Origin of the sequence: Nonomuraea coxensis DSM 45129 (assembly GCF_019397265.1) — a bacterium.
GTDB lineage: Bacteria > Actinomycetota > Actinomycetes > Streptosporangiales > Streptosporangiaceae > Nonomuraea > Nonomuraea coxensis.
Genome location: NZ_CP068985.1, coordinates 2,296,699 through 2,412,041, shown reverse-complemented (window position 1 = coordinate 2,412,041; position 115,343 = coordinate 2,296,699). Strand labels below are relative to the sequence as shown.

Here is a 115,343-nt window from a genome sequence, read left to right as displayed (position 1 = left end):
GCCGTCGAGCTCGCGGTCGAGCAGGTCAACGCGCGGGGCGGGCTGCTCGGGCGCAAGGTCGAGCTGGTCACCCGCGACGACAAGACCGCCCCCGACCAGGGCATCGTCGCCTACAACCAGATCAAGGGCGACATCGACGCGCTGATCGGGCCGGTCTTCTCCAACGCGGCGCTCGCGGTCGAGCCGCTCGCGCAGCGCGACAGGATGCCGTACCTGTCGCTCGCGCCCGCGCAGGAGCAGGTCGAGCCGATCAAGTCGTACATCTTCGTCACCCCCGCGCTGTCCAGCATGTACGCCGAGCGCTACCTGCAGTACATCCAGGCCGAGGGCATCAAGACGATCGCCGTCGCCTGGGACTCCAAGAGCGCGTACTCGGTCTCCGGGCACGAGGCGATGACCGCCCTCGCCGGGAAGTACGGCGTCACGATCGCCGTGGACGAGCCGTACGAGACCACGAACTCCGACTTCAGCGCCCTGTTCCAGCACGTGCGCGACTCCCCGGCGGAGGCGCTGGTGTTCTGGGGCTCCGGCGCGCCCGGCGTGACCGCGGCCAAGCAGTACGTCGCCTCCGGGCTCAAGACGCCGCTGTTCCTGACCGCGTCCCAGGCCAGCAAGCTGTGGCTGGAGCCGATGGGCGCCGCGGCCGAGGGCATGACCGTGCAGAGCGCGATCGGCGTCGTCGGCGAGCACCTTCCGGCCGGGCGGCAGAAGCAGGTCATCGAGCAGATGGCGGAGCCGTACCGGCAGAAGCACGGCTATCCGCCGCCGCAGTTCGCCCAGGACGGCTACAGCGCGAGCCTGCTGCTGTTCGAGGCGATCAGGAAGGCGAACACCACCGACAAGGAGAAGGTGCGCCAGGCGCTGGAGTCGATGGACCTGGTCACGCCGAACGGCCGCTTCCGCTACTCCGCCACCGACCACTCCGGGCTCTCCCCCGAGTACATCTCCGTCAACACGGTCAAGAACGGCGCCTTCGTCCCGACCCCGTGGGCGGCGGAGCAACTGGCCAAGACCGTCAGCGCGCTGGGGTAGCGGGTGCTGGCCGTCCAGGGAATCTCCCGTTCCTTCGGGGGCGTCTACGCCGTCCGCGACGTCACCCTCGGCGTCGCGGACGGCGAGGTCTGCGGCGTCATCGGCCCGAACGGCGCCGGCAAGTCCACGCTGTTCAACCTCATCACCGGCCACCTGGCCGCCGAACGGGGCGAGATCTCGTTCCTCGGCCGCCGGGTGGACCGGCTCGCCCCGCACCGGCGGGCACGGCTCGGCATGTCGATCGTCTTCCAGGCGGCCCGCGTCTTCCGCGGCATGACCGTACGCGAGAACGTCATGGTCGGCCTGCACGGCCGCACCTCGGCCGGGTTCGTCGCGGCGGCGCTCCGGCTGCCCCGCCACCGGCGCGACGAACGCGAGATCGCCGCGCGGGCCGACGCCGCGCTGGACCGGGTCGGCCTGGCCGACTGGGCGGACCGGCCCGCCGACCGGCTGCCGATCGGGCAGCAGCGGGCGCTGCAGCTCGCCCGCGCGCTGTGCGCCCGGCCCCGGCTGCTGCTGCTCGACGAGCCCGCCTCCGGGCTGCGCGGCCGGGAGCGCGAGCACCTGGCGGAGCTGGTGGAGGAGCTGCGCGCGGACGGCCTGACGATCCTCCTCGTCGAGCACGACGTGGCGTTCGTGACCCGGCTCGCCGACCGGATCGTGGTGCTCGACCTCGGCCGGGTCATCGCCGACGGCCCGCCCGCCGAGGTCAGGAACGACCCGCTCGTCCTCGCCGCCTACCTGGGGCAGAGCGCATGATGATCGAGGTGAAGGACCTCGTGGTCGCGTACGGCACCGCGACCGCGCTCGACCGCGTCACCCTCAGGGTCGCCGAGGGCGAGATGGTCGCCCTGCTCGGCCCGAACGGGGCCGGCAAGTCCACCCTCGCGAACGCCCTCGCCGGGCTGCTGCGCCCCGCCTCCGGCACGGTCGCGGTCGGCGGCCGGCTCGCGCTGATCCCCGAGGGGCGTCAGCTCTTCCCCGACCTCACGGTCGCCGACAACCTGGCGCTCGGCGGCTGGCGCTCCGGCGACCGCGACCCGTCCGCCGTCTACGACGTGCTCCCCCGGCTGGCCGAGCTGGCGGACCGGCGGGCGGGCGTGCTGTCGGGCGGCGAGCAGCAGATGGTGGCGTTCGGGCGGGCGCTCATGTCCCGGCCCGACGTGCTCGTCGTGGACGAGCTGTCGCTCGGCCTGGCCCCGAACGTGACCGCCGGCCTCGCCAGGCACCTGGCCGAGCTCAACCGCACGCGCGGCCTCGCGGTGCTGCTCATCGAGCAGAACGCCCGGCTGGCGTTCGAGCTGTGCCGGCGGGCGTACGTGCTGGAGTCCGGCCGGGTGGTCACCGAGGGCGACTCGGCCGCGCTCGCCGGCGACCCGCGGGTGGCGGGCGCCTACCTGGGCGGGGCGATCACGTGAGCGCGTTCCTCACCTACCTGCTGAACGGGCTCGCGGTCGGGTGCGCGATCGCGCTCATCGCGAGCGGCCTGGTCGTCATCCACCGGGTGACCGGGGTGGTGAACTTCGCGCAGGGGACGTTCGCGGTGGTGGCGGGGCTGTGCGCGTCCTCGCTGCTCGGGCTCGGCCTCCCGCACGGCGCGAGCGAGCTCGCCGCCGTGCTCGCGGCGGCCGTCGCCGGGCTGCTGACCGGCGTCGCCGCGATCGGGCGGCCGGGGACCACGCCGCTGTCGTCGCTCATCGTCACGCTCGGCGTGGGCGTGCTGGCGTACGCGGTGGAGATCGTGCTCTGGGGCGACCAGCCGCGCTCCGCGCCCGGCCTCGCCGGGTCCGTCACCGTCGCGGGGGCGCGGATCCAGACCCAGCACCTGCTGGTGATCGCGGTGGCGGCGCTGGCCTTCGCCGCGCTCGCGCTGTTCTTCGGCCGGACCTACCTCGGCAAGGCGCTCACCGCCTGCGCCTCCAACCCGTACGCCGCCCGCGTCGTCGGCATCGACGTGCGCCGGATGGGGCTGCTCGCGTTCGCGCTGGGCGGGCTGCTCGGCGGCCTCGCCGGGGTGCTGGTCACGCCGATGCGGCCGATCTCGTTCGACAGCGACGTCACGCTCATCGTCAACGGCTTCGCCGCGGCCGTGTTCGGCGCGCTGACCCGGCCGGTGATCACGCTGGTGGGCGCGCTGCTGCTGGGCGTGGCCGAGACCATGGCCGCCGGCTACGGCTACGGCTCCCATCAGCTGGAGATCGCCCTCGGGCTGATGCTCGTCGTCATGATCGTGCAGGCCGGCCGCCGCCCGGCGATCTCCCAGGAGCCGACATGAGCCTTCGACGGGCCTTCGGGCCGCTGGCCGCCGCCGTCACGCTCGCGCTGCCCGCCGTGCTCGACGACAGCGCCCTCGCCGTGTACGTCCTGCTCGGCCTCGCCGCCATGGTCACGGTCGGGGTGTCGCTGCTCATGGGGTACGCGGGGCAGGTCTCGCTCGGGCAGGGCGCCTTCTACGGGCTGGGCGCGTACACGGCCGCGCTGCTCGCGCTGAACGGCCTGCCGCCACTGCTCGGCCTGCTCGCCGCGCCCGTGGCGGCCGCCGCGTTCGCCCTCGTCGTCGGCCTGCCGCTGCTGCGCCTGCGCGGCCACCACCTGGCCTTCGCCACGCTCGCCATGCAGCTCATCCTCCTCTCGCTCGCCGGGCAGCTCGACTTCACCGGCGGGGACATCGGCCTGCAGGCCATCCCGCCGTTCTCCGCCTGGTCGTTCGAGGCGAGCGGGGTCACCGCGTACGCGTACCTGACGTGGGCCGGGCTGGCGCTGGTCATGCTGGTCACGCGGAACGTCATCGCCTCCCGCCCCGGCCGCGCCCTGCGCGCCCTGGCCACCAGCGAGACCGCCGCCGCCTCGTCCGGCATCCCGGTCGGCCGCTACAAGCTCGCCGTCCTCGCCCTGTCCGCCGCCTTCGCCGGGCTCGCCGGCGGCATCTACTGCTTCTACACCGGGTACGTGGCGCCGGGGTCGTTCCCCGTGCTGATCTCCATCCAGTACATCGTCATGGCGGTCGTCGGCGGGCTCGGCACGATCTGGGGGGCGGTCGTGGGGGCGGCCGCCGTCACGCTCCTCGTCCAGGGGCTGGACCGGCTCGCCAACCTGCCGGGCATGCCGTCGTACGCGCCGGGCGCGCTGTCGTACGCGGTCTACGCCCTCGTCCTGATCGGCGTGGTGCTCTTCCTGCCGAACGGCCTCGTACCGGCGGTCAGAAGACTTTTGTCCAGGGAACGCTCCGTGGAGACCCGCTGACCTGGGACTCCACGTTTCTCGTCATACCGGACGTCTACTAGGTAGTCTTTCGGTATGACTTACGATATGACAACGATCAAAGTTCCCAAGGCGGTGCGCGACCGGCTCAACGCCATCGCCGACGAACGGGGCCGGGGCACCACGCTGGCCGCCGTGCTGACCGACCTGCTCGACCAGCACGAGACCGAGAAGACCCGCGCCCGGCTGGCCTACCAGGAGGTGCTCGCCCAGGCTGAGGAGGACACCGAGGGCATGGCCCGGGCCGAGCGGCAGACCGAGCGGGCGATCCAGATCCTGCGCGCTCGCGAGGCCGGCCGGTGATCCCGTTCGGCTACGTGCTGGACGACACCGTCCTGATCGAGCTGGGCCGCCGCGACCTCGGCCTGCACCAGCTCGTCGTCTCCTTCGACCGCGCCCACGTACGCACCAGCGTGCCGGTCATCGCGTTCGCCGCCGCCGAGGCGGCGCTGTCGCCCGACCAGCGGCTGGTCCTCCGCGGCTTGACCGACATCCTGGAGCACCTGTCCCTGGAGCCGGTCGCGGCGCACACGGAGGCCGTTCGACTGGCCGAGGTGACGGCTCGCATGGAACCACCGGCCGACATGGCAGCCGCCCACGTGATCGCGGTCTCCCAGCACTTGGACTGGCCCGTCCTCACCGCCGACGCGGGCCGCTGGGACACCGTCAAGGCGCACCTGCCGTGGCGGGTCGAACTGGTCGAGGTCGCCGATCTGAACTGATCCGCGCGTCCGAATCCGGGCACCCTCCACTCGGCACCGCCAGACGGCGTCACCAGCCGATGACGAACGGGAAGGACGAGGCGCCTAGCAGGTCACGCCGGAGAAGATGCGCACCGGCTCTTGCGTACTGGGTCCTCGGCGGCTTTCACCCGGGTAGAGCCACACGTCCGGGTATTCGACGTCCCGTGTCTGGACATCGGCGGCGATGAGATCCTGATGGCCGTCGCCGTCCCAGTCCGCGACCCCGCAGAGCCAGCGACCGTACCGCCAGTTCCACCCGTCGCTGAGCTTGGCGGGTTTCTGCCCGCTGAGCCCGCGCACGCTCTCACCGGGGTAGAGCCACAGGATCTCGGTGCCGTCCTGCCAGAGCAGCAGATCCTGGTGACCGTCGTGGTCCCAGTCCGCGACATCTTGCAGGTTGTGGTCCTGGAGACCGGTGCCGATCAGCACCCACCCCGGCGCACTGTGAGCGCGCTTCCCGTTGCCGGGGATCATGTACACGTCCCACGACTTCACGTTCTGGACGATGAGGTCCTGAAAGCCGTCGCGATCCCAATCGGCAAGAGCTCTGAGTGAGTAGCCGACGCCACCGTCGTTGATCTTCACAGGAGGCGTCATCGCCGTCTTGCCGTCGCCGGGATACAGGTAGAACTCATCCCCGTACCGGACGACCAGATCCTGGTGGCCGTCTCCGTCCCAGTCGCCGACCGCGCTCACGATCACGTTCCAGGGCCACCCCCACGCTACGGTGGCGGGCAGCTTGTAACTCCAGCCGCGCGTGCCGATCCCTGGATACACCTGCACTTCCGGCTCGATGGCCCTGCTCGCGATCAGATCCTGATGACCGTCTCCGTCCCAGTCCTCGACGCCTTCCACCCACGAGACGGCTTCGGCGTGTGCGGGATACGGATGGACCAGGACCGTGACCGCGAGAAGGGCGGCCGCCATGACGCGACAGCTCTTCACCAGCCGTAATCGACGCTCGTGCCGCGTACCGCGCTGCCTCATGCGATCAGCCTTTCCGGTTGTCGGCCTCCCCTGCTCGCGATGATGCCACCGGCTGTTCCCGACGGTAAGACGGATCCTCTTGAGGACACGTGAACGCCAGCCCTTTATGGGGCGTCATACACACGACCTACACATCCACCCCTGAAGGACCACAAGTGCGCCTTGTCGCCCCTGTCGCCGCCCTGGTGGCCGCCGCCGTCGCTCTCACGCCGGCGGCTCCCGCCCAGGCCGCCGCCCCCACGGTGAAGATCTCCCGGATCTGGTACGACTCGCCCGGCTCACCGGACTCCGGCGCGAACAGCAGCCTCAACGGCGAGTACGTACAGATCAGGAACACCGGCCGGAGCGCGGTCAACCTCAGCGGCTGGACCGTCCGCGACGAGACGGCCCGAGCGGACCACGTCTACACGTTCGGCACGTTCACCCTCAGGGCCGGCAAGACGGTCACCCTGCGCACCGGCAAGGGCCGCGACACCTCCACCACGCTGTACTGGGGCAGGAGCGGCGGCGGCACCTTCGCCTACATCTGGAACCAGACCAAGGACACCGGGTATCTCCGCAACGCGCGCGGTCAGCTCGTCCACAAGTGCTCGTACAACAGCAGCCGCCACGCCTACAAGAACTGCTGATCGAGGACGACTTGTTCGGCGGCGCTGCGGCGTACTACGCGAAATACCGCCCGGCGTACGGCAGTGCGGCGGTACGTTCACGCGGCGGCTGGTGTGGGACGTAGAGGGGCTGGTCGGGCTGCAGCTTTCCTACTCCTACAGCTCGCCCGGCGTACTCGGCGACCGGCTGCACGTCTTCGTCGAGGCACTGAGGAAGGCGCTGCTCACCGACAATCCGGCAGGCCGGTGGGAGCAGGAGTTGACGACCGAGGTACTGGTTGCCAGGCGGCCGGGATGAAACTGAACGCGGTTCCCGCCAGGAGTCCCGATGCTACCGGCCAGTTGCCCCGTTCACGACGGTCAGACAGAGATCCGGTCGATCCGGACCGCGCGGTCACCCGGGATCACGATCGGGTCGGCCACCTCCACCACCCGGCCGTCCGAGAACATCTGCCGGGTGATGGCGAACACCGGCACACCCGCCCCGATGCCGAGCAGCCCTGCCTCCTCCGGTGTCGGCATCCGCACCGCCGTCTCTTCGACGATGCCGCCGTTCACCTCGATGCCGAGCGAGCGAAGCTGGCCGATGTTGCCGCCAGGCCACGGCTCGTTAGCCGGGTCGGCCACCGGCATTCCCTCGACGTCGGAGGCGAGCAGGCACGAACGGCTCAACTGGCTCGGCGCCCCCAAGGCGTAGAACACGAAGCGCCGCTCCAGCACGCGCGTGCCGGCAGGGACACCGAACAGGCCGGCCAGGCGTTCATCCGCCTCGATCCAGGCGAACGCCTTGTCCAGCCTGTACTGCGACCACGCGATGCCCTGGTCCTTGGTGAACGACGTTCGCGGCTCCGCCTGGGGGCCCTTGTCCGCCAGGTAGCGGTCCATCGAGATCCGGCGTACGGGCGACGACGGTCGGACGAACGTTCCTGACCCGCGCCTGGATTCGATCAGCCCTTCCGTCCGTAGCAGATCCATCGCGCGACGAATGATGATCTCCGAGACCCCGTACTCCTCGGCCATGACGCGGTGAGGCGACAGGCGGCTCCCCGCAGCGAGATCACCTGCCCGGATCTTCTGCCGGAGATGGTCGGCGATGCGTTCGTAGGCGGGTATCCGTTCCGTCACCGCCACCTCCTCGAATCGCCGCTCTTGGTTGAGAAGAGCGTACACGCGCATACAAGTTCGTATACGATTTGCTCAATCACGTATACAGACAGTGATGGAAGCGCCTGGCTCGCTCCACCGCATGCGGTGAAACAACAGGTGATGCAGGGATGGCCGACAGATTCCTTGCCGAGCTGGCGCTCCCGGGCGAACTCGGCTCGGTACGGGTGGCCCGCCACTGCGTCAAGATCGTCCTTACGGCCGCGGGACACCAGGACGTCGCCGATGTGCAGCTCGTGGTCACCGAGCTGGTCGCCAACGCCGTACAGCACTCAATCTCCGGCCTGGCGGGCGGCCTGATCACCCTCGACGTACGAAGCATCGGCGACCAGTTGGCCAGGATCGACGTCATGGACGACGGCGGCCTGACCGTCCCCCATGTCCGCCGTTCCGACATCCTGGACTGCTCAGGACGCGGTCTGCACCTCGTCGCGGAGACGGCGCTGCGCTGGGGCGTGGGCGACAACGCCCTCGGTGGCCGGGTGATCTGGGCCGAGGTTCTCACCGCGGAAAGCGCGCGGGCAGCCGTATCGGACCTTGAGGAGATGTGATGACTGCGGACGAGCAGAGCAGGAGTCCGGCGCGCTGGATCAGCCGGAGCGACCGGCCGCCCAATGGAACGCCCTTCTGATGGGGCACCCGCGCTGGCGTTCCCCGCATCGGGGAAATCACCGGCCTCCTGACCGGGGGCCCTTTCAGAGATGACATGTCCGGGTAACACTGGTGGGCGTGTCACCGGGCCAGGATCATCCGCGCCCGCCCATGCCCCTGCTGCGCGGGCGCGGCGACGAGGAGAGCGTACTGCTGCGGCTGCTGGACGACGCCCGCGACGGGCGGGGCGGAGCCCTGCTGCTGACGGGCGGGGCGGGCATCGGCAAGACGGCGCTGCTCGATCTGGCCGTGGCCCGCGCGACGCCCGATTTCCTGGTGCTGCGGGTGTCCGGCGTGGCGGCGGAGTCGCGGCTGCCGTACGCGGGGCTGCACGGCCTGCTCGGCCCGATCGCCGGAGCGGCGGACGTGCTTCCCGAGGCGCAGGTCCGTGCTCTGCGGGAGGCGCTGGAGTCCGGTACGACGGCTCCCGGCCTCGCACTGCCCGCCGCCGTGCTCGGTCTGCTGACGGCGGTCGCCACAGGCGGTAGCCCTGTGCTCGCTTGCGTGGACGACGTGGACCACCTCGATCCGGTCAGCAGGGACGCGCTCGCGTTCGCGGCCCGTCGCCTCGGCCGGGCGCGCGTCGCCCTCCTGTTCGCCGCCCGATCGCCGTCCGGGCTCGACGGCGTGCCGGTCCGGGCCGTCGAAGGGCTCGGGCAGGAGGCCGTACGGGAGCTGGCCGCCGACCTCACGCCGGAGCGGCGGCTGCCGGAGGATCTGGTCGCGGCGCTCGACGCCGTCGCCCGCGGCAACCCGCTCGCGCTCACCGAGCTCATCGGCTCGCTCACCCCCGACCAGCTCTCCGGGGCCGCCGCCCCTCCCACGACGCTCCCCCGAAGCGGGCGGCTGTGGCGTGAGCACGCCGCGCTGCTCGCCGCCCTCCCCCGCGAGACCCGGCGGCTGCTGCTCCTGATCGCCGCCGATCCCGTCCTCGACGTGGCCACCCTCCTCCGGGCCGCCCGCCCCGCCTGCGCCCTGACCGCGCTCGAACCGGCCGAGCGGGCCGGCGTCCTGCTCGCCACCGGCGACCGGTACGCCTTCCGCGACCCGGCCGTACGCGCCGTGGCCTACGGCGACGCCTCCCTGTCCGAGCGCCGGCACGCCCACCACCTCCTCGCCGCCCTGCTCACCACGCCCCCCGCCCGCCACCATGACCGCCACCATGACCGCCACCATGACCGGCACGGCGACCGCCACGGCGACCGGCACAGCGACCGGCACAGCGACCGGCACAGCGACGACCGGCACGGCGACGACCGGCACGGCGACGACCGGCGCACCGGCCGCCGTCGTGACCGCCGCGCCCGGCTCGACCCGGCCGCGCGCCCCGACGCTCCCGGCGACGCCGCCGGCGCGCGGCTGCGGCGGGCCTGGCACCGGTCGTGGGCGCTGGACGCCCCCGCCGCGCGCCTCGCCGACGACCTGGCCGCCGCCGTGTCCGCCCTGACCGCCGTGGCCGCGCGTCCCCTGGACGACCATCCGGAGCCGTACCTGGCGCTGGAACGCGCCGCCGACCTCACCGCCCACCCCACGCTCAAGGCCGAGCGCCTGGCCGCCGCCGCCCGGCTCGCCTGGACCTCCGGCCGCCCCCAGGCCGCCCGTTCCCTCCTCGCCCGGCTGCGCGCCCTGACCGCCCCCGACCCGGCCGCGCCCGGCGCCGCCCCGCCCGACGAGCTGCGTGGCCGCGTACAGCTCCTGCGCGGCAGCCTGGAGCTGCTCGGCGGTGAGACCGGCAGCGCCCGCGCGGAGCTGCTGGCCGCCGCCGGCCGGCTGCTGGACGGCGACCAGCGCGTCCTCGGCGTCCGCGCCCTGGTCAGGGCCGCCGACGCCAGCTACCGGGCGGGCGACAACAGGGCGTTCATCGCGATCGCCCGCCACGCCGCCGCGCTGCGCCGGACGGACGAGAGCGCCCCGACGGAGCTGATGTTCGAGTATCTGGCGGGCATGGCGGCCACGTTCAGCGGCTCGCACGAGGAGGCCGCGGGCCCGCTCCGGCGCGTGGTCGAGCTGGCCGAGTCCGTACAGGACCCGTCCGTCCTCGTCTGGGCGTGCGTGGCCAGCATGCTGCTCGGCGAGGACGCCATCGCCCACCGCCTGTCGGCCCGCGCCGTCGAGTCCGCCCGCGTCCGCGGCGTCGCCTCCGCGATCCCCCAGCTCCTCGAGTACATGATCTACCCGGACTACTGGACCGGCCGCTACGCCTCGCTCGCCGAGACCGCCGCCCGCGGGCTGCGCCTGGCGCAGGAGACCGGGCAGCTCAACACGGCGGCCCAGCACCTCGCCTGGCTGGCGATCACCGCGGCGGTGGAGGGCGACCAGGAGACCTGCCGGGTACGCGCCGACGCCGCCATCGACCTCGCCGCCGCCCACGACCTCGGCCTCGCGGGCGCGATCGGCAACTGGGCGCTCGCCTACCTCGACCTGGCCGCGGGCCGCCCGGCCGACGCCGCCCAGCGGCTGCGCGCGGAACGCCGCAACAGCCACGTCGTCATCCGCGTCATGGCGACGCCGCACCTGATCGAGGCGTGTGCGCGTACCGGTGACCGCGAGCGGGCGGCGGCGGCGCTGCGCGTGCTCGAACGCTGGGTCGGCAGCACCCGCAGCCCCGACCTGCGCGCCCTCGTGGCCCGCTGCCGCGCGCTGCTCGCCCCGGCGGGCGAGGGCGACGAGCTGTTCCTGGAGGCGCTGGAGCTGCACGGGCAGGGACTGTGCGAGTTCGAGACGGCCCGCACCCGTCTGCTGTACGGGAGCGCCCTGCGCCGCGAGCGCCGCCCCGGCGCCGCCCGCAACCATCTGCACGCCGCCCTGGAGACGTTCGAACGCTACGGCGCCCGCCTGTGGACCGACCAGGCGCGGACCGAGCTGCGCGCCTCCGGCGACACGACCCGCCCCACCGCCGCCGCCCCGGGCACGGCGGCTCCCCTCACCGCCCAGCAGCTCCAGATCGCCCGGATGGTCGCCGGGGGCGCGACCAACAAGGAGATCGCCGAGCAGCTCTTCCTGAGCCGCCGTACCGTCGAGCACCACCTGCGCAACATCTTCAGCCGGCTCGGCGTGCGCTCGCGGGTCGAGCTGACCCGCCTGTTCATTTCCTGAACGTGAACCGGTGATTTCACCGATGCGCGCCTGACTGCCCGTCCCAACAATGGCGAGGTACGGCAGTAACCCCCCACGAGCAGGGAGTATGACGACGTGCAGCACTCCACCCCCCACCGCCGCGCGCGAACGTTGACCAAGCTCACCTCCGCGCTCACCCTCGCACTCACCCTCGTCGCCGGCGGCATCGCGACCGCCGCGCCGGCCCAGGCCGCGAGCCCGTACGAGCGCGGCCCCAACCCCACGGACTCCCTGCTGGAGGCGAGCCGCGGCCCGTTCGCCACCTCCCAGCAGAGCGTCTCCTCGCTCAGCGTCAGCGGCTTCGGCGGCGGCGTGATCTACTACCCGACGGACACCAGCCAGGGGACGTTCGGCGCGATCGCCATCTCCCCCGGCTACACCGCCACCTGGTCCAGTCTGGCCTGGCTCGGCCCGCGGATCGCCTCGCACGGCTTCGTGGTCATCGGCATCGAGACCAACACGATCTACGACCAGCCCGCCAGCCGTGGCCGCCAGCTCCTCGCCGCGCTCGACTACCTGACGCAGCGCAGCTCGACCACGATCCGCAGCCGCATCGACAGCTCGCGGCTGGCGGTGGCCGGGCACTCGATGGGCGGCGGCGGCACCCTCGAAGCCGCGAACGACCGCCCCTCGCTGCAGGCCGCCGTACCGATCGCGCCCTGGAACCTCACCAAGACGTGGAGCGGCATCCGCGTCCCCACCATGATCATCGGCGGCCAGACCGACTCCATCGCCCCGGTCGCCACCCACTCTCAGCCCTTCTACACCAGCATCCCGGCCTCGTCCGAGAAGGCGTACCTGGAGCTGGCCGGCGCCAGCCACTTCTTCCCGCAGACCACGAACACCACCATGGCCAAGTCGATGGTGGCCTGGCTGAAGCGCTGGGTGGACGACGACACCCGCTACGACCCGTTCCTCTGCCCGGCCCCGCGCAGCATCGCCATCTCCGAGTACCGCGACACCTGCCCGAACGGCTGACCCCCTGAGGACGGCGACGGCCGCTCCCGATCAACGGGAGCGGCCGTCGCCGTCAGCCGTCCTTGACGCACCTGGCGACGAGGAAGACCGGGTGCCGGGCGGCGTCCTGGCGTCCGGCGGTCCAGTCCTCGGGCGGCTCGGGCTCGGCGAGGACGTCCAGTCGCAGTCCGTGGCGGCGGAACGTGTTGAGGTAGGTGGACAGCGTCCGGTGGTTGGCGCCGACCTGGCGACGGAGTGAGGAGAGCTCGGCGTCCGCCCGCCACCAGCCCTCGTCGTGGTAGCGGCCCCCTTCGGGCCAGGAACCCGAGACGTGGTGGCCGCCGGGGAAGCAGGGGTGCAGGATCGAGCAGACGAACGTTCCCCCGGGGCGCAGGGCGCGGGCGGCCGCCGTGACGGCGGCGTCGAGGTCGTCGATGTCGGAGAGGCCGAAGTTGCAGGTCACGACGTCGTACGGGGACATGGACAGCCAAGGTTGCTCCGGCGCCGTGACGTCGGCGTGGACGTAGGTGACGCCCAGAGCGGATTCGCGTTCCGCCAGGCGGGCCCTGGCGAGCAGGGCCCCGGAGATGTCCACGCCGGTGACGATGGCGCGGCGGCGGGCCAGTTCGCGGGTGATGCGGCCGTGGCCGCAGGCGAGGTCGAGGATCCGGCGGCCGGCGATCGGCTCCGCGAGGGAGAGCAGGCGGAGAGAGGCCGGGTCGTCGATGCTGTCCGGCCAGCCGGACACGTAGAAGTCGGCGACGGCGTCGTAGCGGGCCGGGCTGGGTGACATGCGTACGACGGTATGTCCGGCTCCGAGGGGCGGGCCAGGGTTGTTCACGCTGGGCAAAGAGTGGTTCATGGCGGGGCACGGATCGGGTCGCGGCGGGGGGGGGGGGGGGGGCGGCGGGAGGAGGATCGCCAGCGGGTCGGGCACGTACGCCACGTTCGCGCGGGGGGACGGGACGGAATGGGCATGCCGGGGATCGCGGCGGTCGTCGCGTTCGCAGTGCTGGGGGCCGGGGGCGGCGACTGGGGTGACCGGACGGGCCGGCCGGGAGCGACGGGCCTGAGCGGCGGCGGTCCGGCCGTAGCCGCTCCCGCGACGACCTCGGCCGCTCCGGTGACGGGCACGGTCGCTCCGGTGACGGGCTCGGCCGCTTCGGTGACGGGCTCGGCCGCTTCGGTGACGGGCTCGGCCGGTCCCTTGGTGGGCTCGACCGCTCCGGCGGCGGGCTCCGCCGTGGGCCGGGACCGGCGTGCTCCCGGTTCCCCTGGCGGTGCGGGCGAGGGAGCGCGGGTGGATCGGCCGGGGCGGGGCGAGTGGCGGTCAGGGGCGCTGGCTGAGTGGCTCGGGCCGAGGTCCGCGGGAGAGCCTGACGAGAGGGACGATCCGTCCCGCGAGCCGGGGCCGGGCGGGCGACAGCCCAGCGGACCACAGCCGGGCGGTCAGCAGCCGGGCGGTCAGCAGACGGGGGAAGCGCGGGGAGCGCAGCCCGGCGGGCCGCAGCCGGGCGGGACAGGGGCTGACGGGACAGGGGCTGAGCGTGAGGTCCGGTTGCGGGTCCGGCAGGAGGCGGTCCCTGGGACGCTGCCGGTCGGTGAGCGGGCCACGCTGCGGGTGACCGTCACCAACGCCGGCCTCGCCGACGCCCAGGACGTCACCGTCACCGACACGCTGGACCCCGCCCTCACCCTGGACGTGGCCGGGCTTCCCGACGGGTGCGCACGCGCGGCCGGCCGGGCCGTCACCTGCGGCGGACCAGGTACGACACTCCTCCCCGGCCAGGACGTGACCTACGACCTGCCGGTCACCGTGGACCCGTCGCTCCAGGACGGCGCCGAGGTCTCCGCCCGCGCCGAGGCCACGGCCTCCCCGGCGGAGGCGGACGGCACGGAGACGGCGGAGGCGGCGGACGCCGCGCTGCTCACCGCCCCGGTACGGGCGTTCGCCGACGTGGAGCTCGTCATGGCCGCCCCGCCCGTGGTGAACGCCGGCGACGTCATCGGCTACCTGCTCACCGTCACGAACCACGGCCCGGCCCGGGCGGCGGGCGTCACGGTACGGAGCCGCGACCGGGGCGCTGGGGCCACGGTCACCGACCGCCCGGCCGCCGAGTGTCCCGGCAGCGGCCGTACCGTGGCCTGTGACCTGGGCGATCTGGCCCCCGGCGAGGTGCGTACGCTCACACTCGCCATCGCCCCCGCCTCCTCCGTCCCGTTCGAGAACTGCGCGACGGTCCGGACGGCGGGCCGCGACCGTGACCTCGCCGACAACCGCTCCTGCGCGTCCACCACCCAGGTGGAGCCCTCGCCCGCTCCCGCGGAGTTCCCGCCCCCGCCCGGCGGCCAGGACCGGCCGCCTGCGGACCGCGGGGAGCCGCCCGCGGAGGCCCCGTACGACGAGCCGGCGCAGCCCGCGAACGAGTCCTTCGCGCCCGCCGCCGAGGACGCCGACGCGAAGGACTCCGGCGGGGAGGGCGACGGCGTGGCGGAGGAGCCGCGGACGGCCGGCGAGGTGGCCGCGTACGGCCTCCCGGTGACGGGCGTGTCGTTGTGGATGCTGGCGCTCGGCGTCCCGCTCCTGCTCGCGGTCGGCCTGCTGGTACGTTTCCTCAGCAGGCGCGAGCGCGCGGGAAGGGCCCGCTGAGGTCGTCAGCGGGTGCGAGGCGGCGCCAGGGCGTCGCGCGTCCACGATCCCAGCACCAGCAGCGTCTTGGTGCCCGTCACGTCCCCGGCCCGGCGCAGCCGGTCGATGACCTGCTGCAGGTGGCCGAGGTCGCGTACGCGGACGTGGATCAGCGCGTCCGGGTCGCCGGCGATCGTGAAGACGGCCACCACCTCCGGCACCTCGGTCGCGGTCCTGACGATCTCGCTGACCGGCGTCGTGCCCGGGTAGCGCAGCTCGGTGAACGCCTCGATGCCCCAGCCGAGTTTGGCGTAGTCGATCTGCACGGTGAAGCCGGTGATGACGCCCAGGTCGCGCAGCCGGTCGACGCGCCGTTTGACGGCGGCGACGGACAGGCCGACCAGCTCGGCCATCTCGGAGAACGTCCTGCGCCCGTCCTCCCTGAGCAGCCGCAGCACATGGTGGTCGATCTCGTCCACCTCAGGCATGCCCGATCCCCTCCCTACGGCGCAAAGATGACCCGCTTCGCGGGCCGGAATCCTCATATTGTTTGCGTCTTGGGCGCACCTTCTCATCTAATACTTGCGCATACCAGCCCGGCTTGCTGTGCTGGGCGTCACAGCGGAACGGTTCAAGCAGGAGGTAGCGCGTGGGCGCGAGCGTGACTCCCACCCCGGTGTCGCTCGACGACAGGTACACGGCGCGGGACGGCCGCGTGCTGATCTCGGGCATCCAGGCCCTGGTCCGACTGACTCTGGAGCAGCGGTGGCTGGACCGGGAGCGCGGGCTGGACACGCGGGCGTTCGTCTCCGGCTACCAGGGCTCGCCGCTGGGGGGCGTGGACCTGGAGATGGGACGGGCCGCGCGTTTCCTGGACGAGGCCGGCGTGGTCTTCCGCCCGGGGCTGAACGAGGAGCTGGCCGCCACGTCCGTGGCCGGCACCCAGCTGCTCGGCCAGGTGCCCGGCCGCCGCCACGAGGGCGTCACCGGCTTCTGGTACGGCAAGAACCCCGGCCTCGACCGCGCCGCCGACGCCCTCCGGCACGCCAACGTGGCGGGCACCGCCCCGCTCGGCGGCGCCGTGGCCTGGATCGGCGACGACCCCGGCTGCAAGTCCTCGACGCTGCCCAGCTCGTGCGAGCCGATGTGCCAGAGCCTGTCGCTGCCGCTGCTCGCGCCCGGCTCGGTCGCGGAGATCGTCGAGTTCGGGCTGCACGCGGTGGCCATGTCCCGCGCGACCGGCCTGTGGACGGGGCTGAAGATCGTCGCGGACATCGCCGACGCCTCGGCCACCGTGGACCTCGGCCCGCTGCGCGCGGGCGTACCGGCGCCGGAGCGCGTACCGGCCAGGCCCTCCCCCCTCCTGCTCGGCCCGGCCGCGCTGGACGCCGAGCACGACATGCTCACCCGCCGCCTCGACCTGGCCCGCGCCTACGCCCGCGAGCACGGGCTCAACCGGGTCATGTCGGGCGCGAACCAGACCCGGCTCGGCATCGTGGCCTCCGGCACCACGTACGCGGTGGTGCTGCGCGCCCTCGCCGACCTCGGCCTGGACGAGCGGGCCAGGGACGACCTGGGGCTGCGGCTGATCCGGCTGGCGATGCCGTTCCCGCTGGCCCACGACGACCTGGCGGCCATGACCGCCGGGCTGGAGCGGGTGCTGGTGGTCGAGGACAAGGTCCCGTTCCTGGAGGGGCAGGTCAAGCAGGCCCTGTACGGCGCCGAGCGCCCTCCGGCGGTCTCCGGCCGCGACCTGCTGACCGCGCGCGGCACGCTGGGCGCCGAGGACGTCGCCGGGGCGATCGCCCAGTGCGTCGGCCCCGACCGCCTGCCCCGGCAGGCCGTCACCGTCCGCAAGGCGGGCCTCGCCGGGACGCGGCTGCCGCTGGTGGCGGCGCGCACGCCGTACTTCTGCTCGGGCTGCCCCCACAACACCTCCACCCGCGCCGCCGACGACACGCTGGTCGGCGTCGGCATCGGCTGCCACGCCATGATCGCTCTGGACGGGCACGGGCGCGGCACCCAGGTCGGCCTCACCCAGATGGGCGGCGAGGGGGCGCAGTGGATCGGGCTGGCGCCGTTCACCGAGGACCGGCACTTCGTGCAGAACCTCGGCGACGGCACCTTCCACCACTCCGGCTCCCTCGCGATCAGGGCCGCCGTGGCGGCCGGGGTGACGATGACGTACAAACTGCTCTACAACGACGCCGTCGCGATGACCGGCGGCCAGCGCGCCGAGGGGCGGCTGGACGTGCCGGCGCTCACGCACGAGCTGGCGCTGGAGGGCGTACGCCGGATCGTGGTCACGACGCCGGAGCCGGAGACGTACAAGGGGGTGCGGCTGGCGGGCATCGCCTCCGTCCGGCACCGCGACGAGCTGGCCGCGGCGGAGCGGGAGCTCGCGGCGCTCGACGGGGTGACGGTGCTCATCCACGACGACCGGTGCGCCGCCGAGGAGCGGCGGCTGCGCAAGCGCGGCAAACTGCCCACACCCACGCGCAAGGTCGTGGTGAACGAGCGGGTCTGCGAGGGCTGCGGCGACTGCGGCGAGGCGTCCACGTGCCTGTCCGTACAGCCCGTCGACACCGAGTACGGCCGCAAGACCCGCATCCACCAGCCGTCCTGCAACTCCGACCTGAGCTGCCTGAAGGGCGACTGCCCGTCGTTCCTGCTGGTGGAGCCGGGGACCCGCCCCGCCGCGGGGAAGACGCCCGCGCCGCCGGTGGAGCCGCCAGAGCCGGACCGGCCCCGCGGCGACGTGCTGATCAGGATGCCGGGCATCGGCGGCACCGGCGTCGTCACCGTCTCGCAGATCCTGCAGATGGCCGCCCACCTCGACGGGCTGCACGCGGCCGGGCTGGAGCAGACGGGCCTGGCGCAGAAGGGCGGGCCGGTGGTGAGCGACGTACGCATCTCCGCGCGCCCGCCCGAGGGCTCGGTGCGCGCCTCGCGCGGCCTCGTGGACGTGCTCATCGGCTTCGACGTGCTGGGCGCGGCCTCCGACGCGAACCTGGCCATGGCCGCCCCCGACCGTACCGCCGCCGTGCTCAACACCGCCGTCGTGCCCACCGCCGCCATGGTGACCGGCCGCATGCCGGTGCCGGGCCACGCCACCGCCGTCGCCCGGGTCCGGCAGGCCGCCCGCGAGGTCTTCTGCCTGGACGCGCACGAGCTGGCCGAGGCGCTGTTCGGCGACCACATGCCGGCGAACCTGCTGCTGCTCGGCGCCGCGTACCAGCGGGGCCTGCTGCCGGTGTCCGCAGAGGCGATCGAACGGGCCGTCACGCTCAACCGGGCCGCGGTCGAGCAGAACCTCGCCGCCTTCCGCTGGGGCCGGGCCGCGGTCGCCGACCCCGAGACCGTCCGCCGGGCGGCGCTGCCGGCCGCCGAGGAGCCCGTGGAGAAGCTGGACGAGGTGGTGGCCGTCCGCGTCGCCGACCTGACCGGCTACCAGAACGCGGCTTACGCCCGCTCGTACGCCGACGAGGTGCGCGGGATCGGCGAGCGGGCCGTCGAGCGCGCCGGCGAGGAGGCGGGCACGGCGATCGCCCTCGCCTACGCCCGCGGGCTGCACAAGCTGATGGCGTACAAGGACGAGTACGAGGTCGCCCGCCTCCACCTCGACCCCGCCGAGCGGGCCAGGCGCGAGCGCGAGTACGGCCCCGACGCGAAGGTGTCAGTGCTGCTGCACCCGCCGGTGCTGCGCGCGATGGGCATGAAGCGCAAGATCGAGCTGAGCCGTTCCGCCCCGGCGCTGTTCCGCGGGCTGCGGGCGGCGCGGGTGCTGCGCGGGACGGCGTTCGACGTGTTCGGGCGGGCCAAGGTCAGGCGCGTCGAGCGCGAACTGGTCGGCGAGTACCGCGAGCTGGTGCGCGCCGCCCTCGACCGGCTCACCCCCGCCACCGCCGCCGCCGTCGCGGAGCTCGCCGCGCTGCCCGAGCTGATCCGCGGGTACGAGGACATCAAGCTGGCCCGCGTCGCCGAGTTCCGCGAGCGCGCCGCCGCCGCACTGGCCCGCCTGGAAGAACCCGCCCCGAGACAGGAGGAAGCGTGACAGTCGAGCGCCTGCTGCCCAACCAGGACGCCGCGGACCTCATCGACCTGACCCGCGAGATCGCCGACAAGGAACTCGCCCGCCGCGTCGACGAGCACGAACGCGCCGAGACCTACCCGGCGGGGCTGTTCGCCACGCTGGGCGAGGCGGGGCTGCTCGGGCTGCCGTACCCGGAGGAGCAGGGCGGCGGCGGCCAGCCGTACGAGGTGTACCTCCAGGTCATCGAGGAGCTGGCGATGCGCTGGGCGGCCGTCGCGGTCGCGACCAGCGTGCACACGCTGGCCTGCTTCCCGGTCGCCACGTACGGCAGCGCCGAGCAGCGGGCGCGATGGCTGCCCGACATGCTGGCCGGGCGGATCATCGGCGGCTACAGCCTGTCGGAGCCACAGGCCGGCTCGGACGCCGGCGCGCTCGCCTGCAAGGCTGAACGCGTCCCGGACGGCTACCGGGTGACGGGCAACAAGGCGTGGATCACGCACGGCGGGATCGCCGACTTCTACGCGCTGTTCGCCCGCACCGGGACGGGCTCGCGTGGCATCTCCTGCTTCCTCGCGCCCGGCCGCGCCGACGGCCTGACGTTCGGGCGGCCCGAGGAGAAGATGGGCCTGCACGCCGTACCGACCACCGCCGCCCACTACGACGGCGTGCTCCTGGAGCCCGACCGGCTGATCGGCGAGGAGGGTCAGGGGCTGCAGATCGCCTTCAGCGCCCTCGACTCCGGCCGGCTCGGCATCGCCGCCTGCGCGACCGGCCTGGCCCAGGCCGCCCTCGACGAGGCCGTCGCCTACGCCAAGGAGCGGCGCACGTTCGGCAAGAAGATCATCGACCATCAGGGCCTGGGCTTCCTGCTCGCCGACATGGCGGCCGGCGTGGACAGCGCGCGGGCCACATACCTGGACGCCGCCCGCCGCCGCGACGCCGGCCTCCCGTACAGCCGCCAGGCGAGCGTCGCCAAACTGGTCGCCACGGACACGGCGATGAAGGTGACGACGGACGCGGTCCAGGTGTTCGGCGGGTACGGGTACACGCGGGAGTTCCGGGTCGAGCGGTACATGCGCGAGGCCAAGATCATGCAGATCTTCGAGGGCACCAACCAGATCCAGCGCCTGGTGATCAGCCGGCACTTGGCCAAGTAGCCCCTGCCATACGAGAACCCTCCTTGCGGAGCTCGACGTCGTGGGCCAGGAAGGGCGCGAACTCCGTCCAACGGTCTCCCACAGGCGCACGATCGCCGGATACGTGGTCACAGCGCGATGCGGACGGTCTTGACCTGGGTGTAGGTGTCGAGTCCTTCGAGGCCGCCTTCGCGGCCCAGGCCGGACTGCTTGTAACCGCCGAAGGGGAGGTTGCCGGTGCTCATCTCGGCCCAGGTGTTGATCCAGACGGTGCCGGCCTCGATGGCTGCGGCCATGCGGTGTGCGGTGGTGAGGTTGGTGGTCCAGACGGAGGCGGCCAGTCCGTAGTCGGTGTCGTTGGCCTGGGCGATGGCGTCGTCGATGCCGGTGAAGGTGGTGATCACGCCGACGGGGCCGAAGATCTCCTCGCGGACGACGCGCATGCCGGGGCGGACGTCGTCGAGGAGGGTGGGGGCGAAGAAGTATCCGTGGTCACCGAAGCGCCCGCCGCCGGTCACCACGTTCGCGCCCTCCTCGCGGGCGATGTCGAGGTAGGAGCTGACGCGGTCGAACTGCGCCTTGGTGGAGAGCGGTCCCACCAGCGTGCCCTGGGTCAGCGGGTCGCCCGGGGTGAACGCCTCCATCGTCTTCAGCAGCTTCTCGACGAACTCCTCGCGGATGCTCTCCTCGACGAACACCCGTGATCCGGCGACGCAGGCCTGTCCCGCGTTACCCAGGAAGCCGGCCGCCACGCCGCGGACCGCGACGTCAAGGTCGGCGTCGGCGAAGACGACCGACGGCGACTTGCCACCCAGTTCGAGCGTTGTGCGCTTGAGCGTGTCGGTGGCCTGGCGCTGGACCAGCTTGCCGGTCGCGGTCGATCCGGTGAAGGCGATCTTCGCGACACCGGGGTGCGCGACCAGCGCCTGGCCCGCCTCGGCGCCCAGGCCGGTGACGACGTTCACGACGCCGGCCGGCAGGTCGGTGCCGGCCAGCAGTTCGGCCAGGCGCAGCGTGCTGAGCGAGGCGGTCTCGGCCGGTTTGAGCACGACGGTGTTACCGGCGGCCAGGGCCGGGGCGAGCTTGCCGGGCAGTTGGCCCATCGGTCCGTTCCAGCCCCAGATGATGCCGACGACGCCGAGGGGCTCCTTGCGGGTGTAGGCCATGCGGTCCTTGCCCGCGGGAACACTCACGCCGGACAGCTTGGTAGGCCAGCCCGCGTAGTAGCGGAAGACCTCACTCGCCTCGGCCAGCATGTGTGCGGTCAGCATGCGGGGTGCGCCCATGTTGACCGAGTCGATGGTGGCCAGTTCGTCGGCGTGCTCCTCGATGACGTCGGCGATCTGGTGGAGGATCCGGCCGCGCCGGTCGGGGCTCATGTCCGCCCAGCCGGGATCGGTGAACGCCGCGCGCGCCGCCTTCACCGCGGCGTCGACGTCGGCTGCCTCGCCGCGCGGCACGCTGGCCAGCGTCTCCTCGGTGGCCGGGTCGGTGTTCGGCAGCGTTCGTCCGGAGACTGCGGCGACCTGCCGGCCTCCGATCCACATCATCCGCTCCCCGGCCCGTACGAACGCGGGGATGTCGCGGCGGGCAATGTCGGCGACGGGCGGGACGCTCACCGTTGCGGTCATGGTCGTTCCTCTCCTGGTGTCCTGATCAGCAGATTCGTCCTAATCGGATTGCCTGTCCGGTTAACGTAACGGACAGACTATCCGTTTGCAAGAGGAAGTGAGAAGGGTATCCGGTACGCTGAGGTTCTGGACGCCGAAGGAAGGAGCATCCGCCGTGAGCGATGAGCCCGCCCCTGCCCGACGTGCCGACGCCGAGCGCAACCGGTCGAAGATCATCGCGGTCGCCCGCGAAGCCTTCGCCGAACCCGGTGCCGCACCGTCGATGGCCGAGATCGCCCGACGTGCCGGCGTCGGCATGGCCACGCTCTATCGCAACTTCCCCGGCAGACTCGAACTGGTTGAGGAACTCTTCCGTCACACCGTCGACGACATGTGCCGAGCCGCAGAATCCGTCAGTGGCGACACGCCCGGCGAGGCCTTCTTCGCCTGGCTCATGCGCTTCCACGCCATCGGCGCCCGCAAAGGACCTCTCGCCTCCGTCCTCCTCTCCGAATCCGCCAACGGCACCCCCATGCTCCGCGCCAGCCGCTCCCGCACCATCGCGGCCGGCGAACCCCTTTTCCGCGCCGCGCAACACAGCGGGGAAGTACGCGACGACGTCTCTCTCGGACAGATCCTCGACGGCCTCGTCGCGCTCGCCGGCATCGACAACGGCCCGGACTTCCCCGGCGCCCTGATCCGCATCCTGCTCGACGGTCTGCGTCCGAATCCGCACACCACGGGCGGATCGCCGACTGCCGGTGAAGGCGTGGACATCCCCACGACCACAAGAAGGAGCGGGTGATTGGCGTCCGTCTCCCCGTAAGACCGAGCGCTGCCGCCGGAAGCTCGGGCGCGCCCGCGAGCCCTCATCGGTGCAGGTCAGAGCAGCTCTCCGGTCGCTCGATCAAGTCCCGGGAGAGGCTGCCTCGTGAAAGCCCGAGGCTGGAGTACGGCTGACCGAGGCTCAGCGGGTTACGGCGAGGCTGCCCGCCGCAGGAGCCGCCACCTGGCCAGGTAGCCTCTGACGTGTTCGGCCCCCTTGCTCATCAGGTGTGTTCTCCGGCCTGGCCCTTCTTGAGGTCGTCGAGGCCTCGCCGGCAGACGGCCAGCTGGATGTTCTCGCTGAGGGCGTTGGCGAGAACCACGCTGGCGACGATCGGATCATGGCAGGGCGGGGTTCCGTGCTGGCTGCAGCCGCCTTTCGCGGCCGTACTGGCTGGGTTCTTGTACCAGCTCGAAGGCTGGGGGGCGAGGATCTCCACGATGGTCGATCTCATGGCTCTCAACGTAGAAAGCCGCGTCGTCCGTAGCAAGCCCGGGGAGTGGGGTTGGGTCGGGGCTGTTTTGGGTGGTTCGGTCGTTCTGGGGGCGGTTGGGTGGCATCGTGGGCGTATGACGCGGGATCTGGTTCGGGGTGGCTGGGTCGGGCTGGTGGTCGGGGCCGGGGTCGGGTATCCGGTGTCGAGGCTGTACGAGGAGGACATCGAGACGTACACCGTCCTGCCTCTGGTGGTCGTGGCCGTGGCGGTGGTGGGGTCCGTCGGGGTGTGGCTGGCCGTGCGGATGAGGATCTCGCGGCCGGTTCGTGGGGCGATGCTCGCGGCCGTGTTGCTGGTGGTGGCGAAGAACGCGGTGGAGCTGGCCGTGCCGAGCCCGGGTCCTTGGCCGGCGTTCGGCGGGTTCGTCGTGCTGGCGGTCGTGAGTTGTGCGGGCGGCGCCGCGCTGGCGGGTACGGCGGCGCTCCTGCCGCGGGTCGTCGCGGCCGTGGCGGTGTGCGGGTGCGTGGTCACGACGGCGACCGTCGAGCACCGGCGTGTGGAGGCATCGGGGCAGCGGCTGCGCGCGGACCTCGTCGCGGCCTACGAGAAGTCGCTCCCGCTGGTGGTGCCGGCGGTGGTGCCGGGGCGCGTGCTGGTGGACGTGGGGGCCATCGACGACGAGGTCCTGACGCTCGGCTACGCGAGGGACGAAGGGGACGAGCCCGACGTGTTCGTCCAGGTCAGCGGCGGCGGGGATCCGCGGGAGGCGTGCGCGGCGTGGGAGCCGCGCTTCGGGCCCTGCGAGCGGGCGGCGGCGGATCGATGGCTGACGAAGAAGAAGACGGGTGGCAGGCAGGTGATGGTCGCCGGGGTGGACGGGCGGCTGGTGCAGGTCGACTCGGACGCGCTCAGCCGTGAGGAGGCTCTGGCCGTCGCCGGCGGCGGGCTGCGCGCGGTCAGTGCGGAGTATCTCGTCGAGCTCGAACTCCGGGACGGTCGGTGAGGTGCGCGCGGTCAGCCCGGGGTGGGCGACGGGTCGTACGGGGGGAGGTTGAAGCGGGTGCGGATGGCCTGCTGGACGGTCACCTTGTCGGCGCGGGCGTCCACCGTCATGACGTACTCCTTGCGCCGGAACAGCTCCAGCACCGGGTCCGTCTTCTCGTGGTAGTCGCGTAGCCGGCGCGCCAGCGCGTCCGGCGTGTCGTCCGCCCGGGTGACGAGTTCGCCGCCGCATACGTCGCACCGCCCCTCGACCTCGGGCCGGTGGGCGATGAGGTTGTAGTCCATGCCGCAGCGGGAGCAGAGCCGGCGGGCGAGCACGCGGCGGCGTACCTCGTCGTCGGGCAGGTCGAGGTGGATGACGCCGTCGATGTCGTAGCTCTCCAGGAAGAACTCCGCCTGGCGGCGGTTGCGCGGGAAGCCGTCGATGACGAAGCCGAAGTTCCAGTCGTGGAGCTGGAGCCGGTCGCGTACGACGGACTCCACCAGGTCGTCCCCCACCAGCTCGCCGGCCGCGACCAGGCGGCGGACCTGGGCGCCGAGCTTGGTGTGGTTCTTGACGTGCCAGCGGAAGACGTCGCCGACGCTGATGTGCGTCAGGTCGAGGTCGTTCGCCAGCAACGCGGCCTGGGTGCCCTTGCCGCTGCCCTGCACACCCATGATCACGTACTTGCGCATGGCTCATGACCCTACGCGGCGGTGCGCGGCGATACGTAGATTTCCGGATGACCGGCGGGCGGCGCGTGCCTAGTGTCGGGCCGACCGTACGCCTCCCGAGAAGGTGGGTACATGCGCGCGCTGACCGTGGTCCTGTCGTCCCTCCTCGTGGTGACGACCTTCGCCCCGCCCGCGACCGCGAAACCGGCCGCGGCCGGCCAGACCGACGTCGTCTTCCAGCGGGCCGACTTCACCGCCGGCACGGCCGAGGGCACCGCCGCGGGCGACGGGCTGTCGTTCGCCTCGCCCGCCGGCACCACCGCCTACACCGACGCCCTCGGCACCAAGACCTGGGAGTACGCCCGCTGGACCGGCCCCGAGCGGGCCATCGGCTTCCCCGCCACGGAGCTGATCGCGTCCTGGACCGCCGACCTGCCGCCGGGGAGCTGGCTCCAGGTCGAGGCCCGCGCCAGGAACGCCGAGGGGCTGACCAAGTGGTACTCCCTCGGCCGCTGGGCCTACGCCGAGGGTGACATCCGCCGCACGTCCGTGTCGGGCCAGGGCGACGACGACGCCACCGTGGCCGTGGACACGCTGGTCGCGGCGGCGGGCAAGCAGATGAGCGGCTACCAGCTCCGGCTGACGCTCTACCGGACGCCCGGCTCGTCGCTCACGCCGCGGGTGCGCACGTCCGGGGCGATGGCGTCCAACGTGCCCCAGCGCAAGACGGTGCCGGTCAGCCCCGGCGGCGGCGCGTGGGGCGTCGAGCTCGACGTGCCGCGCCGCTCCCAGAACGTCCACGTCGGCCACTACCCCGAATGGGACGGCGGCGGCGAGGCGTGGTGCAGCCCGACCTCCACCACGATGGTGCTCGGCTACTGGGGCAAGTGGCCGAGCGCGCAGGACACCGCGTGGGTGGACCCGTCCGACCCCGACCCCGAGGTCGACTACGCGGCCCGCTACACCTACGACCACGCCTACCAAGGCGCGGGCAACTGGCCGTTCAACACCGCCTACGCCGGCCGCTACGGCCTGGACGGCTTCGTCACCCGGCTGCGTACGCTGACCGAGCTGGAGCGGCTCGTCAAGGCGGGGGTGCCGGTCATCACCTCGCAGTCGTTCAAGAAGAGCGAGCTGCCCGGCGCCGGTTACGGCACCAACGGCCACCTCATGGTGATCGTCGGCTTCACCGCGACCGGCGACGTCATCGCCAACGACCCGGCCTCCTCCAGCAACGCGGCGGTGCGGCACGTCTACCCGCGCGCCGACTTCGAGAACGTGTGGCTGCGCAGCTCCAGCAGCGGCGGCATCGCGTACGTCATCCACCCGGCGGGCCACGCCCTGCCCGCCACGACGCCGGGTCTGCCCGCCAACTGGTGAGCCGACCCGGGAGAGGTCGAGGGGCCCGTCCGCCGGGCCCATCCTCCGGGCCCATCCTCCGGGCCCCTCGAACGGCCCCTCGACGCGGACCGGAGACTTCCGTACCCTTACAGCCCTCAGTGGCCACCCCGACCACCGCCGTGGAGCTCCGGATGAAAGAGGACGATTCCGCGAATCTGGACAGGACTCGCGTGGTGCGGTCCCGGTGGAACGGTCCACCACTGCTGCTCGCCGGCGACGGGGCGAGGGCCGTGGTGGCGGGCACCGGGGCGCACCGGCCGGCCTCGCGGCTGCCGGTGGCCCCCGCCGTTCCCGCCACGGTCGGCGACCTCGGGCGGTGCCTGGTCGAGCGGGCCGGGCTCGCGCCCGCCCACCTCACCGTGCTGGTCGACCCCGTCGCCCCCGCCGCTCTCGGCGAGGCGCTGGAGCGGGCCGCTCGGGAGGCGACCTCGGTCCTGCTGTTCCACTACTCGGGGCACGGCGTCTTCGCCCCGGACGGCGAGCTGCACCTGGCCACGCGCGCCACCGTGGACCTCGGGCAGGGCGTGCCCGGCCATCAGGCGCTGCCCTTCGGCGTGGTACGCCAGGTGCTGGCGGGCTCGGCGGCCGAGCTGGCCGTCGTGGTGCTCGACTGCTGCTTCACCGGGGAGGGGCGTCCGGTGCCCGCCAGGGCGATGGACCGGGTGTTCGAGGGGATGGGGCGGGCGGCGTACGTGCTGGCCTCGGCGAGCAGGGACGCGAACGGGTGGGCGCTGCCCGGCGTACGGCACACCGCGCTCGGCGGGGCGCTGCTGCGGCTGCTGACCGAGGGCGACCCGGACGGGCCGGCCGCGTTCACCCTCGACCACGTCCACCACAGGCTGGCCCGCGTGCTGCCCGCCGCGGGCTTTCCCCGGCCGCGCCGGGCCGTGGCGGGGAACGCGGGGAACGCGGGCGCTTCTGCTCCCCTCGCTCCCAACCCGGCCCATCGGCCCGCGCCGGCGATGCCCGTGCCCGCTGCCGCCGCCGGTGAGGCGACCGGCCCGTATCGGGGGCTGGCGGCGTACGGAGTGGAGCACGCGGAGCTGTTCTTCGGGCGCGAGGCGCTGGTGCGGTCGCTGACGGAGCGGGTGCGCGCGGCGGATGGCGAGCCGGTCGTGGTGACCGGGCCGTCCGGGTGCGGGAAGTCGTCGGTGGTGCGGGCCGGGCTCGTCCCGGCGTTCCTGGCGTCGCGGCCCCCGGGCGGGGAGGCGGCGGGCGTCGTCGTGCTCGCGCCCGGCGGCGACCCGCTCGGCGCGCTGGCCCGCGAGCTGGCCGCGCTCGGCGGCGGCGATCCGGTACGGCTGCGCGCGGTCATCGAGTCCGATCCCGGCGCGGCGGCGCGCGCCCTGCCGCCCGGGCCGGTGCTGGTGGTCGTGGACCCGTTCGAGGAGGTGTTCACCGAGTGCGCCGATCCGGCCGCGCGGCGGCGGTTCGTGACGGCGCTGGGCGAGCTGGCGCGGGCGGCGGCCGTGGTGGTCTCGGTGCGGGGCGAGCACTTCGGGGCGTGCGCGGCGTACCCGGAGCTGGTGGCGGCGCTGCGGCGGCCGGAGGTCGTGCCGCCGCCCGGCGAGGCCGAGCTGCGCGCCATGATCGAGGAGCCGGCGGCGCGCTGCGGGCTCCGGCTGGAGGCCGGGCTGGCGGACCTGGTGCTGGAGGAGCTGCGGGCGCGCGAGCCTGAGCTCGAACGGTCGGGCGGCGTTCTGCCGCTGCTGTCCCACGCCCTGTTCGCGACCTGGGAACGGCGCTCAGGGGACGTGCTCGCCATGGCCGACTACCGGGCCGCCGGCGGGGTCGCGGGAGCGGTGGCGGCCGGCGCGGAGGAGGCGCTGCGGGCGCTCGGGCCGGAGTTCGAGGCGATGGCGCGTGAGCTGCTGCTGCGGATGGTGCGTACGGACGGGGCCGCCGGCGCCGCCGGTCGCCGCGTGCCCCTCGCCGCGCTGACGGAGAGCGGGTCCTGGTCCGGCTCCGGGGAGGCGGCGTCCGTACGGGCGCAGGTGCTCGCCGGGCTGGCCCGTTCGCGCCTGGTCACGGTGCACGACGGGGAGGCGGGGCTGGTGCACGACACGCTCATCCGCGCCTGGCCCCGGCTCGGCGGGTGGGTGGACGCCGAGCGCGCCGCCGCGCTCGTCCGGCGGCGGCTCGCCGAGGACGCGCGGCGCTGGGACCGTGAGGGGCGCGACCCTGCCCACCTGTACGCCGACACCCGCCTCGCCGCCGCCGTCGCCCTCACCGAGGCCCCGCCCCGGCCCGCCCAGCTCTCACCGCGAAGCACCGCGCAGGTGCAGGGGGACGGCGGCGGGGGGCTTCCCGCCGTGGGGTCGATGACGGTGCACGGCAAGCTGGTCGCCGCGGGCCGCCCCCCGGCCGCGCCCCCCGGCCAGGGCGGCCCGAATGCGGCGGGCGCCGGACCTGCCGGCGCCGGACTGGCGGGTGACGGACTGGCGGGCGTTGAGCGGGCGTTTCTGGTGGCGTCCGGGCGGCGGCAGCGGCGGCGGGCGGCGGCCGGCCGGGCCGTGATCGCCGGGCTCTGCGTGCTCGTGCTGGCCGCGGCCACGGGCGCGGTGCTGCAGTGGCGGGCGGCGGGGCAGGCGGCGCGGGAGGCGCGGCAGGTCGCCGCGCAGCGGGACGCGGCGTTGTCCCGTCAGGTCGCCGCCTCCGCCACCGCCCTGCCGGACGGGGCGCTGGCGGCGCAGCTCGCGCTCGCCGCCTACCGCGTCTCGGCCACGCCGGAGGCGAGGGGCGCGCTGCTCGGCGCGCTGTCGCGGCCGATCCCGTCGCGGCTGCTCGGCCACACGGGGCCGGTGGAGCGGGTGGCGTACCGGCCGGACGGCCGGGTGCTGGTCACGGTGTCCGGCGACCGGACGGCCCGCCTGTGGGACGTCGCCGACCCGCTGCGTCCGAAGGGCGCGGGCGTCGTCACGGGCCACGCGGCGGGCCTGACGGCGGCGGCGTTCAGCCAGGACGGGAAGGTGCTCGCGACGTCCTCCTCCGACGGCACGGCCCGCCTGTGGGACGCGGCCACCCCGGCGAAGCCGAAGCCGCTGGCGACCATCAGGGGTCACCAGGGGCCGGTGCTGGCGGTCGCGGCGGCCCCCAAGGGCGGTCTGCTCGCCACCGCGGGCGCGGACCGCACCGTACGCCTGTGGGACGTGGCCGCTCCCCAGGCCCCCAAGGCGGTGGCCGCGCTGAAGCAGGCGAGCGAGCCCGCCGACGTGGCCTTCAGCCCGGACGGCCGGATGATCGCCGTCACCTCCGCCACCGGTGTCACGCTGCTGGACCTGCTCACGCCCGCCACCCCGGCGAACCTGGCCGCGTTCTCGTCCCCGGACGGCGGCGCGGTGCGCAGCGTCGCCTTCAGCCCCGACGGCCGGAGCCTCGCCACCGCCTCCGCGACGGGCGCGCTGCACCTGTGGAACATCACGGCGGCCAAGCTGACCGGCACCGCCGCCGGCTCCGGCGTCCCCGTGGAGGACGTGGCGTTCAGCCCGGACGGGGACGTGCTCGCCGCGGCCTCCGCCGACGGGGCCACCCGCCTGTGGGACGTGGCGACGCCGGGCGACCCGCAGCCGGCCGCCCTCCTCACCGCGCCGGCGGGCACAGCGAGGGGCACGGGGGGCGTCGCGTTCAGCCCGGACGGCCGGACGCTGGCGGCGGCGTCGGGGACGGACGGCGTGACCCGGCTGTGGAACGTCGCCGATCCGGCCCGGGTCGCCGCCCGCGCCCGGCTGGGCCGCCACACCGCGCGGGTGAACGCCCTGGCGTTCGCCAAGGGGGGCGGCACGCTCGCCACCGTCTCCGACGACAGAACGGTGAAGCTGTGGGACGCCGGCGACCCGGCCGCCGCGACGCCCGTCTCCACGTTGCGCGGGCACACCGGCGCCGTCGTCGGGGTGGCGTTCAGCCCGGACGACCGGTACGTGGTCTCGGCCGCGCTCGACGGCACGGCCCGGCTGTGGGAGGTGGCGCGGCCGGCGAACCCGAAGTTCGTCGCGACGATGCAGGGGCCCGCGTCGGGGCTGCGGTCGGTGGCGTACTCCCCCGGCGGGAAGGTGGTGGCGGCGATCGGCGGGGACGGCAGGACGCAGCTCTGGGACGTGTCCACGCCGGCGGCTCCCCGGCGGGTGGCGACGCCCGGCGCGGTGGACGGCCGGCTGGACGCGCTCGCGTTCCGCCCGGACGGGAAGGTGCTGGCGACCGGGTCGGGCACGGCGTCCGTACGCCTGTGGGAGGTGTCGAAGCCGGCCGCGCCGCGCCTGCTCGCCGACGTGGCCGCGCAGCCGGGTGGCGTGCTGGGCCTGCGGTTCAGCCCCGACGGCCGGACGCTCGCGACGACCGGCGCGGACGGCGCCGCCGCCCTGTGGGACGTCGCCGCCCCGGAGCGGCCGAGGCGGCTGGCGCTGCTGCGCGGGCCCACCGGCCCGGTGACCGCGGCGGTGTTCGGCGCGGACGGCCGGACGCTGGTGACGGCCTCCCGCGACCGCACGCTGCGGGTGTGGAACGTGGCCGACCGGGCCCGCCCGTCCCTGTGGGCGGTGCTGGCGGGGCCCGAGCCGGTGGACGACGTGGCGGCGGCCCCGGACGGCCTGACGCTGGCCGCCACGTCGGGCGTGGCGGCCCAGCTCTGGGGCCTCGACGCCGAGCAGGCCACCGCGACGGTGTGCGAGCGCGCGGGCGCGGCGGTCACCCGCGAGGAGTGGGCGCAGTACGTCCCCGGCCGCCCCTACGCCCTCCCCTGCCCGGCGACGAGCTAGGGGTCAGGTCAGCTTCAGCACCCCCCCAGTGGCTGGTGTCGAGGTAGCTCCGGCCGGTGGCGTCGTTCCAGGTGACGGCGGCGGTGCGGGCCGCGCCGGTGGCGTCGTTGACCTGCACGTCGAAGCCGAGCAGGGCGCCCGGCCGCAGCGGCGCGGTCGGCAGCGCGACGGCGGCCTCGACGACGTACCCGCCGGGGACGGTGCGGGTCACGGCCCTGAGGTTGTCCTTGACGCCGGCCGCGTCGAAGGTGCCGCCGACGGTGAGCCGGCCGGAGAAGCTGATCCGGTACTGCCCGTCGTCGTCGGTGTAGCCCTTGGTCTTGCCGTTGCCGGGGTCGACGAAGATCTCGACGGAGTCCTGCTCCCAGGCGTTCGGCGACTCCTCGCTGAGCACGGGGTCGGTGACCTGGGCGAGCACGTACAGCGTGGATCCGTGCCACAGCGACCGTACGGTGGCGCTCGCCCCGGACGTGCCCTGGATCCAGGTGCCGGTGCGGATCTCGGGCGCGGCCCGCCAGGCCGGGTCCGCGACGCCGTCGAGGACGGGGGCGCGGTGGGCGGCGGTGGTGAGCTTCACGGCGGGCGCGGGGGTGACCTTGCCGGTCCAGGAGACGGCGGTGCCGCCGTCGCGTACGGTGACGTCCACGTCCGTGCCCTTGGGGACCAGGGCCTCGACGCGGTAGCCGGTGGGGGTGGGCCGGGCCGCGGCCCTGTGCCCGCCCTGCCGGGTGACGGTCCTGGCGACGCCGTCCACGGTGAACGTCACCCGGTCGCCGGCGGAGACGCTGCGGTCGGCGACCTCGGCGAGCACGTACATGCCGGCGGCCGTGGTGCGGGCCTGGAAGCCGGCCGACACCTCGCCCACGCGCGCGATCGGGGCGTCCGGCAGCAGGTCCCACTGCTGGTCGCGCTTGCCGTCGAGGACCACCTCCCCGGCCGGCGCCTCCAGGCGGCGCACCCGGGGCGGCAGCTTCGACGGGTCGGCCACGCCCCAGTAGGCGGGCTTGGCCTGGAGGTCCCGGTCGAACAGCAGGGGCGCGTTCAGCCGGGTGATCGGCCAGGTGTTGAGCCAGCTCACGTCGTCGGACTCGCCCCAGACGGTGACGGAGGTGAGGTGCGCGGCCTGCCGGCGGAAGACGTCGAACAGCTCCTTGTAGCGGTGGCCCTGCTCGGCGATCAGCTCGTCGGGGATGGTGGGGTAGGAGGAGACGAAGTCGGTGTAGACGCTGACGTCGAGCTCGGTGACCTGCTGCTCGACGCCGAGCGTGGCGAAGCGCTCGATGGTGTCCTCGACGGAGGAGGCGGGCGGCTGCTCGATGTTGAGGTGGAGCTGGTGGCCGACGCCGTGGATCGGCACGCCCTCGGCCCTGAGCCGCTTGACCAGCGCGTACAGGGCCTCGCGCTTGCGCGGGAACTCGGTGTTGTAGTCGTTGATGAAGAGCCTGGCGTCCGGGTCGGCCTCGTGGGCGACGCGGAAGGCGGTGCGGATGAAGTCGAGGCCGGTGATCTCGTACCAGGGCGAGCGGCGCAGGCCGTCGGGCTGGTTCTCGTCCACGACCTCGTTGACGACGTCCCAGGCCGCGATCCTGCCCTTGTAGCGGGTGACGAGGGTGCGGACGTGGTTCTCCAGGCGGGTCAGCAGGGTCTGCTTGTCGGCTCCCTCGAACACCCAGGACGGGGTCTGGCTGTGCCAGGCGAGGGTGTGGCCGCGGATCGTCATGCCGTGGCGCTCGCCGAAGGCCACGAGGTCGTCGGCGTCGGCGAAGGCGTACTCGCCCTCGCGGGGCTCGGTGGCGTCCCACTTCAGCTCGTTGCCGGGGGTGATGCCGTTGAAGTGCCTGGCCAGCAGCTCGCCGTGGACGCCGAAGGTGTCGGGGCGGGTGAGCGCGGAGCCGAGGGTGAAGGGCACGCGGTCCTTGAGCGCCGGGATGTCGGTCTGGATCGGCTTGGGCGGGAGGTAGGTCAGCGCGAAGTCGTCGAGGTGGAAGGGGAACGTGCCGGTGTCGGACTCGAGGTAGACGCTGAGGAAGTCCACGTCACGCGACAGCGTGTACGTGCCCGCGAGCCGTACCCACTCCCCCGCGGGCACGTCCGTGGGCGGCACGATCTGCTCGTAGCTGGGTGTGCCTGCGGCGCGCCGCTCGATCGACAGCCCGAGCCGGCCGGAGTCCGCGCCGGCGCCGAGCCTGACCCACGCCGACAGCTGGTATCTGTCGCCCTTGCCGAGGCGGCCGAGGACGTTGAGCGCCGGGCCGTCCCAGGAGGCGGAGCGGCCGGTGACGGCGAGGCTCCTGGCGCCGCCGTGGGCGGCCTCGGTGGTGGCGGCGAGGACGGCGGAGGCACGCGGCGACCAGTCCTGCGTGGTGCCGTCCTCGAAGTCGGCGGCGACCGGCTCGCGGGTGGGGTCGCCCTGGGGGGCGAGCACGACGTCGTCGAGGTGGTAGCTGCCGGCGGCGTCGTCGCTCTCGGCGTAGAGCTGCAGGTCCGTGGAGTCGGCGGTGAACAGGTACGTGCCCGCCAGGCGGACCCACGCGCCGTCGGTGACGGTGGCCGCGGCGACCCGTTCGTACGTGGTCTCGCCCCCGGCCGGGGTGCGCTGCACGGTGAGCGCGATCGTCGCGGCCGGCTGCCCGGCGGCGAGCCGGGCGTGGGCGCTGACCCGGTAGGTGACGCCCTTGACGAACGGCGCGGCGAGCGAGGCCCCGTGCCAGGTCGCGGTGCGGCCGGTGACGAGCAGCGAGGCGGCGCCGCCGTGGGCGGCCTCGGTCGTGACGGCCACGGAGACGCCGTCGCCGCGCGGGCTCCAGCCCTGCGCGGTGCCGTCCTCGAAGTCGTAGACGTGGTCGGCGGCGGCCCGCGCGGGCGATGCGGCCGGCAGGGACAGCACGGGCAGGAGGCAGGACAGGGCGGCGGCCACCAGGGCCCGGAGGAGGGTGCGCACGGTGCTCCTGAAAGTTTCAGAAATCTCCCGATAATCGGCAGGCGGACTGTAGAGCCGGACGGCAGGGCGGTCAACACTTCTGCAATCGCTTGTTGCAGCAAACATGCAGTTTTACTGCATCCATTGACGTGCCAGCGGGGTTACGCGAACGTTTCTTGCAACCGATTGCCGCACCACCCTCTGCGAGGTTGCGCATGCGACTTCTGTTACTCCTCCCCCTGCTGCTGGCCCTCACCGCCACGCCCGCCGAAGCCCTGAGCGCCCCGGGACGGGGAACGATCGTGGTCGCCGCCGACGGCACCGGCGACCACACCACCGTGCAGGCCGCGGTGGACGCCGTCCCCTCGGGCAACACCCGCCCGGTCACGATCCTGGTCCGCAGGGGCACCTACCGGCAGCAGGTCGTCATCCCGGCCGACAAGCCGTACATCTCCCTCGTCGGGGACACCCGCGATCCGCGCGAGGTGGTGCTGACCTTCGACGTCTCCGCCGCCACGCCCAGACCGGACGGCTCGGGCCCGTACGGCACCTCGGGCAGCGCCTCGTACGTGATCAGCGCCCCCGACTTCACCGCCCGCAACCTCACCTTCGAGAACGCCTACGACGAGGCCGCGAACGGCCCCAGCCAGGCCGTCGCCGTCCGCACCACCGGCGACCGCCAGGTCTACGAGAACGTGCGTTTCATCGGCAACCAGGACACCCTCTACGCCAACACGGCCTCCGCCGGCACGACCGCCCGCCAGTACTTCCGCGACTGCCACGTGGAGGGCGACGTCGACTTCATCTTCGGCCGCGCCACCGCCGTCTTCGACAACTGCGTGATCAGGTCGCTCGACCGGGGCAGCGCCGGCAACAACGGCTACGTCACCGCCGCCAGCACCGAGCTCGCCAACCCCTACGGCCTCCTCATTCACCGCAGTCACCTGGTCAGCGACGCCCCCGCGGGCAGCGTGCACCTCGGCCGCCCCTGGCCGGCGGGCGGCTCGGCGACGGCGCGCGGCCAGGTGCTGGTCCGCGAGTCGTGGCTGGGCCAGCACGTCAAGAGCAGCCCCTGGACCGACATGTCCGGGCTGAGCTGGCGCGACGCCCGCCTGTCGGAGTACCGCAACGAGGGCCCCGGCGCGGCGGCCGGCCCGGACCGGCCGGAGCTGACGCCCGCGCAGGCCGCCGCCTTCACCCCGGAGCGGTACCTCGCGGGCGCGGACGGCTGGAACCCGGTGCGGCGCACGCCGCCGCGCCCCGGCCCGCGCGACCTCGGCCGCCAGGTGCTGCCCGCGAACGACGGCTGGGCCGCGGCGACCACGGGCACCACCGGCGGCTCGGCCGCCCGCCCCGAGAACGTGCACGTGGTCACCACCCGCGCCCAGCTCAAGGCCGCGCTCGGCGACCCGGCCGACAACACGCCGCGCGTCATCTACGTCAAGGGCGCCATCGACGCCGACACCGACGACTCCGGCCGCACGCTGACCTGCGCCGACTACGCCGTGGACGGCTACAGCCTGGACGCCTACCTCGCCGCCTACGACCCCGCGGTGTGGGGCAGGACGAGCGTGCCGTCCGGCCCGCTGGAGGAGGCCCGCAAGGCGTCGTACGCGAAGATGGCCGAGCACGTCACCGTCACGATCGGCTCCAACGTCACCCTGGTCGGCCTGGGCCGCGACGCCGCGCTGAAGAGCTTCGGCCTGCGGATCAGCGGCGCCGACAACGTCATCGTCCGCAACCTCACCATCACCGACACCGCCGACTGCTTCCCGCAGTGGGACCCGACGGACGGCGCGGACGGCAACTGGAACGCCTCGTTCGACAACGTCGAGGTCTCCGGCTCCACGCACGTCTGGCTGGACCACAACACGCTGAACGACGGCGACAACCCCGACTCCGGCCAGCCGCTGTACTTCGGCCGGCCGTACCAGGTGCACGACGGGCTGCTCGACGTGGTGCGCGGCTCCACCTACGTGACGCTGTCCTGGAACCACCTCAGCGGCCACGACAAGGTCATGCTGATCGGCAACACCGACAACCCGGCGCGCTACGCCGAGGAGGACAAGCTCAAGGTCACCCTGCACCACAACCACTTCGAGGGCCTCGGGCAGCGCACGCCCCGGGTGCGCTTCGGGCAGGTGCACGTCTACAACAACTACGTCACCGGCGGCCCGGGTCACGTCTACAGCATCGGCGTGGGCGTCGGCTCCCGCGTGTACGCCGAGGCCAACGCCTTCGACGGCGTCCCGGCGGCGAAGGTGCTGACCGTCTTCGGCGGCACGGCGATCACCGCGCGGGACAACCTCGTGGACGGCCGGCCGGCGGACCTGGTGGCGGCCTACAACGCGGCCACCGGTGCCGCGCTCGGCGCCGACGCCGGCTGGACGCCCGCTCTGACCGGCCGCAAGCATCCGGCCAGGGCGCTCAAGGCGCTCGTGCCGGCCAGCGCGGGCGCGGGGCGGCGGTTGTAGGAACGGGAGGGCCCGCCGAGCGGCGGGCCCTCGCCGGCCGGGCGGGCTCAGGGCCCGTACGCCTTCACCTCCAGGAGCCCGACGCTGCTGGAGCCGTTGCCCGTGAGCAGCACCCGCAGCCGCGTGGTGCCGGTCGCGGTGAAGGTCACGCTGTTGTAGGCGTTCTTGGTCAGCGTGTACGCCGACGCGCCCGGCACGTCCGCGTACGCGCTGCCGTTCCAGTACTGGAGCTTCCACGACGCCGGCATGTCGATGCCCTGGTCGTCGTCGAAGAAGTACACCTCGGCCCGGTTGAGCGTGCGCGAGGAGGACCAGGCCAGGTCCACCCACTGCTGCCCGGTCTCCGGCCAGCAGCCCCAGCGCGGGTTGACGGTGTCGTTCGACGACGGCGGGTCGATCCCGTCGTTGACCGCGGCCACGCTCTCCCAGGAGGAGGTGGAGGACGCGCTCGCCGTGGCGGAGGTCGCCAGGTTCGACGGCGGCTGGACGCCGCCACGGTTGTGCACCTTGATCTCGGTGAGGCCGGTCCGCGCGCCGGACGCGGCCGTGGTCAGCACCCGTACCCGCTGCGCGGTGACGGCGGGGAACCGCACCACGTTGTAGTTGGCGCGCGGCGCGGCCGGGGTCTTGGCCTGGGAGGGCACGCTGACCCAGGCGCTGCCGTTGTGGTACTGGACGTCGTAGGAGGCCGGGGCCCGGTAGGTGGCGCTGGCCGGGCGGCTGTCCTTCAAGTAGAGCCGCACCTCGTTGAGGGTGCGGGCGGTGCCGAAGTTGAGCTCGTACCAGTCCTGGCCCGCCGTGGTGCCGCCCCAGAACGGCTCGTTGACGGGGTAGCCGTCCACGGCGCCGGCCGTGGTGCTGCCGGAGGCGGTGGTGGAGGCCGTGGCGGTGGCGCCGGCGGCGAGGTTGGCGAGGTCGGCGGTCAGGTCGACGCCGGCCTTGGCGAGCAGGTCGACCATGCGGGCGCCGGTGTGGCTGACCTGGGCGGGAGCCTGCAGCCCCGGCACGGCGACGTTGTAGGAGACGGTGCCGGAGGTGGTGACGGCCCCGGTGGCAGGGTCCCAGGTGAACGGCACCAGCGACGACACGGTGGCGGCGCGGCTGCCGTTGACGTAGATCGAGTAGCCCTGGGGCACGCCCGGGTAGCGGACGACGCCGTCGGCCGGGTCGTCCCAGACGATGGTCAGGTCGGCGTCGCGGTAGCGCAGGTTGTTGACGGTGAAGTGGGACCAGCCGATGTTGATCGGCGACAGCTCCACCTTGGCGTCGTTGCGCGGGCGCAGGCCGGCGACGTCCTCGATCACCGTCCAGTTGCTGCTGCCCAGAATGTTGTGGTGGATCCAGGAGCGGTAGGTGATGGACGAGCCGTTCCAGTCGGCCCAGAACTCGTTGGCGTCGGGCCACTGGGTGTTGCCGCCGACGTACTGGGCCCAGGCGTTCCAGTAGAGCAGCTTCTTGTACCAGGTCGGGTCGATCCACTCGTTCGGGTAGTTGCGCAGCACCGAGGAGAGCAGGCGGAACTGCACGGTCGAGTTGATCGTGGAGAAGTTGTTGCTGCCGGTGCCCGAGGCCGCCTTGTCGGCCTGGTTGGCGGTGTAGAAGGGGAAGATCGGGTACTGCGCGGGGTCGTCGAACAGGCGCAGCGCCTGCTTGTACGTCGCCGTGTTCGGGATCGCGCCGACGGCGAACGGGTAGTAGTTGTTGATCTCCTTCCACGGCACCCACTCGTTGGTGGACTTCAGCCGGTGCTCGAACAGCTGCCGGCCCGGGTTCCACAGCACACTGACGATGGCGTTCTGGATCTGGGTGGCGAGGTTGCGCATCTCGGTGGCCTTGGCGGTGTTGCCGATGGCCTCGTACGCCTGGGCGGCGGCGAGGGCGCCGCTGTACTGGTAGGCGGCCTCGGCGCGGTCCATCCGGCCGGGCTTCCAGTGGAAGGAGACGGCGTCGGCGTCGTTGCCGGTGAGCGCGCCCCAGTCGTACTCGATGAGCTTGTTGTTGTCGGTGTCGTAGGAGGAGAGCTGGCCCTTGACGTCCTGCTCGGCGTAGCGGGCGAGGTTGGCGGCGATGCCGGGCTGGCCGCCGTGGATCTGGTAGCTCTTCCACGCGGCCTCGGCGATGTACTGGGTGTAGCTGTTGGACCAGTTCTCGGGGTCGCCGGGGTTGTCGAGGAAACGGCCGTTCTTGGAGGTCTGTCCGACGCTCAGCCAGGCGCCGTAGGCGTAGGCCGGGTCGCGCAGGTACTTCAGGTCGTCGATGTGCATCGGCTGGGTCAGCGCGATGGCGTTGTTGTAGCCGAGCACGCCCTCCATCGACGTCGGGAACTGGAAGGTCTGCCCGGGTATGTCCGCGTCGAGGTGGTTGTAGCGCATCAGCCACCAGCGGTAGTAGATGTTCTTCTTGATGCCGGGCTCGGGCACGTCGATGTAGGGGACGTTGTCGGCCCACCAGCGGTTGTACGCGCGCACGTGCGTGGCGAACGCGGTCGCGGGCGTGTAGCCGGCGTAGGCGTCGTACTCGGTGCGCGAGGCCGGGATCTCGCTGGTGACGAAGCCCATCACGACCTTGACGGTCACGGTGGCGCCGGCGGCGACGGTGACGGAGCGGTTGAGCCCGCCGCTGGAGACCGTGAAGCCGTCGCCGGTGAGCCTCGGGTAGAGCGTGGTGAGGTTGTTGTAGGCGTTGACCTGGCCGGTCAGCTCGCTGCCGCTGCCCGTGGTCGCGTACGGCGAGGTGGCGCGGAGCTGCAGCGTGGTCGAGGCGGAGCCGCCGTTGGTGATGGCGAGGTTGGCGACGGCCACGTTGTTGTCGGTGATGAACTTGGTCTGGTCGATCGTCACCGAGCCCGAGGTGTGCCGGCTCTTCCAGTGGCTCGGCGCCTGCCGGCGGGAGCTCACCTGCTCGGTGAAGGTGCCGGGGGTGACGACGACGGTGAACGCGTTCGCGTTGCTGATGCTCTCCCAGTACGCCACCTGCCCGGCGAAGCCGAGCGTGCCGGGGGTGTGCGTCTTCATGAACAGCGCCCGGCCGCGCGTCATCAGCCAGGTGCCCGCGGGGTCGTTGCCGGGGCGGGCGAGCAGCCGGTCCATCCAGAAGTCGGTGCCGGAGCTCTCGGCGTCGTAGATGGCCCGCATCGCGTTGCCGGTCGTGTACGTGCCCGGCGGGGCCGGGACGGCCGGGCCGCTGAAGGACGGATAGCCGATGGTCTGGTCGGCCCGGGCCGGGGCGCCCGCCACGACCAGGCCCGCGACCAGCAGGAGAGCGGTCAGGACACGTCTCACGAGAAGGCCCTCCATTCGAGGACGCCGGTCGAGTAGCCGGTGCGCGAGGTGATGTTGAGCCGGAGCCTGGTGGTGCTGATCGAGGGGAAGGCGGTGGCGTTGAAGGTGTTCGCGGCCACGCCGCAGCCCGACTGGCCGGGGACGTCGGCGTAGGCGCTGCCGGTCCAGTACTGCACCCGGCAGGAGGCGGGCAGGTCGATGCCCTGGTCGTCGTCGAACCAGTAGACCTCGGAGCGGGAGACCGTCTGGGCGGTGGGCCAGCGGTACTCGATCCACTCGGTGCCCTGGTGGTTCCAGTTGCCGTACGCGCCGTGGCCGCGGTCGGCGGAGTTCGCCGGGGTGTAACCGTCGTTGATCGCGGCCAGGGTCTCCCACGGGGAGACGTACGAGGTGGAGGCGGTGGCGCTCGCGGCGAGGTTGCCCGGCGTGACCGGGCCGCCGGTCTGCACGACCTTCTGCATGGTGCCGTCGGCGTTGAAGTACAGCTTGTCGATGGTCACCGAGCGGCGGAAGTCGCCGCCGCCGGGGCTGGAGGCGTTGTGGTAGACCATGTACCACTGGCCCTTGAACTCGATGATCGCCGGGTGGTTGGTGGTCGAGGTGACCTGGTCGAGCACGACGCCGCGGTGCGTCCACGGGCCGAGCGGGTTGCTCGCGGTCGCGTAGCGGATGCAGGCGTAGCCGGGCGCGGAGCAGGCCGAGTCGTTGGCGGCGTAGGCGAGGTAGTAGACGCCGTTGCGCTTGAACATCCAGGGGGCCTCCCAGAAGTTCGTCACGCCGCTCGGGGTGATGACCGAGCCGTTGAGCGAGGTCATGGTGCTGGTGAGGCGGGCGGCGCGCAGGCCGTAGTAGGAGCCCCAGTACATGTAGACCTGGCCGTCGTCGTCGGTGAAGACGGTGGGGTCGATGTTGAGCGGCGAGGAGTTGGGGGTGCTGTCGCTGACCAGCGGGCCGCCCTTGGCGTCGCGGAAGGGGCCGAGCGGGGTGTCGCCGACGGCGACGCCGATGTCCATCCAGCCGGCGCCGTTGCCGTTGACGGGGACGTACCAGTAGTACTTGCCGTCCGCGCCGCGCTCGACCTCGCCGGCCCAGGCGTCGGCGCCGGCCCAGGAGAAGTTGGAGATGGCCAGCTTGGCGCCCTGGTCGGTGAACGTGGCGGCGTCGGAGGAGGTGAAGACGTGCCAGTCGCGCATGACGAAGTTGGTGCCGCCGGTCGGGGCCTCGTCGTGGCCGGTGTAGAGGTACAGGGTGTCGCCCACGACCAGCGCGGCCGGGTCGGCCGTGTAGATCGCGGTGGTGATCGGCGCGCCCGCGAGCGCGGGGGGCGCGGTGCCGAGGAGGAGGAGCAGGAGTGCCGCGGCGAGGGCCGCCGCCCGTCGTCGTCTCATGGGGGTGTGCTCCCTTTTCTGTTAGCGCTAACATCCACTCCGAACAGACCTAAAAGGTTTTCGGGAACGTAAACCGGGCGATGGCGGCTGTCAATGCGTCACTGCCACGGCTTGCATACGTTCTCACCTGGCGCTCTGCGGGCACACGGCCACTGATCAGCGAGCGAGCGTCCTGTTACGATTCGATCTCACCGAAAAGGCTTTCGGAGGCGGACGGCGGTGACCTTGTACTCGGGGCACGAGGTGACGGTGTCCGCGTGGCCGGAGATCAGGGCGTTGACCCGGCTGGCCGCGAAGTGGAAGGCGCAGAAGAGCTGGCCGCGCAGAACCTCCTCCGTGATCCGCGCCGTCAGCGTGGCCTGCCCGTGGCGGCTCTCCACCAGCAGCCGGTCGCCGTCGCGGACGCCCGCGCGGGCCGCGTCGGCGGGGTGCAGGTCGAGGTGGTCCACCGGGTCGAGCTCGACGGCACCGCTGCGCCGGGTCATGGTCCCGGAGTTGTAGTGCGCCCAGCGGCGGCCGGTGACGAGGATCAGCGGGTAGTCGTCGTCGGCGGCCTCGCCCGGCGGCAGGTAGGGACGGGCGGCCAGCTCCGCCAGCCCGCCGGCGGTGGCGAAGCGGTCCTGGTAGAGCCTGCTCACGCCGGGCCGGCCGGCCTCCGGGCACGGCCACGGGACGGCTCCCTCCCGGTCCAGCCGGTCGTGCGAGATCCCGGCGAAGACGGGAGCCACCCGCCCGCACTCCGCCAGCGCCGCGGCCGGCGTCGGGCAGCCCAGGTCCGCGCCGAGCGCCGCGGCGAGCGCGTGCACGATGCCGAAGTCGGCGCGCGCCTCGCCGGGCGGCGCGAGCGCCGGGCGTACGCGCTGGAAGCGCCGGTCGAAGTTGACGAAGGTCCCGTCCTTCTCCAGCCAGGAGGCCGCCGGCAGGACCACGTCGGCCCGGCGGGCGGTCTCGGAGAGGAAGAGCTCCTGGCTGATGACGAGCGGGCAGGACTCCAGGGCCTCCACGACCCGGTTGGCGTCGGGATCGGTGGTCGCCACGTCCTCCCCCACGATCCACAGCACCCGCAGGTCTCCCGCGCGGGCCGCCGCGAACATCTCCGGGATGCGCAGCCCGTCGTGATCGGGCAGCCGGACGCCCCACACCCGCTCGGCCCTGCCGCGCGCGACCGGGTCGCGGACCTTGCCGTAGCCGGGCAGCAGATCGGGCAGCGCGCCCATGTCGGAGGCGCCCTGGACGTTGTTCTGGCCGCGCAGCGGGTTCACGCCGAACCCGCGCCCGGTGCCGACCGCGCCGCGCAGGATCGCCAGGTTCGCCAGCGTCCGCACGCCGTCCGTGCCGTGCAGGTGCTCGGTCACGCCGAGGCCGTACAGGATCGCGGGGCGGGCGGCCCGCCCGTAGAGCCGCGCGGCGGCGACCAGGTCCGCGGCGGGCACCCCCGTGATCCCGGCCACCCGGTCAGGGGTGTGGCCGTCGAGGACCGCCGCGAGCTCGGGCAGCCCGGCCGCGCGGCTCCTCAGGAAGTCCTCGTCGATCAGGCCCTCGGCGAGCAGGACGTGCGCGAGCCCGTTGAACAGGGCGACGTTCGTGCCCGGCCGTGGCCTGAGGTGCACGTCCGCGTGGCGGGCGAGCCCGACCGCGCGGGGATCGGCGACGATCAGCCGCGCCCCGCCCAGCACCCGCCGGAGCAGCCGCGCGCCGACCACCGGGTGCGCCTCGGCGGGGTTGGCGCCGACCACGAGCAGGCAGTCGGCCCGCTCCACGTCCTCGAAGGCGTCGGTGCCCCCCGCCAGGCCGAACGCGGCGGTGAGCCCGGCGGCCGACGGCGAATGACACAGGCGGGAGCAGTTGTCGACGTTGTTGGTGCCGACGACCACCCGCATGAACTTCTGCAGCAGGTAGTTCTCCTCGTTCGTCGAGCGGGCCGAGGAGATCGCCGCCACCGAGTCGGGCCCCGCCTCGCCGATGGCGTCCCTGATCCCGCGCGCGACGTGCGCGAGCGCCTCGTCCCAGCCGACCGGCTCCAGACGGCCGGAGGGCCCGCGCAGCAGCGGCCGGGTGAGCCGGTCAGCCGCCCGCAGGTACCCGTGGGCGAAGCGGCCCTTGACGCAGGCGTGGCCGCGGTTCACCGGCCCGTCGGCGGCCGGCCGCACCGCGGCGACCTCGCCGTCGCGGGTGAGCACGTCCAGGGCGCAGCCGACGCCGCAGTACCCGCAGGTGGTGCGGGTACGGGCGAGCGGGCCCAGCCACGACCCCGCGGGCAGCCCCGGCTCGGTGAGCGCGCCGGACGGGCAGGTGTCCACGCAGCCCCCGCAGGAGACGCAGTCGGAGTCCGCCCACAGGCCGCCCGTGCCCGGCGCGACCACGGTCTCCGATCCCCGGCCCGTCAGCGTGAGCGCGAACGTCCCCTGGACCTCGGCGCACATGCGCACGCACCGGCCGCAGGCGATGCAGAGGTCCCGGTCGAGACGGACGAACGGATGACTGTCGTCCCGGCCCCTTCCCGCGCCCTCGCCGGCGCTCTCCGGGCCGATGCCGAGCTCCCGGCAGGTCCTGGCCAGCTCGCCGTCGCCCTCCAGCGCGTACGGCGGCAGCACCGAGACGATCAGCTCCACGGCGTCCCGGCGCAGGGCGCGCACCTCGTCCTCCTCGACGGTCACCTCGGCGCCCTCGGCCGCAGGGGTGACGCAGGCCGCCACGACGCGCCCGTCCAGCCGTACCGAGCAGGCCCGGCAGGAGCCGACCGGCGTCAGCCGGTCGTCGTGGCAGAGCGCGGGCACGCCGAGGCCGGCGGCGCGTACGGCCGCGAGCAGCGACGCCCCGCCGGGGACGTCCACCGGGCGGCCGTCCACGGTCACCCTCATCCGGCCCACCCCCGCAGCCGCTCCCCGTAGGCGCGGACCAGGCTGCGCACCGCGTACGGCAGCCGGCGGCCGAACGCGCACAGGCTCGCCTCGCCCATCAGCCGCAGCATGCGGGCGTGGGCCTCGTCCGGAGGCACCCCGGAGCGGACCTGCTCCAGCCCCCGCCGCGAGCCGACCCGGCAGGGGGAGCAGGCTCCGCAGCTCTCGGCCGCGGCGAACTCCCACACGTGCCTGAGCACGTCCAGCGGCTCGATCCGCCCGTCCACGGCGACCAGCCCGGCGTGGCCGAGCGCCGCGCCGTGACCGGCCAGGTCCCGCTCGGTGAGCGGGAGATCCAGCTCCTCCTCGGCGAGGAACCCGCCCAGGGGGCCGCCGACCTGAAGGACCTCCAGGTCCGCGCCGTCCCGCAGCCCGCCGCCCAGCTCCGTGACGATCCGCCTGATGGGGGTGCCGAGCTCCACCTCGTGGCAGCCGGGGCGGGCGAACCGCTCGGACAGGCAGACGAGCTTGGTCCCGGTCTCGCCCGGCGTGCCGCGGCGGGCGTAGGCGGCGCCGCCGCGGCTGACGATCCACGGCAGGGCGGCCAGCGTCTCCACGTTGTTGACCACGGTCGGGGCGTCCCACAGCCCCCGGTCCGTCGGGTACGGAGGACGGGCCCGCGCGCAGCCGCGGCCGCCCTCCAGCTCGGCGATCAGCGCCGTCTCCTCGCCCGCGACGTACGAGCCCGCGCCCGTCACCACCTCGATCTCCAGGTCGACGCCGCCGCCGTGGGGCCGGCGGCCGAGGTGGCCGTCCGCGCGGGCCCGCGCCACCGCCTCCCGCATCCGGGCGAGCGCCGCCGGGTACTCCGAGCGGACCAGCACCAGGCCATGCCGCGCCCCGCAGGCGAAGCAGGCCAGCGCCAGCCCGGCGAGCACCCGCGCGGGGTCGGCCTCCATGAGCAGCCGGTCGGCGTAGGAGCCGGGGTCCCCCTCGTCGCCGTTGGCGATCACGACGGTGTCCGGCGAGCCGCCCGCCGCCGCCCACTTGGCCGCCACGGGGTAGCCGGCCCCGCCCCGGCCGCGCAGCCCGGAGGACGCCACCTCCGCCCGTACCAGCTCGGGGGTGCGCCGGCTGACGGTCTCCGCCCAGGTCCGCCACGGGTCCTCGGCGCCGCCCGCGATGCCCGCGAGCACCACCGGGTCGCCGGTGGCGTCGGCCGCGGGGATGGGCGGCGCGTGCGGCCGTACGCGCCCGGCGAGCTGGCCGGCGACGTCCGGCCCGGCGCACGCCGTCACGCCGTCCAGCGCGGCCGGCCCTCCGTAGCAGTAGCCGAGACAGCGGACGGTCCGCAGGGACACCTCGGGGTCAGGGTCACGGTCGTCGGCGGTGACGCCGAGGACGCTCTCGACGGCGGGCAGGTGCCGGCCCGCCTGGGCCGCGAAACACGCCGTCGCGGTGCAGACCCGCACGTGGCGGCGTCCGTGCGGCGTCGCGAGGTCGGCGAAGTAGGTGGCGGGCCCGAGCCCGGCGGCCGGGGGCAGCCCGAACCGCCGGGCGACCTCGGGCGCCCACCGCTCGGGCCGCTCCGCGTGCCCCGCGGCGGCGGCGAGCTCGTCGATGAGCCGGATGCCCGGCCGTCCGCGCCGTTCGGCGAGGGCGCGGAACGCGTCAAAAGGGTGGCTTCACGGTTTGTGCATGCCCGCTTCCCTCATATCGGACACCCGCTTCAGGGTCAGGCGCTCCCGGGGGAGAGACGGCCAAGAGTTTCCTCCCGCGCGGGTCTCGTCCCCGCGGGCTCTGGGAAAGCTCCTCCGGCGGGACCAGACTGGAGGTGACGGTGAGGGACGACCACGCCGGCCCGCCCGGTCCGGCGGCGGCCCTCTCAGGCGGTGACGTGACCATGCTCGATGTCGGGACCGCGGCGGCACTGCCGGTCGGCGAGGTGCTGGCCCGGCTGGGCAGCGGGGCCGGCGGGCTGAGCGAGGCCGAGGCCGCGCGCCGCCTGGCGACGACGGGGCCCAACGCGCTGCGCACCCACCGGGCCCGCCGCCTCGCCGTGCTGGCCCGCCAGTTGCGCTCGCCCCTGCTGGTCCTGCTCGCCGTCACCGCGGCCGCGTCGTTCTTCCTCGGGGAGCGGTCGGACGCCCTGATCATCGGGATCATCCTGGCGGCGTCGGTCGGGCTGGGGTTCCTCAACGAATACCGCGCGGAGAAGGCCGCCGAGGCCCTGCACTCCCAGATCCGGCACCGCTGCCTGGCCCGGCGCGACGGTCACCCCCGCCTCGTCGACGTGACCACCCTGGTCCCTGGCGACGTCGTCGAGCTGCGGCTGGGCGACGTCGTGCCGGCGGACCTGCGGCTGGTGTCCGTGACGGAGCTGGAGTGCGACGAGTCGGTGCTGACCGGCGAGTCGATGCCCGTCGCCAAGACCGTTGAGGCCGTGGGCGCGGGCGCCGCGCCCGCCGAACTGTGCGGGTGCGCCCTGATGGGCAGCGTGGTGCACGCCGGGTCCGGGACCGGCGTCGTGGTGGCGACGGCGGCGCGGACCGAGTTCGGGCGGATCGCGCTCCAGCTCGGCGAGCGCCATCCGGAGACCGAGTTCCAGGTCGGGCTGCGCAGGTTCTCCATGCTGCTGGTGCGGGTCGCCGCCGCGCTCACCGTCGCGATCTTCGTCATCAATCTCGTCCTGGACCGCCCGGTCCTGGACGCGCTGCTGTTCTCCCTGGCGATCGCCGTCGGCATCTCCCCCCAGCTGCTGCCCGCCGTCGTCTCCACCAGCCTGGCGGCCGGCACCCGGCGCCTCGCCCAGCACCGCGTGCTGGTCAAACGCCTGGTCTGCATCGAGGACCTGGGTGACATCGAGGTGCTGTTCACCGACAAGACCGGGACCCTCACCGAGGGGCGGATCAGCTTCATGCGCTCGCTCGGCCCGGACGGGCGGCCCGCCGACGACGTGCTCGAACTCGGCCTGCTGTGCAACGAGGCCGTCGTCGAACGCCCCGCCGAGGGGCAGGAGGGCGGGCCGGCCCACGTCGCGGGCGGGAACCCCCTGGACGTCGCCCTGTGGGAGGCCCCCGCCGCCGGCGTCCTGCGGTCGGCGCCGGCCCGCTACCGGCGGCTCGCCGCCGTGCCCTTCGACCACGAGCGGCGTACGGCGTCCGTGCTGGTCGAGGACGACGACGGCCGCCGCGTGATCATCACCAAGGGCGCTCCCGAGGCCGTGCTGGAGCGCAGCTCCCCCATCGGCGACGAGGCCAGGGCGATGCTCGAAGCCGAGTTCGCCGCGGGCAACCGGGTGGTCGCGGTGGCCACCCGCGACCTGCGCGACCCCGCCGACGCCCGGCGCACGACGCTCGGCCCGGCCGACGAGCGCGACCTCACCTTCCGCGGCCTCCTCGTCTTCCTCGACCCGCCCAAGGCCGGCGCGCCGCACGCGCTGGAACGCCTCACCGGCCTCGGCGTCACCGTCAAGGTCCTCACCGGCGACAACCCCACGGTCGCCGCCAAGCTGTGCGCCGACCTCGGCCTGCCGGGCGGGCGGGTGCTGACCGGCCAGGACGTCGAGGCGGCCGACGACGACCGGCTGGCCGCGCTCATCGAGCAGAGCACCGTCTTCGCCCGCGTCACCCCCGAGCACAAGGCGCGCATCGTGCGCGTCCAGCGGCGCGGCGGCCTGGACGTGGCCTTCCTCGGCGACGGCGTCAACGACGTGCTCGCGCTGCACGCCGCCGACGTGGGCATCTCCGTCGAGGCGGCCACCGACGTCGCCAAGGACGCCGCCGACGTGCTGCTGCTGGAGAAGAACCTCGACATCCTCGCCGACGGCGTCCTCCAGGGCCGCCAGATCTTCGGCAACACCATGAAGTACGTGCTGATGGGCACCTCCAGCAACTTCGGCAACATGTTCTCCGCCGCCGCGGCCTCGGCGTTCCTGCCCTTCCTGCCGATGCTGCCCTCCCAGATCCTGCTCAACAACCTGCTCTACGACTCCAGCCAGCTCGCCATCCCGACCGACACCGTGGACCCCGAGCAGCTTCGGCGCCCCTCCCGCTGGGACGTGGGGCTGATCCGGCGGTTCATGCTGTTCTTCGGCCCGATCAGCTCGCTGTTCGACTTCGCCACCTTCGCGGTCATGCTGGGGCTCTTCCAGGCCGGCCCGCCACTGTTCCGCACCGGCTGGTTCGTCGAGTCCCTCGCCACCCAGGTCCTGGTGGTCTTCGCCATCCGCACCAGGCGGGTGCCCTTCTTCCGCAGCCGGCCCAGCGTCCCGCTGCTGCTGGCCGCCCTGGGCGTCGTCACCGTCGGCGCGCTCATCCCCGCCACCCCCTTCGCCGCCGCCCTGGGATTCCAGCCGCTGCCCGGGCCGTTCTTCGTCGTCCTCGGACTGATGGTGGCCGCCTATCTCGTGCTCATCGAGTGCGGCAAGCGCTGGTTCTACCGGGGCGTGCCCGTGGCGCCCGCCGCCCGGGAGCGTACGCCGGCCCATCGCACGCACCGCAGGGCCCACCGGTTCACCACCGCCGCCGCCCTCCCGCCCGAGGGACGGCGCAGGTGACGCTCACACCCGCCGCAGGACGCGCGCTCAGCCGAGGAGCTCGACGGTGCCGCGTTCGCCGTCCACCCGGACGCGGTCGCCGTCGCGCAGGCGCATGGTGGCGTTGCCGGTGCCGACCACGGCGGGGATGCCGAGCTCGCGGGCCACGATGGAGGCGTGCGACAGCGGCGCGCCGAGGTCGGTGACGACGGCGGCGGCGCGCGGGAACATCGGCGTCCACCCCACGTTGGTGAGCGTCGTCACCAGGATCTCGCCGGGCTTCAGCCGGTCGCCGTCCTCCGGCCCCGCGAGCACCCGGGCGATGCCTTCCACGACGCCGGGCGCGCCGGGGAAGCCGGTCACGGCGTCGCCGGCGGGGGCGAGGCCGCCGCGGGCGTCGTACACGTCGGCCCGCCGGTCGGGGTCGGCGGCCCAGCGCACCGGGTCGAAGTGCCCGACGATCAGCACCGGGTACGGCGGCAGCGCCGCGTACCGTTCGTAGGCGGCCCGCCGCGCCGGCACCCGCTCCAGGGCGGCGGCGTCGCCGCGCAGCAGGCCGAGCAGCTCCTCCAGGTACAGGAAGAAGACGTCGTCGCCGCGCCCGGTCAGCTCCCCCGCGCGCAGCGTGAACGCCCGCAGCACCCAGAAGGCGCGCATGTTCTCCGACCGCGCCTCCTCCCGGTCGCGGACGACCGCGCCCCAGCGGCGCACCCGCGCGCGCATCCTGGCCTCCTGGCCCGGGTAGCGGGCGGCGAAGCGCGCCCATGCCTCCTCCCTGGCCCGTTCCTGCCGGGCGAGCAGCTCCTCGGTGTCGGTGCGCAGGTCGCGCAGCCCGGCGAGCTGGGCGTCGATCCAGCCGGGGTCCTCACCGGGCCGCGGCTTCGACACCTCGAACTCGTGCGGGCCGCGGTGCCCGTAGGCGGCGGCGAACTCCTCGCGGGTGATCTCGCCGCGCGCCAGCCGGGACAGGCCGAGGAGCAGGCCCAGGCTGGCCAGTTCGCCGCCCGCGTTGACGCCCGACAGCATGGCCTCCGCGTCGCTCTCGCCGACCATTTTGTGCAGCTTGTCGCGGGTCCAGACGAGGGTGGAGCCGCCCTGGCGGCCGGCCGCCTCCAGCATCTGGCAGGCGGTGACCACGTGCGGGCGGATCTCGCGTTCCCACAGGCCGGCCAGCTCGGGGGCGGTGCGCGTGGCGGCGATGCGGGCGCGCAGTTCCTCGCAGCGCCCCCGGGAGGCGGCCAGGAAGGCGGGCATGGCCGCGAGGTTCTTCCGGACCCGCCGCTGGACCCGCAGCGCCATCGGCAGCACCTGCTTGATGATCGCCCAGCGGGACAGGCCCACCTTGGGCACCTCCAGGCCCGGCGGCAGCTTGCCGAAGACGTTCTCCACCGCGGACGCCCGCTTGCTCATGCCCATCGCGGCCGCGATCGTGTGCACGATGCTGAGGTTCATGTAGAACCGGCCGCCGATGTTGCCGACCATGTCGAGGCCGGGCAGCGCCGAGGCGGACATCGCCTCGTGGATGAACAGCCGCACGTACGACCAGGTGATCGGCGTCATCACGTCGGGGATGGCCTCGCCGAGGTTGCCCGCGGTCCACAGGTACTCGCCCTTGAGGCTGTCGTTCCACTCCTCGGGGCGCGTTCTGAGGCCGGTGATCGGGCGGGCCTGGAGGACGGCCAGGGTGCCGTCGGCGCGGCGGGCCCACTCGACGTCCATGGGGCCGCCGTACAGGTCCTGGACGCGCGCCCCGAGCGCGGCCAGCTCCGCAGCCTGTGCGGCCGTCAGCACCGGGGCGTGGCGCAGCTCGGCGGGGACCGGCCGGTCCTCGGTGCCGTCCGGCGTGCGCACGGTCATGACGGTCTTGTCGCCGACCTGCTCGCGGACGACCGCGCCGCCGCGCAGCACGAGCGTGTCCGGGGTGACCTGGCCGCCGACGACGGCCTCGCCGAGCCCCCAGGAGGCGTTGATCACGGTCTCGTCCAGCGCGCCGGTCACCGGGTCGGCGGTGAACATGATCCCGGCCGCGTCGGCGTCCACGAGCTCCTGCACCACCACGGCGAGCGCCACGTCGTCGTGCGGGACGCCGTTGCGGTCGCGGTAGGCGATCGCGCGGGCGTTCCACAGCGAGGCCCAGCAGCGCAGGACCGCCGGCAGGAGGCCGTCGCCGCGGACGTTGAGAAAGGTGTCCTGCTGGCCGGCGAAGGACAGGTCGGGCAGGTCCTCGGCGGTGGCCGAGGAGCGCACCGCCACGGCGACGTCGTCGCCGAGCGCCGCGTACGCCTCCCGGATCGCGGCGGCGACCTGCTCGGGGATCTCGTGCCGGGCGAACAGCGCGGCGGCGCCCTCCGGGTCGCGCGGGTTGATCTCGTCGCGGAAGCCCGCCACGAACGCGCGGTACGCCGCGGTCGTCACGTGGAACCCGCCCGGCACCGGCAGCCCGGCCCGCGCGAGCCGGGCCAGCGACGCCCCCTTCCCGCCCGCCAGGGCCAGGTCGGCCTCCGGGTCGTCGAGAGGCAGCACCAGTTTCATGTCACTCACGCTCCTCGTTCCCGAGCGAGGCCGCCAGCCGGCGGCGGGCGACCTCCTCCATGGCGTCCAGGATGTCCGCGGTCGCCTCGGCCACGGCCCGCCGCTCCGCCTCCGCCAGGGGGCGGCCGGTGCACAGGGCCCGCTCCACGGTGTCGGTCACCAGCTCGGCGATCCGCTCGCCGGGCAGCCTCGCGCTCTCGGGCAGCAGGTCCGGCAGGGCGACGAAGCCGTACGTGATGGAGCTGACCACCGTCAGGTGGTCGCCCGGCTCCGCCCGCACCGCGCCGAGCTCGATCAGCCGGGCGATGTAGGCGTCGAGGGGCGCGCCCAGCTCCAGGCCGGTGCCGCTGGTCCGCTTCATGCGCGTGAGCTTGCCCAGCACCTCGTCGTCGCCGAGCAGGATCGCGCGCAGCAGCGGGCGGCTCAGCGACTCGCGGACGATGCCGCCGAACAGCTCGGGCAGCGTCGCCGGGGCGCCCGCCCTGACGCCGGCGAACAGGTGGACCCGCTCGCGGCGCAGCAGCGCGGCGAAGAGCTGGTCGCGCGTCCTCCAGTGCAGGTAGATCGTGCCCTTGGCGACGCCGGCGCGGCGGGCCACGTCGTCGATCGTGGTCTTGTCGTAGCCCCAGCGCAGGATCAGCTCGGCGGCGGCGTCGAGGATGCGGTGCGCGCGTTCGAGCTGGCGCGCCGGGTCCTGCGGCGGTCGTCCGGCCTTGGCCATCCGTTTCCCCCCATTTGTTTGACTGGATGAGACTATCTGGTCATTCAATCAAGAGCAAGGCCGTTCCCGGGTCCTGGCCGTAGCGTGGGGTGCATGGCCAAGGCGTTCTGGATCGACCAGGACTTCGACAGGGACCGCGACGGGCGCTACGCCGTCCACGTGCGCAAGAACCTGGACGAGTTCGAGTGGGGGGACATCGCCCCCGTCAGGTTCGCGTGCACCGCGTGGGAGCTCGCCACACCGCCCTCGCTCACCCCCGGCTACGTGCGGTGGGACCGCCGCGTGCTGGAGGCGACCTGCCACCGCAACACCTGGGACGGAACGCTCTACGCCCGCGTACGCCTCGTCTCCCCGCTGCCGGAGGAGCTGACCCGCTCGCGCGCCTGGTGGCGCGACCGCGGCTGGCTCGGCTGGCAGGAGACCTTCGGCCAGTACGTCGAGCCGTCCCAGCAGGACCTCGCCCGCGTCCCGTTCCTGCGCGCCTCCCTGCTGGTGGAGGCGCCGCTGCCGCTCGGCGACCTGCCACCGGAGCCCGAGGGCCCGCACGACGAGGTCGAGGAACGGGCCCGCCGCGCGGTCACGGTGCTCGCCCGCGAGCTCGACGCGCTGGTCGGCCCCGTGCTCGACCAGCTCGGACGCTGATGGGCCGCCAGGACAGCATGTTCGGATGATCGGCGGGTAGCAGCGAGCCATGAGGATCTCGCTCGTCGCGCCGGCCCTGGGAGTGGCGCTCGCGCTGACGGGCTGCGCCCCCGACCCCGCGGGCCCGGCCCGGGCGGCCGAGAGCTTCCACGCCGCGCTCGCCGCGGACCGGGACGACGCGGCGTGCGCGCTGCTCGCCCCCAAGACCGCCGGCAAGCTCCCCGACCCCGGCCAGACCTGCGCCGACGCGCTGCGCGAGCTCGGGCTCGGGCCCGGCGGCGCGGTCACCGACGTGCGCGTGTGGGGCGACAACGCCCAGGTGCGGCTGGCCGGCGACACGCTCTTCCTGCACCGCTTCGACGCCGGCTGGCGGGTCAGGGCCGCGGGCTGCGAGCCCGTGCGCGACCTGCCGTACGCGTGCGAGGTGGAGGACTGATGCGGGTGATGTTCACGATCACCACGCTCCTGATCGTGGTCGGGCTGGCGTGGTTCTTCGCCTTGGGGTGGTCCAGACTGTGAAGTGGATCAAGGAGAACGGCCTGTCCCTGGCCTTCCTGGTGATGTTCCTGCTGGCCCTCGCCGGCCAGGCGGTCGCCGGGACGCTCGACCTCAACGACCGGCAGCGCGCCATGGGCGACCAGCCTCTCTCCGTCTGGGAGTACGTGACCACCTCCACCTTCGCGGTCGACGTGGCCGAGAACTGGCAGTCCGAGTACCTGCAGTTCTTCCTCTACACCGCGCTGACCATCTGGCTGGTGCAGAGGGGCTCGACCGAGTCGAAGGCCGTCGGGGACGCCGGCGCCGAGTCCGACGAGGAGCAGCGGGTCGGCGCGCACGCCGCGCCCGACTCGCCGCGCTGGGCGCGGGCGCGGGGGCTGCGGCTGTGGGTGTTCAGCAACTCCCTCGGCCTGGTGATGGGCCTGATCTTCCTGCTGTCGTGGGGCGCCCAGTCCGTCGCCGGGCAGGCCGCCTACAACACCCAGCGCCTGGCGGACCTGCGCGACCCGGTGTCCTGGGGCTCGTACGTCACCTCGCCCGAGTTCTGGAACCGCAGCCTGCAGAACTGGCAGTCGGAACTGCTGGCGGTGCTGTCGATGGTGGTGCTGTCGATCTACCTGCGTCAGCGCGGCTCGCCCGAGTCGAAGCCGGTCGGCGCGGCGCACGCCGCGACCGGCGTCGAGGGCTGAGCGCCGGGGTCGTCCGGCGGGCTGGTGACCACGGCGACGACGCGGGTGCCCGGCGCGAAGACGCCCCGCCGGGCCAGGTCGACGACGCCGAGGAGCATCTTGGCGACGTAGACGCGCTCGACGCCGTGCCGGGCGGCGAACTCCGTCAGCTCGGGGGTGGTGCGCGCGTAGCCGCCGAAGTGGTGGTCGAGGTCGATCGACCAGTTGGACCACGTCCGCCCGTACGCCTCCCGCTGCAGCCTGGCCACCTCCCCCTCCAGGAACCCGGCGCCTTTCAGCACGGCGAACCCGAGCGCCCGCTTGCCCTCGGGCAGCCCGGCCGCGATGCCGGCCAGCGTGCCGCCGGTGCCGACGGGGCAGCACACGACGTCGTACGGGACGCCGATCTCGGCCGGCAGCTCGGCGCAGCCGCGCACGGCCGCCGCGTTGCTGCCGCCCTCGGGCAGGATGGCGACGTCCTCGCCGAACCGGGCGCGCAGCGCCGCCTGGACCTCCTCGGTGTGCTTGCGCCGGTAGGCGGCCCGGTCGAGGTAGGTGAGGGTCATGCCGCACTCCCGGGCGCGGGCGAGCACCGGGTTGAGCGGCAGGTGCTCCTCGCCCCTGATGACCCCGATCGTCTCGATGCCGTGCCGGCGCCCGGCCTCGGCCACCGCCGCGATCAGGTTGGACCAGGCGCCGCCGAAGGCGAGGATCCTGCGGTGGCCCAGGTTGTATCGCAGCTTGCGCGGTTTGTTGTCGTCGCGCATCAGGAACACCCGGACCCGCCCGAGCCCTGGATCCAGGAGCTCCTCCATGGCGCTAGTCTACGGTCGGGCCCTTGTTGAGGAGTGTTGGATTATGCGCGTTGTTGAAGCTTTCCGCGCCGCTTTCGGTGCGGACCCCGAGGTCGTCTGGCGCGCGCCGGGCCGGGTCAACCTGATCGGCGAGCACACCGACTACAACGACGGCTTCGTGCTGCCGTTCGCGGTGCCCTGGGGCGTGACCGCCGCCGTCACCCCGCGCGCCGACCGGACCGTCCGCCTCCTCTCCCTCCAGTCGCCCGGCGAGCCGGTCACGCTCGCCGCCCACGAGGCGGCCAAGGGCTGGACCCGCTACGTCGTCGGCGTCCTCGCGATGCTCGGCGACCGCGTGGCGGGCGCCGACATCGCGATCGACGGCGACGTCCCGCAGGGCGCCGGGCTCAGCTCCAGTGCCGCCCTGGAGGTCTCCGTCGCCGCCGCGCTCAACGACCTGCACCAGCTCGGCATGACGCCCATGGAGCTCGCCCTGCTCGGACAGAAGGCCGAGAACGACTTCGTCGGCATGCCCTGCGGGATCATGGACCAGGCCGCGTCGGCGCTGTGCGAGGAGGGGCGCGCCCTGTTCCTCGACTGCCGCTCGCTCGCCTCCCGCACGATCCCGCTCGACCTCGCCGCGCACGGGCTGAGCATCCTCATCATCGACACCCAGGTGCACCACGAGCACGCCGGCGGCGAGTACGCCAAGCGGCGCGCCGAGTGCGAGTCGGCCGCCCGCAGGCTCGGCGTGCCCGCGCTGCGCGACGTCACCGACCTGGCCGGCGCCCTGGAGCGGCTGTCCGGGGCCGAACGCAAGCGCACCATGCACGTCGTCACCGAGAACCACCGCGTCGAGGCGCTGATCGGCCTGCTGCGGGCGGGCGCCGTCACCGAGATCGGCGCCCTGCTCAACGCCTCCCACCTGTCGCTGCGCGACCAGTACGAGGTGTCCTCCCCCGAGCTTGACCTCGCCGTGGAGGCCGCGCTCAGGGGCGGCGCGCGGGGCGCCAGGATGACCGGCGGCGGCTTCGGCGGCTCCGCCATCGCGCTGGTCGCCGACGACCGGCTCCAGTCCGTCCAGGACTCCGTCTCGGCCGCCTACGCCGAGCGCGGCTTCCAGGCGCCGCGCTTCCTGCCGGCCACCCCGGCACGCGGCGCCCACCGCCTGGCCTGACCCGCGTTCAGAGGGACGGGAAGTTGGGGGGACGGCGTTCGAGGAAGCTCGCCACGCCCTCGGCGAAGTCCGGCCGGCCGAAGGAGGCGAGCATCTCCTTCGTCGCCGTCTTCGCCGACTCCTCCAGCGAGACGTCCCAGTCCCGCCACACCTGGCGCTTGATCACCGACATCGACGCGGGCGAGCTGTGGGCGGCGAGGTCGCGCGCGTACTCCTGGGCCGCGGCGACCACGCCGTCCCCCGGCACCGCCCGGTTGACCAGCCCCAGCTCGTACGCCTCCCGCCCGGTGAACACCCGCCCCGACAACAGCACGTCCATCGCCCGCTGCTGGCCCATGATCCGCGGCAGCACCCACGACAGGCCGTACTCGGCGACCAGGCCACGGCGCGGGAACGCGGTCGTCCACTTGGCGTCCTCGGCGGTGAAGACCAGGTCGCACACGAGCGCGTGCACCATGCCGAGCCCGGCGCAGGCCCCGTTGACGGCGGCGATGACCGGCTTGGCGATGCTCGTGGGGAAGGTGTTGGGCCGCGGGTCCGGCTTCTCGTCGTACGCGCCGGTCTGGATGGCGCTGAGGGTCTTGAAGTCCGCCCCGGAGCAGAAGCCCTTGCCCGCCCCGGTGACCACCACGGCCCGCACGGCGGGATCCCGCTCGGCCTCCTCCAGCAGGTCGAAGTAGCGCCGGCCCATGGCGTCCGTCCAGGCGTTGAGCGTCTCCGGACGGTTGAAGGTGAGGGTGAGCACGCCCTGGTCGACGGCTGAGAGCACGAGTTCCGACATGAAGCCAACAGAACCATGTTCTATCCCGTGGCGGCAAGTGCCGCGCGGCTAGCGGTGGTGGACGAAGGACGGCGTGAGGACGCTGGTGTCGTAGTAGCGGTGGAAGACGGGCGTGGCGCTGCCCGACATCGGCGGCACGATCCACGACCAGTCGGCCGGGCACACCCGCCCGGCCTTCTCCTCCTTCTCCAGATGGGTGAGGAAACGCCGGGACTCGGTGTGGTGGTCGGTCATCGTCACCCCCGCCCGCTCGAACGAGTGCAGCACCGCCACGTTCAGCTCCACCAGCGCGTGGTCGCGCCAGAGCGAGCGTTCGGTCGAGGTGTCCAGGCCGAGCCGGGCCGCGACGGTCCCGAGCAGGTCGTAGCGGTCGTGGTCGGCGAGGTTGCGCGCGCCGATCTCGGTGCCCATGTACCAGCCGTTGAACGGCGCGCACGGATAACAGACGCCGCCGATCTCCAGGCACATGTCCGAGATCGCGGGCACGGCGTGCCAGCGCAGCCCCAGCTCGGCGAACCATCCGTAGTCGGGATGCGCCAGAGGCACCTCCAGCACGGCGTCCCCCGGAAGATGGCAGAGCAGCGGATCGCCGAGCCCCGGCTGGACGATCACCGGCAGCACGTCGAACCTGCCGCCGGCGCTCCCCCGCCAGCCGAGACTCCTGGCCAGGTCGGTGAGCGAGAGGTTGCGCGGGTCGCCGGTGACACGACCGTCGCGGGACCGGTAGGCGGCGTAGCGGATGAGCTGGTCGTTGACGATCCGCGGCCCCGGACGGGCCGGGCCGTCGGGCGCGAGGACCGTCACCGTGGGCCTGATCCGGCCGCCGCCCGTGGCCTCCCGCAGGTGGGCGACGCATTCGAGGGCCACCCCCTCGGCGGACGAGACGTCCCTGCGGTCGCGTACGCGGAGGGAGCGCCAGTAGAGGCGGCCGATGCAGCGGCTGCTGTTGCGCCACGCCACGCGGGCGCCGAACACCAGCTCGTCGGCGGTGTGGGTGTAGGTGCCCGTACGGGCGATCTCCCGCGCCACGTCGCGCAGGCGCGCCTCCGGGCCGCCCGCCCCGGGGTTCTCGGCGTGGTGGAGCCTGATGAAACGTTCCGCCTCACGCGGGTCGGCGGTGCGCCCCAGCCAGGCGTGGGCGCGGGAGGCGTCGAAGGGACTGAAGGACCTGATCCAGGTACGCACGCGGCAATCAGCACTTCTCGGTCATCGGATCGCCCCGCCGGATTCCGGGTCACGGCGGCACGTCCTGGCGGCGGCGCCCTCTCCTCGCCCCCTCGCACTTCCCGCGGCTCCGGCCCCAGAGGACCGGTCTCCCCATCCTCTCCGCCAAATCCGCCCTTGTCCCGAGAACTGCGAAATGCCCGCGCAATCCATCCCCGGCCCTGCCGGGAACGGACAGAGGGCCACCCGTCACCTGGCGCCGGAGAAGTCCCCTCAAACGCCGGCGAGGTGGACGGCACGCCCGGAACGCCGACGCTCGCCCACGACCTCGCGCGTCAGCTCCCCGGCTCCCCCCGGTTCCAGCGGGAACTCTGTCACTCGGTCTGCCGCCCACCGACGAACCCGCAGGGCACGATCAGACACTCAACGTCTCACCTTGTCGTTGGCGATGACCTGAGCGGCGGGTGGGGGCTCGACGGTGAGCTTCATCCCCCAGTCGGAGTAGCGGACATCCTCGATGTAGCCGAACCACTCTTGGCCGTCGGTCACGCCCTTCCACTCGTCTCCCGCGGGTTCCCGCCACCTGGACCAGGCACGCCGCACAAGGCCGTCTTTGCCTGTCCACAGCCGCCAGTCGATTCTCCACTCGCCGTGCTCATCCTTCAGACTGCCCCCGCGCAGGTCCGGCCTGACATTCCACAATTGCCGGAAGGTGATCGACCCCTCGTGGAGGGTCGTGGGGGAGCCGTCGTAGGTGCCCGAAGCCTTGGTAGTCGTTGTGGTCGCCAGCACGGCTGCGAGCACAGCCGGCCTGTCCAAACGCAGGTATCCCGTCTCCAGGCGGAGCTGGCACGGCCACTTGAAGGTGACCCACTTCTTGCCGCTCGGCAGGCTCTTATGTTTCGGGTCGTATTCCCACGCGCGATCGCCGATGCAGATATCGCGAACGCCCGCCTCCCCCACCTGGTAATCCCACAGGTCGGTCGCCACCACTTTGCCATCACCGAATCCGACGACACCCTTGACTGGTTTGAAGCGTTCCCAGCCGGAGGCCGGACCCGAGTTGAACGTGCGGTATTGGGTGATCCGCACGCCGCGCCCGTCGACCAGCTGACGCTGGATCGCCGCGACCGGATCACCTGCCGTGGCGGCGCCGGAAGCAGGCACGGCATAGAGGGTTGAGCCCGCGAAGGTCAGGACCACGACCGTCGTCCATCGCCTCATAAGGTGATGTTCTCCTCACGATGGGCCCGGCACTTCCGCCGACACGGGCCAAGACGGCGATCTTGGCAGCAGAAGGTCTCGCCGTGATCACGACCTCGCCGTTTCTATGGATTCATGGAAAGGTCAAAGGTGACGTCGGCCTGCCCCCTTCGCCTTGTCCGCTGGAGACATTCGTGGGGGAGCACGTTTCAGTACTCACGCAAGCCGGGGGGCGTCCGTGTACGTGCAGCGGGCCCGCGGCGGCGGCCATCGGCTCAAGGACCTTCCGGCCGAACAGGGGATCGTCCCCGTGCACAACCTTCACCGGCCGCAACGTCTCGGCTCTGTGGGAGACAGCACTCCTCAAGGCATGTGAGAGCGAGAGGTCCGGCGCGCACGCTCCTCCGGGAAGCCGTGGACCTGGAAGGCGAACCGCCGGCCGTCCTCGGTTCTCCGCGCCGACCGGGTCGGCCGGCGCTCGCCCTGCCGGCCCTCGGGGTCGAGGAACTCCCGCCGGTCTGGTCGGGCACTCCACCCCCACTACGACGCGGACCGTCTACCGGCACCAGATCAGGCCGGTTCACCGTCCACGGTGCCGAAGCCATGGACGCGGTCTTCGGGAACGGTGACCGATCCGGGTAGTGGCTCCCCTGTTGGCTCCCGGAAACGACTCAGGCCCCCTGTCCTCGATCCGAGGAGGGGGCCTGACCTGTGAGGCCGAAGCCTCTGAAGATGCTCCCGCGATAGGACTCGAACCTATAACCTGCCGGTTAACAGCCGGCTGCTCTGCCGTTGAGCTACGCGGGATCGATCTGTTTGCGCTGCTCGGCGGGGTTTTGGGGCCCCTCCGTCGTGCGCATGAATAGATTAGCGCACTCCTGGAGTGCGTGTCGCATCGTTACGGGGGTAGGCCCGGTGTCAGCGGAGGTGCGATATGCGATATCGGATGACATTCACGATGGGACTGGCCATCGGCTACGTACTCGGCAGCCGGGCGGGGCGCGAGCGCTACGAGCAGATCAAGCGCGCGGCGCAGCGTGTCGCCGACAACCCGCGGGTCCAGGAGGTCGCGGGCGTCGTCGGCGCCCAGGCGTCCAGGTACGCCGGCGCGGCGAGGACCAAGGTGGGCGACACGCTGCAGCAGAAGATCCCCTTCCTGGGCGGTGACGAGCACAAGCACAACGGCGCCACCGGATGGCCCGAGGAGGAGGACGTCACGGCGACCGGCGGGGAGCGCAGATCCCGGGAGAGCGGGATCACCTACTAGAAGGCGGGCATGGGTGTGCGGAGGATCACACACCCATGCTGCGCCGCACACCCTCAAGGGCCTGCTCGGCCTGCGCGCGCAGGCCGGGGTCCTCGGGGTCGAGGCCGTCGTCGAAGACGAGGGTCCAGCCGAGCACCTCGCCGCCCGGCGGCCGCCTGGCGACGAGCCGTACGCCGCCCCGGCCGGGGAGGTTCACATGCTTGTTGACCACGATGGTGGCGTTGACGCGCTCTCTGATGGTCTCGGGCAGCATGCGCGGCTCGGAGATCGGCTCGGCGTGCCGCACGCCGGCCATCGTGAGGACGATGAGCCCCTGCTCGTCCCAATAGGCCTTGTCGATCTCCTCGTACGGCACCCGCGTCCCGTCCGGCAGCAGCAGCGCGAGGTTCGTGGCGATCACGTGACCCGCGCCGGAGACGGTGAACGTGAGGACCCGCTCCCCCTGCCGCAGGTCGAGGGATTTGCGCACGTCAGCGGGCAGCCGGCGGAAGATGTTCATGCCTCTACGGTATCGGCGAGCAGGTCGAGGGTGAGCGCCGCGCTCCAGGAGAAGTCGCGGCAGCCGCGCCCGCTGCCGTCGAAGGGGTCGAAGCACTCGCGGAAGCCGGCCTGCCGGACGAGCCGGAGGGTGCCGTTGGTGAGCTGCTGGGCGAGGTGGTCGAGCGAGTGCACGGCCGCGGCCCTGCGCAGCAGCCAGTTGGTGTTGACCCAGGAGGGGCCGCGCCAGTAGCGGGTGCGGTCGAACTGGCCGGCGCGGATCTCGCAGCTCGGCACGGGGTAGCCGGTCGCGCCCATGAACCTGGCCGACTCCAGCAGCTCGACGGCTCCGCGCACCTGCTCGGCGGGCAGTTCGGGGTCGAGCAGCGGTCCGAACCCGCCCACGGTGGCCACCGGGATGAGCCGTCCGGCCCGCAGGTCGCGGGCGTAGAAGCCGCCGTCCCAGAGCCGGTCGAGCAGGGCGCGCCTGATGCGTCCGGCCTGTTCGAGGTGGGGTGCGGGGTCGGCGTGCGCGAGCGGGGCGAGCTCGGCCAGGGCCTGGCAGGAGGCCAGCCAGATGCCGTTGAACATGGGGTCCTCGACCGCGAAGGGGTGCTCGTCGCGCAGGTAGCCGGCGCTGTAGCCGGCGTCCCGGTAGCGCATGGCGAGCCAGACGTAGCGGTCGTGGTCGCTGTCGGGGTGGCGTTCGGCCAGCTCGACGCCGCGGTAGCCGTAGTGGATGGCGGGCAGGTTGTGCAGCGGCTGGTCCCAGGCGGGGCTGTCGTCCATGCCCGACTCCCAGGGGTGGACGATGGCGGCGAGCCCGGCGCCGCCGAGGTCGCGGGCCGAGGCGAGGTAGTCGTGCTGGGCCACCAGCGCCGGGTATGCCGCCCTGACGAAGTCGCTGTCGCCGGTGTGCCGGTAGAGCCACCACAGGGCGAGCCCGTGCAGCGGCGGCGCGGTGAGCCCGGAGGTGAGGACGGACGGGGCGGCCTCGTTGTCCTGGGAGCGCCAGAGCGACGGCCCGGGGAAGTACGCCTCGCGGGTGTGGAAGACGATGTGCGGCACCATGCCGGTCGCCCACTGCCCGCGCAGCAGGCTCAGCAGCTCGTCGCGGGCCCGGTCCGGCCGGCGCCGGGCCAGACCGATGACGACGAACGCGGAGTCCCAGCTCCACTGGTGGGGATAGAGCCCTGGGGCGGGCACGGTGCCGGAGCCCGTCCAGTTCGCGTCGAGCACGGCCATGGCCTCGCGCCCGAGCGCGGCATCGTCGACCGCGGGCCGCGCCTCCATCACCCAACTATGACTGCGGATGCGCCCAGAAGCTATGTCCTCTTGGCCCACTTCGACAGCACGAGGACGCCGAAGGCGACGGCCCCGATGATGAGCCCCCACTTGAGGAGCGTGAGCGCGAACCCCAGGAGGGGGCCGAGCAGTACGAGCGCGGCCACGACCGCCGCGATGATCAGAAGTATGCGTCCCATGTACGTAACGCTAAGAGATCGTTAAGCCGTTTGCAGGCGAGACAGGGTTGAATCAGGGACAAGTCAGGGGTCCCCCCGACCCTTACCAGCAAAAGGAACTAAAGCGGTCAGACAACCCGTTGTGCCGGTATAAACGGGGCAACAGGGCTGTTTCGCCGGGGAGCGTGATGAGCCTGGGACCACCTATGAGCAGGGAAGGCGTCGAGCACGCGCTGCGCGCCCGCGCCGACGAACGCGACCGAATCTCCGGCGACCTGCTCGACCTCGAATCCCACACCACCTACCAGTTGCTCAAGGGCGCGTCCTTACGGGGGGCGACCGCCCGCCGCTGGACGGGCGTCCAGGAGGCGCTGGCCAGGCTCTGGGGGCTGAACGACGCCTACCGCGCCGTGCTGCGCGACGCGGAGCAGATCAAGGACTCCCGCGGCCGGCTCGGCTCCGACCAGCTCGAACAGCTCACCGGGCTGCTCGCCGGGCCGTCGGTGGTGCTGCGGGCCGCGGCCAAGCCGGTCGAGCAGCGCTCCCTGCTGCCGCAGGCGGACGAACGGCTGACCCTCGACCAGGCCGTGACCCGCATGGACGCCGCCTTCCGCGAGGTCACCTCGGCCCTCACCGACATCGACGCCCGCTGGAACGACCTGCTGCCCCGCCTCGACGCCGCCGACGCCGCCCTGCGCCGCGTCCGCGCGCTGGAGGCGGAGCTCGGCGAGGACGCGCCGGGGCTGGACCAGACGGACGCCGAGCTCGGGCGGCTGCGCGCCGACACGGTCGAGGACCCGCTGGGCGCCCCCGTCGAGCCCAGCCTCGACCGGGTCTCCCGGCTGCTCGCCACCACCGTCGCCGAGCTGGAGCTGGCCGTCACGGTCAAGCAGGAGTACGCCCGCCGCCGCGAGAACCTGGTGGCGGCGCTCGACCGGGTGAGGGCCGCCGAGAGCGAGGCGAGGCTGGCCCACGGCGCGGTCGTCGTCAAGATCGCGCTGCCTCCCCAGGCGCAGCCGCGCAGCCGCGTGGACGCCCTGGCCGGCGCGCTGGACGCGCTCGACGTCTCGGCCGACCCGTGGGTGCTGCGCGCCAAGCGGCTGGCCGGGCTGGAGGACGACGCCCGCGGCGCGGCCCAGCAGGCCCAGGCCACCGCCAAGGCGCTGTACGGCCTGGTCGGCCGGCGCGACGAGCTGCGCGGCCGGCTCGGCGCCTGCCAGGTGATGGCGGTGCGCAAGGGCCTGGCGGAGGACCCGGCCACCGGCGAGCTGTTCGAACGGGCCCGCGCCCTGCTCTGGAGCGCCCCCTGTGACCTGACCGCCGCGGCGGCGGCCGTCGAGACCTACCAGCGCGCCATCCACGGAGGTGAGGCTTGACATCCTCCCCCTCGTAAACGAGAGGGATTCCGACCGTCGCCGGTCGGTCTTCCTGCTTCATCGCCGATCGCCCGCCCGAGAGGAGGACTCCCGTTTGAGGTCTTACACCAGCTCCACAGGCGTTTCAGCTCTCCGCCGGCCCGGCGGCGAGCAGCATGTTCCGCGCCGCGTTCACCTCCCGATCATGGATCGCACCGCAGGCACAGGTCCACTCGCGGACGCTCAACGGCATCTCCTCCCGCAGGGCCCCGCAGACCGAGCACAACTTGGAGGAGGGAAAGAACCGGTCCACCACGACCAGGGTGCGACCGTACCAGTCCGTCTTGTACTCCAGCATGCGCCGCAGCTCCCGCCAACCGGCATCGGAGATGGCGCGGGCGAGCGCATGGTTCTGGGCCAGGTTGCGGACGGCCAGGTCCTCCACGGCGATCACTTGATTCTCGCGTACCAGCCGGGTGGTGACCTTGTGCAGGTAGTCGCGCCTGCGATCGGCGATCCGGGCATAAATCTTCGCCACGCGCAGCCGGGCCTTGGCCCGGTTGTTCGATCCTTTCTGTTTGCGGGCCAGGGCCCGCTGTGCTTTGGCCAGTCTGCGCCGTTCGCGACGCTCGTGACGCGGGTTGGCGATCTGCTCGCCGCACGACAACGTGAGCAGGGCCGTGAGACCGGCGTCCACGCCGGTCGACCGCTCGACCGGCGACAAGGGCACGATCGTCTCCTGCACCAGCAGGGACACGAACCACCGCCCGGCCGAGTCCATGGACACGGTGACCGTGGACGGCTCGGCCCCCTCGGGCAGCGGACGCGACCACACGATGTTCAGCGGCGTGTCCATCTTGGCCAGGGTGAGCCGGCCGTCGCGCCAGCGGAACGCCGAGCGGGTGTACTCGGCCGACGCCCGCGACCTCTTCTTGCTCTTGAACGTCGGGTGCTTGGCCCGTTTGGCGAAGAAGTTCGCGAACGCCGCCTGCAGATGCCGCAGCGTCTGCTGCAACGGCACCGACGACACCTCGTTCAAGAACGCCAGCTCGGGTGTCTTCTTCCACGCGGTCAGCGTCGCGGACGACTCGGTGTAGGAGACGCCGCGGCCTTCCAGCTTGTAGGCGCGGGTCCGCTCTTCCAATGCCTTGTTGTAGACCAGGCGCACGCAGCCGAACGTCCGGACAAGCTCTTCGGCCTGTTCGGGGGTCGGATGGAAGCGGTACTTGTAGGCCCGCTTCACCAGCTGCGCCATTCCTCGATCCTAGGTGCGAGATCACCCGCGCACCGGCCGATCCCAGAAGACAACGGCGGTCCGCCTGGCGGCGTATCGCCTGCTCCTGCCCGGCTTCGCAGGAGTCCGATTCCTCCCCCGCCTGAAGGCGGGGGTTTCCTCGGAGGTATCTGATGACCCGCTGCGTGCAGCCCGGCTGCACCGGGACCATCGAAGAGGGCTACTGCGACCTGTGCGGCAACGCGGCGAGCGCCGCGCCCCCCGCCCCTTCCTCGGTCTCCCTCTCGCCGCCCACCCAGCCCTCCTCCCCCGTCACCAACCCGGTGAGCCGCTCCGTGTCGGGGCCGGCCAGCAGCGGGCGGTCGCGGGCGGGGGTGCTGGCCACGCTGGCCGACCTGCCGTCGGTGCCGTACCGCGATCCGGCCGCCGCCGTCATGGCCGACCCGGAGGTGCCGGAGGAGAAGCGCCACTGCGCCAACCCCGACTGCGGCAAGCCCGTCGGCCGCTCCAGGAGCGGGCGTCCCGGACTGACCGACGGGTTCTGCCCGCACTGCCGCACGCCGTACTCGTTCGCGCCGAAGCTGGGCAAGGACGACCTGGTGGCGGGCCAGTACCGGGTGCTGGGCTGCCTGGCGCACGGCGGCCTCGGCTGGATCTACCTGGCCTCCGACGAGAACCTGGACGGCCGCTGGGTGGTGCTCAAGGGCCTGCTCAACACCAACGACGCCGAGGCGCTGGCCGCCGCCGAGGCCGAGCGGCGCTTCCTCACCACGGTCGACCACCCCAACATCGTCAAGATCTTCAACTTCCAGCGCTCGGCCGGGCTCGGCTACATCGTCATGGAGTACGTCGGCGGCCAGTCGCTGCACGAGCTGCGCCGCCAGGGCCCGCTGCCGCTGCGCGAGGTCCTCATGTACGGCAGGGAGATCCTGCACGCCTTCGGCTACCTGCACGAGAACGGCATGGTCTACTGCGACCTCAAGCCGGCGAACGTGATCCGGGTCGGCCGCCAGCTCAAGCTCATCGACCTCGGCGCGGTGCAGCCCATCGGCTCCCCGCCGGGCACCTCGTGGGCCACGGCCGGCTACCACGCCCCCGAGCTGGAGACGCACGCCGCGTCGGTGGCCTCCGACCTCTACACGGTGGCGCGGACCCTCGCCGTGCTGGCGGTCCCCGGGTTCAGCCCGGTGCAGAACGGCAAGGCCGCGCCGCTGCCGCAGGACTGCGGGCACCCGTCGTTCACCCGGCTGCTGCGCCGGGCCACCGCCGACGACCCGGCCGACCGGTTCCAGAGCGCCTGGGAGATGGAGGAGCAGCTCGTCGGGGTGCTGCGCGAGGTGTGCGCGCAGGAGGACGGGGTGCCGTACCCGCATCCCTCGACGCTGTTCGGGCCGGAGCGGGGTGCGGTGGGCACGGCGCTGGCGGAGGGCGGCGGGGCGGTGCTGGCGCCGCTCGACCCGGTGGCCGTCGCCGCCGAGCTGCCGGTGCCGCTGGCGGACCCGGCGGACCCGGCGGCCGGCGCGCTGGCCGGGCTGCTCGGCCTCGACGGCAGGGAGCTCGTCGACCAGCTCGCCGCGATGCCGCGCACGCCCGAGACCAAGCTGATGCGGGCCAGGCTGCTCGCCGAGGAGGGCGCCGCCGAGGCGCCGGTGGTGCTCGACCAGCTCGCGGCCGAGCTGCCCGGCGACTGGCGGGTCACCTGGTTCCGCGGCGTGCTGGCCCTGGCGACGGGGAAGCCCGACACGGCCGCGTCGGCGTTCGACACGTGCCTGTCGCTGCTGCCGGGCGAGCCGGCGCCCAAGCTGGCGCTCGCGTTCGCGCTGGAGTGCGCGGGCAGGCACGCCGCCCCCTGGTACGACACCGTCTGGCGCACCGACCACGCCTACGTGAGCGCCGCGTTCGGCCTGGCGAGGACGGGCCGGCTGAGCGCGCTGGACGAGGTGCCGGCCACGTCGAGCTACCGGGTCGCGGCGCAGGTGGCGCTGGCCGTCTCGGCGGCGCGCCGGCCTGACCCGGCCGCGATCGTCCCTGGCGAGCTGGTCACCGCGGCCGACCGGCTGACGCGCCTCACCGACCTCGACGGGCGCCGCCGCGACCTGCTCACCGCCGAGCTGCTGCACGGCGGCCTGGCCTGGCTGGCGTCCAACGCGCCGCCGCCGGGCCTGCGGCTGGCGGAGGCCGCGTTCACCGAGTCCGGGCTGCGCAGGCGGCTGGAGTCGATCTACCGGCGGCTGGCCGTGGCCGCGCCCAGCCGCCAGGAGCGGCACGCCCTCATCGACCAGGCCAACGCCGTGCGCCCCCGGACCTGGCTGTGACGGCCCCGGACGTCCGCGCGGCGGACGCCGGGGAGGGGGCCTGCCCCGTCTGCGGCACCCCCGTGTACGAGGGCTACGCCTACTGCGAGAAGTGCGGCCACACCCTGGGCTCGCCGACGTGCGCGTCCTGCGGGGCGGCCGCCGTGGACGCCGAGGGCTACTGCGAGCGGTGCGGGCTGCGCCAGCCCACCGGCCGCGACCACGCCGAGATCGTCCTGGAGGGCGGCGCGGCGGCGGTCACGGACCGGGGCCTGCGGCGCGGCAGGAACGAGGACGCGCTCGCGCTGCTCGCCGCCGGCCGGTCCACGGTGACCGTGGTCTGCGACGGCGTCGGCAGCTCCCCCAGGGCCGACGAGGCGTCCGCGGTGGCCGTCGAGGCGGCGAGCGCGGCGCTGATCAGGGGACTGTCGCACGAGGAGGCGTTCGAGCTGGCCGGGCGGGCGGTCACGAAGCTCGCGACGTCCGTGCACGACGCGCCCGCCTGCACGTACGTCGCCGCCGTGGTCAGGGACGGCCGGATCAGCCTCGCCTGGGCGGGCGACACGCGGGCGTACTGGCTGCCGGAGGCGGGCCAGGACGGGGTCCTGCTGACCGCCGACGACGCGATCGAGACCGGCGAGATCACCGCCTGGCTCGGCGCGGACGCCGAGGACGTCCGCCCGCACGTGCGCCTGTTCGAGCCGCAGGGACCCGGCCTGCTGCTGGTCTGCAGCGACGGCCTGTGGCGCTATCTGGACGGCCGCCCGCTCCCCGTCCCCGGCGATCCGCGGGAACTGGCCCGCGAGCTGCTCCGGCACGCCCTGGACTCCGGCGGCCAGGACAACATCACGATCGCCCTGATCCCCCTAGGAGACTCCCGTGAGTGACCAGCCGACGTTCACGCTGACGATCGACCAGAACAAATATCTTCCCCTCGACGGCCGCGAGGTGCACGCCATCCTGTCGGTCGGCGCCACGGGCGGGATCACCACGCAGGTGGCCTGCCCGGCGGAGGCCGCCGAGGTGATCATCGTGGACACGTCCGGCTCGATGAGCGGCGGCAAGATCCGCGAGGCGCGGCAGGCGGCCGTGACCGCCGTGCAGACGCTGCGCGACGGCGCGTACTTCGCGGTGATCGCCGGCACCGAGCGGGCCACGATGGTCTACCCGCGCGGCAACCCGCACCTGGTGAAGGCCACCCCCGCGACCAGGGCCGAGGCGCACCGGGTCATCGACAAGCTGCTCGCGCACGGCGGCACCGCGATCGGCGAGTGGCTGAAGCTGGCCGGCCACCTGCTGACCGCGCACCCGTCGGCGATCCGGCACGCGCTGCTGATGACCGACGGCCAGAACAACGAGCGCCCTGACGTCTTCGCCTCCGTCCTCGCCGCCTGGAGCGGCAAGTTCGTGGTGGACTGCCTCGGCGTCGGCGCCGACTGGGTGCCGGCCGAGCTGCGCAAGGTGGCCGAGGCGATGCTCGGCACGTTCGACTTCGTCCGCGACCAGGGCGACCTGCCGGAGTACTTCCGCCGGCTCACGCAGACCTCGATGAGCAAGACGGTGGCCGAGCTGTCGCTGCGGGTGTGGGTGCCGCAGACGGCGCGGCTGAAGTTCGTCAAGCAGGTCTCCCCCGTGCTGCTGGACCTCACGGGCAAGCGGACCGACGTCAACCCGCTCACCGGCGACTACCCGACCGGGTCGTGGGGCGCGGAGGAGCGCGAGTACCACGTGTGCGTCGAGGTGCCGCCCGGCCAGATCGGCCAGGAGATCAGGGCGGGCTGGGTCAAACTGGTCCGGCCCGACACCGGCGACGTGCTGGCCAGCGGCAACGTGCTCGCCCAGTGGACCGACGACCTCGCCCAGTCCACCCGCATCAACGGCAAGGTCGCCCACTACACCGGCCAGGCCGAGCTGCACGACCTCATCCAGGACGGGCTGAGCGCCCGCGCCGCCGGCGACGTGGACACCGCGACCGCGCGGCTGGCCAAGGCCCGCGAGATCGCGGTCGAGTCCGGCCGCGAGGACACCGCCCGCCTGCTGGAGAGGGTGGTCGAGGTGGACCCGGCCAGCGGCACCGCCCGGCTGCGCAGGAACGTGGACAAGGCCGACGAGATCGAGCTCGACACCGGCTCGGTGCGCACCAGCCGGCTGCGCAAGGAAGGACTGTGATGGCGACCTGCCCGCAGGGGCACGCGTCGGGCGCCGACGACTACTGCGACGTGTGCGGCGCCCAGATGGCCGCCGCTCCGGCCGCCTCCACCCCCCAGCCCGCCGCCGCGCCCTCCGGCGGGGGCGCGCCCGCCGAGAGCTGCCCCGTCTGTCAGACGCCGCGCGCCGGGCAGTTCTGCGAGGTGTGCGGCCACGACTACAGCGGGAACGGGGCGGCCGTCCCGCTCCCGGTCACCGGGGCCCGCTGGGAGGCGGTCACCGCCGCTGACCGCGTCTACTACGAGAAGGTGATCGCCGAGGGCGGGCCGGACGCCGACCGCGTGGCCTTCCCGCCGTACTGCCCCGAGCGCTCCTTCGCCCTGCACGGCGAGCAGGTGCGCATCGGGCGGCGCAGCCGGGCCAGGAACCTCGCCCCCGAGATCGACCTGACCGGCCCGCCGGAAGACCCGGGCGTGTCCCACCTGCACGCCGTGCTGCTGGCCCAGCCGGACGGCTCGTGGACGGTCGTGGACCCGGGCTCCTCCAACGGCACCCAGGTCAACGGCAGGCCGCTCACGGTCAACGTGCCCGTGCGGATCGGTCCTGGCGACCGCATCCACCTGGGCGCGTGGACCGTCATCACGATCAGGGAGGGCACGCCGTGACGATCACACAGCCTCCTCCACCGGCCCCTCCCCCGGCCCCTCCCGTGGTCGCGCCCGCCGCGCCGCCGCCGAGGCGGCGCAGCGTGCCAGGCCGCGTCAGGACGCTGACCGGCGCCACCGTCGCCGCGATCGCGCTGCTGTTCACGGCGCTCGCGGTGGGCAGCTCCAGCGCCCGCGACGGGCTCCAGGTCATCGGCCGCGACGCCGGGCCGCAGGTCGTCGCCACGGCCGGTCTCTACCTGGCGCTCAGCGACATGGACGCGCAGGTCGCCAACGCCCTGCTGATGGGCAACGGGTACGCCGACCGGCGCGCCGGCGCCCTCGCCCGCTACGAGAGCCGCCGCTCCGAGGCCAACCAGGCGCTGCTGAAGGCGTTCCAGCTCTCCGGCGACGACCCGGCCGAGCGGCGGACCGTGCAGTCGGTGCTGGACGGCCTCGGCCGCTACGAGCGGCTGGCCGGGCAGGCACTGCTGCTCGACGAGCGCGCCGGGCACGCGCCCGGCCCGCCGCCCGCCGAGGTGGTGGCGACCTACCGGCAGGCCACCGACCTCATGCGGATGGTGCTGCTGCCGCAGGCGTACAACCTGACGCTGGAGAACGGCACCATCGTGCGCCGCACCTACGACGACAAGGCGTTCATGCTGCCGCTGCTGCGGGCCGCGGTCGTGGTGGCCGGACTGCTCGCGCTGGGCTGCCTGCTGGCGCTGCAGATCTTCCTGGCCCGGCGTTTCCGCCGGGTGTTCGGCCCGGCGCTGCTGGTGGCGACGGTCACGACCGCGGTGGCGCTGCTGTTCGGGACGAACGTGCTGAGCCAGGACGAGGACGCGCTGCGCGAGGCCAAGAAGTCGTCGTTCGACTCGGTGCTGACGCTGGCGAGGACGCGGGCGATCAGCAACAGCATGCAGGGCGACCAGAGCCGCTACCTGCTGGACAAGGAGCGGGCCGACACCTACGAGCACACGTTCCTGGACAAGTCGCAGTCGCTCTTCTACGTCCCCGCCGGCAACCTGGAGACCTACCAGGCCAAGGTGACCCAGGGCGAGACGAAGGTCCTCGGCCTGCTCGGGCCCGAGCTGGTCGGCCCGCGCGGCCGGGACGTCGCCGCCGCCTTCGCCCGCTTCCAGGCCGCCGACGCCGGCCTGCGGAAGCTGGCGCTGGCCGGACGGGTCAACGGCGCGGTGGCGGCGCGGCTCACCACGGCGGCTCAGTCCTTCGACGCCTACGACCGCGCGGTGGTGGCGCTGGCCGCCCAGCACGAGGCCGCCTTCGAGCGGGCCGTCGGCCGCGGCGAGAACGCCCTCGACAACCTGTGGCGGCTGCTGCCCTTCGCGATCGGCGGGATCGGCGTGCTGCTGATCGCCGGGGTGTGGCCTCGACTCAAGGAGTACCGGTGAAGCGGGTGCTGGCGGTGACGGCGGCCCTGGTGGCCGCGCTGGCGGCCGGAGGCTGCGCGGGCGGCGAGGCGGTCTCGATCGTGGACAAGGACGACCTCGTCATCGCGGTGCGGCCGGACCTGCCCTCGGTCGGGTTCCGCAAGCCCGACGGGACGTTCGAGGGCTTCGACGTGGACGTGGCCCGCTATCTCGCCCGCAAGCTGGGCAAAGGCGTCACGCTCATGCCGGCGCTGGCGGCCGAGCGGGACAAGGTGCTGCTCGACGGGCGGGCGGACATGGTGGTGGCGACGTACACGATCGACCAGGACCGCAAGGCCAAGGTGCTGTTCGCGGGGCCGTACCACATCTCCTACCAGGACATCCTGATGCGGCCCGACGAGACGTTCAAGAACGTGCGCGACCTCAAGGGGCGGCGGATCTGCCAGGTCAAGGGGTCGAACGCGGCCGAGCGGGTCACCGAGGAGCGCAAGGTCGCGGCGCGGCTCGTGCCGTTCGACGACTACGCGCAGTGCCTGGGGGCGCTGAAGAGCGGCCAGGTGGACGCGGTCACCACGAACGACGTCATCCTGGCGGGGCTCGCCATGCGGGACGGCTCGGGGCTGCGGCTGGCCAACGCCCAGTTCAACGAGCAGCGCACGGGCGTCGGGCTGCGCAGGGGCGACGTGCCGGGCTGCGAGGAGGTCAACCGGGCGATCATCGACATGTACCAGGACGGGACGGCGTCGAAGCTGCTGCACAAGTGGTTCGGCCCGTCGGGGCTGCACCTCGGCACCATCGCGGTGCCGCAGTTCGAGGGCTGCTCGTGACGGCCTCCCCTGCGCCGGACACGAGCGGGCCGGGGCGTGTCGCCCCGGCCCGCTCGCCCGCCCTCCGGCCGCGTGTGCCCGCCGGTCAGTCGAGGTAGTCGCGCAGCATCTGCGCCCGTGTCGGGTGGCGGAGCTTGGCCAGGGTCTTCGACTCGATCTGCCGGATGCGCTCCCGCGTGACCCCGAACTCCCTGCCCACCTCCTCCAGCGTGCGCGGATGCCCGTCGGCCAGTCCGAAGCGGAGCTGGATGATGCGCTGCTCCCGGTCGGACAGCGTCGCCAGGATGTCGTCGAGCTGGTCCTGCAGCATGATGAAGGCCGCGGCCTCCATGGGCACGACGGCGTCGGCGTCCTCGATGAAGTCACCGAGGTCGGAGTCCTCCTCGCCGATCGGCGACTGCAGCGACACGGGCTCCTGGGCGATGCGCTGGATCTCGACGACCCGGTCGACCGGGAGGTCCATCTCCTTGGCGATCTCCTCGGGGATGGGCTCGCGGCCGAGGTCCTGGTGGAGCTGGCGCTGGACCCTGACGAGCTTGTTGATGGTCTCCACCATGTGGACCGGGATGCGGATCGTCCGCGCCTGGTCGGCGATGGCCCGGGTGATCGCCTGCCTGATCCACCAGGTCGCGTACGTGGAGAACTTGTAGCCCTTGGTGTAGTCGAACTTCTCGACGGCCCTGATGAGGCCGAGGTTGCCCTCCTGGATCAGGTCCAGGAACAGCATGCCGCGGCCGACGTACCGTTTGGCGATCGACACCACGAGCCTGAGGTTGGCCTCGATGAGGCGCTGTTTGGCCCGCGTGCCCTGCCAGACGAGCTCCCTGAACTCAGGGAAGGCCAGGCGCGAGACCCCGCTGGCCAGCTTGTCCTCGGCGAACAGGCCGGCTTCGATCGACTTGGCGAGCTCCACCTCCTCCTCGGCCGTCAGCAGCGGCACCCGGCCGATCTCCCGCAGGTAGATCCTGACCAGATCGCTGGTCGGCGCCCGCTTGCCGACGTCCTCCTCATCGGCGCGGGTGGATTCCTCGTCGCCCTGGGGCTCGAGGACCTCCACGCCGTTCTCGGCGAGCATGCGCACGACGCGCTCCAGCGCGTCGGACGGCAGCTCGGATCGGTCAAGCGCGGCTGCGACGTCATCGACGGTGACGCTCCCGCGCTCCCTTCCCTTCGCGACGAGGTCCGCCACCTGAAGATCTACCGATGGCGGTCCACTTGGCAGCACCGATGCACCCACGGGAGACAGTCTGCAGTATTGGTTCCATCAAATGGCAGACCCATTTTTGTCACCGAAGGTAAGACCTCGGTCCTTACCGAATTGAGATCGGAAATAGGTTTGGCCGGAGTTTGATCAGGAAAGTAAAGCCAATTACGCGATCACCATTCCCGTGCCCGGCGGGAGCCTCCGGCCGGACGCGCCTGTTTCGCTGCCCGGAGCACGTTGTCCACCCGCTTTGTCGCGCGTTGGACCGCGCCAGGTTCCCGGGCCAACCGACGGGGTTTGCGGCTTGGGTTCGCGACCGAACCGTTATCTTGCGCGGGGCGGCGATCAGCTTCCCGCGGCCCGGTCGCGCAGCACCCGGCGCTGCTGCTCCAGCGCCACCAGCTCGCCGAAGAGCCTGTTGTACTCCTGCTGCTCCTCCACCGGGTTGAGCCGCTGGATGCGCGACTTGACCTGGGCGATCGCCCGGTCGACCGCGATGGCCTCGATGGCGGCCAGCATCGCCGCCGCGTAGCGCTCCTCGGCGTGCGCGTCGGCCTGGATCGGCTCGACCGCGAACCGGGTCACCAGGGCCCGCGCCCCCTCCTCGCTCGCGTGCTCCAGCAGCAGGTCGACCCACGGGCGGCCGCCGTGGCCGGCCGCCGCGAGACCGCCCGCGGCGGCCACCACCCGGTGCAGGGCGACGTGGTCGGGCGCCGTGAACGCCTGCGGGTCGAGGGCGTCGAAGCGCGGCCCGAGCAGCGCGGGACGCTGCACGGCCAGCTTGAGCAGCTCGGCCTCCACCCGGACGCCGGGATCGACCGGCGCCGCGCGCGGGACGCGCTGCGGGCGGCCCTGCTGCGCCCCGGCGACCCCCGCGATGCGCTGCATGACGAACCGCTCGTCCATGAAGCCGAGCCAGCGGTCGAGGTCGATCGCGTAGCGTTTGCGCAGCCCGGCGTCCTTGATGCCGGCCACGATGGGCGCGGCGGCGTCGAGGGCGGCGATCTTGCCTTCGTTGCTGCGCAGGTCGTAGCGGGAGATCGTGCTCCTGATCGCGAACTGGAACAGCGGCTCGCGGCTCGCCACGAGGTCGCGCACAGCCGCGTCGCCCTGCTTGACCCGCAGGTCGCACGGGTCGAGCCCGTCGGGCTGCACCGCGACGTAGGTCTGCGTGACGAACTTCTGCTCGTCGGCGAACGCGCGCAGCGCCGCCTTCTGCCCCGCCGCGTCGCCGTCGAAGGTGAAGATGACCTCGCCGCGGAACTCGGCCTGGTCGAGCAGGAACCGGCGCAGGATCTTGATGTGCTCCTCGCCGAACGAGGTGCCGCAGGTGGCCACGGCCGTCGGCACCCCGGCCAGGTGGCACGCCATCACGTCGGTGTAGCCCTCGACGATCACCGCCTGGCTGCGCTTGGAGATCTCCCGTTTAGCGAGGTCGATCCCATAAAGTACCTGGCTCTTCTTGTAAAGCGGCGTGTCAGGCGTATTCAGATATTTCGGTCCGTCGTCGGAATCGAGCAACTTCCGCGCGCCGAAACCGATCACGTCGCCCGTCGCGTCGCGGATCGGCCAGACCAGCCGGCCGCGGAAGCGGTCGATCGGCCCGCGCCGCCCCTCCTTGGCCAGCCCGCCCTTGACCAGCTCGTCCGCCGAGAAACCGCGGCCCAGCAGGTGCCGGGTCAGCGCCTCCCACTCGTTGGGCGCGTAGCCCACCCCGAAGGTCTCGGCGTCGGCCCGCTCGAAGCCCCGCTCCGACAGGAACCGCCGCCCGGCCGCCGCGTCGGGGCCGAACAGCTTGCCGGCGTAGAACTCGGCCGCCGCCTTGTGCGCCTCGATCAGCCGGGCCCGCTCGCCGTGGTCGCGTTTGGGGACGTAGCCGCCCTGCTCGTACTGGAGGTGGATGCCGGCCCGCTGCGCCAGCCGCTCGACCGCCTCACTGAACGACAGGTGCTCGATCTTCTCGACGAACGTGATGACGTCGCCGCCCTCGGAGCAGCCGAAGCAGAAGTACATGCCGCGCTCGGGCGTGACGTTGAACGACGGCGACTTCTCGTCGTGGAACGGGCACAACCCCTTGAGGTTGCCGCCCCCGGCGTTGCGCAACTGGATGTGCTCGCCGATGACCTCGGCGATGGGAGAGCGTTCGCGCACGAGGGCGATGTCGACGTCACGGATCCGGCCAGCCACGCCGGTGAGTCTATGCCGCCCCGCTGACGTTCCCCGCACCTGCCGCCAGAATGGGCTCACCCCCCGCGGGAGATCGCGGCAAAGCGGCTCGGCGGGGGTCCCCGGTCGGCTACAAAGGTAAAAATTGGTCGTGGAAGCGGTGACACGGGTGGAGATCATGCGATCGGGGCATCTCGGACGATGGGCGGCCGTCGCGGGCGCCGTGCTCCTGACGGGCGCCTGCTCGCAGGCCACCGGGCTGGCGGGCGTGAGCGCCACGTCGCCCACCACGGCCCCGCCCACGGGCTCGCCGGCGGCGACCGCGACCGTCCCGAGCCCCACGCCGTCGGTCCGGCACCAGGCCGCCGCCGAGCAGCCGCCGCAGGGCGACGACCCGGTCAGGGTGCCGCCGCCCAAGCTGTCCAAGTACGCCTACACCTTCCCCGTCAAGGGCTGCAAGACGAGCTACCAGCGCAAGCTGCTGGTGCTGCCCAAGACGACGATCTGGGCCCCGCAGGGGTGCGAGTTCGTGGCGCCGGTGGACGGCGTCGTCGACGAGGTCAACGTCCAGAACCGGTGGACGCCGGCCAAGGACGAGGGCTGGACGCGGGAGGGCAGGTTCGTCACGATCGTCGGCGACGACGGCGTGCGCTACCTCGGCGGCCACCTCGACTCGGTGGCCGCCGACGTCAAGCCGGGCCTGCGGGTGAAGGCCGGCCACGTGCTGGGGCGGGTGGGCCGCACGGGCAACGCCCGCGACACCGGCGCCAACCTCTACTTCGCGATCTCGTGGAAGACCGGCCCCGCCTACTGGTGGGTACGCAGGGGCATGGTCGAGCCGTGGGACTACCTCGACGCCTGGGCGAAGGGCAACCGCACGCTGTCGCCACGCGAGGAGACGCTGAAGCTGCGCGCCAAGCTGGGCGAGACTCCGCCCTGCACCGTCCAGTGCGCGGGCCGGGCGCAGCCGCCGGCGCCCAGCAAGACGCCGCGGCCCACCCCGCGCAAGACCAGCGACAAAAACGACGAGATCCCGGACAAGGAGACCTTCAACCCGACGACAGTTCCTTAGGGTCGACGACCGTGCCGGAGCGGATGAGCTGCTGGATGTCGTCCTGGACGTCCCAGACGTTGACGTTCATGCCGGCCACCACCCGGCGCTCGCGCAGCCAGTACGCGACGAACTCCAGGCCGTCCACGTCGCCGCGGTGGACGACCTCGTCGTAGCCGTCGATGTGGCCGGAGAACTCCATGCCGAGGTCGTACTGGTCGGTGTAGAAGTACGGGATCAGGTCGTGGACGACCTCCTGGCCGAGCATGGAGCGGGCGGCGGCGGGCCCGCCGTGCAGGGCGTTGGCCCAGTGCTCGACGCGCAGGTGGCGGCCGTACAGCGGGTGGTAGGACTCGGCGACGTCGCCGGCGGCGTACACGTGGGGGTGCGAGGTGCGCAGCGCGGCGTCGGTGCGGATGCCCTGGCCGACCTCCAGGCCGGCCTCGCGGGCCAGCTCGACCTCGGGCGTGGCGCCGATGCCCGCGACGACGAGGTCGGCGGTGAGCCGCTCGCCCGAGCTGAGCCGCACGCCGGTCGCGGTGACCTCGGCGGCCGAGATGCCGAAGCGCAGGTCCACGCCGTTGCGGGCGTGCAGGCGGGCGAACACGCCGCCCACCTCGGGGCCGAGCACCCGGCTGAGCGCGGTCGGCTCGGGCTCGACGACGGTGACCTGGCAACCGGCCGCGCGGGCCGCGGCGGCCGTCTCCAGGCCGATCCAGGAGGCGCCGACGACCAGGACCCGCTCGGCCCGCCCCAGGCGCTCCCTGATGGCCTCGCAGTCGCCCAGGGTGCGGAGGTAGGCGGCCGGGCCGGGCAGGCGGCGGGGAGTGGCCCCGGTGGCGATCAGGAGCTTGTCGTACGGCTGGCGCGAGCCGTTGCCGAGCCGGACCACATGGTGCTCGGGCTCGATGCGGGTGACCCGCATGCCGAGCCGGAGGTCCACGGCGTTGTCCGCGTACCACTCGGGGGGGTGGACGAAGACGGCCTCACGCTCGCTCCTGCCCTGGAGGTGGTCCTTGGACAGGGGCGGCCGCTCGTAGGGCCGTTCGCTCTCCGCGGCGAACAGCACGATCTCTCCGTCGAAGCCCTCTTCCCGCAACGTCTGGGCGGCCTTGGCCCCGGCAAGGCCGCCGCCGACGATCACATATGTGGCCATGGGCGCAGTATCCGCCCCGGGCGGGAATCGGGGAAGCGGATTGGGTCACCGCGTGAGCCGGCGGTGCCAGGCGACCGCCGAGGTGTCGGTGAGCGAGGCGATCTGGTCGATGACGACCCGGACGCGGGCGGCGTCGTCGGCCGCCTCCAGGAACGCGGGCCGGAAGGCGGGCTCCAGCGTGCCGGGCGCGCCGAGCGTGATCAGGGAGGCGAGTTCGGTGATGAGGTCACGCTGGCGGGCCTGGTTGGCGTTGTGGTCCTCGGTGGTCATGACGTAGTGGGCGGTGACGCCCTTGAGCAGCGCGCACTCCAGCCGGGTGGCGTGCGGGACGACCAGGTCGGCCCGGTGACGGGCGCTGCGCACCTCCTTGGTGGCGGCCTGGGCGGAGCGGCAGAAGCGGCCGATGAGGCCGCTGGTGAGCGCCTTCAGCCCGGCCAGCTCGGGCAGGCTGCCGGTGAAGCGGCGCGGCCAGAGCGGGTCGGCGACGAGCTTGCCGAAGACCTCCTCCAGCTCGCCGAGATCGGCGCCCGGGGTGTACCAGGTGCGGGTGGTCTCGCAGACGAGCCGCCGCTCGGCGGGCGACCGCAGGGCCTCGGGGACGACGTGCCCCGAGTGCAGGGCGTCCTCCAGGTCGTGCACCGAGTACGCCACGTCGTCGGCCCAGTCCATGATCTGCGCCTCGAAGCTGACCCGGCCTTCCGGGGCGCCCTCCCTGATCCACTTGAAGACCGCCAGGTCGTCGTCGTACACGCCGAACTTGGCGCCCTTGTCACACGTCCACGGGTACTTGACGGAGGCGTCGAGCGCGGCCCTGGTGAGGTTGAGGCCAGCGCTGCGGCCGTCCTCGGTGAGGACCTTGGCCTCCAGCCGGGTGAGCAGGCGCAGGCTCTGGGCGTTGCCCTCGAAGCCGCCGCAGGGGGCGGCCAGCCGGTTGAGCGCGACCTCGCCGTTGTGCCCGAACGGCGGGTGGCCGAGATCGTGGGCCAGGCAGGCGGTCTCCACCAGGTCGGGGTCCACTCCGAGGGTGGCGCCCATCTCGCGGCCGACCTGGGCGCACTCCAGCGAGTGCGTCAGCCGGGTGCGGGGGATGTGCTGGCCGCCGCCGAGCGCCTCGCCGGGGCCGACCACCTGGGTCTTGGCGGCGAGCCTGCGCAGGGCGGCGCTGTGCAGGACGCGGGCGCGGTCGCGTTCGAACGCGGAGCGTTCAGGATTGCCGGGAGGTTCCGGAACCCAACGCTCCTGGTCGTGCTCGTCGTAGTACGGCATTGCTTCGGCGATTTTATCCAGTTTCATGTCTCCGCTAGTGTCAAGCCTCGCGAGAACCCCTTCCCCGGGAGTCCTTCCCCATGACCACAGCGTTCCGAGCGGTGCTGGCCTTCACCTTGCTCGCCGGCTTCTACCTCCTGGTCGGCCTCGTCCTGGCGGCCGCGGTGTTCTTCGACGTCCTGCTCGTCGTCGACTTCCACGCGAACACCCTCAAACTGGCGGTGGTGCTCACCCTGGCCGCGGGCGCCCTCGTCCGGGCCCTGGTCATGGTGAGCCGCCGCAAGGGCGGCGAGCAGCCGGGCGTGGCCGTGGGCCGCGAGCACGAGCCGGTGCTCTGGCAGACGGTCGAGGACCTGGCCCGGCGGGTGCGCACCGCCCCGCCGGACGAGATCAGGCTGGTCGCCGAGGTCAACGCGGCGGTGTCGGAGGACACCCGCTGGCTCGGGCTGCGGGCGACGCGGCGGCGGATGTACATCGGGCTGCCGCTGCTCCAGCAGCTCACCGTGGACGAGGCGCGCGCGGTGCTCGGGCACGAGCTCGGCCACTACAGCGGCGCCCACACGCGGCTCGGCGCGCCGGTCTACCGGGGCCGGGTCTCGCTCATCGCGACCGTGCAGGGGCTGGGCGGCCATCCGTTCATCCAGAAGCTGTTCACCTGGTACGCCAAGCTCTACCTGCGGATCTCCCAGGCTGTCTCGCGCCGGCAGGAGCTGGAGGCCGACCAGCTCGCGGTGGCGATCGCCGGCCGGCAGGCCATGGCGGGCGCGCTGACCAAGGTCCACGCGACGGCCCTGGGCTGGGACCTCTACGTCGGCGCCTACCTGTCGCTGACCGGCGCGGGCGGCGGGCGGCCGACGGCGGTGTTCGGCGGCTTCCAGCGCATGATGAGCGACCCGGAGCGGCAGGCCCAGATCGCGAAGCTGCGCGACGAGCCCGAGGAGGTCTCGCCGTACGACTCGCACCCCGGCCTGGCCGAGCGGCTGGCCGCCATCGAGCGCCTGCCCGAGCCCGAGCACGTCCCCGACCCGCGCCCGGCCCTGGCCCTGCTCATGGACGCCAACGTGGCCGCGCAGGCGGTCGAGGACTCCATGTGGACGCCCGAGGCGATGGCCGCCCTCCGCCCGGTGGGCTGGGAGGAGCTGGTGGCCCAGGGCATGTACGCCGGCCGCAACGCCGAGGCGCTGCACGACCTCGCGGTGGCCGGTCAGCGGGTGATGGGGTCGCCGCAGCCGTACCTGGACGCGGCCTTCGAGGCCATCGCGCGCGGCCGGCAGGCCGAGCTGGAGGCGCGGCTGCTGGAGCTGGGCTGGAACCCGTCGGAGACGCTGCTGGCCGGGGTGCTGGGGCAGGCGCTGGAGGCGGTGCTGATCCAGCTCGGCCAGGCCCGGTGGACGCTGTCGTGGTCGGGGCCCGCCCGGCTGCTCTACGACGACGGCGAGGAGGTCGCCCTGTCGGAGTACGCGGCCCAGGTCGCGGCCAACCCGGAGGCGGTGGCGGGGCTGCGGCGGTGGCTCGGCGACCACGGCATGCGGCACGACTACGTCCCGGTCGAGCAGCCCGCCGCCCAGCAGCCCGCCCTCGCCCCGCAGGGCTGAGCCGGCGGAGGGGGCCGGACGGTCCCCTCCGCCGGCGGGCTCAGCGGGTGTCGGAGTCGGTCTCGCTCAGCGCCGCCCGGCCGGCCTCCAGCCGCGCCACCGGGATGCGGAACGGCGAGCAGGAGACGTAGTCCAGGCCGGCGTCGTGGCAGAAGTGCACCGAGTCGGGGTCGCCGCCGTGCTCGCCGCAGATGCCGAGGTGCAGGCCCGGACGGGTGGCGCGGCCCTCCTGGACGGCGATCTCGACGAGCCGCCCGACGCCCTCCCTGTCCAGGGTCTCGAACGGCGAGACGCCGAAGATGCCGAGCTCCAGGTAGCGGGAGAAGAACGCGGCCTCGACGTCGTCCCGGGAGAAGCCCCAGGTCATCTGGGTGAGGTCGTTGGTGCCGAAGGAGAAGAACTCGGCCGCCTCGGCGATCTGCCCGGCGGTCAGCGCCGCCCGCGGAGTCTCGATCATGGTGCCGACGAGCGCCTCGACGCCGAGCTCCGCGAGGATCCTGACCGCTTCGTCGCGTACGGACTCCAGCTCCTGCACGGTCGCCACCAGCGGGATCATGATCTCCGGACAGGAGCCGGGCACCTCCTTGGCGGCCTGGGCGATGGCCCGGACCTGCATCGCGAACAGCCCGGGGATCACCAGCCCGAGCCGGACGCCGCGCAGGCCCAGCATCGGGTTCTGCTCGTGCAGGCGCTTGACGGCGGCGAGCAGCGCGCGGTCCTTGTCGGTGGGGTTCGCCGAGGTCGCGATCTTGACCGACAGCTCGGTGATGTCGGGGAGGAACTCGTGCAGCGGCGGGTCGATGAGGCGGATCGTGACCGGCGCGCCCTCCATCGCCTGGAAGATGCCCACGAAGTCGGACTTCTGCAGCGGCTCCAGGGCGTCCAGCGCCGCCTGGCGCTGGTCGCCGGTCGAGGCCAGCACCAGGTCCTCCACTAGCTGGCGGCGCTCGCCGAGGAACATGTGCTCGGTGCGGCACAGGCCGATGCCCTGCGCGCCGAAGCGGCGGGCGCGGGCGGCGTCCTCGGGGGTGTCGGCGTTGGCCCGCACGCCGAGCCGGCGGGTCGCGTCGGCGTGGCGCATGATCCGGTCCACGGCCTTGACGAGCTCGTCGGCGGGCTCGGCGCCCTCGAAGTACTCGACCACGGCCGAGGCCACGACCGGCACCTCGCCGAGGAACACCTCGCCGGTGGTGCCGTCGATGGAGATGACCTCGCCCTCGGTGACGACGACGCCGCCGGGCGCGGTGAACCTGCGCTCGGACGTCGAGACCTCCAGCTCCTCGGCGCCGCACACGCACGTCTTGCCCATGCCGCGGGCGACCACGGCGGCGTGGGAGGTCTTGCCGCCGCGGCTGGTGAGGATGCCCCTGGCGGCGATCATGCCGGCCAGGTCGTCGGGGTTGGTCTCGCGGCGGACGAGGATGACCTGCTCGCCCTGCCCGGCCAGCTCGACGGCCCGCTCGGAGGAGAAGACGGCCTTGCCGACGGCCGCGCCCGGGGAGGCGTTCATCCCCTTCGCGATCCTCTTCTTCTCGGCGCCGTGGTCGAAGCGGGGGAACATGAGCTTGGCGAGCTGGTCGCCGGTGACGCGGGTGACGGCCTCGTCGAGGGTGATGAGGCCCTGGTCGACGAGCTGGGTGGCGATGCAGAACGCGGCAGCGGCGGTGCGCTTGCCGACCCGGGTCTGCAACATCCAGAGCTTGCCGCGCTCGATGGTGAACTCGATGTCGCAGAGGTCCTTGTAGTGCGTCTCCAGGACCTCCATGATGCGGACGAGCTCGTCGTAGGAGGTCTTGTCGAGGCGCTCGAGCTCTTCGAGGGGGATCGTGTTGCGGATGCCCGCGACGACGTCCTCGCCCTGGGCGTTCTGGAGGTAGTCACCGTAGATGCCCTGGCGGCCGGTGCCGGGGTCGCGGGTGAAGGCGACGCCGGTGCCGGAGTCGTCGCCGTAGTTGCCGAAGACCATCGCCATGACGTTGACCGCGGTGCCGAGGTCGGCGGGGATGCGCTCCTGGCGGCGGTAGAGGATGGCGCGCGGGGCGTTCCACGAGTCGAAGACGGCGTTGATGGCGAGGCGCATCTGCTCGCGCGGGTCGGTGGGGAAGTCCTTGCCGGTCTGCTCGCGGACGATCCCCTTGTACGTCTCCACGAGCCGCTGCAGCTCGCCCGCGTCGAGGTCGGTGTCCTGGCGGCGGCCCTTGACGGCGTCGAGCGCGTCCTCGAACAGGTCGCCGTCGATGCCGAGCACGGTCTTGCCGAACATCTGGATGAGGCGGCGGTAGGAGTCCCAGGCGAAGCGCTCGTTGCCGCCGGCCTGCTTGGCCAGGCCGTGCACGGACTCGTCGTTGAGCCCGATGTTGAGCACGGTCTCCATCATCCCCGGCATGGAGAACTTGGCGCCGGAGCGCACGCTGACGAGGAGGGGGTCGTCGGCCTGGCCGAGCTTCCTGCCCATGCGCCCTTCGAGCGCTTCGAGGTGCTCGGCGACCTCCCGGTCCAGACCGTCGTGGACGGCGCCTTCCGCCAGGTAGTGGCGGCACGCCTCCGTGGTGATCGTGAATCCGGGGGGAACGGGCAGCCCGAGGTTGGTCATCTCAGCCAGGTTCGCGCCTTTACCGCCGAGAAGATCCTTGAGATTCCTGTTGCCCTCGGTGAAGTCGTAAACGTACTTGGCCACCACAGCTCCAATCCAACACGCGTCTGAACCGGACTCTACCGGCGGAATTGATGGTGAAACTGCACTCCTTCCTCAAGTCCCTGTTTATGCAGGTAGACGCCTCGTGAGAGGTCTAATCCAATTATACGGCTGGATTGCCAAAAATTGGATTAGACCAATTGGTATAAACCAATTTCTGGAGAAAGGGGTGGCACGGGAGGCGGAATGGGATCATCGCGCGTGCTGTTTCCTGAGCCGGCGGCGGATCGTGCCGAGTCCGGGCGGCCGGGCCCGCGCCGGGCCACGGAAGGGCCCGGGGGCAGCGCCGCTCCGGGCAAGGGGCATCCGGAGCGCGACGGCCGGGGACAAGGTCACCGGGGAGCAGATCGACCCAGTGAGGGGCGCACAGGCGCACAGGCGCACGGGCCGCGCGGCGGATGGCGGGGCCCGTGCCGTCAAGAAGAGTCTTCCTCCTCACCCGGGCGCGGCGCCGCGGGTGAGGAGGGGATGGAGCAGGGTCAGTCGTTGAGGTGCTGACGCAGGTAGCTCTCGACGCCGTCGATCGCGATGCGCTCCTGCGCCATGCTGTCGCGCTCGCGGATCGTCACCGCGTGGTCCTCAAGGGTGTCGAAGTCGACGGTGATGCAGAACGGCGTGCCGATCTCGTCCTGGCGGCGGTAGCGGCGGCCGATCGCGCCGGCGTCGTCGAACTCGACGTTCCAGCGGCGGCGCAGCTGCGCGGCCAGGTCGCGGGCCTTCGGCGACAGGTCGGCGTTGCGCGACAGCGGCAGCACCGCGGCCTTGACCGGCGCGAGCCGGTGGTCGAGCCGCATGACCGTGCGCTTCTCCAGCTGGCCCTTGGCGTTGGGGGCCTCGTCCTCGCTGTAGGCGTCGATGAGGAACGTCAGCGTGGCCCGGTCGACGCCCGCCGCCGGCTCGATGACGAAGGGGACGTAGCGCTCCCCGGTGTCCTGCTCGAAGAAGCTGAGGTCGACGCCCGACGCCTTGGAGTGGGCGGTCAGGTCGAAGTCGGTGCGGTTGGCGATGCCCTCCAGCTCACCCCACTCGGAGCCGGTGAAGTTGAAGCGGTACTCGATGTCGACGGTGCGCTTGGAGTAGTGGGACAGCTTGTCCTTGGGGTGCTCGTACAGGCGCAGGTTGTCCTTGCTGATGCCCAGGTCGGAGTACCAGCGGTAGCGCTCGTCGATCCAGTACTGGTGCCACTCCTCGTCGGTGCCCGGCTTGACGAAGAACTCCATCTCCATCTGCTCGAACTCGCGGGTGCGGAAGATGAAGTTGCCCGGCGTGATCTCGTTGCGGAACGACTTGCCGATCTGGCCGATGCCGAACGGGATCTTCCTGCGCGCGGACTGCTGCACGTTGAGGTAGTTGATGAAGATGCCCTGGGCGGTCTCGGGCCGCAGCCAGGCCAGGCCGGACTCGTCCTCGACCGGGCCGAGGAAGGTCTTGAGCAGGCCGCTGAACTGGCGGGGCTCGGTGAAGGTGCCCTTGTTGCCGCAGTTGGGGCAGGTGATGGCGGCCAGGCCGCCCTCGGGCTCGGCGCCGTGCTTCTCCTCGTAGGCCTCGACCAGGTGGTCGGCGCGGAAGCGCTTGTGGCAGGACATGCACTCGGTGAGCGGGTCGGTGAAGGTCTCGACGTGGCCGCTGGCCCGCCACACCTCGGGCGCCAGGATGACGCAGGAGTCGAGACCCACGACGTCCTCGCGGGCCTGGACCATCGACAGCCACCACTGCCGCTTGACGTTGTTCTTCAGCTCGACACCCAGCGGACCGTAGTCCCACGACGCGCGAAGTCCGCCGTAGATCTCGCTCGACGGGTAGACGAGCCCGCGGCGCTTGGCGAGGCTGACGATGGTGTCCATGACGTCGGTGCGTCGTGCCATGTTGGTTGGTTCTCTTTCCGGCTGGAGGTCGGCGAGTGTGAAAGTGATGAGCTCCCAGCTTAGGGGACGGCGGCGGGCCTCCGCGCGCGAGTGACCCTACGTCCCGTCCTGCGTGTGGACGTCCTCGTAGGCGCTGGGTTCGTTGACCATGAGGATCATCAGCGGATACATCACCATGCGGGCGGCGGACAGCGCCCGGCGGTAGAACCCGGCGCCCTCCCACTCCGTGACCAGGGCCCACAGGTTGGGCTCGTCGACCGAGCGGGCCACCCGCCCGCGCAGGAAGCCCGGCTGGCCGGCGAACGTGTCGAGGATGGTCTGCCCTTGCTTGGCGAAGTCCTGGGACTGGGACTCTGGGACGGTGTATCGGATCACGGCGAGCACCTGAACAGCCTAGAGGCCGCACCGGTCACAAGGCGTGCCCTCTCCCGTAGGCTCTGGGCGTGGCCTCTCACGACAAGCGCCCGCTTCCCCAGGGCGAGCGGTTCTTCACCGAAGGCGCGAGCGGGCTGCGCAAGGCCGTGGAGCGGCGGAGCGCGGTCCCGATGGCGTACCTCTTCACGCAGGTGCCCCGCTGGGTGCCGCCCGTGGTGCTGGTGGTGCTGCTGCTGACCGCGCTCGCGGTGGCGAACCCGCTCGGCGGGGTGGCGGCGCTGGCGGTGCTCGCGTTCGTCGGCTGGCTGGCGTTCCTGTCCTGGCCGTCGCTGGGGCCGGGCGCGAAGCTGCTGCGGGTCGCCATGGTGCTGTTCGTGGCGGCGGTGGCGGCGACCCGCTTCGGCCTGATCCCGGGTTAGGCCGGGGGCAGCAGCGTGTAGTGCGGGAAGTTGCCCGGGAGGCGTTCGCCGTCCGGGCCCTCGGTGACGGCCCTGACCAGCAGCTCGCCGCCGACGAACGCGCCCCGCCACGACGCGCCGAGCCCGCCGAACAGCTCCTCGCGGTCGCCGCGCGAGCGCGACCGGTTGTGGCCGACCTTGAAGGCCCGCACCTCGGGAGCCAGGCGGCGGAAGGTGTCCTCCTCGTCGCAGGAGAGGGTGGCCACGAGCGCGCCGTTGCTGGCGTTCATGGCGGCCAGCAGCTCGGCCTCGGTGTCCACCAGGACGATCGTGTCGACCGGGCCGAACGGCTCGGCGTGGTGGAGCGGCGAGGAGCGGGGCGGGTCGAGCAGGGCGGTCGGGGCGAAGTAGGCGGAGGTGTCCTGGCCCGGCAGGAAGTGCCCGGACTCCGGCGAGGCCCGGTGCACCGGCACCGCGCCGCGCGCCACCGCCTCGTCCACCTGGTCGGCGAGCTCCTTGGCCTTGGAGGCGTTGATCAGCGGGCCGAAGTCCAGCTCGGGCAGCGGGTCGTCCGGGCCGGCGACGGCGAGGGGGTGGCCGAAGCGCACGGCGTCCACCGCCGCGAGGTAGGCCCGCAGGAAGTCGTGGAACAACGCCCGCTGCACGACGAAGCGCGGATAGGCGGTGCAGCGCTGCTTGCCGTAGTCGAAGGAGGCGCGGATCTGGCGGGTGAGGGTGTCCCAGTCGCCGTAGCGCCACACGCCCCAGCAGTTGAGCCCCTCCTGCTCCAGCACGTGCCGCCGGCCGAGGTCGGCCAGGGAGGTGGCGACCTTCGCCCCGGCGTCCCTGCCGCCGACGAACGACACGCAGCCGAGGGCCCGCCCGCCGGCCAGCACCGGCGACAGGTCCGCCCCTCCCCCGCTGACGAGGGTGAACGGCAGCCCCTCGCGGACGGCGAGCGCGCGCACGCCGTCGAGGCAGCGGTCCACGTCGGCGCGGGCGGTCCGCCACGGCTTGCCGATCTCCCAGACCAGCAGGAGGGCCAGCAGGTCGCGGTGGGCGGCCATGGACTCGACGGCGGCGGCGACCATGGTCTTGCGCGCGGCGAGCGGGACGTGCCGCCAGCGCCGGTGCTCCTCGGCGGCTCCCGCCACGGCCCTGGCCGCGCCGGCCCGGTCGAGGCGCGGCGGCCCGGCGATGGCGGTGCCGTCGAGGGGCGAGAAGCCGGGCACGGGGCGGCCGTCGCGGTGCCAGATGCCGCCCCAGTGGTTGAGCACCCGGTCGTCGTGGAATGCCTCGGGAGCCGCCGTCCGGCAGCGGTCGTAGACGTCGTGCCAGGCCATACCTGGTTTGAGCCGCATGTCGGATCCCTCCTCAGTCGGACCAGTCGGCGGAGATGAGCTCGGGCAGCGGCTCGTACTCCTTGATGGCGTCCAGCGCCGGACCCATGGCAGCGTTGGCCTCGCGCTCGACCATCACCTCCACCAGCACCGGCAGCCGCTCGCGGGCGGCCGCGGCGCTCGCCCAGGACAGCGCGTCCCTGAGGTCGCCGGGCAGCTCGACCCGGCGCGCCGGGCAGCCGAACGCCTCCATGGCCTTGACGTGGTCGATGCCGCCCTCGCCGTAGTGCAGGTCCACGGCGTAGTTCATCCCGTACGGGAGCTCGGCCTGCCGGATCAGCCCCAGATACTCGTTGTTGATCATGATGATGACGAACGGGATCCGGTGCTGCGCGGCCACCGCGACCTCCTCCATGAGGAACTGGAAGGAGTAGTCGCCGACGACGGCCACCACCTGCCGCTCCGGGTGCGCGCACTTGACGCCCATCGCGGCCGGCACCTCCCACCCCAGCGGCCCGGCCTGCCCGCACACCAGGTAGCGGCGCGGCAGGTACGTCGCCTGGAACTGCCCGGACCAGATCTGGTAGAGCCCGATCGCGGTGACGAACGTGGTGTCCCTGCCGAAGAAGTCGTTGATCTCGCGGAACACCCGGGGCGGCTTGATCGGCACGTCGTCGAAGTCGTCGCGCCGGTTCAGCGCGCGGCGCAGGCCGGCCACCCTGCGCACCCACTTGCCCGGCGCGCGGGGGCCGCCGCGGGCGCGGGCCTCGCCGAGGAGCGCGGCGAGCGTGGGCCGGGCGTGCCCGACGATCCCGAGGTCGGGCTCGAAGACCCGGCCGAGCTGGGTCGGCTCGATGTCCACGTGGACGAAGGTGCGGCCGCGCCGGTAGACGTCCAGGTCGCCGGTGTGCCGGTCACCGAAGCGCGCCCCGACCGCGAGCACCAGGTCGCTGTCCAGGAACGCGGCGTTCCCCCAGCGGGTCTGCGTCTGGATGCCGGCCATGCCGGCGAACAGCGGGTGGTCCTCGGGGAAGGCCCCCTTGCCCATGAGCGTCACCTGCACCGGCACCTGGAGGTGCTCGGCCAGCGCGCGCAGCTCCTCCGTGGCCTCGCCGATGATGACGCCGCCGCCCGCGAGGATGATCGGCCGCCGGGCGCCCTCCAGCAGGTCCATCGCCCTGCGCACCGCCTTCGGCAGCGGGCTCGGCACCTCGACGGGCAGCGGGGCGTCGAGGTCGCGGTCGTAGCGGCAGGTGCCGCGCTGCACGTCGAGCGGCAGGTCGACGAGCACCGGTCCCGGCCGTCCCGAGCGGGCGATCCTGAACGCCTCGCGGAACACCCACGGCGCCTGGGCGGGCTCCTTGAGCTGCACCGCCCACTTGGTGACCGGACGGGCGACCTCCACGATGTCGACCGCCTGGAACGCCTCCTGGTGCAGCTTGGCGCTCTCGGCCTGACCGGTGACGCAGATCATCGGGATCGAGTCGGCGAGCGCGGTGTAGAGGCCGGTGATCATGTTGGTGCCGGCCGGGCCGGAGGTGCCGACGCAGACGCCGACGTTGCCGGTGACCCTGGCCCAGCCGTCGGCCGCGTGCGTGCCGCCCTCCTCGTGGCGGACCGTCACGTGCCGGATCGAGCTGCCCCGCAGCGCGGCGTAGAAAGGCAGGATGGCCGCACCGGGGATGCCGAAGACGGTGTCCACCCCCTCCGACTCCAGCACCGCGACCACGGCCTCCATGCACGGGATGCGCTTCACGTGTTCAGCCTTTCGACGACCTTGAGCAGGGCGGAGTGGTCGAGCGAGCCGTGCCCCTGCGCCCGCGCCGCGGCCACGAGCTGGGCGACCTGGCCGGTGAGCGGCAGCGCGACGCCGGCCTCGCGGGCGGCGGCGACGGCGATGCCCATGTCCTTGTGGTGCAGGTCGATGCGGAAGCCCGGGGTGAACTCGCGCCTGATCATGGTGTGCCGCTTGAGCTCCAGGATCCGGGAGCCGGCCAGGCCGCCCGCGAGCACGTCCAGGCCGGCCACCGGGTCGACGCCGCTCGCCTCCAGCAGCACGATCGCCTCCGCCACCAGGCCGTAGATGCCGCCGACGACGAGCTGGTTGGCCGCCTTCACGGTCTGCCCGGCCCCGGCGGGGCCCACGTGCACGATCGTGGTGCCGAGCGACCCGAGGACCGGGCGGGCCGCCTCGAACGCCTCCCGCTCGCCGCCCACCATGATCGACAGGGTGGCGTCGATCGCGCCGCGCTCGCCGCCGCTCACCGGGGCGTCCAGCGCCCGCACGCCGGCCGCGGCGGCCTCGCGCGCCACCCGGCGGGAGGTCTCCGGCCTGATCGTGCTCATGTCGAGGTAGAGCAGGCCGGGGCGGCCGTGCGCGACGACGAGCGGCGCGACCTCCTCGACCTGCGGCGAGTCGGGCAGCATGGTGATCACGAGGTCCGCGCCGCCGACCGCGTCCGGCACGCCGGCGGCGGCCTCGCCGCCGAGCGCGGCCAGCCGCTCGACGGGCGCGGCGCTCATGTCGTGGCCGCGTACGGTGTGACCCGCCTTGACGAGGTTGGCGGCCATCGGGCCGCCCATGATCCCCAGACCGATGAAGCCGATCTTCACGCGTGCCTCCAGTCGAACGCGCCCGGCCCCTCGTGCCGGTACTCCAGGCCGACGTGCCCCTCGTAGCCCGCGGCCGCGAGCCGCGCGAGGATCTCCGGGTACGGCATGCCGCCGCTGCCGGGCCGCCCCCTGCCGGGGTCGTCGGCGATCTGCACGTGCCCGAAGCGGGCGGCGTGGCGGTCGATGAGCCCGAGCACGTCCTCGCCCATCCTGTGCAGGTGGTAGAGGTCGGCCAGGAAGGCGACGTTCTCCCTGTCCACCTCCTCGATCAGCGCGAACGCGGCCTCCGACGACGTGATCGGATAGTGCGGGTTCTCGTGCGCGTTGAGCGCCTCGACGACCACGGTCGCGCCGACGCCGGCCGCCGCGTCCGCCGCCCGCCGCAGGTTGGCCACGGCCAGCTCCCTGTCGGTGCCGGGGCCGTTGCCGTAGAGGGCGTTCAGCACCGGGCAGCCCAGCTCCCCCGCCAGCCGGACGGCGGGCCCGACGGCGGCGAGGAACCGCTCCGCTCCGCCGGGGCGGGCCAGCAGGCCGCGCTCGCCGGCCGCCATGTCGCCGGCGTCGAAGTTCAGCCCGGTCAGGCGGACCCCGGCCGCCTCGATCGCCCGGCGCAGGTCGGCCGTCTGCGCGGCCGTCGGCTCCGGCCCGTCGAAGGGCCACCACAGCTCGACGGCATCGAACCCGTGCTCGGCCGCGGCGGCGGGCCGCTCCAGCAGCGGCAGCTCGGTGAGCAGGATGGACAGGTTGACGGCGAACCTCATGAGGCGCCCGCCAGGACGGAGCGCATGAGGCGGGCGGTCTCGGAGGGGGTCTCGCCGACGCGGACGCCGGCGGCCTCCAGTGCCTCCTTCTTGGCGCGGGCGGTGCCGGAGGAGCCGGAGACGATGGCCCCCGCGTGGCCCATCGTCCTGCCTTCGGGGGCGGTGAACCCGGCCACGTACGCCACCACCGGCTTCGTGACGTGCGCGGCGATGTGGGCGGCGGCCCGCTCCTCGGCGTCGCCGCCGATCTCACCGATCAGCACGATCGCGTCGGTGCCCGGGTCGTCCTGGAACGCCCGCAGGCAGTCGATGTGCGTGGTGCCGACGACCGGGTCGCCGCCGATGCCGACGGCGGTGGAGAAGCCAAGGTCGCGCAGCTCGTACAGGAGCTGGTAGGTGAGGGTGCCGGACTTGGAGACCAGGCCGATGCGGCCGGCCGTGGTGATGTCGGCGGGGATGATGCCGGCCGACGACTGCCCTGGGCTGATCAGGCCGGGGCAGTTGGGGCCGACGATCCTGGTACGCCCCCGCGCGAGCGCCAGGAAGCGCACGGTGTCGTGCACCGGCACGCCCTCGGTGATCACCACGCAGAGCGGCACCCCGGCCGCGACCGCCTCCTCGACGGCCCCGCCGGTGAAGCGCGGCGGCACGAACACCACCGACACGTCCGCGCCGGTCTCCGCCACGGCCTCGGCCACCGAGCCGAACACCGGCACCGTGCGCTCGCCGAAGTCCGCCGACCTGCCGCCCTTGCCCGGGGTGACCCCGGCCACGACGTCGGTGCCGGCGGCCAGCATGCGGGCCGTGTGCCGGGTGCCCTCCGCGCCGGTCATGCCCTGCACGAGCACCCGGCTGTCCTTGGTCAGGAAGATCGCCATGTTCACGCTCCCGCCGCGAGTCGTGCCGCCGTGGCGGCGGCGCCGTCCATGGTGGAGACCTGGCGGACGGCCGGGTGCCTGGCCTCGTCGAGGATGCGCCGGCCCAGCTCGGCGTTGTTGCCGTCCAGCCGTACGACGACGGGCCGGCCGCGGCCCCGTTCGCCGAGGAGTTCCAGTGCGGTGACGATGCCGTCGGCCACGGCGTCGCAGGCGGTGATGCCGCCGAAGACGTTGACCAGCACCGAGCGCACGTCCGGGTCGGACAGGACGATCTCCAGCCCGTCGGCCATCACCCGCGCGGAGGCGCCGCCGCCGATGTCCAGGAAGTTCGCCGGGGCCGCGCCGGCGCCGGCCACCACGTCCAGCGTGCTCATCACCAGGCCCGCGCCGTTGCCGATCACGCCGACCGAGCCGTCCAGCTTCACGTAGTTCAGTCCCTTGGCGCGGGCGAGGTCCTCCAGCCCGCCTTCCGGCTCCTCGGCCTCGCGCCGGTGCCGGAAGGCGGCGTTGTCGTCCAGGGTGACCTTGCCGTCGAGCGCCACCACTCTCTGGTCGGTGGTGCAGACGAGCGGGTTGACCTCGACGAGCAGCGCGTCCTCGGCCACCAGCACCCGCCACAGCCGTTCCAGCACCTCCGCGGCCTGCTCGGGCAGGCCCGCGTCGGCCGCGAGGCGCCGCGCGACGCCGGCGTCCACACCGGTGACCGGGTCCACCGGGAGCCTGACGATGGCGCCGGGATCGCTCGCCGCGAGCTCCTCGATCTCCACGCCGCCCTGGCCGGACACCATCGCCAGGAAGCCGCCCTCGGCGCGGTCCACCAGGAAGGCCGCGTAGTACTCCTCGAACGGCACGGTCGCGGCCTCCACCAGGACGCGGCGCGCGCGGTGTCCCTTGATGTCCATGCCGAGCACGCGGGCAGCCTCGCGCTCGGCCGTGCCCGGCCCCGCGGCGGGCCTGATCCCGCCCGCCTTGCCTCGTCCACCGGTCTTGACCTGGGCCTTGATGACGATGGGCGCGTTCAGGCCGGCCGCGATCGCGCGGGCCTCGGCCGGGGTCTCCGCGACCGCGCCGCGCGGGACCGGGATGCCGTGCCGCCTGAAGAGCTCCTTCGCCTGGTACTCGTACAGGTCCATCCGAGCCTCCTTTGTGTACGGTATACCGTATGGAGTATTCTCCGTCCAGGGTCTCGACATCGGGCTGAACAGCGGGATATTCCATACAGTATGGAGAATGCAATTCGGGACTGGCGGGGCCGCGCGTACCTTCCCGGGCCCGTCCCCGCCGACCGCACCCGCATGTTCCGGCTCTCCCTGGCCGCCATGGCGGCGATCAGCCCCCTCCAGTACGGCTTCGCCGCCCTCCTCGCCCGCGAGGGCGCCGGCCTGACCCTGCTCGCCGCGTGGATCGCCGCCCAGGCCGCGGGCGCCCTGCCGGCGCTCCACCTGGTACGCCGGGGCCGCCTCGGCGTCCGGCCCGCGCTGGCCGCCGGAGCGGTCCTCAGCGCCGCCGGCCTCGCCGCCGCCGGCCTCGCCGGGACCGCCTGGCCGCTCGCCCTCGCGGGGTACGCGCTGCTCGGCGGCCTGGGCGCGGGCCTGGTCTACGGGGTGTGCTGCGAGGTCGTCGCCTCCTGGTACCCGGACCGGGCCGCCGCCAGGGTCGGGCTGATCACCGGGGCGTTCGGCTACGGCGCCGTGCCGCTGCTGGTGTGGGCCGGGCTCGCCCCCGGATCGACGCCGGCCGCGTTCGTGACCGCCGCGGCGGTGGCCGCCGTCGTCGTCGGGGCGGCGGCGCGGGGGCTGCGCGCGGCTCCGGCGCTGTGGTGGCCGGAGAGCCTGGATCCGCGTACGCACACGCTGGACGCGGCCCGGCTGCGGGTCACCCCCGACGCCGCCCGCCAGTTCCTCCTGCCCCAGGCGCTGCGCACGCGCGCGCTCCCCGCGCTGGCGCTCATCCTGACCTGCGCGGGGGCGGTGTCGGTGTTCGACGTGATCGTGGTGGCGGGGACCGGGATGTGGGCGGCGGTGGCGCTGCTGGTCGCGCTGAACGGCGCCGGGCGGTCGCTGGCGATGCGCGGCTCCGAGCGGTTCGGCCGGCGCCGCACCCTGGCGGCTGTCCTCGGCTCGCTCGCCCTCGGCCAGGTCCTCCTGGCCGCCGGCATGACGGCGGGGGCCGGAGTGGGGGGCACGGCGGGGGCCGGGGCGGCGGCGGTTCCGGCGGGCGAGGCCGGGCACGGGGCGCTGCTCTGGCTGGGGGTGGTCGCGGCCGGGCTCGGGGGCGGGGCCTTCTACCCGCTGCTCGCCAGCCTCGTCAGGGAGTTCTTCGGGGTCGAGCGGCACGGCGAGATCCACGCCGTCGTCTACAGCGCCAAGGCCCTGGCCGGCGTCGGCGCGGTCGCGCTGACCGCCGCCGCGCTGACCGCGCCCGCGACCGCCCTGCTGGCCGCCGCCGCGCTGGCGGCCCTGCCCGCGCTGGCCGCGCCCCGCCTGCGCCTGCCCGGCCTGCCCGCCACGCTCCCCGCGTGAGCAGGCGTTCTGTGACGAGGCTCACGGGCCACGTTCGCTCCACGAACGGTATGCTGTAGGCAGTCGACCAAAAACACTGAAACGCCCAGACCCGTACGATACGCAGCCCCCTGGAGAGGTGACCATGTTGCTGTCGGAGCAGGCCGGTCAGCCGGCGGCCACCAAGATCCAGCGCCCCGCCACCCTGCGGGAGAGCGTCATCGAAGCCATCCAGGAGCTGATCGTCTCCGGCCAGCTCAAGCCCGGCCAGCACCTGGTCGAGAGCGAGCTGGCCGACCTCCTCGGCGTCTCCAGGCAGCCCGTGCGCGAGGCGCTCCAGCAGCTCAGCGGCGAAGGCTGGGTCGACCTGCACCCCGGCCAGGGCGCGTTCGTGCACGTGCCCACCGTGGAGGAGGCCGACCAGCTGCTCGCCGTCCGGGCGCTGCTGGAGACCGAGTCGGCGCGGCTGGCCGCCCTGCACGCCGACGAGGACGGCGTGAAGCGGCTGCGCGCGCTCTGCGCGCGCGGCATCGCCGCCGTGCAGGCCGACGACGTGGACGCCGCCGTGGCCACCAACTCCGAGCTGCACGCCCTGGTGACCGCGCTGTCCGGCAACAAGGTGCTGGCCGAGCTGACCAGCCAGGTGGCCAGGCGGGTGCGGTGGTACCACACGCCGGTGGCCCGCCGGCGCGGCATGGCCTCCTGGGAGGAGCACACGAGCCTGATCGACGCCATCGAGGCCGGCGACGAGCGCCGCGCGGCGAAGGTCATGCGCGAGCACACCGAGCACACCCGCGAGTCCTACATGGCGCAGCGGGAGAAGGAGCCGGTCCAGCCCGCGCCCAAGCCGGTGCGCCGGCGCCGCCGCACGACCGGCTGAGGGCCGGTTGACCTGACGTTCACCTCGCGGCACCCGCGCGGAAACACCTCCGCCGGAGGATGGAGCGACATGGAAGGGAGGTGCATGACCATGAGAGCGTTCCTCCGCTTTCTCCTCTCGGAACGCGCCGGCTCGCCGGCGGACGGCCGGGCGATCGGCCTCGCGCTGAGCACGGCGCTGCGCGAGCAGGGCTCGGCCCACGACGCCGAGCGCCACCTGCGGCTGTGGGCCGCCTCCGGGCACGACGTCCACGAGAGCCCGCGGCACTGAGGCCGCGGCGAGAGCGGCACGCCCCCGCCGCGGCCGGATCAGCGCCCCGACGCCTGCTCCACCGTCTCCCGCTCCCTCGCCCTCCTCGTGTCGCGGGCCGACTTGACCAGGCTCAGCACCGTGGTCACGGCGAGGGTGCCGACGATGACGCCGAGGGAGACGAGGATCGGCACCTCCGGCGCCCAGGACACGCCGTCGTGGTGCAGCGCCTCCATGATGAGCTTCAGCCCGATGAAGGCGAGCACCACCGACAGCCCCTTGCTCAGGTAGACGAGCCGGTCGAGCAGCCCGCCGATGAGGAAGAAGAGCTGCCGCAGCCCCATGAGGGCGAAGGCGTTCGCGGTGAACACCAGGTAGGGCTCCTTGGTGAGCCCGAAGATGGCCGGGATCGAGTCGAGCGCGAACAGCAGGTCGGTGGTCCCGATGGCGACCATCACGATCAGCATCGGGGTCACCATCCTGCGCCCGTGGTGCACGGTGAGGCGGGCGCCGTGGTAGGTGTCCGTGGTCGGCAGCACCCGCCGCACGGTCCGCAGCGCGAGGTTCTCCGAGAACTCCGCCTCCTCCTCGTGCCCGATCAGCTTCCACGCCGTGTAGACGAGGAAGGCGCCGAACACGTAGAAGAGCCAGTCGAAGCGCTGGACGGCGCCCGCGCCGGCCGCGATGAACGCCCCCCGCATGACCAGGGCCAGCACGATGCCGATGAGCAGCACCTTCTGCCGGTACTCCCGCGGCACCCGGAACCTGCTCATGATCAGCAGGAACACGAAGAGGTTGTCCACGCTGAGCGAGTACTCGGTGATCCACCCCGCGAAGAACTCCCCGCCGTGCGCGGGGCCGGACAGCAGGAGCAGCCCGGCCCCGAAGACCGCGGCGAGCCCGACGTAGAAGGACACCCAGGCGACGCACTCGCGCATCGACGGCTCGTGCGGGTTGCGGGCCACCATCCAGAAGTCGAACGCGAGGATCGCGGCGAAGCCCCCGAGGGTGGCCGCCCAGATCCAGAAGGGCAGGTTCACCGCCTGCTTCCCTTCTTTCCCGCGCGGACTGTCGTGGCGTACCTGACGTAGACGCCGAGCAGCTCGGCCGCCAGCGGGTTCACGGCCGCGCGGCGCGACAGCCAGTACGGCATGAACCGCTCGTGCAGCCAGACGAAGCCGATGGCGAAGCCGAGCCCCACCATGGCCTGGTAGGCGAGGAAGGGCAGCACGCCGTCGTTCATGCCCACCCCGGCCACACTCTCCTGGAGCACCCGGGACAGCGGGAAGGCCGCCATCCAGTAGAGGCCGGCCGGCCCGAAGGTTCCGGGCCGGAGCACGCCGTGGCCGACGAGCACGCCGAACAGCCCGCCGAAGAGGGCGAGCGGCGTGGCCAGCGCCAGGGCCGCCTGGGCGGCCAGTCCGGTGGGCGCCCCCGCGACGAGGGTCAGCCCACCGGCCATGGCGCCGGCGACGGCTCCGATGGACGCCCCTGGCAGGGCGAGCTCGAAACTGTGCCGTCGCTCCATCAGCCCACGACCACGCCGTAGGCGAAGAGGCTGTAGAACAGCATGCCGAGGTAGAACACCGCGCCGAAGCCGATGATCACGTTCGACCACCATCTGGGCCTGATCGGCTTGGGCAGCATGCGGTTGTTCACCAGCAGCAGCGTCACGCAGTACGCCCCCATCGCGAACGTCGACAGGAACGCCAGCGTGTCCAGGATCCCGCTCGGGCCGTCCGCGGGCCCGAAGAGCAGGATCAGGATCCCGAAGAGGATCACTCCCCACAGGAAGATCGCGTACAGCTTGGACATGCCCAGCTTCTTCGCGCCGGGGATGAAGTGGAAGGTCATGTCCGCCTGGCCGCGCGAGAACGAGTCGAACAGGCCGAGCGTCGCGTTCAGGCCGATCAGCGCGATGAACCCGAGGAACACGACCCCGAGAACCGAACTGCCCGCCGAGGAGACGGCGTTGGACATCGCGGTCAGCGCCACCTCCCGGTCGTCGCCCTGAATGACCGTCCGCACGCCCGGGTCGATCCGGACCGCCGCCTGCGCGATCACCGTGAAGGAGATCGTGACCAGCATGGTGATGCCCCAGAACAGCAGCAGCGCGTCGAAGGTGACCCAGCGCCGCCAGCCCTTCCACTTCGCCATCTCGGCCGGGTCGGAGGTGTCGAACATGAACCCGCGCGCGGGCCGCTCCTCCTCCTCGCCGGCGTGCCGCAGCCCGCGGATCTGCGGCTGGTGCGCGCCCATGCCGGCCCCGGAGTCACGCAGGTGCAGCGTGTACCACATCTGCTGCATGCCGGAGGGCCCGGCGAACGCGCACGCCCCGACGATGACCGGGAACCAGGCCGCCGACAGCGCCTCGGGCGGCAGGTAGCCGAAGGAGAACATGCCGGTGATCGTGGTGACCACGTCGCTCCAGGAGCCGACCATCGCCGCGACCACGGCCGTGCCGAGCACGAGCGTGCCGATGAGCAGCGACAGCGCGACCTCCAGGAGGTTGTAGATCACCTTGGCGAGGGTGAAGACGACGCCGACGAAGACCAGGCCGACGATCGCCGTCACCATCCAGGGGATGCCGGTGATCTCCTCGAACGCGGCCGCTCCCGCCGACAGGTGCCCCGGCCAGATGTAGACCGCGACGGCGACGACGAAGAAGAACCACATCAGCGGCTTGAACACCCGGGCCGCGCCGGAGAAGATGCTCTCCCCGGTGGCCATGGCGTAGCGCGCCATCTCCAGCATGACCACGGCCTGCAGGGTCACGCCGATCAGGAACAGCCACCTGATCTCGGGCCCGAACAGCAGCACCAGCCGGGGCCACATGTACGACTCGCCCATGCCGACGCCGAGCGCCACCAGGAAGACCGTCGGCCCGAGCACGTGCACCGAGGGCGGCGCGTCGGGGAGCTTCCTGATGGGCATCGGCTCCAGCCGGCCCGCTTTCCATACTCGTTGATCCTCGACCGGCGGCGTGGCCGTCGCCGGTGGTGTGTTCGATGTGTCCACCTACGGACCTCCTGGGGGGTTTGTTGCCTTCCTCGTGCGCCCCGATCTAGCCCCCTCGCCTCGTTCTGCTCCGCCTGGCTCTAGCGCAGCAGTCCGGCGGCCCTGGCCCAGCGGTACTTGGCGCCGAGGACCGCGACGGGCTTCTCCGTCGTGTACGGGTACGCGACCACGCCGTGCTCGAACAGGTACTCGCCGGCCTCCTCGACCTCGGTGTCCCCGGCCAGGGACGCCACGACCGGCTTGACGTTGCCCTTCTCCCTCTCCTCCGCCACCACCCGCGCGACGAGCTCGGCGAAGACCATCGGCGGCGTCACGATCGTGTGCCAGTAGCCGAGGACGAGCGCGTGGATGCGGTCGTCGCCGAGTCCGAGGCGGATCGTGTTCTCGTAGGTCGCGGGCGGTTCGCCGCCGGTGATGTCGATGGGGTTGCCGGCCGCGCCGAAGGGCGGGATGTAGGCGCGGAACGCGGCGTCGAGGTCGGGCGGGATGTCCATGAGCGTCAGCCCGGCGTCCACGCAGGCGTCGGAGAGCAGCACGCCGGAGCCGCCCGCCCCGGTGATGATGACGACGTTCTCGCCCTCGGGCGCGGGCATGAGGGGCAGCGCGCGGGCGTACTCCAGCATGTCGTTGAGCCCGGGGGCGCGGACCACGCCGGCCTGGCGGAGGATGTCGTCGTAGACCTTGTCGTCGCCGGCCAGCGCGCCGGTGTGCGAGCCGGCCGCCCGCGCGCCCATCGCGGTGCGCCCGGCCTTGAGCACGATGACCGGCTTCTCCCTGACCACGCGGCGGGCCGCCTCGACGAAGCCGCGCCCGTCCTTGAGGTCCTCCAGGTGCATGGCGACGGCCTTGGTGTTGTCGTCCTGCTCGAAGAAGGTCAGCAGGTCGTCCTCGTCCACGTCGGCCTTGTTGCCGACGCCGACGATGGCGGACACACCCATCCTGGTCGTCCGGCTGAAGCCCAGGATGGCCATGCCGATGCCGCCGCTCTGCGAGGTCAGCGCGACGCTGCCGCGCACGTCGTAGGGGGTGCAGAAGGTCGCGCAGAGGTTCTCGGGCGTGTAGTAGTAGCCGTAGATGTTGGGGCCGAGCATGCGCACGCCGTGCCGCCTGGCGATCTCGACGATCTCCCGCTGGCCGTCGACGTTGCCGGTCTCGGCGAAGCCCGACGGGATCATCACGGCCCCGGCCACGCCCTTCTCCCCCGCCTCCTCCAGCGCGGCGGCGACGAACTTGGCGGGGATGGCGAAGACGGCCACGTCCACCTCGCCGGGCACGTCGGCGACGCTCTTGTACGCCGGCAGCCCCATGATCTCGTCGGCCTTCGGGTTGATCGGCAGGATCCGGCCCCGGTAGCCGCCGTTGATGAGGTTGCGCATGACCGAGTTGCCGATCTTGCCGGTCTCGGCGGAGGCGCCGATGACGGCGACCGAGCGCGGCTTGAACAGGCGCGTCATCTGCCGCAGGATCTCCTCCCGCGGCAGCCGGGGGACCTCGGCCGGCCGGTCGCCGACGATGATCCGCACGTCGGCGGCCACGGCTCCCCCGGCGTCGGCGAAGACCGGGTTGAGGTCCACCTCGACGATCTCGGGATGGTCGGTGACCAGCCGGCCGACGCGCTCGATCAGCGCGGCCAGCGCCGCGCGGTCCACGGGCTCGGCGCCACGGGCGCCGCGCAGCACCTCGGCCGCCCGGATGTCGTCCAGCATCGCGAGCGCGTCGTCGCCGGAGACCGGGGCGAGCCGGAAGGTCACGTCCTTCAGCACCTCGACCAGGACGCCGCCCAGGCCGAACGCGACGACCTTGCCGAAGGTCGGGTCGGTGACCGCGCCCACGATCACCTCCAGGCCGCCGCCGACGAGCTGCTGCACCTGGACACCGTCGATCCTCGCGTCCGGGGCGTGGGCGCGGGCGCTGGCGAGGATCGTGGCGTAGCCCTGGCGTACCTCCTCGGGCGTCCGCAGGCCGACCAGCACGCCGCCCGCGTCCGTCTTGTGCAGGATGTCCGGCGAGACGATCTTCAGGACGACCGGAAACCCGATCTTCCCCGCGAGCTCCGCCGCCTCCTCCGCCGAACCGGCCAGCCCCTCGCCGGGCGTGGCGATGCCGTACGCCTCGCACAGCAGCCGGCCCTCGGGAGCCGTCAGCGCCGCGCGTCCCTCGGCGCGGGCCCGCTCGATCACGTGCCTGGGGTCCATTCAGATGACTCCGTTCGCCTTGAGCTCGGCCAGCTCCTCGGTGCCGACGCCGAGCCGGCCGTAGATCTCCTCGTTGTGCTCGCCGAGCAGGGGCGGGGTGCGGACCTCCACCGGCGAGTCGGACAGTTGCAACGGGCTGCCGACGGTGACGAAGTCGCCGCGCTCGGGGTGCGGCACCGTGACGACGATGCCCTCCTCGCGCAGGCTCTCGTCCTCCACCAGCTCCCTGGTGGACAGGATCGGCCCGCAGGGGACGTTCGCGGCGTTGAGCCGGTCCAGCACCGTCCACTTGTCGTGGCGGATCGTCCACTCCTCGATGAGCTGGAACATCTTGTCCAGCTTGGACAGCCGGGCCTCCGGCGTCGCCCACTCGGGGTCCTCGGCCAGCTCGGGACGGCCGATGATGGCCGAGAGCGGCCGCCAGCCCACCGGCTGGACGATCACGTAGATGTAGTCGTTGGGACCGCCGGGCGCGCAGCGCACCGCCCAGCCCGGCTGGCCGCCGCCGCTCGCGTTGCCCGAGCGCGGCACCTCGTCGCCGAACGTCCTGTTGGGGTACTCCCGCAGCGGGCCGTGCGCGAGGCGCTGCTGGTCACGCAGCTTGACGCGGCACAGGTTCAGCACGGCGTGCTGCATGGCCACCTGCACGCGCTGCCCGCGCCCGGTCCGCTCGCGCTGGTAGAGGGCGGCAAGGATGCCGGACACGGCGTGGATGCCGGTGCCCGAGTCGCCGATCTGGGCGCCGGTCGCGAGCGGCGGGCCGTCCTCGAAGCCGGTGGTGCTCATCGAGCCGCCCATCGCCTGGGCGATCACCTCGTACGCCTTGAACGTCGCGTACCGGCCGGCGCCGAAGCCCTTGATCGAGGCGTAGATCAGGCGCGGGTTGAGCTCCTGGAGGCGCTCCCAGGGGAAGCCCATGCGGTCCACCGCGCCCGGCCCGAAGTTCTCCACCAGGACGTCGGCGTCCTTCACCAGCTCGGTGAAGAGCTGCTTGCCGCGCTCGCTCTTCATGTTGAGCGTGATGCTGCGCTTGTTGCAGTTGAGCATCGTGAAGTAGAGGCTGTCGACGCCGGGCACGTCGCGCAGCTGCTGCCGGGTGATGTCGCCGGTGGGGGCCTCCAGCTTGACCACGTCCGCGCCGAGCCAGGCGAGCAGCTGGGTGCACGAGGGGCCGGACTGGACATGCGTCATGTCGAGGATGCGGACGCCTTCGAGAGCTTTCATGATCTGACCGCCCTTCGCTGGTGCGTCGTCACTTGTACATCGTCTGGTTCATGGTTCCGGGGGCGTAGACCTCCGGATCGACCCAGACGTTGATGAGCGCGGGCTTGCCGGACTGGCGGGCCCGCTCCAGCGCGGGGCGGATCTCGGCCGGGTCGCGTACCTCCTCGCCGTGGCCGCCGAGGAGCTTGGCGAAGTCGCCGTAGCGGATGTCGCCGAGGGTGTTGCCGACGCGGGCGCGGTCCTCGCCGTACTTGGCGGCCTGGCCGTACCTGATCTGGTTCATCGAGGAGTTGTTGCCGACGATCCCGATGAACGGCAGGTCGAAGCGGACCATCGTCTCGAAGTCCCAGCCGGTGAGGCTGAAGGCGCCGTCGCCGAACAGGCACAGCACCTCCTTGTCCGGCCGGGCCTTCTTGGCCGCCATCGCGAAGGCCATGCCGACGCCGAGCGTGCCGAGCGGGCCGGGGTCCATCCAGTGGCCGGGCGACTTCGGCTGCACGACCTGGCCGGAGAAGGTGACGATGTCGCCGCCGTCGCCGATGTAGATGGTGTCCTCGGTGAGGAACTCGTTGATCTCGTGCACCAGCCGGTAGGGGTCGATCGGCCGGGCGTCGGAGTGCTGGCGGGGCAGGCGCTTCTCGTAGGCCTGGGTCTCGACCGCGCGCAGCTCGTCCAGCCACGCCTTGCGCCTGGCGGCGGCGTCGCCGATCCGCCCGCTCGCGGCCTGCGCGGCGGCCGACAGGACGAGGCCGGCGTCGCCGACGATGCCGAGGTCGATGTCGCGGTTCTTGCCCACCGTGCGGTAGTCGAGGTCGATCTGGACGACGGTCGCCGTCGGGGACAGCCGTTTGCCGTAGCCCATGCGGAAGTCGAACGGGGTGCCGACGATGATGATGAGGTCGGCCTCGGTGAAGGCGTAGCGGCGGCTGAGCTGGAAGTGGTGGGGGTCGCCCGGCGGCAGGGTGCCGCGGCCGGAGCCGTTCATGTACGCCGGCACGTTGAGCGCCCGGACGAAGTCGATGGCCGCGTCGGTGGCCCGGCAGGTCCAGACCTGGCTGCCGAGCAGGATGCACGGCTTCTCGGCGTGGGCCAGCAGGTCGGCCAGCCGCTCGACGGCCTCGGGGTCGCCCTGCTGGCGGGTCGAGGCCCGGTAGTGGCCCGCCTTCGGGATGCGGGCCTTGTCCAGGGGCACCTTCGCGTCCAGCACGTCACGCGGGATCTCCAGGAACGACGGGCCGGGCGCGCCGTGGTAGCACTCGCGGAAGGCCATCGACACGAGGTCGGCCACCCGTTCCGTGCTCGGCACCGTGGCGGCGAACTTGGTGATCGGGGCCATCATGTCCACGTGCGGCAGGTCCTGGAGTGAGCCCATCTTGTGCTGGCTCAGCGCGCCCTGGCCGCCGATGAGCAGCATCGGGCTCTCCGCCCTGAAGGCGTTGGCCACACCGGTCACCGCGTCGGTCGTGCCGGGGCCGGCGGTGACGACCGCGCAGCCGGGCCGGCCGGTGATGCGGGAGTGTCCGTCGGCGGCGTGTGCGGCGACCTGCTCGTGGCGTACGTCGATGACCTCGATGCCCTCATCGACGCAGCCGTCGTAGATGTCGATGATGTGGCCGCCGCAGAGCGTGTAGATCACGTCCACGCCCTCGGCCTTGAGCGCCTTGGCCACGAGATGACCGCCAGAGATCGTTTCCGACATTCCTTGCCACCCTTCGGAGAGCGCTGTCTTCCGCATACTGCATACCGTATGAAGGCAATGGTTACTCTCTCCCGAACGGCCTGTCTAGACCGTCAGGGCAACTCGATCAGCTCGACCCGCTCGCCGTCCCAGCCCGGGGGGACCACCGCCAGGGCGTCCGCCAGGGCCGCTCCCCACAGGGATCCCGGCCGGTCATGACCCACGGGCGCGGCCCCTCCCGCCGTGCGGCGGACCGGCACCAGCCGGGTGTCGCGGGGGTGCGGGCGCACGCCGCCGCCGAGCGTGCCGGTCTCCCTGGTCACGGGCGTCCCTGCCAGCCGGCGCAGGGCGGGGACGAGCAGCGTGAGCGCCGCGCCGAGCGCGGCGAACGGGTTGCCGGGCAGCCCGGCCACGAGCGGCCCGTGCGGCAGCCGGGCCAGCGCCTGCGGATGCCCAGGACGTACGGCGACCCCGTCCACGAGCACGTCGGCGCCGAGCGCGGCGAGCACGCCCCGCAGGTGGTCGGCGGGCCCCTTGGAGGAGGCCCCGCACACCACCACGACGTCCACCCCGTCCCGCGCCCCGCCCGGAGTGGCGGTGGTCGCCGACAGGGCGGCGTGGAGGGCGGACGGGCCGTCGGGGAGGTGGACGGTGTCCGCGACGCGCCCGCCCGCGCACTCCACCAGGCCGGGCAGGAACGGCCCGATGGCGTCGCGCACCCGCCCCGCGCCCGGGCGCCCCTTGTGCACGACCTCGTCCCCGGTGATCAGCACCAGGACGCCGGGCCGGGGCCGGACGAGGAGGTCGTCGTGGCCGAGCGCGGCGGCCAGGCCGAGCGCGACCGGCGTCACCACCGCGCCCGCCTCCAGCACCACGGCCCCCTCTGGGATGTCCTCCCCGCGCCGCCGGATGTGCCGTCCGGGCTCCGCGGCCCCGTCCACGCTCTCCGCGCCCGCCATGGCGCGCTCGTACGGCACCACCGCCCCGGTCCCCTCCGGCACCGGCGCCCCGGTGGCGATCTCGACGGCCTCCCCCGCCGCGAGCGGGCCGGGATGGGCCGCGCCACCGGCGAGCACCCGCCCGGCGAGCCGCCAGGGCCCGTCCCCGGCGACGGCGTAGCCGTCCATCGCGGACACGTCCGCGCCCGGCACCGGGACGAGGGCCCGCAGCGGCCCGGCCAACCGGCATCCCAGGGCCTCGGCGAGCGGCACCGGCACGGCTCCGAGCGGCTTCGCGCTCCCGGCCGCGACGCGCCGCGCGGCCTCCCATGACATCGCTTCCACCACTGGATCATGCCGCAGAACCGTCATCCGCAAGCTCCTTGACCCGTGTTTTTCCATACTGTATACCGAATGCAAATCCGACGCGAGAACGGAGCGCTCAGTATGAAGGTCGCTGTTCTTGGCGCCGGCGCCATCGGCGCGTACGTGGGAGCCGCCCTCCACCGGGCGGGAGTCGAGGTGCACCTGATCGCCCGCGGCGAGCACCTCCAGGCGATCCGCCGCGCGGGTGTGCGGGTGCTCTCCCCCAGGGGCGACTTCACCGCCCACCCCCATGCCACCGACGACCCTGCCGAGGTCGGGCCGGTGGACCACGTCTTCCTGGGTCTCAAGGCGAACAGCTACGCCTCGGCGGGCCCCATGATCGCGCCGCTGCTGCACGCGACCACGAGCGTCATCGCCGCGCAGAACGGCATCCCGTGGTGGTACTTCCACCGGCTCGAAGGCCCCTACGAGGGCTACCGCATCGAGAGCGTCGACCCGGGCGGCGCGGTCACGGCCGCGCTGCCCCTGCACCGGGCCGTCGGCTGCGTGGTGTACGCGGCCACCGAGATCGAGAGCCCCGGCGTCGTCCGCCACCTGGAGGGGACCCGGTTCTCCATCGAGCGCCGGCTGCGGGGCGCGGAGAAGGCCGGAGAGCACAAGACCTCCACGCTCCAGGACCTGGAGAAGGGCAAGCCGCTGGAGCTGGACGTGCTCCTCGCGGCCGTGGTCGAGCTCGCCGACCTGACCGGCGCGGACGTCCCGACGCTGCGGGCGATCCACGCCGTGAGCGACCTGCTGAACGCGAACCTTGTCCGCGCGGTGTAGCTCAGAATACCGTAGCCTGTATACAGAATGGAGGGATCATGAGCTATGACCGCCTGACCCGTCCACTGGTGCGCGAGAACGGGGCGCTGCGCGAGGCGACCTGGGCGGAAGCCCTGGACCGCGCGGCCGAGGGCTTCCGCCGCAACGTCGCCGAGCACGGCCCCGACTGCTTCGCGATGTTGTCGTGCGCCCGCTCCACGAACGAGATGAACTACGTCGGGCAGAAGTTCACCCGCGTGGTCATCGGCACCAACAACGTGGACTCCTGCAACCGCACCTGCCACGCCCCCAGCGTGGCCGGGCTCTCCGCCGTGTTCGGCAGCGGCGGCGGCACCTCCTCCTACCAGGAGGTCGAGGACACCGACGTGATCGTCATGTGGGGGTCGGCGGCCCGCAACGCCCATCCGATCTTCTTCCAGCACGTGCTGAAGGGCATCAGGAACGGCGCCAGGATGTTCGCGGTGGACCCGCGCCGCACCGGCACCGCCCAGTGGGCCGACCTGTGGCTCGGGCTCAACGTGGGCACCGACATCCCGCTCGCCCACGCCGTCGCCCGCGAGATCATCCACGCCGGGCTGCACAACGAGGCGTTCATCGAGCGCGCCACCGTCGGCTTCGCCGCGTTCAAGGAGTGCGTCGAGCCCTGGACGCTCACGGCCGCCGAGCAGGTCACCGGCGTGCCGGCGGCGGCGATCAGGGAGCTGGCGCACGCCTACGCCCGCGCCGACCGCGCCCAGCTCTGCTGGACGCTCGGCATCACCGAGCACCACAACGCCACCGACAACGTCCGGGCCCTGATCAACCTCGCCCTGCTGACCGGGCACGTCGGCCGCTACGGCTCCGGTCTGTCGCCGCTGCGCGGCCAGAACAACGTCCAGGGCGGCGGCGACATGGGCGCGATCCCCAACCGGCTGCCCGGCTTCCAGGACATCCTCGACCCGGACCTGCGCGCCCGCTTCGAGAGCGCGTGGGGCGCCCCCATCCAGCCCCGCTACGGGCTCAACCTCACCCAGATGCTGGAGGGCATGGCCGAGGGCGAGGTCACCACCTGCTACATCGTCGGCGAGAACCCCGTGCAGTCCGAGGCCGACTCGCTCGCCTGCGCCAAGCGCCTGGCCATGCTCGACCACCTGGTGGTCCAGGACATCTTCCTCACCAGGACCGCCCAGATGGCCGACGTGGTGCTGCCGGCCAGCGCCGCCTGGTGCGAGGCCGAAGGCACGTTCACCAACAGCGAGCGGCGGGTGCAGCGGGTCCGCAAGGCGCTCGAACCGCCGGGCGAGGCCCGCGACGACATCTGGATCCTGTGCGAGCTGGCCCGCCGCCTCGGCCACGACTGGGCCTACGACGGCGCCGAAGAGGTCTGGGACGAACTGCGCTCCCTGTCGCCGCAGCACCGCGGCATGAGCTACCGGCGGCTGACCGAACTGCAGGGCATCCAGTGGCCGTGCCCGTCGGAGGACGCGCTGGAACCGCCGTACCTGCACGGGCGGCTCTGGGAGAGCGACCCGGAGCGGCGCGGCGCGCCGGCGCCGTTCGCGGTGCTGGAGCACTCGCCGCCGGTGGACCTGCTGGACGAGGAGTACCCGCTGCGGCTGACCACCGGCCGCCGCCTCGACTCCTACAACACCGGCGTGCAGTCCTCCGGGTTCGCCTCGCCGCTGCGCCGCGGCGAGACCGTCGAGCTGTGCCCCGAGGATGCCCAGCGGCTCGGCGTCGCGGCCGGCGAGGACGTACGGATCACCTCGCGGCGCGGCTCGGTCGTCGCGCCCGTCTTCATCGACCCGGCGCTGCGGCCCGGCCTGGTCTTCATGACCTTCCACTTCCCCGACGACGTGGACGTCAACTCGCTGACCATCGAGGCCACCTGCCCCATCGCCGGCACGGCCGAGTTCAAGGCGGCCGCGGTCCGCGTCGAGAAGCTCGTCAAGGCCGGGTGAGACATGGACATCCGATTCCGCGACGCCGAACCGTCCGACGAGGAACGCGCGGCGGTCGACGCCGTGCTCGGCCCGCCCGCCACCGGCTGGGAAGGCGGCGCCAGATCCGCCGCCGACCTGCGCTTCGCCGCCCGCGCAGAGCCCCGGCGCGACCTGCTGCTGCCCGCGCTGCACGCCGTCAACGACCGGGTCGGCTGGATCAGCGAGGGCGCGCTCGACTACGTCTGCCGGCGGCTCACCGTGCCGCCCGCCGAGGCGTACGGGGTGGCGACGTTCTACTCGCTGTTCTCGCTCCGGCCGCGCCCGCCGCGCGTGCTGCACGTGTGCACCGACCTGGCCTGCCAGGCCAAGGGCGCCAGGCGGCTGCGCGAGCAGGTCGAGGAGCGCCTCGGCCCGCCCGGCGAGACCTGGCAGGAGAGCCCTTGCCTGGGCCTGTGCGAGCGGGCCCCGGCCGCGCTCGCCCTGGAGGCGGGCCCCGCGCCGCGCGCCGAGGTGTACGCCCCGGCGGACGCCGACGCCATGGTCAGCACCCCCGCCGACGCGATGGCGGGCGCCCCCAGCCCCAACGGCAGCGGGCCGCGCCTCGACGTGGCCGGCGACGCCCCCGCCGTGGCCGCCGTGCCGCAGGCCGGCCAGGACGGCCTCATCCTGCTGCGCCGGGCCGGCCGGGCAGACCCCGCGAGCCTCGACGACTACCGCGCCACCGGCGGCTGCACCGCCCTCCGCCGCGCCTTCGAGCTGGGCCCCGCCGGGGTGATCCGCGAGGTGCTGGAGTCGGGCCTGGTCGGCAGGGGCGGCGCCGCCTTCCCGACCGGCCGCAAGTGGGACGCCGCCGCCCGCCAGCCCGACCACCCCCACTACCTGGTGTGCAACGCCGACGAGAGCGAGCCGGGCACGTTCAAGGACCGGGTGGTCATGGAGAACGACCCGTACGCGCTGGTCGAGGCCATGACCGTCGCGGCGTACGCGACCGGCTGCGCCCAGGGCTACCTCTACATCCGGGGCGAGTACCCGAGGGCCGCCGCCCGCCTCGCACACGCCATCGCCACCGCCCGCGCCCGCGGCCTGCTCGGCCCCGACATCCTCGGCAAGGGCTTCTCCTTCGACATCGAGCTGCGCCGGGGCGCGGGCGCGTACATCTGCGGCGAGGAGACCGCGATCTTCAACTCCATCGAGGGACACCGCGGCGAGCCGCGCAGCAAGCCGCCGTTCCCCGTGGAGAAGGGCCTGTTCGGCAAGCCGACCGTGGTCAACAACGTCGAGACGCTGGTCAACGTGCTGCCGATCCTGGAGCGGGGGGCGCGGGCGTACGCGGCGGCCGAGCCCAAGCTGTTCTGCGTCTCCGGCGCGGTGGAACGGCCCGGCGTGTACGAGCTGACCTTCGGCGCGACCCTGCGCGAGCTGCTCGAACTGGCCGGGACGACCGGCACCACCCGCGCGGTGCTGCTCGGCGGCGCCGCCGGGGCCTTCGTCACGGACCTGGACATCCCGCTCACCTTCGAGGGCACCAGGGACGCCGGCGCCACGCTCGGCTCCGGCGTGGTGCTCGTCATCGACGACACCGTGGACCTCAGACAGCTGCTCCTCCGCATCGCGGAGTTCTTCCGCGACGAGTCCTGCGGCCAGTGCGTGCCCTGCCGGGTCGGCACCGTACGCCAGGAGGAGGCCCTGCACCGGCTGTCCCGTCGGGTCTCGCACGACGACCTGGTGCTGCTGCGCGACGTGGGCAGGACCATGCGCGACGCCTCGATCTGCGGCCTCGGGCAGACCGCGTGGAACGCCGTCGAATCGGCCATCGACCGCCTGGGAGTATACGAATGATCCCGTTGCAGCCGCCCCGGCGGCTCATCGACGTACAGATCGACGACGAGACCGTCCGCGTGCCGGAGGGCGCCACCATCCTCGACGCCTGCCGGGCGGCGGGCAAGGACGTGCCCACCCTCTGCCACGGCGACACCCTCACCCCGAAGAACGCCTGCCGGGTGTGCGTGGTGGAGGTCGAGGGCGCCCGCACCCTCGCCCCCGCCTGCTCCCGCAAGGCCGAGGCGGGCATGAAGGTCGGCACCGGGTCCGAGCGCGCCCGGCACAGCCGCAAGGTCGTGCTGGAGCTGCTCGGCTCGTCGGTGGACCTGTCCACGACGCCGCGCGCCGCCGAGTGGACCGCCGAGTACGGCGCCGACCCCGCCCGCTTCGGCGCGGACGCGGCCACCGTCGAGCAGCCCGCCAAGGTGGACAACGACCTCTACGTCCGCGACTACAGCAAGTGCATCCTGTGCTACAAGTGCGTGGACGCCTGCGGCGAGCAGTGGCAGAACACCTTCGCCATCGGCGTCGCCGGCCGGGGCTTCGACGGGACGATCTCCACCGAGTTCGACGCCCCGCTCACCGACTCGGCCTGCGTCTACTGCGGCAACTGCGTCGAGGTCTGCCCGACGGGCGCGCTGTCGTTCAAGACCGAGTTCGACATGCGGGCCGAGGGCACCTGGGACGAGTCGCGGCAGAGCGAGACCACCACCGTGTGCAGCTACTGCGGCGTCGGCTGCAACCTCACCCTGCACGTCCAGGACAACAAGATCGTCAAGGTGACGTCGCCGCACGACAATCCCGTCACGAAGGGCAACCTCTGCGTGAAGGGCCGCTTCGGGTACGGCTATGTCTAGGGTCGCCGTCAAACGCAGGATCGTCCGCGTGAAGGACCGGTCCCGGCTGCCTGCCGTCGACACGCTCGCCGCCGAGGAGCCGCTGGAGATCCGGCTCGGCGGCACCCCGCTGACCGTCACCATGCGCACCCCCGGCGACGACTTCGACCTCGCCGCCGGGTTCCTCGTCAGCGAGGGGGCCGTCGGCTCGCCCGGCGAGATCGCCACCATCCGCTACTGCGCGGGCGCCACCGTGGACGGCGGCAACACCTACAACGTGCTCGACGTGCGGCTCTCCCCCGGCGTGCCCGCCCCCGAGCCGCGCAACTTCTCCACCACCTCCTCCTGCGGCGTGTGCGGCAAGGCGTCCCTGGAAGCGGTACGCACCGTCGCCCGCTGGAGCGCCGCCGGTGACCCCGTCACGCTGCGGCCCGACATGGTGACGAGCCTGCCCGACCGGCTGCGGGCCGCCCAGCGCGTCTTCGACCGCACCGGCGGCCTGCACGCCGCGGGCCTGTTCACCGCCGAGGGCGAGCCGCTGTGCGTGCGCGAGGACGTCGGCCGGCACAACGCGGTCGACAAGCTCCTCGGGTGGGCGCTGCGGGAAGGACGGCTGCCGTTGCGCGGATGCGTGCTCATGGTGTCCGGCCGGGCGTCGTTCGAGCTGGTGCAGAAGGCGGTGATGGGCGGCGTGCCCGTGCTCGCCGCCGTTTCGGCGCCGTCGTCGCTGGCCGCCGAACTCGCCGCCGAGGAAGGGCTGACGCTGATCGGGTTCCTGCGCGGGAACTCGATGAACGTCTACACCGGTGAACGGCGGGTCTGATTGCCTGCGCTTCGCGCAGGCGGGCTCGGTCGCTCAGATCCGTCGCCTTCCCTCGTCGCTCCGGTCGCTTCGCTCCCTGCGCTCCTCAGTCCAGGCGACGGCGCTCCCTCGCGAACCCGTACGCGCAGCGTCCCCAATCCCATGGCCGCTGCCCGGTGGACAGATTTTGACAACCGTTTTCATTTTGGCGCATACTGACTCCCATGATGTCAGGATTTTCCCGGCTGGGTGCGCTTGGTTTGCTGACCGCAGGCGCCCTGTTCAGCGCCACGGCCTGCGGCGACGGTTCCGGTGTGTCGGAGGTCGGCGCGACCTCCGACGGCAAGCCCGAGGTGGTCGCCGCCTTCTACCCGTTGCAATGGCTGACCGAGCAGGTCGGGGGATCCGACGTCCAGGTGACCGGCCTCACCGCCCCCGGCGTCGAGCCGCACGACCTGGAGCTGGGCATCCAGCAGGTCACCGACCTCCAGAAGGCCGCGCTCACCGTCTACGTCAAGGGCGTCCAGCCGGCCGTGGACGACGCCGTCGACCAGGAGAAGAGCTTCGACGCCGGCACCGCCGTCACCACCATCCCCGCCGGCGGGCACGAGGGCGAGGGCGAGGAGGAGCACGGCCACGACGAGGTGGGCTACGACCCGCACATCTGGCTCGACCCGTCCCGCATGGCCACGGTCGCCGGCAAGCTCGGCGAGCGCCTGGCCGCCGCCGACGCCGCGCACGCGCAGGCGTACCGCGACCGCGCCGCGACGACGGCCGCCACCCTGACGGCGCTCGACCAGGAGTTCAGCAAGGGCCTGGCCACCTGCCGGTCCAGGACGCTGGTGACGGCGCACGAGGCGTTCGGCTATCTGGCCGACCGTTACAAGCTGAAGCAGGTGGGCATCACCCTCGACCCGGAGACCGAGCCGTCGCCCGCCCGCCTGTCGGAGGTGGCCAAGGTCGCCAGAGCCGAGGGCGTGACCACGATCTTCACCGAGGCCCTGGTGAGCCCGAAGGTGGCCGAGGTGCTGGCGAACCAGGTCGGCGCCAGGACCGCCGTGCTCGACCCGCTGGAGAGCAAGCCCTCCGGCGACTACGTCTCCGCCATGCGCGATAACCTCAAAACCCTTCGAGCAGCACTGGGGTGTACGGCATGAGCGAGACGGCCTTCGCGATGACCGGCGGCCGGGTCGCCTACGACGGCAAGCCCGTCCTCCGGGGGATCGACCTGACCGTCCACACCGGCGAGGTCGTCGCGCTCCTGGGGGCCAACGGCTCGGGCAAGTCGACGCTGGTGCGCGCCCTGCTCGGGCTCACGCCGCTGTCCGGAGGCAGCACCCTCATCTACGGCCGCCCGCCTGGGCGTTTCCGCGACTGGTGGCGCATCGGCTACGTCCCCCAGCGCCTCCAGGTCGGCGGCGGCGTGCCCGCCACCGTGCGCGAGGTCGTCGCGTCGGGCCGCATCGCCCGCCAGCGCCGCCTGCGCCGCACCAGCGCGGCCGACCGGGACGCGGTGGCCGCCGCGCTGGAGGCCGTCCGGCTGACCGGCCGCGCGGGCGATCCCGTCCAGTCGCTGTCGGGCGGCCAGCAGCAGCGGGTGCTCATCGCCCGCGCCCTGGCGGGCGAGCCGGACACGTACGTGATGGACGAGCCCACCGCCGGCGTCGACGCCGAGACCCAGCGCCTGCTCGCCGACACGCTGGCCGGTCTGGTGCTCGGCGGCAAGACCGTGGTGCTGGTCGCGCACGAGCTGGGCCCGCTGGAGCCGGTCATCACGCGCGGCGTCGTCATCAGGGACGGCCGGATCGCGCACGACGGCCCGCCGCCGCGCCCCGAGGGCGAGTGCGCGCGGCCCGGCCACGAGCACCAGCATCCGCACGCGGCCGAGCCGGTGGCGGGGCCGCTGACCGGCTGGCAGGGGGAACAAAGGTGATCTTCGAACTGCTGCGTGAGCAGCTCTTCCAGCTCGCGCTGATCGCGGCGCTGCTGGTGGGGCTGTGCGCGCCCGCCGTCGGCACGTTCATCGTGCAGCGGCGGCTCGCGCTGCTCGGCGACGGCATCGGGCACGTGGCGCTGACCGGCGTGGCGCTCGGCTTCCTGACCGGCACGGCGCCGGTGCTGACCGCCGTGATCGTGTCCGTTGCCGGGGCGGTGGCCATCGAGCTGGTCCGGGCGCGCGGGCGCACCAGCGGGGACGTGGCGCTGGCGCTGCTGTTCTACGGCGGCATCGCGGGCGGCGTCATGCTCATGGCCGTCGCGCCGGGCGGCAGCAACGCCAAGCTCAACTCCTACCTGTTCGGCGCCATCGCGAGCGTCACGCCGGCCGACATCTGGGTCATCGCGCCGCTGGCCGTGGCCGTCATCGGCGTGGTCGTAGTCTTCGGCAGGGAGTTGTTCGTGCTCTGCCAGGACGAGGAGATGGCCCGCGCGAGCGGCCTGCCGGTGCGCTTCCTCAGCCTGCTGATCGCGGTCACGGCCGCGCTGACCGTCGTCATCGCCATGCGGGTGGTCGGGCTGCTGCTGGTCAGCGCGCTGATGGTGATCCCCGTCGCGACGAGCCAGCAGCTCACGCGCGGTTTCCGTGCCACGATGGCGTCGGCGATGGTGTTCGGGGTGCTGGCCTCGGTGGGCGGGCTGCTCGCCTCCACCGTGTCCCCGAAGGTCCCGCCGGGCGCCTCGATCGTGCTCATCGCTCTCGCCGGCTTCGTCCTGGCCCTCGCTGTCGGTAAATTCGTACGGCGAGGCCGGAGCGACGAGGAGTCCAGAGTGGGTCCAACAATGCGCGTCGAGGAGGTCGCATGACGACGAGACGCGACGCGGTGCACGACACCCTCCGTCGCAGCGAGGGGTTCCGCAGCGCGCAGGACGTCTACGCGGAGATGCGCCTGCACGGCGCCAAGATCGGCCTGACCACCGTCTACCGGGCGCTGCAGGCGCTGGCCGACAACGGCCAGGTCGACGTGCTGCGCACCGACGACGGCGAGTCCGTCTACCGGGCCTGCGCGAGCGACGCCCACCATCACCACCTCGTCTGCCGCAAGTGCGGGCGCACCGTCGAGGTGGCCGGTCCGGCCGTCGAGCGCTGGGCCGAGGCCGTGGGCACCGAGCACGGCTTCACCGAGATCACTCACACGGTGGAGGTGTTCGGCACCTGCGCGTCCTGTTCCCCGTCCGCCTCGGCCGCCGGCTGAGCGGTGCGGCGCGAGCCCCAGAGCACGCCGAGCACGATCACCGCGCATCCGGCGAGCTGCCAGGGCGAGGGCCGCTCGCCGAGCGCCACCGCCGACAGCGCCACGGTCGTCAGGGGCTGTACGAGCAGCAGCAGCGCGGTGAGCGCGGCCGGCTGCCGTGGCAGCGTGAACGTGATGAGCGACCACCCCAGCACCTGTGGCCCGAGCGCGAGCAGCAGCAGCCAGCCGTGCGCGGGCCAGCTCGGGGCGAGGTCCGCGCCCCCGAAGAAGGGGCTGAGCGCGGCGATCGCGACCGTGGCCACGACCGTGGCGTGCGCGAGCGGCCCGGCCGCGCGGTCCGAGCCGCCCTTCATGAGCAGCAGGAACGCCGCGTACGAGACGGACGTGGCCACCCCGGCGAGCACGCCCATGACCGGGTCGTCGCCGTACGCCGCGCCGTCGAACACCCCGGAGATCAGCACCACGCCGCCGAACACCACCGGCGTCGCCGCCATGAGCCGCCCCGACGGCCGCTCCCCGAACACCGCCCAGGCGGCGAACGCCACCAGGAACACCTGCAGGTTGCCCAGCACGGTGGCCAGGCCGGCGCCGACGTACGCGATGGCGTGGTGCCAGAACAGCAGGTCGAACGCGAACGACAGGCCGGCCGCCCAGGCGAGCAGCACCGCCCTGCGCGGCAGCGGGCCGTGCCTGCGCCGCTCCAGCCAGGCGAGCGCCAGCATGGGCGGGACGGCGTACGCGCAGCGGAACAACGCCGACGTCGCCGGCGACACCTCGGCCAGCCGCACCAGCGGCGCGGAGGTGGAGATGACCAGCGCGCCGACGATCGCGACGATCACGATACGACGGTGCGCACCCATGAAAACCCCCGTGGCCGTCTGCAGGAGATACAGTGCGACCACGCTAGGATCCGGCGCGGACAGGAGTCAACATGCCGTTTGGCCATGACATGGTGCATTCTCTGGCTACCGTCGTCGAGCTGGTCAACACCTCACCCGCCACGGGCGGCGACGAGGGGCTGCCCGGTCTGACCGAACTCCAGGCGTTCGTGGAGTCGCGCGAGGTCAGTGGCATCGGCAAGCTGACGGCCCGCGACCTGGCCCAGGTCCGCGCGGTCCGCGAGTCCTTTCATCGCGTCTTCACCGCGCCTGACCAGCCGACCGCCGTCCGCACCCTCAACTCCCTGCTCTCCTCGACCCGCATCACGCCACGCCTGACCGAGCACGACGGCCACCCCCTGCACGTCCACTACTTCGCCGCCGACTCCAGCCTGGCCGAGCACCTGGCCGCCGACTGCGGCGTGGCGCTCGCGCTGCTGCTGGTGGAGGGCGAGGGCGAACGCCTGCGCACCTGCTCGGCCCCCGACTGTGACCACGTCTTCGTGGACGAGTCGCGCAACCGGTCCCGGGTCTACTGCGACAGCCGTACGTGCGGGAACCGCATGCACGTAGCCGCCTACCGCGCCCGCCGCCGCGCCTAGCCCCACCCCCTCGGACGCACTGATCCGTGCACTGAAGATCGCTACATCTGCCAAAATGTGCGACTCCATGTATCGGATGTGACGTAAGAGGAAAAAGTGACAGACCTTTCCCGCAGGGCTCTTCTCCTCGGGGCGCCGGCGGCGCTGATCGCCGGGCGCCCCGCGCAGGCCGCCCCGCTCGACCCTTTCGTGGCCACGGCAGGAACCGCGCCGTCCCAGCTGGCGGGTTACGACAACGTGCTCAAGAAGTTCGTGCTGGACCGCAAGATCAGGGCGGCGCAACTGGCCGTCATGAAGAACGGCAAGATCCTGCTCGCGCGCGGCTACGCCTACAACGACTACTCCAGGGCGACGCCCACCCCGTCACCGACG

The 115,343-nt window shown here is 72.9% G+C and carries 92 protein-coding genes, 1 tRNA gene and 1 pseudogene (2 of these 94 only partly in view); 50 read left to right on the top strand and 44 right to left on the bottom strand.

The window, feature by feature from the left end; all coding sequences use genetic code 11:
* The 7 genes from Nocox_RS11515 to Nocox_RS11485 form a co-directional block, all read left to right on the top strand.
* Nucleotides 1–1,032, top strand: partial view of an ABC transporter substrate-binding protein gene (locus Nocox_RS11515; protein ID WP_020545342.1) — the 3' portion only. It extends 162 nt beyond the left edge of the window; the window shows 1,032 of its 1,194 coding nt (coding positions 163–1,194); its start codon lies beyond the left edge, outside the window; the stop codon is at nucleotides 1,030–1,032.
* A 3-nt stretch (nucleotides 1,033–1,035) separates the two neighbouring features.
* Nucleotides 1,036–1,791 carry an ABC transporter ATP-binding protein gene (locus Nocox_RS11510; protein ID WP_020545341.1) on the top strand — a complete coding sequence of 252 codons (756 nt, stop codon included), beginning with the start codon at nucleotides 1,036–1,038 and terminating at the stop codon, nucleotides 1,789–1,791.
* Entirely contained in the window at nucleotides 1,788–2,450 is a 663-nt protein-coding gene (locus Nocox_RS11505; protein ID WP_211212750.1) for an ABC transporter ATP-binding protein, read from the top strand. Before Nocox_RS11510 ends, Nocox_RS11505 begins: the two co-directional genes overlap by 4 nt.
* Nucleotides 2,447–3,307 (top strand): branched-chain amino acid ABC transporter permease, encoded by an 861-nt coding sequence (locus Nocox_RS11500; RefSeq protein WP_020545339.1) that lies wholly within the window; start codon nucleotides 2,447–2,449, stop codon nucleotides 3,305–3,307. Before Nocox_RS11505 ends, Nocox_RS11500 begins: the two co-directional genes overlap by 4 nt.
* Complete coding sequence (locus Nocox_RS11495; RefSeq protein ID WP_020545338.1) at nucleotides 3,304–4,275, top strand: branched-chain amino acid ABC transporter permease; 972 nt, start codon at nucleotides 3,304–3,306, stop codon at nucleotides 4,273–4,275. Before Nocox_RS11500 ends, Nocox_RS11495 begins: the two co-directional genes overlap by 4 nt.
* A 66-nt stretch (nucleotides 4,276–4,341) precedes the next feature.
* On the top strand, nucleotides 4,342–4,596 hold the full coding sequence (locus Nocox_RS11490) for a hypothetical protein (protein ID WP_157383269.1): 255 nt from the start codon (nucleotides 4,342–4,344) through the stop codon (nucleotides 4,594–4,596).
* Nucleotides 4,593–5,015: a hypothetical protein gene (locus tag Nocox_RS11485; RefSeq protein WP_020545336.1), complete on the top strand. Its 423-nt coding sequence runs from the start codon at nucleotides 4,593–4,595 to the stop codon at nucleotides 5,013–5,015. Before Nocox_RS11490 ends, Nocox_RS11485 begins: the two co-directional genes overlap by 4 nt.
* Before the next feature lie 84 nt (nucleotides 5,016–5,099).
* Here Nocox_RS11485 and Nocox_RS11480 read toward each other — a convergent pair whose 3' ends face one another.
* Nucleotides 5,100–6,023 (bottom strand): FG-GAP repeat domain-containing protein, encoded by a 924-nt coding sequence (locus tag Nocox_RS11480; protein ID WP_084685802.1) that lies wholly within the window; start codon nucleotides 6,021–6,023, stop codon nucleotides 5,100–5,102.
* Between the two features lie 155 nt (nucleotides 6,024–6,178).
* Between Nocox_RS11480 and Nocox_RS11475 the strand changes: the two genes are divergently transcribed.
* Nucleotides 6,179–6,652: a lamin tail domain-containing protein gene (locus Nocox_RS11475; RefSeq protein ID WP_020545334.1), complete on the top strand. Its 474-nt coding sequence runs from the start codon at nucleotides 6,179–6,181 to the stop codon at nucleotides 6,650–6,652.
* Between the two features lie 91 nt (nucleotides 6,653–6,743).
* Entirely contained in the window at nucleotides 6,744–6,929 is a 186-nt protein-coding gene (locus tag Nocox_RS11470; RefSeq protein ID WP_020545333.1) for a hypothetical protein, read from the top strand.
* A gap of 62 nt (nucleotides 6,930–6,991) precedes the next feature.
* Here Nocox_RS11470 and Nocox_RS11465 read toward each other — a convergent pair whose 3' ends face one another.
* On the bottom strand, nucleotides 6,992–7,807 hold the full coding sequence (locus tag Nocox_RS11465; RefSeq protein WP_020545332.1) for a GntR family transcriptional regulator: 816 nt from the start codon (nucleotides 7,805–7,807) through the stop codon (nucleotides 6,992–6,994).
* Nucleotides 7,808–7,905: 98 nt separating this feature from the next.
* Here Nocox_RS11465 and Nocox_RS11460 point away from each other — a divergent pair, with 98 nt between their 5' ends.
* The 3 genes from Nocox_RS11460 to Nocox_RS11450 all read left to right on the top strand — a co-directional run bounded on the left by Nocox_RS11460 (nucleotide 7,906) and on the right by Nocox_RS11450 (nucleotide 12,541).
* Nucleotides 7,906–8,346 carry an ATP-binding protein gene (locus Nocox_RS11460; RefSeq protein ID WP_020545331.1) on the top strand — a complete coding sequence of 147 codons (441 nt, stop codon included), beginning with the start codon at nucleotides 7,906–7,908 and terminating at the stop codon, nucleotides 8,344–8,346.
* Nucleotides 8,347–8,524: 178 nt separating this feature from the next.
* Nucleotides 8,525–11,542, top strand: coding sequence for a helix-turn-helix transcriptional regulator (locus Nocox_RS11455; protein ID WP_157383268.1), 3,018 nt, complete (start codon nucleotides 8,525–8,527; stop codon nucleotides 11,540–11,542).
* 96 nt (nucleotides 11,543–11,638) lie between these two features.
* Complete coding sequence (locus Nocox_RS11450) at nucleotides 11,639–12,541, top strand: alpha/beta hydrolase family protein (protein WP_033410202.1); 903 nt, start codon at nucleotides 11,639–11,641, stop codon at nucleotides 12,539–12,541.
* A gap of 52 nt (nucleotides 12,542–12,593) precedes the next feature.
* Here Nocox_RS11450 and Nocox_RS11445 read toward each other — a convergent pair whose 3' ends face one another.
* On the bottom strand, nucleotides 12,594–13,313 hold the full coding sequence (locus Nocox_RS11445; RefSeq protein WP_020545328.1) for a class I SAM-dependent methyltransferase: 720 nt from the start codon (nucleotides 13,311–13,313) through the stop codon (nucleotides 12,594–12,596).
* A gap of 765 nt (nucleotides 13,314–14,078) precedes the next feature.
* On the opposite strand from Nocox_RS11445, the gene Nocox_RS11440 reads away from it, so the two are divergent.
* Nucleotides 14,079–15,170, top strand: a complete 1,092-nt coding sequence (locus Nocox_RS11440; RefSeq protein WP_026214798.1) for a DUF11 domain-containing protein — start codon at nucleotides 14,079–14,081, stop codon at nucleotides 15,168–15,170.
* 5 nt (nucleotides 15,171–15,175) lie between these two features.
* Here Nocox_RS11440 and Nocox_RS11435 read toward each other — a convergent pair whose 3' ends face one another.
* Nucleotides 15,176–15,637, bottom strand: coding sequence for an Lrp/AsnC family transcriptional regulator (locus tag Nocox_RS11435; protein WP_020545327.1), 462 nt, complete (start codon nucleotides 15,635–15,637; stop codon nucleotides 15,176–15,178).
* Between the two features lie 161 nt (nucleotides 15,638–15,798).
* Between Nocox_RS11435 and Nocox_RS11430 the strand changes: the two genes are divergently transcribed.
* Nucleotides 15,799–19,203, top strand: a complete 3,405-nt coding sequence (locus Nocox_RS11430; RefSeq protein WP_020545326.1) for an indolepyruvate ferredoxin oxidoreductase family protein — start codon at nucleotides 15,799–15,801, stop codon at nucleotides 19,201–19,203.
* Nucleotides 19,200–20,339 carry an acyl-CoA dehydrogenase family protein gene (locus Nocox_RS11425; RefSeq protein WP_020545325.1) on the top strand — a complete coding sequence of 380 codons (1,140 nt, stop codon included), beginning with the start codon at nucleotides 19,200–19,202 and terminating at the stop codon, nucleotides 20,337–20,339. The genes Nocox_RS11430 and Nocox_RS11425 overlap by 4 nt, the downstream gene beginning before the upstream one ends.
* Nucleotides 20,340–20,446: 107 nt before the next feature.
* Here the strand turns inward: Nocox_RS11425 and Nocox_RS11420 are convergent, their stop codons facing one another.
* A complete protein-coding gene (locus Nocox_RS11420; protein WP_020545324.1) occupies nucleotides 20,447–21,949 on the bottom strand; it encodes an aldehyde dehydrogenase family protein in 1,503 nt (500 codons plus the stop codon).
* Between the two features lie 154 nt (nucleotides 21,950–22,103).
* Between Nocox_RS11420 and Nocox_RS11415 the strand changes: the two genes are divergently transcribed.
* A complete protein-coding gene (locus tag Nocox_RS11415; RefSeq protein ID WP_020545323.1) occupies nucleotides 22,104–22,733 on the top strand; it encodes a TetR/AcrR family transcriptional regulator in 630 nt (209 codons plus the stop codon).
* Between the two features lie 244 nt (nucleotides 22,734–22,977).
* Here Nocox_RS11415 and Nocox_RS11410 read toward each other — a convergent pair whose 3' ends face one another.
* A complete protein-coding gene (locus Nocox_RS11410; protein ID WP_157383267.1) occupies nucleotides 22,978–23,208 on the bottom strand; it encodes a hypothetical protein in 231 nt (76 codons plus the stop codon).
* A gap of 115 nt (nucleotides 23,209–23,323) precedes the next feature.
* Between Nocox_RS11410 and Nocox_RS11405 the strand changes: the two genes are divergently transcribed.
* Nucleotides 23,324–24,193, top strand: coding sequence for a hypothetical protein (locus tag Nocox_RS11405; protein WP_157383266.1), 870 nt, complete (start codon nucleotides 23,324–23,326; stop codon nucleotides 24,191–24,193).
* Between the two features lie 11 nt (nucleotides 24,194–24,204).
* Here Nocox_RS11405 and Nocox_RS11400 read toward each other — a convergent pair whose 3' ends face one another.
* Nucleotides 24,205–24,867 carry an adenylate kinase family protein gene (locus tag Nocox_RS11400; RefSeq protein ID WP_020545320.1) on the bottom strand — a complete coding sequence of 221 codons (663 nt, stop codon included), beginning with the start codon at nucleotides 24,865–24,867 and terminating at the stop codon, nucleotides 24,205–24,207.
* Nucleotides 24,868–24,978: 111 nt separating this feature from the next.
* Between Nocox_RS11400 and Nocox_RS43680 the strand changes: the two genes are divergently transcribed.
* Together Nocox_RS43680 and Nocox_RS11390 are read left to right on the top strand one after the other, a co-directional pair.
* Nucleotides 24,979–26,226 (top strand): C39 family peptidase, encoded by a 1,248-nt coding sequence (locus Nocox_RS43680; protein ID WP_020545319.1) that lies wholly within the window; start codon nucleotides 24,979–24,981, stop codon nucleotides 26,224–26,226.
* A 152-nt stretch (nucleotides 26,227–26,378) separates the two neighbouring features.
* Nucleotides 26,379–30,998, top strand: coding sequence for a caspase, EACC1-associated type (locus tag Nocox_RS11390; RefSeq protein WP_157383265.1), 4,620 nt, complete (start codon nucleotides 26,379–26,381; stop codon nucleotides 30,996–30,998).
* Here Nocox_RS11390 and Nocox_RS11385 read toward each other — a convergent pair.
* Nucleotides 30,928–33,939, bottom strand: coding sequence for an endo-1,4-beta-xylanase (locus tag Nocox_RS11385; RefSeq protein WP_020545317.1), 3,012 nt, complete (start codon nucleotides 33,937–33,939; stop codon nucleotides 30,928–30,930). The genes Nocox_RS11390 and Nocox_RS11385 overlap by 71 nt on opposite strands.
* A 194-nt stretch (nucleotides 33,940–34,133) precedes the next feature.
* Between Nocox_RS11385 and Nocox_RS42965 the strand changes: the two genes are divergently transcribed.
* A complete protein-coding gene (locus Nocox_RS42965) occupies nucleotides 34,134–36,392 on the top strand; it encodes a pectinesterase family protein (protein ID WP_084685800.1) in 2,259 nt (752 codons plus the stop codon).
* Nucleotides 36,393–36,439: 47 nt separating this feature from the next.
* Here Nocox_RS42965 and Nocox_RS11375 read toward each other — a convergent pair whose 3' ends face one another.
* The 4 genes from Nocox_RS11375 to Nocox_RS11360 form a co-directional block, all read right to left on the bottom strand.
* The gene (locus Nocox_RS11375) at nucleotides 36,440–39,673 is read right to left on the bottom strand and encodes an MGH1-like glycoside hydrolase domain-containing protein (RefSeq protein ID WP_020545315.1); all 3,234 of its coding nucleotides are present in this window, start codon (nucleotides 39,671–39,673) and stop codon (nucleotides 36,440–36,442) included.
* The gene (locus Nocox_RS11370; RefSeq protein ID WP_020545314.1) at nucleotides 39,670–41,061 is read right to left on the bottom strand and encodes a glycoside hydrolase family 43 protein; all 1,392 of its coding nucleotides are present in this window, start codon (nucleotides 41,059–41,061) and stop codon (nucleotides 39,670–39,672) included. The genes Nocox_RS11375 and Nocox_RS11370 overlap by 4 nt, the downstream gene beginning before the upstream one ends.
* Nucleotides 41,062–41,249: 188 nt before the next feature.
* On the bottom strand, nucleotides 41,250–43,922 hold the full coding sequence (gene fdhF, locus Nocox_RS11365; RefSeq protein ID WP_026214797.1) for a formate dehydrogenase subunit alpha: 2,673 nt from the start codon (nucleotides 43,920–43,922) through the stop codon (nucleotides 41,250–41,252).
* A complete protein-coding gene (locus Nocox_RS11360) occupies nucleotides 43,919–45,523 on the bottom strand; it encodes an NAD(P)H-dependent oxidoreductase subunit E (RefSeq protein ID WP_084685799.1) in 1,605 nt (534 codons plus the stop codon). Before Nocox_RS11360 ends, fdhF begins: the two co-directional genes overlap by 4 nt.
* A 281-nt stretch (nucleotides 45,524–45,804) precedes the next feature.
* Between Nocox_RS11360 and mgtA the strand changes: the two genes are divergently transcribed.
* Complete coding sequence (gene mgtA, locus Nocox_RS11355) at nucleotides 45,805–48,459, top strand: magnesium-translocating P-type ATPase (RefSeq protein ID WP_051112677.1); 2,655 nt, start codon at nucleotides 45,805–45,807, stop codon at nucleotides 48,457–48,459.
* A gap of 27 nt (nucleotides 48,460–48,486) precedes the next feature.
* Here the strand turns inward: mgtA and Nocox_RS11350 are convergent, their stop codons facing one another.
* Nucleotides 48,487–50,970, bottom strand: a complete 2,484-nt coding sequence (locus tag Nocox_RS11350; protein ID WP_020545310.1) for a PEP/pyruvate-binding domain-containing protein — start codon at nucleotides 50,968–50,970, stop codon at nucleotides 48,487–48,489.
* A gap of 1 nt (nucleotide 50,971) precedes the next feature.
* On the bottom strand, nucleotides 50,972–51,691 hold the full coding sequence (locus Nocox_RS11345; protein WP_020545309.1) for a TetR/AcrR family transcriptional regulator: 720 nt from the start codon (nucleotides 51,689–51,691) through the stop codon (nucleotides 50,972–50,974).
* A gap of 93 nt (nucleotides 51,692–51,784) precedes the next feature.
* Here Nocox_RS11345 and Nocox_RS11340 point away from each other — a divergent pair, with 93 nt between their 5' ends.
* The 3 genes from Nocox_RS11340 (at nucleotide 51,785) to Nocox_RS11330 (ending at nucleotide 53,520) form a co-directional block, all read left to right on the top strand.
* Nucleotides 51,785–52,333, top strand: a complete 549-nt coding sequence (locus Nocox_RS11340; RefSeq protein WP_033410209.1) for a hypothetical protein — start codon at nucleotides 51,785–51,787, stop codon at nucleotides 52,331–52,333.
* 49 nt (nucleotides 52,334–52,382) lie between these two features.
* Nucleotides 52,383–52,769 (top strand): hypothetical protein, encoded by a 387-nt coding sequence (locus Nocox_RS11335; RefSeq protein WP_020545307.1) that lies wholly within the window; start codon nucleotides 52,383–52,385, stop codon nucleotides 52,767–52,769.
* 79 nt (nucleotides 52,770–52,848) lie between these two features.
* On the top strand, nucleotides 52,849–53,520 hold the full coding sequence (locus Nocox_RS11330; RefSeq protein ID WP_020545306.1) for a DUF6766 family protein: 672 nt from the start codon (nucleotides 52,849–52,851) through the stop codon (nucleotides 53,518–53,520).
* On the opposite strand, the gene Nocox_RS11325 is transcribed toward Nocox_RS11330, so the two are convergent.
* Nucleotides 53,454–54,314, bottom strand: a complete 861-nt coding sequence (locus Nocox_RS11325; protein ID WP_020545305.1) for a 1-aminocyclopropane-1-carboxylate deaminase/D-cysteine desulfhydrase — start codon at nucleotides 54,312–54,314, stop codon at nucleotides 53,454–53,456. The genes Nocox_RS11330 and Nocox_RS11325 overlap by 67 nt on opposite strands.
* Before the next feature lie 43 nt (nucleotides 54,315–54,357).
* On the opposite strand from Nocox_RS11325, the gene galK reads away from it, so the two are divergent.
* Nucleotides 54,358–55,470, top strand: a complete 1,113-nt coding sequence (galK, locus tag Nocox_RS11320; protein WP_020545304.1) for a galactokinase — start codon at nucleotides 54,358–54,360, stop codon at nucleotides 55,468–55,470.
* Between the two features lie 7 nt (nucleotides 55,471–55,477).
* Here the strand turns inward: galK and Nocox_RS11315 are convergent, their stop codons facing one another.
* From Nocox_RS11315 to Nocox_RS11300, 4 genes are all read right to left on the bottom strand, one after another.
* Nucleotides 55,478–56,251, bottom strand: a complete 774-nt coding sequence (locus tag Nocox_RS11315; RefSeq protein WP_020545303.1) for an enoyl-CoA hydratase-related protein — start codon at nucleotides 56,249–56,251, stop codon at nucleotides 55,478–55,480.
* Nucleotides 56,252–56,299: 48 nt separating this feature from the next.
* Entirely contained in the window at nucleotides 56,300–57,436 is a 1,137-nt protein-coding gene (locus tag Nocox_RS11310) for a nitric oxide synthase oxygenase (RefSeq protein WP_020545302.1), read from the bottom strand.
* A gap of 402 nt (nucleotides 57,437–57,838) precedes the next feature.
* The gene (locus Nocox_RS11305; protein ID WP_157383264.1) at nucleotides 57,839–58,618 is read right to left on the bottom strand and encodes a hypothetical protein; all 780 of its coding nucleotides are present in this window, start codon (nucleotides 58,616–58,618) and stop codon (nucleotides 57,839–57,841) included.
* 735 nt (nucleotides 58,619–59,353) lie between these two features.
* Nucleotides 59,354–59,425: transfer RNA gene (locus Nocox_RS11300), tRNA-Asn, on the bottom strand.
* Nucleotides 59,426–59,552: 127 nt separating this feature from the next.
* Between Nocox_RS11300 and Nocox_RS11295 the strand changes: the two genes are divergently transcribed.
* Entirely contained in the window at nucleotides 59,553–59,885 is a 333-nt protein-coding gene (locus Nocox_RS11295) for a hypothetical protein (protein WP_051112674.1), read from the top strand.
* A gap of 25 nt (nucleotides 59,886–59,910) precedes the next feature.
* Here the strand turns inward: Nocox_RS11295 and Nocox_RS11290 are convergent, their stop codons facing one another.
* Genes Nocox_RS11290 through Nocox_RS11280 form a run of 3 tightly spaced genes read right to left on the bottom strand, consistent with a single transcriptional unit; the run spans nucleotide 59,911 to nucleotide 61,846 of the window.
* The gene (locus Nocox_RS11290; protein WP_020545299.1) at nucleotides 59,911–60,384 is read right to left on the bottom strand and encodes a hypothetical protein; all 474 of its coding nucleotides are present in this window, start codon (nucleotides 60,382–60,384) and stop codon (nucleotides 59,911–59,913) included.
* Complete coding sequence (locus Nocox_RS11285) at nucleotides 60,381–61,655, bottom strand: amylo-alpha-1,6-glucosidase (protein ID WP_033410203.1); 1,275 nt, start codon at nucleotides 61,653–61,655, stop codon at nucleotides 60,381–60,383. The genes Nocox_RS11290 and Nocox_RS11285 overlap by 4 nt, the downstream gene beginning before the upstream one ends.
* A gap of 32 nt (nucleotides 61,656–61,687) precedes the next feature.
* Nucleotides 61,688–61,846 (bottom strand): hypothetical protein, encoded by a 159-nt coding sequence (locus Nocox_RS11280; RefSeq protein ID WP_020545297.1) that lies wholly within the window; start codon nucleotides 61,844–61,846, stop codon nucleotides 61,688–61,690.
* Between the two features lie 185 nt (nucleotides 61,847–62,031).
* Here Nocox_RS11280 and Nocox_RS11275 point away from each other — a divergent pair, with 185 nt between their 5' ends.
* Complete coding sequence (locus Nocox_RS11275) at nucleotides 62,032–63,201, top strand: hypothetical protein (RefSeq protein ID WP_020545296.1); 1,170 nt, start codon at nucleotides 62,032–62,034, stop codon at nucleotides 63,199–63,201.
* Between the two features lie 34 nt (nucleotides 63,202–63,235).
* Here Nocox_RS11275 and Nocox_RS11270 read toward each other — a convergent pair.
* Nucleotides 63,236–64,435 (bottom strand): annotated as a pseudogene (locus Nocox_RS11270) (RNA-guided endonuclease InsQ/TnpB family protein); the annotation flags it as partial.
* Between the two features lie 152 nt (nucleotides 64,436–64,587).
* Here Nocox_RS11270 and Nocox_RS11265 point away from each other — a divergent pair.
* The 6 genes from Nocox_RS11265 to Nocox_RS11240 are packed head-to-tail and all read left to right on the top strand — an operon-like array spanning nucleotide 64,588 to nucleotide 71,721.
* Nucleotides 64,588–66,729, top strand: coding sequence for a serine/threonine-protein kinase (locus Nocox_RS11265; RefSeq protein ID WP_063711678.1), 2,142 nt, complete (start codon nucleotides 64,588–64,590; stop codon nucleotides 66,727–66,729).
* Nucleotides 66,726–67,595: a PP2C family protein-serine/threonine phosphatase gene (locus Nocox_RS11260; RefSeq protein WP_020545471.1), complete on the top strand. Its 870-nt coding sequence runs from the start codon at nucleotides 66,726–66,728 to the stop codon at nucleotides 67,593–67,595. The genes Nocox_RS11265 and Nocox_RS11260 overlap by 4 nt, the downstream gene beginning before the upstream one ends.
* Complete coding sequence (locus Nocox_RS11255) at nucleotides 67,588–68,877, top strand: vWA domain-containing protein (protein WP_020545470.1); 1,290 nt, start codon at nucleotides 67,588–67,590, stop codon at nucleotides 68,875–68,877. Before Nocox_RS11260 ends, Nocox_RS11255 begins: the two co-directional genes overlap by 8 nt.
* A complete protein-coding gene (locus tag Nocox_RS11250; RefSeq protein ID WP_020545469.1) occupies nucleotides 68,877–69,521 on the top strand; it encodes an FHA domain-containing protein in 645 nt (214 codons plus the stop codon). The genes Nocox_RS11255 and Nocox_RS11250 overlap by 1 nt, the downstream gene beginning before the upstream one ends.
* A complete protein-coding gene (locus Nocox_RS11245) occupies nucleotides 69,518–70,915 on the top strand; it encodes a hypothetical protein (protein ID WP_157383284.1) in 1,398 nt (465 codons plus the stop codon). The genes Nocox_RS11250 and Nocox_RS11245 overlap by 4 nt, the downstream gene beginning before the upstream one ends.
* Nucleotides 70,912–71,721 (top strand): transporter substrate-binding domain-containing protein, encoded by an 810-nt coding sequence (locus Nocox_RS11240; RefSeq protein WP_020545467.1) that lies wholly within the window; start codon nucleotides 70,912–70,914, stop codon nucleotides 71,719–71,721. The genes Nocox_RS11245 and Nocox_RS11240 overlap by 4 nt, the downstream gene beginning before the upstream one ends.
* A gap of 85 nt (nucleotides 71,722–71,806) precedes the next feature.
* Here the strand turns inward: Nocox_RS11240 and rpoD are convergent, their stop codons facing one another.
* Together rpoD and dnaG are read right to left on the bottom strand one after the other, a co-directional pair.
* On the bottom strand, nucleotides 71,807–72,910 hold the full coding sequence (gene rpoD, locus Nocox_RS11235; RefSeq protein WP_020545466.1) for an RNA polymerase sigma factor RpoD: 1,104 nt from the start codon (nucleotides 72,908–72,910) through the stop codon (nucleotides 71,807–71,809).
* 360 nt (nucleotides 72,911–73,270) lie between these two features.
* Nucleotides 73,271–75,112, bottom strand: coding sequence for a DNA primase (gene dnaG, locus Nocox_RS11230; RefSeq protein WP_020545465.1), 1,842 nt, complete (start codon nucleotides 75,110–75,112; stop codon nucleotides 73,271–73,273).
* 130 nt (nucleotides 75,113–75,242) lie between these two features.
* Here dnaG and Nocox_RS11225 point away from each other — a divergent pair, with 130 nt between their 5' ends.
* Nucleotides 75,243–76,163, top strand: a complete 921-nt coding sequence (locus Nocox_RS11225; protein ID WP_246649772.1) for a M23 family metallopeptidase — start codon at nucleotides 75,243–75,245, stop codon at nucleotides 76,161–76,163.
* Here the strand turns inward: Nocox_RS11225 and Nocox_RS11220 are convergent.
* Together Nocox_RS11220 and Nocox_RS11215 are read right to left on the bottom strand one after the other, a co-directional pair.
* Nucleotides 76,141–77,298, bottom strand: coding sequence for an NAD(P)/FAD-dependent oxidoreductase (locus tag Nocox_RS11220; RefSeq protein WP_033410309.1), 1,158 nt, complete (start codon nucleotides 77,296–77,298; stop codon nucleotides 76,141–76,143). The genes Nocox_RS11225 and Nocox_RS11220 overlap by 23 nt on opposite strands.
* Before the next feature lie 45 nt (nucleotides 77,299–77,343).
* Complete coding sequence (locus Nocox_RS11215; protein ID WP_020545462.1) at nucleotides 77,344–78,564, bottom strand: deoxyguanosinetriphosphate triphosphohydrolase; 1,221 nt, start codon at nucleotides 78,562–78,564, stop codon at nucleotides 77,344–77,346.
* A gap of 80 nt (nucleotides 78,565–78,644) precedes the next feature.
* On the opposite strand from Nocox_RS11215, the gene Nocox_RS11210 reads away from it, so the two are divergent.
* Nucleotides 78,645–80,159: a M48 family metallopeptidase gene (locus Nocox_RS11210; protein WP_084685808.1), complete on the top strand. Its 1,515-nt coding sequence runs from the start codon at nucleotides 78,645–78,647 to the stop codon at nucleotides 80,157–80,159.
* Between the two features lie 40 nt (nucleotides 80,160–80,199).
* Here the strand turns inward: Nocox_RS11210 and ppdK are convergent, their stop codons facing one another.
* The 3 genes from ppdK to Nocox_RS11195 all read right to left on the bottom strand — a co-directional run bounded on the left by ppdK (nucleotide 80,200) and on the right by Nocox_RS11195 (nucleotide 85,094).
* Entirely contained in the window at nucleotides 80,200–82,836 is a 2,637-nt protein-coding gene (gene ppdK / locus Nocox_RS11205; protein WP_026214827.1) for a pyruvate, phosphate dikinase, read from the bottom strand.
* A gap of 497 nt (nucleotides 82,837–83,333) precedes the next feature.
* Complete coding sequence (locus tag Nocox_RS11200; RefSeq protein WP_211212755.1) at nucleotides 83,334–84,719, bottom strand: glycine--tRNA ligase; 1,386 nt, start codon at nucleotides 84,717–84,719, stop codon at nucleotides 83,334–83,336.
* A gap of 96 nt (nucleotides 84,720–84,815) precedes the next feature.
* Entirely contained in the window at nucleotides 84,816–85,094 is a 279-nt protein-coding gene (locus Nocox_RS11195) for an antibiotic biosynthesis monooxygenase family protein (RefSeq protein ID WP_246649770.1), read from the bottom strand.
* Nucleotides 85,095–85,162: 68 nt separating this feature from the next.
* Here Nocox_RS11195 and Nocox_RS11190 point away from each other — a divergent pair, with 68 nt between their 5' ends.
* A complete protein-coding gene (locus Nocox_RS11190) occupies nucleotides 85,163–85,513 on the top strand; it encodes a DUF6703 family protein (RefSeq protein WP_020545457.1) in 351 nt (116 codons plus the stop codon).
* Here the strand turns inward: Nocox_RS11190 and Nocox_RS11185 are convergent.
* From Nocox_RS11185 to sucC, 6 genes are read right to left on the bottom strand one after another with little or no spacing between them, the layout of a single operon-like run.
* A complete protein-coding gene (locus Nocox_RS11185) occupies nucleotides 85,510–86,853 on the bottom strand; it encodes an aldehyde dehydrogenase family protein (protein ID WP_033410303.1) in 1,344 nt (447 codons plus the stop codon). The two genes, Nocox_RS11190 and Nocox_RS11185, sit on opposite strands and share 4 nt — an antisense overlap.
* Nucleotides 86,854–86,866: 13 nt before the next feature.
* Entirely contained in the window at nucleotides 86,867–88,588 is a 1,722-nt protein-coding gene (gene gcl / locus Nocox_RS11180) for a glyoxylate carboligase (protein WP_020545455.1), read from the bottom strand.
* Nucleotides 88,585–89,445: a 2-hydroxy-3-oxopropionate reductase gene (locus Nocox_RS11175; protein WP_020545454.1), complete on the bottom strand. Its 861-nt coding sequence runs from the start codon at nucleotides 89,443–89,445 to the stop codon at nucleotides 88,585–88,587. Before Nocox_RS11175 ends, gcl begins: the two co-directional genes overlap by 4 nt.
* Entirely contained in the window at nucleotides 89,442–90,206 is a 765-nt protein-coding gene (locus tag Nocox_RS11170) for a hydroxypyruvate isomerase family protein (RefSeq protein WP_020545453.1), read from the bottom strand. The genes Nocox_RS11175 and Nocox_RS11170 overlap by 4 nt, the downstream gene beginning before the upstream one ends.
* Nucleotides 90,203–91,084, bottom strand: a complete 882-nt coding sequence (gene sucD / locus Nocox_RS11165; RefSeq protein ID WP_026214825.1) for a succinate--CoA ligase subunit alpha — start codon at nucleotides 91,082–91,084, stop codon at nucleotides 90,203–90,205. The genes Nocox_RS11170 and sucD overlap by 4 nt, the downstream gene beginning before the upstream one ends.
* Nucleotides 91,085–91,086: 2 nt before the next feature.
* A complete protein-coding gene (sucC, locus tag Nocox_RS11160) occupies nucleotides 91,087–92,217 on the bottom strand; it encodes an ADP-forming succinate--CoA ligase subunit beta (RefSeq protein WP_020545451.1) in 1,131 nt (376 codons plus the stop codon).
* Between the two features lie 90 nt (nucleotides 92,218–92,307).
* Here sucC and Nocox_RS11155 point away from each other — a divergent pair, with 90 nt between their 5' ends.
* From Nocox_RS11155 to Nocox_RS11145, 3 genes are all read left to right on the top strand, one after another.
* Nucleotides 92,308–93,606 (top strand): MFS transporter, encoded by a 1,299-nt coding sequence (locus Nocox_RS11155; protein WP_063711677.1) that lies wholly within the window; start codon nucleotides 92,308–92,310, stop codon nucleotides 93,604–93,606.
* Between the two features lie 124 nt (nucleotides 93,607–93,730).
* Complete coding sequence (locus Nocox_RS11150; protein WP_020545449.1) at nucleotides 93,731–94,465, top strand: GntR family transcriptional regulator; 735 nt, start codon at nucleotides 93,731–93,733, stop codon at nucleotides 94,463–94,465.
* A 90-nt stretch (nucleotides 94,466–94,555) separates the two neighbouring features.
* Complete coding sequence (locus tag Nocox_RS11145; RefSeq protein WP_157383283.1) at nucleotides 94,556–94,735, top strand: hypothetical protein; 180 nt, start codon at nucleotides 94,556–94,558, stop codon at nucleotides 94,733–94,735.
* 38 nt (nucleotides 94,736–94,773) lie between these two features.
* Here Nocox_RS11145 and Nocox_RS11140 read toward each other — a convergent pair whose 3' ends face one another.
* From Nocox_RS11140 to Nocox_RS11110, 7 genes are all read right to left on the bottom strand, one after another.
* On the bottom strand, nucleotides 94,774–95,754 hold the full coding sequence (locus Nocox_RS11140; RefSeq protein WP_020545447.1) for a TerC family protein: 981 nt from the start codon (nucleotides 95,752–95,754) through the stop codon (nucleotides 94,774–94,776).
* Entirely contained in the window at nucleotides 95,751–96,242 is a 492-nt protein-coding gene (locus Nocox_RS11135) for a hypothetical protein (protein ID WP_020545446.1), read from the bottom strand. The genes Nocox_RS11140 and Nocox_RS11135 overlap by 4 nt, the downstream gene beginning before the upstream one ends.
* The gene (locus Nocox_RS11130; protein ID WP_051112684.1) at nucleotides 96,242–97,732 is read right to left on the bottom strand and encodes an Nramp family divalent metal transporter; all 1,491 of its coding nucleotides are present in this window, start codon (nucleotides 97,730–97,732) and stop codon (nucleotides 96,242–96,244) included. Before Nocox_RS11130 ends, Nocox_RS11135 begins: the two co-directional genes overlap by 1 nt.
* Before the next feature lie 80 nt (nucleotides 97,733–97,812).
* Nucleotides 97,813–99,927 (bottom strand): acetate--CoA ligase family protein, encoded by a 2,115-nt coding sequence (locus Nocox_RS11125; RefSeq protein WP_020545444.1) that lies wholly within the window; start codon nucleotides 99,925–99,927, stop codon nucleotides 97,813–97,815.
* A complete protein-coding gene (gene frc, locus Nocox_RS11120) occupies nucleotides 99,928–101,154 on the bottom strand; it encodes a formyl-CoA transferase (protein WP_211212756.1) in 1,227 nt (408 codons plus the stop codon). It lies immediately after the preceding gene.
* 25 nt (nucleotides 101,155–101,179) lie between these two features.
* Nucleotides 101,180–102,850 (bottom strand): thiamine pyrophosphate-binding protein, encoded by a 1,671-nt coding sequence (locus Nocox_RS11115; protein WP_026214822.1) that lies wholly within the window; start codon nucleotides 102,848–102,850, stop codon nucleotides 101,180–101,182.
* Between the two features lie 92 nt (nucleotides 102,851–102,942).
* On the bottom strand, nucleotides 102,943–104,103 hold the full coding sequence (locus Nocox_RS11110; protein WP_425517789.1) for a molybdopterin molybdotransferase MoeA: 1,161 nt from the start codon (nucleotides 104,101–104,103) through the stop codon (nucleotides 102,943–102,945).
* 111 nt (nucleotides 104,104–104,214) lie between these two features.
* On the opposite strand from Nocox_RS11110, the gene Nocox_RS11105 reads away from it, so the two are divergent.
* The 9 genes from Nocox_RS11105 (at nucleotide 104,215) to Nocox_RS11065 (ending at nucleotide 113,491) form a co-directional block, all read left to right on the top strand.
* Nucleotides 104,215–104,919 carry a 2-dehydropantoate 2-reductase gene (locus Nocox_RS11105; RefSeq protein WP_020545440.1) on the top strand — a complete coding sequence of 235 codons (705 nt, stop codon included), beginning with the start codon at nucleotides 104,215–104,217 and terminating at the stop codon, nucleotides 104,917–104,919.
* Nucleotides 104,920–104,957: 38 nt separating this feature from the next.
* On the top strand, nucleotides 104,958–106,859 hold the full coding sequence (locus tag Nocox_RS11100; protein WP_020545439.1) for a molybdopterin oxidoreductase family protein: 1,902 nt from the start codon (nucleotides 104,958–104,960) through the stop codon (nucleotides 106,857–106,859).
* Nucleotides 106,860–106,862: 3 nt separating this feature from the next.
* Nucleotides 106,863–108,680, top strand: a complete 1,818-nt coding sequence (locus Nocox_RS11095; protein ID WP_020545438.1) for an NAD(P)H-dependent oxidoreductase subunit E — start codon at nucleotides 106,863–106,865, stop codon at nucleotides 108,678–108,680.
* On the top strand, nucleotides 108,677–109,519 hold the full coding sequence (locus Nocox_RS11090; RefSeq protein ID WP_033410298.1) for a 2Fe-2S iron-sulfur cluster-binding protein: 843 nt from the start codon (nucleotides 108,677–108,679) through the stop codon (nucleotides 109,517–109,519). The genes Nocox_RS11095 and Nocox_RS11090 overlap by 4 nt, the downstream gene beginning before the upstream one ends.
* Nucleotides 109,512–110,321 (top strand): formate dehydrogenase accessory sulfurtransferase FdhD, encoded by an 810-nt coding sequence (fdhD, locus tag Nocox_RS11085; RefSeq protein WP_026214818.1) that lies wholly within the window; start codon nucleotides 109,512–109,514, stop codon nucleotides 110,319–110,321. The genes Nocox_RS11090 and fdhD overlap by 8 nt, the downstream gene beginning before the upstream one ends.
* Before the next feature lie 239 nt (nucleotides 110,322–110,560).
* Nucleotides 110,561–111,457 carry a metal ABC transporter substrate-binding protein gene (locus Nocox_RS11080; protein WP_020545435.1) on the top strand — a complete coding sequence of 299 codons (897 nt, stop codon included), beginning with the start codon at nucleotides 110,561–110,563 and terminating at the stop codon, nucleotides 111,455–111,457.
* On the top strand, nucleotides 111,454–112,233 hold the full coding sequence (locus Nocox_RS11075) for a metal ABC transporter ATP-binding protein (RefSeq protein ID WP_033410323.1): 780 nt from the start codon (nucleotides 111,454–111,456) through the stop codon (nucleotides 112,231–112,233). The genes Nocox_RS11080 and Nocox_RS11075 overlap by 4 nt, the downstream gene beginning before the upstream one ends.
* Nucleotides 112,233–113,102, top strand: a complete 870-nt coding sequence (locus tag Nocox_RS11070; protein WP_084685809.1) for a metal ABC transporter permease — start codon at nucleotides 112,233–112,235, stop codon at nucleotides 113,100–113,102. The genes Nocox_RS11075 and Nocox_RS11070 overlap by 1 nt, the downstream gene beginning before the upstream one ends.
* A complete protein-coding gene (locus Nocox_RS11065; RefSeq protein ID WP_020545432.1) occupies nucleotides 113,099–113,491 on the top strand; it encodes a Fur family transcriptional regulator in 393 nt (130 codons plus the stop codon). The genes Nocox_RS11070 and Nocox_RS11065 overlap by 4 nt, the downstream gene beginning before the upstream one ends.
* Here Nocox_RS11065 and Nocox_RS11060 read toward each other — a convergent pair.
* The gene (locus Nocox_RS11060; protein WP_246649768.1) at nucleotides 113,428–114,330 is read right to left on the bottom strand and encodes a DMT family transporter; all 903 of its coding nucleotides are present in this window, start codon (nucleotides 114,328–114,330) and stop codon (nucleotides 113,428–113,430) included. The genes Nocox_RS11065 and Nocox_RS11060 overlap by 64 nt on opposite strands.
* A gap of 92 nt (nucleotides 114,331–114,422) precedes the next feature.
* Between Nocox_RS11060 and Nocox_RS11055 the strand changes: the two genes are divergently transcribed.
* Together Nocox_RS11055 and Nocox_RS11050 are read left to right on the top strand one after the other, a co-directional pair.
* On the top strand, nucleotides 114,423–114,971 hold the full coding sequence (locus tag Nocox_RS11055; RefSeq protein WP_026214816.1) for a CGNR zinc finger domain-containing protein: 549 nt from the start codon (nucleotides 114,423–114,425) through the stop codon (nucleotides 114,969–114,971).
* A 96-nt stretch (nucleotides 114,972–115,067) separates the two neighbouring features.
* Nucleotides 115,068–115,343: the 5' end (the start) of a serine hydrolase domain-containing protein gene (locus Nocox_RS11050; protein WP_020545429.1), read on the top strand. The gene runs 960 nt beyond the window's last position; the window shows 276 of its 1,236 coding nt (coding positions 1–276); its start codon is at nucleotides 115,068–115,070; its stop codon lies off the right edge, out of view.

Bases quoted from the DNA above. Each gene is read 5' to 3' on its own strand.
- galK (WP_020545304.1), top strand. From the start codon at position 54,358: ATGCGCGTTGTTGAAGCTTTCCGCGCCGCTTTCGGTGCGGACCCCGAG.
- Nocox_RS11345 (WP_020545309.1), bottom strand. From the start codon at position 51,691: ATGGCCAAGGCCGGACGACCGCCGCAGGACCCGGCGCGCCAGCTCGAA.
- Nocox_RS43680 (WP_020545319.1), top strand. From the start codon at position 24,979: ATGCGCGCGCTGACCGTGGTCCTGTCGTCCCTCCTCGTGGTGACGACC.
- Nocox_RS11315 (WP_020545303.1), bottom strand. From the start codon at position 56,251: ATGTCGGAACTCGTGCTCTCAGCCGTCGACCAGGGCGTGCTCACCCTC.
- Nocox_RS11490 (WP_157383269.1), top strand. From the start codon at position 4,342: ATGACAACGATCAAAGTTCCCAAGGCGGTGCGCGACCGGCTCAACGCC.
- Nocox_RS11090 (WP_033410298.1), top strand. From the start codon at position 108,677: ATGATCCCGTTGCAGCCGCCCCGGCGGCTCATCGACGTACAGATCGAC.
- Nocox_RS11215 (WP_020545462.1), bottom strand. From the start codon at position 78,564: ATGCCGTACTACGACGAGCACGACCAGGAGCGTTGGGTTCCGGAACCT.
- Nocox_RS11480 (WP_084685802.1), bottom strand. From the start codon at position 6,023: ATGAGGCAGCGCGGTACGCGGCACGAGCGTCGATTACGGCTGGTGAAG.
- Nocox_RS11290 (WP_020545299.1), bottom strand. From the start codon at position 60,384: ATGAACATCTTCCGCCGGCTGCCCGCTGACGTGCGCAAATCCCTCGAC.
- Nocox_RS11340 (WP_033410209.1), top strand. From the start codon at position 51,785: ATGGCCAAGGCGTTCTGGATCGACCAGGACTTCGACAGGGACCGCGAC.
- Nocox_RS11505 (WP_211212750.1), top strand. From the start codon at position 1,788: ATGATGATCGAGGTGAAGGACCTCGTGGTCGCGTACGGCACCGCGACC.
- Nocox_RS11250 (WP_020545469.1), top strand. From the start codon at position 68,877: ATGGCGACCTGCCCGCAGGGGCACGCGTCGGGCGCCGACGACTACTGC.
- Nocox_RS11400 (WP_020545320.1), bottom strand. From the start codon at position 24,867: ATGCGCAAGTACGTGATCATGGGTGTGCAGGGCAGCGGCAAGGGCACC.
- Nocox_RS42965 (WP_084685800.1), top strand. From the start codon at position 34,134: ATGCGACTTCTGTTACTCCTCCCCCTGCTGCTGGCCCTCACCGCCACG.
- Nocox_RS11210 (WP_084685808.1), top strand. From the start codon at position 78,645: ATGACCACAGCGTTCCGAGCGGTGCTGGCCTTCACCTTGCTCGCCGGC.
- Nocox_RS11100 (WP_020545439.1), top strand. From the start codon at position 104,958: ATGAGCTATGACCGCCTGACCCGTCCACTGGTGCGCGAGAACGGGGCG.
- Nocox_RS11420 (WP_020545324.1), bottom strand. From the start codon at position 21,949: ATGACCGCAACGGTGAGCGTCCCGCCCGTCGCCGACATTGCCCGCCGC.
- Nocox_RS11135 (WP_020545446.1), bottom strand. From the start codon at position 96,242: ATGGAGCGACGGCACAGTTTCGAGCTCGCCCTGCCAGGGGCGTCCATC.
- Nocox_RS11115 (WP_026214822.1), bottom strand. From the start codon at position 102,850: ATGTCGGAAACGATCTCTGGCGGTCATCTCGTGGCCAAGGCGCTCAAG.
- Nocox_RS11110 (WP_425517789.1), bottom strand. From the start codon at position 104,103: ATGTCATGGGAGGCCGCGCGGCGCGTCGCGGCCGGGAGCGCGAAGCCG.
- Nocox_RS11495 (WP_020545338.1), top strand. From the start codon at position 3,304: ATGAGCCTTCGACGGGCCTTCGGGCCGCTGGCCGCCGCCGTCACGCTC.
- Nocox_RS11095 (WP_020545438.1), top strand. From the start codon at position 106,863: ATGGACATCCGATTCCGCGACGCCGAACCGTCCGACGAGGAACGCGCG.
- Nocox_RS11335 (WP_020545307.1), top strand. From the start codon at position 52,383: ATGAGGATCTCGCTCGTCGCGCCGGCCCTGGGAGTGGCGCTCGCGCTG.
- Nocox_RS11465 (WP_020545332.1), bottom strand. From the start codon at position 7,807: ATGCGCGTGTACGCTCTTCTCAACCAAGAGCGGCGATTCGAGGAGGTG.
- Nocox_RS11325 (WP_020545305.1), bottom strand. From the start codon at position 54,314: ATGGAGGAGCTCCTGGATCCAGGGCTCGGGCGGGTCCGGGTGTTCCTG.
- Nocox_RS11285 (WP_033410203.1), bottom strand. From the start codon at position 61,655: ATGGAGGCGCGGCCCGCGGTCGACGATGCCGCGCTCGGGCGCGAGGCC.
- Nocox_RS11460 (WP_020545331.1), top strand. From the start codon at position 7,906: ATGGCCGACAGATTCCTTGCCGAGCTGGCGCTCCCGGGCGAACTCGGC.
- Nocox_RS11370 (WP_020545314.1), bottom strand. From the start codon at position 41,061: ATGAGACGACGACGGGCGGCGGCCCTCGCCGCGGCACTCCTGCTCCTC.
- fdhD (WP_026214818.1), top strand. From the start codon at position 109,512: ATGTCTAGGGTCGCCGTCAAACGCAGGATCGTCCGCGTGAAGGACCGG.
- Nocox_RS11445 (WP_020545328.1), bottom strand. From the start codon at position 13,313: ATGTCACCCAGCCCGGCCCGCTACGACGCCGTCGCCGACTTCTACGTG.
- fdhF (WP_026214797.1), bottom strand. From the start codon at position 43,922: ATGAGGGTGACCGTGGACGGCCGCCCGGTGGACGTCCCCGGCGGGGCG.
- Nocox_RS11265 (WP_063711678.1), top strand. From the start codon at position 64,588: ATGACCCGCTGCGTGCAGCCCGGCTGCACCGGGACCATCGAAGAGGGC.
- mgtA (WP_051112677.1), top strand. From the start codon at position 45,805: ATGCTCGATGTCGGGACCGCGGCGGCACTGCCGGTCGGCGAGGTGCTG.
- Nocox_RS11105 (WP_020545440.1), top strand. From the start codon at position 104,215: ATGAAGGTCGCTGTTCTTGGCGCCGGCGCCATCGGCGCGTACGTGGGA.
- Nocox_RS11125 (WP_020545444.1), bottom strand. From the start codon at position 99,927: ATGGACCCCAGGCACGTGATCGAGCGGGCCCGCGCCGAGGGACGCGCG.
- Nocox_RS11055 (WP_026214816.1), top strand. From the start codon at position 114,423: ATGCCGTTTGGCCATGACATGGTGCATTCTCTGGCTACCGTCGTCGAG.
- Nocox_RS11410 (WP_157383267.1), bottom strand. From the start codon at position 23,208: ATGAGATCGACCATCGTGGAGATCCTCGCCCCCCAGCCTTCGAGCTGG.
- Nocox_RS11150 (WP_020545449.1), top strand. From the start codon at position 93,731: ATGTTGCTGTCGGAGCAGGCCGGTCAGCCGGCGGCCACCAAGATCCAG.
- sucD (WP_026214825.1), bottom strand. From the start codon at position 91,084: ATGGCGATCTTCCTGACCAAGGACAGCCGGGTGCTCGTGCAGGGCATG.
- Nocox_RS11065 (WP_020545432.1), top strand. From the start codon at position 113,099: ATGACGACGAGACGCGACGCGGTGCACGACACCCTCCGTCGCAGCGAG.
- Nocox_RS11280 (WP_020545297.1), bottom strand. From the start codon at position 61,846: ATGGGACGCATACTTCTGATCATCGCGGCGGTCGTGGCCGCGCTCGTA.
- Nocox_RS11295 (WP_051112674.1), top strand. From the start codon at position 59,553: ATGCGATATCGGATGACATTCACGATGGGACTGGCCATCGGCTACGTA.
- Nocox_RS11405 (WP_157383266.1), top strand. From the start codon at position 23,324: ATGACGCGGGATCTGGTTCGGGGTGGCTGGGTCGGGCTGGTGGTCGGG.
- Nocox_RS11200 (WP_211212755.1), bottom strand. From the start codon at position 84,719: ATGGCACGACGCACCGACGTCATGGACACCATCGTCAGCCTCGCCAAG.
- Nocox_RS11185 (WP_033410303.1), bottom strand. From the start codon at position 86,853: ATGCGGCTCAAACCAGGTATGGCCTGGCACGACGTCTACGACCGCTGC.
- Nocox_RS11435 (WP_020545327.1), bottom strand. From the start codon at position 15,637: ATGCCTGAGGTGGACGAGATCGACCACCATGTGCTGCGGCTGCTCAGG.
- Nocox_RS11075 (WP_033410323.1), top strand. From the start codon at position 111,454: ATGAGCGAGACGGCCTTCGCGATGACCGGCGGCCGGGTCGCCTACGAC.
- Nocox_RS11350 (WP_020545310.1), bottom strand. From the start codon at position 50,970: ATGAAACTGGTGCTGCCTCTCGACGACCCGGAGGCCGACCTGGCCCTG.
- sucC (WP_020545451.1), bottom strand. From the start codon at position 92,217: ATGGACCTGTACGAGTACCAGGCGAAGGAGCTCTTCAGGCGGCACGGC.
- Nocox_RS11390 (WP_157383265.1), top strand. From the start codon at position 26,379: ATGAAAGAGGACGATTCCGCGAATCTGGACAGGACTCGCGTGGTGCGG.
- Nocox_RS11155 (WP_063711677.1), top strand. From the start codon at position 92,308: ATGGAGAATGCAATTCGGGACTGGCGGGGCCGCGCGTACCTTCCCGGG.
- Nocox_RS11275 (WP_020545296.1), top strand. From the start codon at position 62,032: ATGAGCAGGGAAGGCGTCGAGCACGCGCTGCGCGCCCGCGCCGACGAA.
- Nocox_RS11220 (WP_033410309.1), bottom strand. From the start codon at position 77,298: ATGGCCACATATGTGATCGTCGGCGGCGGCCTTGCCGGGGCCAAGGCC.
- Nocox_RS11145 (WP_157383283.1), top strand. From the start codon at position 94,556: ATGAGAGCGTTCCTCCGCTTTCTCCTCTCGGAACGCGCCGGCTCGCCG.
- Nocox_RS11170 (WP_020545453.1), bottom strand. From the start codon at position 90,206: ATGAGGTTCGCCGTCAACCTGTCCATCCTGCTCACCGAGCTGCCGCTG.